Annotated in this window: 101 protein-coding genes (2 of these 101 cut by a window edge); 52 read left to right on the top strand and 49 right to left on the bottom strand. The window is 60.7% G+C overall.

Features of this window, described 5'->3' with window-relative positions; all coding sequences use genetic code 11:
• Positions 1-988 carry the 3' portion of a septum formation family protein gene (locus AC061P_RS13230; protein ID WP_480391416.1) on the top strand. The gene continues 338 nt to the left of window position 1, outside the view, so the window shows 988 of its 1326 coding nt (coding positions 339-1326); its start codon lies off the left edge, out of view; the stop codon is at positions 986-988.
• Positions 989-1039: 51 nt separating this feature from the next.
• Here AC061P_RS13230 and AC061P_RS13225 read toward each other — a convergent pair whose 3' ends face one another.
• Positions 1040-1816 carry an HAD-IIA family hydrolase gene (locus AC061P_RS13225; RefSeq protein ID WP_449647700.1) on the bottom strand — a complete coding sequence of 259 codons (777 nt, stop codon included), beginning with the start codon at positions 1814-1816 and terminating at the stop codon, positions 1040-1042.
• Positions 1813-2673, bottom strand: coding sequence for a DNA-methyltransferase (locus AC061P_RS13220; RefSeq protein WP_449647699.1), 861 nt, complete (start codon positions 2671-2673; stop codon positions 1813-1815). Before AC061P_RS13220 ends, AC061P_RS13225 begins: the two co-directional genes overlap by 4 nt.
• A 230-nt stretch (positions 2674-2903) precedes the next feature.
• On the opposite strand from AC061P_RS13220, the gene AC061P_RS13215 reads away from it, so the two are divergent.
• The 4 genes from AC061P_RS13215 to AC061P_RS13200 all read left to right on the top strand — a co-directional run bounded on the left by AC061P_RS13215 (position 2904) and on the right by AC061P_RS13200 (position 23607).
• Positions 2904-21140 (top strand): DUF7507 domain-containing protein, encoded by an 18237-nt coding sequence (locus AC061P_RS13215; protein WP_480391415.1) that lies wholly within the window; start codon positions 2904-2906, stop codon positions 21138-21140.
• Entirely contained in the window at positions 21137-21589 is a 453-nt protein-coding gene (locus AC061P_RS13210) for a hypothetical protein (RefSeq protein ID WP_449647697.1), read from the top strand. The genes AC061P_RS13215 and AC061P_RS13210 overlap by 4 nt, the downstream gene beginning before the upstream one ends.
• Positions 21590-21646: 57 nt before the next feature.
• Positions 21647-22282 carry a TrmH family RNA methyltransferase gene (locus AC061P_RS13205; RefSeq protein WP_449647696.1) on the top strand — a complete coding sequence of 212 codons (636 nt, stop codon included), beginning with the start codon at positions 21647-21649 and terminating at the stop codon, positions 22280-22282.
• A gap of 77 nt (positions 22283-22359) precedes the next feature.
• Complete coding sequence (locus AC061P_RS13200) at positions 22360-23607, top strand: NAD(P)/FAD-dependent oxidoreductase (RefSeq protein WP_449647695.1); 1248 nt, start codon at positions 22360-22362, stop codon at positions 23605-23607.
• A gap of 19 nt (positions 23608-23626) precedes the next feature.
• Here the strand turns inward: AC061P_RS13200 and AC061P_RS13195 are convergent, their stop codons facing one another.
• From AC061P_RS13195 to AC061P_RS13185, 3 genes are all read right to left on the bottom strand, one after another.
• Positions 23627-23989: a protealysin inhibitor emfourin gene (locus AC061P_RS13195; protein ID WP_449647694.1), complete on the bottom strand. Its 363-nt coding sequence runs from the start codon at positions 23987-23989 to the stop codon at positions 23627-23629.
• A 40-nt stretch (positions 23990-24029) separates the two neighbouring features.
• The gene (locus tag AC061P_RS13190) at positions 24030-25139 is read right to left on the bottom strand and encodes a M4 family metallopeptidase (protein WP_449648210.1); all 1110 of its coding nucleotides are present in this window, start codon (positions 25137-25139) and stop codon (positions 24030-24032) included.
• A 142-nt stretch (positions 25140-25281) separates the two neighbouring features.
• A complete protein-coding gene (locus AC061P_RS13185; RefSeq protein WP_449647693.1) occupies positions 25282-26103 on the bottom strand; it encodes a bacteriorhodopsin in 822 nt (273 codons plus the stop codon).
• Positions 26104-26219: 116 nt separating this feature from the next.
• Here AC061P_RS13185 and AC061P_RS13180 point away from each other — a divergent pair, with 116 nt between their 5' ends.
• A complete protein-coding gene (locus AC061P_RS13180; RefSeq protein WP_449647692.1) occupies positions 26220-26672 on the top strand; it encodes a MarR family winged helix-turn-helix transcriptional regulator in 453 nt (150 codons plus the stop codon).
• A gap of 462 nt (positions 26673-27134) precedes the next feature.
• Here the strand turns inward: AC061P_RS13180 and AC061P_RS13175 are convergent, their stop codons facing one another.
• Positions 27135-27305 (bottom strand): hypothetical protein, encoded by a 171-nt coding sequence (locus AC061P_RS13175; RefSeq protein WP_449647691.1) that lies wholly within the window; start codon positions 27303-27305, stop codon positions 27135-27137.
• Between the two features lie 179 nt (positions 27306-27484).
• Between AC061P_RS13175 and AC061P_RS13170 the strand changes: the two genes are divergently transcribed.
• The 5 genes from AC061P_RS13170 (at position 27485) to AC061P_RS13150 (ending at position 32506) form a co-directional block, all read left to right on the top strand.
• The gene (locus AC061P_RS13170) at positions 27485-28141 is read left to right on the top strand and encodes a hypothetical protein (protein WP_449647690.1); all 657 of its coding nucleotides are present in this window, start codon (positions 27485-27487) and stop codon (positions 28139-28141) included.
• A gap of 328 nt (positions 28142-28469) precedes the next feature.
• Complete coding sequence (locus AC061P_RS13165; RefSeq protein WP_449647689.1) at positions 28470-29756, top strand: adenylosuccinate synthase; 1287 nt, start codon at positions 28470-28472, stop codon at positions 29754-29756.
• A 173-nt stretch (positions 29757-29929) separates the two neighbouring features.
• Complete coding sequence (locus AC061P_RS13160; RefSeq protein WP_449647688.1) at positions 29930-30568, top strand: GNAT family N-acetyltransferase; 639 nt, start codon at positions 29930-29932, stop codon at positions 30566-30568.
• Positions 30565-31530 (top strand): DMT family transporter, encoded by a 966-nt coding sequence (locus AC061P_RS13155; RefSeq protein WP_480391414.1) that lies wholly within the window; start codon positions 30565-30567, stop codon positions 31528-31530. The genes AC061P_RS13160 and AC061P_RS13155 overlap by 4 nt, the downstream gene beginning before the upstream one ends.
• A 73-nt stretch (positions 31531-31603) precedes the next feature.
• Positions 31604-32506 (top strand): amidase domain-containing protein, encoded by a 903-nt coding sequence (locus AC061P_RS13150; protein ID WP_480391413.1) that lies wholly within the window; start codon positions 31604-31606, stop codon positions 32504-32506.
• A gap of 12 nt (positions 32507-32518) precedes the next feature.
• Here the strand turns inward: AC061P_RS13150 and pgm are convergent, their stop codons facing one another.
• Positions 32519-34153, bottom strand: coding sequence for a phosphoglucomutase (alpha-D-glucose-1,6-bisphosphate-dependent) (gene pgm, locus AC061P_RS13145; RefSeq protein ID WP_480391412.1), 1635 nt, complete (start codon positions 34151-34153; stop codon positions 32519-32521).
• Positions 34154-34235: 82 nt separating this feature from the next.
• Here pgm and AC061P_RS13140 point away from each other — a divergent pair, with 82 nt between their 5' ends.
• A complete protein-coding gene (locus tag AC061P_RS13140; RefSeq protein ID WP_480391411.1) occupies positions 34236-34613 on the top strand; it encodes a chorismate mutase in 378 nt (125 codons plus the stop codon).
• A gap of 8 nt (positions 34614-34621) precedes the next feature.
• Here AC061P_RS13140 and AC061P_RS13135 read toward each other — a convergent pair whose 3' ends face one another.
• Genes AC061P_RS13135 through AC061P_RS13125 form a run of 3 tightly spaced genes read right to left on the bottom strand, consistent with a single transcriptional unit; the run spans position 34622 to position 37415 of the window.
• Positions 34622-35407, bottom strand: a complete 786-nt coding sequence (locus tag AC061P_RS13135; RefSeq protein WP_480391410.1) for a glucosamine-6-phosphate deaminase — start codon at positions 35405-35407, stop codon at positions 34622-34624.
• A gap of 53 nt (positions 35408-35460) precedes the next feature.
• Positions 35461-36231, bottom strand: a complete 771-nt coding sequence (locus AC061P_RS13130) for an SDR family NAD(P)-dependent oxidoreductase (RefSeq protein WP_449647682.1) — start codon at positions 36229-36231, stop codon at positions 35461-35463.
• Positions 36228-37415 (bottom strand): ROK family transcriptional regulator, encoded by a 1188-nt coding sequence (locus tag AC061P_RS13125; protein WP_480391409.1) that lies wholly within the window; start codon positions 37413-37415, stop codon positions 36228-36230. Before AC061P_RS13125 ends, AC061P_RS13130 begins: the two co-directional genes overlap by 4 nt.
• Positions 37416-37592: 177 nt before the next feature.
• On the opposite strand from AC061P_RS13125, the gene AC061P_RS13120 reads away from it, so the two are divergent.
• From AC061P_RS13120 to AC061P_RS13085, 8 genes are all read left to right on the top strand, one after another.
• Positions 37593-38366, top strand: a complete 774-nt coding sequence (locus tag AC061P_RS13120) for an amino acid ABC transporter ATP-binding protein (RefSeq protein ID WP_480391408.1) — start codon at positions 37593-37595, stop codon at positions 38364-38366.
• 72 nt (positions 38367-38438) lie between these two features.
• The gene (locus AC061P_RS13115) at positions 38439-39392 is read left to right on the top strand and encodes a glutamate ABC transporter substrate-binding protein (RefSeq protein WP_449647679.1); all 954 of its coding nucleotides are present in this window, start codon (positions 38439-38441) and stop codon (positions 39390-39392) included.
• 30 nt (positions 39393-39422) lie between these two features.
• Positions 39423-40067 (top strand): amino acid ABC transporter permease, encoded by a 645-nt coding sequence (locus AC061P_RS13110; RefSeq protein WP_449647678.1) that lies wholly within the window; start codon positions 39423-39425, stop codon positions 40065-40067.
• Complete coding sequence (locus tag AC061P_RS13105; protein WP_480391407.1) at positions 40064-40960, top strand: amino acid ABC transporter permease; 897 nt, start codon at positions 40064-40066, stop codon at positions 40958-40960. The genes AC061P_RS13110 and AC061P_RS13105 overlap by 4 nt, the downstream gene beginning before the upstream one ends.
• Positions 40953-41945: an asparaginase gene (locus AC061P_RS13100; RefSeq protein WP_480391406.1), complete on the top strand. Its 993-nt coding sequence runs from the start codon at positions 40953-40955 to the stop codon at positions 41943-41945. The genes AC061P_RS13105 and AC061P_RS13100 overlap by 8 nt, the downstream gene beginning before the upstream one ends.
• Before the next feature lies 1 nt (position 41946).
• Positions 41947-42690 carry a copper homeostasis protein CutC gene (locus AC061P_RS13095; RefSeq protein ID WP_480391405.1) on the top strand — a complete coding sequence of 248 codons (744 nt, stop codon included), beginning with the start codon at positions 41947-41949 and terminating at the stop codon, positions 42688-42690.
• On the top strand, positions 42687-43658 hold the full coding sequence (locus AC061P_RS13090) for an ROK family protein (RefSeq protein ID WP_449647674.1): 972 nt from the start codon (positions 42687-42689) through the stop codon (positions 43656-43658). The genes AC061P_RS13095 and AC061P_RS13090 overlap by 4 nt, the downstream gene beginning before the upstream one ends.
• A 61-nt stretch (positions 43659-43719) precedes the next feature.
• The gene (locus tag AC061P_RS13085) at positions 43720-44727 is read left to right on the top strand and encodes a Gfo/Idh/MocA family protein (protein WP_480391404.1); all 1008 of its coding nucleotides are present in this window, start codon (positions 43720-43722) and stop codon (positions 44725-44727) included.
• Here the strand turns inward: AC061P_RS13085 and AC061P_RS13080 are convergent.
• From AC061P_RS13080 to AC061P_RS13060, 5 genes are all read right to left on the bottom strand, one after another.
• A complete protein-coding gene (locus AC061P_RS13080; RefSeq protein WP_480391403.1) occupies positions 44724-44969 on the bottom strand; it encodes a hypothetical protein in 246 nt (81 codons plus the stop codon). The genes AC061P_RS13085 and AC061P_RS13080 overlap by 4 nt on opposite strands.
• 87 nt (positions 44970-45056) lie before the next feature.
• Positions 45057-45317: a peroxiredoxin family protein gene (locus AC061P_RS13075; RefSeq protein WP_480391402.1), complete on the bottom strand. Its 261-nt coding sequence runs from the start codon at positions 45315-45317 to the stop codon at positions 45057-45059.
• Between the two features lie 31 nt (positions 45318-45348).
• Complete coding sequence (locus tag AC061P_RS13070; protein ID WP_480391401.1) at positions 45349-45816, bottom strand: DUF3237 domain-containing protein; 468 nt, start codon at positions 45814-45816, stop codon at positions 45349-45351.
• Between the two features lie 2 nt (positions 45817-45818).
• Positions 45819-47096: a flavin-dependent oxidoreductase gene (locus tag AC061P_RS13065; RefSeq protein WP_480391400.1), complete on the bottom strand. Its 1278-nt coding sequence runs from the start codon at positions 47094-47096 to the stop codon at positions 45819-45821.
• The gene (locus AC061P_RS13060) at positions 47093-47782 is read right to left on the bottom strand and encodes a TetR/AcrR family transcriptional regulator (RefSeq protein ID WP_480391399.1); all 690 of its coding nucleotides are present in this window, start codon (positions 47780-47782) and stop codon (positions 47093-47095) included. Before AC061P_RS13060 ends, AC061P_RS13065 begins: the two co-directional genes overlap by 4 nt.
• A 96-nt stretch (positions 47783-47878) precedes the next feature.
• On the opposite strand from AC061P_RS13060, the gene AC061P_RS13055 reads away from it, so the two are divergent.
• Genes AC061P_RS13055 through AC061P_RS13035 form a run of 5 tightly spaced genes read left to right on the top strand, consistent with a single transcriptional unit; the run spans position 47879 to position 54631 of the window.
• Positions 47879-49540: an amidohydrolase gene (locus tag AC061P_RS13055; RefSeq protein ID WP_480391398.1), complete on the top strand. Its 1662-nt coding sequence runs from the start codon at positions 47879-47881 to the stop codon at positions 49538-49540.
• A 28-nt stretch (positions 49541-49568) separates the two neighbouring features.
• Positions 49569-51218 (top strand): ABC transporter substrate-binding protein, encoded by a 1650-nt coding sequence (locus tag AC061P_RS13050; RefSeq protein ID WP_480391397.1) that lies wholly within the window; start codon positions 49569-49571, stop codon positions 51216-51218.
• A 1-nt stretch (position 51219) separates the two neighbouring features.
• On the top strand, positions 51220-52173 hold the full coding sequence (locus tag AC061P_RS13045; RefSeq protein WP_480391396.1) for an ABC transporter permease: 954 nt from the start codon (positions 51220-51222) through the stop codon (positions 52171-52173).
• Positions 52170-53036 carry an ABC transporter permease gene (locus AC061P_RS13040; protein WP_480391395.1) on the top strand — a complete coding sequence of 289 codons (867 nt, stop codon included), beginning with the start codon at positions 52170-52172 and terminating at the stop codon, positions 53034-53036. Before AC061P_RS13045 ends, AC061P_RS13040 begins: the two co-directional genes overlap by 4 nt.
• Positions 53033-54631, top strand: a complete 1599-nt coding sequence (locus AC061P_RS13035; protein WP_480391394.1) for a dipeptide ABC transporter ATP-binding protein — start codon at positions 53033-53035, stop codon at positions 54629-54631. The genes AC061P_RS13040 and AC061P_RS13035 overlap by 4 nt, the downstream gene beginning before the upstream one ends.
• 60 nt (positions 54632-54691) lie before the next feature.
• On the opposite strand, the gene purL is transcribed toward AC061P_RS13035, so the two are convergent.
• Positions 54692-57001, bottom strand: a complete 2310-nt coding sequence (purL, locus tag AC061P_RS13030; RefSeq protein WP_480392182.1) for a phosphoribosylformylglycinamidine synthase subunit PurL — start codon at positions 56999-57001, stop codon at positions 54692-54694.
• A gap of 89 nt (positions 57002-57090) precedes the next feature.
• Positions 57091-57486 carry a hypothetical protein gene (locus AC061P_RS13025; RefSeq protein WP_480391393.1) on the bottom strand — a complete coding sequence of 132 codons (396 nt, stop codon included), beginning with the start codon at positions 57484-57486 and terminating at the stop codon, positions 57091-57093.
• Positions 57487-57634: 148 nt separating this feature from the next.
• Between AC061P_RS13025 and AC061P_RS13020 the strand changes: the two genes are divergently transcribed.
• Complete coding sequence (locus tag AC061P_RS13020; protein ID WP_449647669.1) at positions 57635-58477, top strand: phosphotransferase family protein; 843 nt, start codon at positions 57635-57637, stop codon at positions 58475-58477.
• Positions 58478-58535: 58 nt separating this feature from the next.
• On the opposite strand, the gene AC061P_RS13015 is transcribed toward AC061P_RS13020, so the two are convergent.
• Together AC061P_RS13015 and AC061P_RS13010 are read right to left on the bottom strand one after the other, a co-directional pair.
• Positions 58536-59810, bottom strand: a complete 1275-nt coding sequence (locus tag AC061P_RS13015) for a type II toxin-antitoxin system HipA family toxin (protein WP_480391392.1) — start codon at positions 59808-59810, stop codon at positions 58536-58538.
• A complete protein-coding gene (locus AC061P_RS13010) occupies positions 59800-60081 on the bottom strand; it encodes a helix-turn-helix domain-containing protein (protein ID WP_480391391.1) in 282 nt (93 codons plus the stop codon). Before AC061P_RS13010 ends, AC061P_RS13015 begins: the two co-directional genes overlap by 11 nt.
• A 329-nt stretch (positions 60082-60410) precedes the next feature.
• Between AC061P_RS13010 and AC061P_RS13005 the strand changes: the two genes are divergently transcribed.
• Both AC061P_RS13005 and AC061P_RS13000 read left to right on the top strand, forming a co-directional pair.
• Positions 60411-60872: a Fur family transcriptional regulator gene (locus AC061P_RS13005; protein WP_449647666.1), complete on the top strand. Its 462-nt coding sequence runs from the start codon at positions 60411-60413 to the stop codon at positions 60870-60872.
• Positions 60869-62368 carry a catalase gene (locus tag AC061P_RS13000; protein ID WP_480391390.1) on the top strand — a complete coding sequence of 500 codons (1500 nt, stop codon included), beginning with the start codon at positions 60869-60871 and terminating at the stop codon, positions 62366-62368. Before AC061P_RS13005 ends, AC061P_RS13000 begins: the two co-directional genes overlap by 4 nt.
• Positions 62369-62522: 154 nt before the next feature.
• Here AC061P_RS13000 and AC061P_RS12995 read toward each other — a convergent pair whose 3' ends face one another.
• A complete protein-coding gene (locus tag AC061P_RS12995) occupies positions 62523-63263 on the bottom strand; it encodes a TSUP family transporter (RefSeq protein WP_480391389.1) in 741 nt (246 codons plus the stop codon).
• Between the two features lie 61 nt (positions 63264-63324).
• A complete protein-coding gene (locus AC061P_RS12990) occupies positions 63325-63789 on the bottom strand; it encodes a GNAT family N-acetyltransferase (protein WP_449647663.1) in 465 nt (154 codons plus the stop codon).
• 79 nt (positions 63790-63868) lie between these two features.
• On the opposite strand from AC061P_RS12990, the gene AC061P_RS12985 reads away from it, so the two are divergent.
• Positions 63869-66097 (top strand): beta-glucosidase family protein, encoded by a 2229-nt coding sequence (locus AC061P_RS12985; RefSeq protein WP_480391388.1) that lies wholly within the window; start codon positions 63869-63871, stop codon positions 66095-66097.
• 36 nt (positions 66098-66133) lie between these two features.
• On the opposite strand, the gene AC061P_RS12980 is transcribed toward AC061P_RS12985, so the two are convergent.
• Both AC061P_RS12980 and AC061P_RS12975 read right to left on the bottom strand, forming a co-directional pair.
• Positions 66134-67594 carry an MGDG synthase family glycosyltransferase gene (locus AC061P_RS12980; RefSeq protein ID WP_449647661.1) on the bottom strand — a complete coding sequence of 487 codons (1461 nt, stop codon included), beginning with the start codon at positions 67592-67594 and terminating at the stop codon, positions 66134-66136.
• A 48-nt stretch (positions 67595-67642) separates the two neighbouring features.
• Positions 67643-69025, bottom strand: coding sequence for a DUF2254 domain-containing protein (locus AC061P_RS12975; protein ID WP_480391387.1), 1383 nt, complete (start codon positions 69023-69025; stop codon positions 67643-67645).
• Between the two features lie 96 nt (positions 69026-69121).
• Here AC061P_RS12975 and AC061P_RS12970 point away from each other — a divergent pair, with 96 nt between their 5' ends.
• Both AC061P_RS12970 and AC061P_RS12965 read left to right on the top strand, forming a co-directional pair.
• The gene (locus tag AC061P_RS12970) at positions 69122-70357 is read left to right on the top strand and encodes a mechanosensitive ion channel family protein (RefSeq protein WP_480391386.1); all 1236 of its coding nucleotides are present in this window, start codon (positions 69122-69124) and stop codon (positions 70355-70357) included.
• Between the two features lie 12 nt (positions 70358-70369).
• Entirely contained in the window at positions 70370-71212 is an 843-nt protein-coding gene (locus AC061P_RS12965) for a CPBP family glutamic-type intramembrane protease (protein WP_480391385.1), read from the top strand.
• Between the two features lie 43 nt (positions 71213-71255).
• Here the strand turns inward: AC061P_RS12965 and AC061P_RS12960 are convergent, their stop codons facing one another.
• The 3 genes from AC061P_RS12960 to purS are packed head-to-tail and all read right to left on the bottom strand — an operon-like array spanning position 71256 to position 72710.
• On the bottom strand, positions 71256-71720 hold the full coding sequence (locus AC061P_RS12960; protein WP_480391384.1) for a DUF3817 domain-containing protein: 465 nt from the start codon (positions 71718-71720) through the stop codon (positions 71256-71258).
• Positions 71721-71739: 19 nt separating this feature from the next.
• Complete coding sequence (purQ, locus tag AC061P_RS12955) at positions 71740-72438, bottom strand: phosphoribosylformylglycinamidine synthase subunit PurQ (RefSeq protein ID WP_449647656.1); 699 nt, start codon at positions 72436-72438, stop codon at positions 71740-71742.
• Positions 72438-72710, bottom strand: a complete 273-nt coding sequence (gene purS, locus AC061P_RS12950; RefSeq protein ID WP_449647655.1) for a phosphoribosylformylglycinamidine synthase subunit PurS — start codon at positions 72708-72710, stop codon at positions 72438-72440. The genes purQ and purS overlap by 1 nt, the downstream gene beginning before the upstream one ends.
• 75 nt (positions 72711-72785) lie before the next feature.
• Here purS and AC061P_RS12945 point away from each other — a divergent pair, with 75 nt between their 5' ends.
• Positions 72786-74036, top strand: a complete 1251-nt coding sequence (locus AC061P_RS12945) for an MFS transporter (protein ID WP_449647654.1) — start codon at positions 72786-72788, stop codon at positions 74034-74036.
• A 58-nt stretch (positions 74037-74094) separates the two neighbouring features.
• On the opposite strand, the gene AC061P_RS12940 is transcribed toward AC061P_RS12945, so the two are convergent.
• Positions 74095-74652 carry a YceI family protein gene (locus AC061P_RS12940; protein WP_449647653.1) on the bottom strand — a complete coding sequence of 186 codons (558 nt, stop codon included), beginning with the start codon at positions 74650-74652 and terminating at the stop codon, positions 74095-74097.
• Positions 74653-74723: 71 nt separating this feature from the next.
• Between AC061P_RS12940 and AC061P_RS12935 the strand changes: the two genes are divergently transcribed.
• Positions 74724-75734 (top strand): serine hydrolase domain-containing protein, encoded by a 1011-nt coding sequence (locus tag AC061P_RS12935; protein ID WP_449647652.1) that lies wholly within the window; start codon positions 74724-74726, stop codon positions 75732-75734.
• Between the two features lie 91 nt (positions 75735-75825).
• Here AC061P_RS12935 and AC061P_RS12930 read toward each other — a convergent pair whose 3' ends face one another.
• Positions 75826-76182 (bottom strand): cupin domain-containing protein, encoded by a 357-nt coding sequence (locus AC061P_RS12930; protein ID WP_480391383.1) that lies wholly within the window; start codon positions 76180-76182, stop codon positions 75826-75828.
• A gap of 63 nt (positions 76183-76245) precedes the next feature.
• Positions 76246-77109, bottom strand: a complete 864-nt coding sequence (locus AC061P_RS12925) for a VOC family protein (protein WP_449647650.1) — start codon at positions 77107-77109, stop codon at positions 76246-76248.
• 89 nt (positions 77110-77198) lie between these two features.
• Here AC061P_RS12925 and AC061P_RS12920 point away from each other — a divergent pair, with 89 nt between their 5' ends.
• On the top strand, positions 77199-77798 hold the full coding sequence (locus AC061P_RS12920) for a hypothetical protein (protein ID WP_449647649.1): 600 nt from the start codon (positions 77199-77201) through the stop codon (positions 77796-77798).
• 39 nt (positions 77799-77837) lie between these two features.
• Here AC061P_RS12920 and AC061P_RS12915 read toward each other — a convergent pair whose 3' ends face one another.
• The 4 genes from AC061P_RS12915 to AC061P_RS12900 are packed head-to-tail and all read right to left on the bottom strand — an operon-like array spanning position 77838 to position 82107.
• The gene (locus AC061P_RS12915) at positions 77838-79040 is read right to left on the bottom strand and encodes a pyridoxal phosphate-dependent aminotransferase (RefSeq protein ID WP_449647648.1); all 1203 of its coding nucleotides are present in this window, start codon (positions 79038-79040) and stop codon (positions 77838-77840) included.
• Between the two features lie 23 nt (positions 79041-79063).
• Complete coding sequence (locus AC061P_RS12910; RefSeq protein ID WP_449647647.1) at positions 79064-79603, bottom strand: Lrp/AsnC family transcriptional regulator; 540 nt, start codon at positions 79601-79603, stop codon at positions 79064-79066.
• The gene (locus AC061P_RS12905; RefSeq protein ID WP_449647646.1) at positions 79596-80945 is read right to left on the bottom strand and encodes a M20/M25/M40 family metallo-hydrolase; all 1350 of its coding nucleotides are present in this window, start codon (positions 80943-80945) and stop codon (positions 79596-79598) included. Before AC061P_RS12905 ends, AC061P_RS12910 begins: the two co-directional genes overlap by 8 nt.
• Position 80946: 1 nt before the next feature.
• A complete protein-coding gene (locus AC061P_RS12900) occupies positions 80947-82107 on the bottom strand; it encodes a M24 family metallopeptidase (RefSeq protein ID WP_449647645.1) in 1161 nt (386 codons plus the stop codon).
• Between the two features lie 254 nt (positions 82108-82361).
• Here AC061P_RS12900 and AC061P_RS12895 point away from each other — a divergent pair, with 254 nt between their 5' ends.
• The gene (locus tag AC061P_RS12895; RefSeq protein ID WP_449647644.1) at positions 82362-83972 is read left to right on the top strand and encodes a peptide ABC transporter substrate-binding protein; all 1611 of its coding nucleotides are present in this window, start codon (positions 82362-82364) and stop codon (positions 83970-83972) included.
• Between the two features lie 162 nt (positions 83973-84134).
• Positions 84135-85118, top strand: coding sequence for an oxidoreductase (locus AC061P_RS12890; protein ID WP_449647643.1), 984 nt, complete (start codon positions 84135-84137; stop codon positions 85116-85118).
• Between the two features lie 31 nt (positions 85119-85149).
• Here the strand turns inward: AC061P_RS12890 and AC061P_RS12885 are convergent, their stop codons facing one another.
• From AC061P_RS12885 to AC061P_RS12865, 5 genes are all read right to left on the bottom strand, one after another.
• A complete protein-coding gene (locus AC061P_RS12885; RefSeq protein ID WP_449647642.1) occupies positions 85150-85611 on the bottom strand; it encodes a Clp protease N-terminal domain-containing protein in 462 nt (153 codons plus the stop codon).
• On the bottom strand, positions 85604-85822 hold the full coding sequence (locus tag AC061P_RS12880) for a helix-turn-helix domain-containing protein (RefSeq protein WP_449648209.1): 219 nt from the start codon (positions 85820-85822) through the stop codon (positions 85604-85606). The genes AC061P_RS12885 and AC061P_RS12880 overlap by 8 nt, the downstream gene beginning before the upstream one ends.
• A gap of 92 nt (positions 85823-85914) precedes the next feature.
• The gene (locus AC061P_RS12875) at positions 85915-86280 is read right to left on the bottom strand and encodes a GntR family transcriptional regulator (RefSeq protein WP_449647641.1); all 366 of its coding nucleotides are present in this window, start codon (positions 86278-86280) and stop codon (positions 85915-85917) included.
• Entirely contained in the window at positions 86277-87203 is a 927-nt protein-coding gene (locus AC061P_RS12870; protein WP_449647640.1) for a hypothetical protein, read from the bottom strand. Before AC061P_RS12870 ends, AC061P_RS12875 begins: the two co-directional genes overlap by 4 nt.
• A gap of 147 nt (positions 87204-87350) precedes the next feature.
• Positions 87351-88427: an alkene reductase gene (locus AC061P_RS12865; RefSeq protein WP_480391382.1), complete on the bottom strand. Its 1077-nt coding sequence runs from the start codon at positions 88425-88427 to the stop codon at positions 87351-87353.
• A gap of 365 nt (positions 88428-88792) precedes the next feature.
• On the opposite strand from AC061P_RS12865, the gene AC061P_RS12860 reads away from it, so the two are divergent.
• Both AC061P_RS12860 and AC061P_RS12855 read left to right on the top strand, forming a co-directional pair.
• Entirely contained in the window at positions 88793-89764 is a 972-nt protein-coding gene (locus tag AC061P_RS12860) for a GlxA family transcriptional regulator (RefSeq protein WP_449647638.1), read from the top strand.
• A gap of 84 nt (positions 89765-89848) precedes the next feature.
• On the top strand, positions 89849-90880 hold the full coding sequence (locus tag AC061P_RS12855; RefSeq protein WP_480391381.1) for a hypothetical protein: 1032 nt from the start codon (positions 89849-89851) through the stop codon (positions 90878-90880).
• A gap of 24 nt (positions 90881-90904) precedes the next feature.
• Here AC061P_RS12855 and AC061P_RS12850 read toward each other — a convergent pair whose 3' ends face one another.
• On the bottom strand, positions 90905-91348 hold the full coding sequence (locus AC061P_RS12850; protein WP_449647636.1) for a hypothetical protein: 444 nt from the start codon (positions 91346-91348) through the stop codon (positions 90905-90907).
• A 154-nt stretch (positions 91349-91502) separates the two neighbouring features.
• Between AC061P_RS12850 and AC061P_RS12845 the strand changes: the two genes are divergently transcribed.
• Positions 91503-92117 carry a DUF4166 domain-containing protein gene (locus AC061P_RS12845; protein WP_449647635.1) on the top strand — a complete coding sequence of 205 codons (615 nt, stop codon included), beginning with the start codon at positions 91503-91505 and terminating at the stop codon, positions 92115-92117.
• 89 nt (positions 92118-92206) lie between these two features.
• On the opposite strand, the gene AC061P_RS12840 is transcribed toward AC061P_RS12845, so the two are convergent.
• The 4 genes from AC061P_RS12840 to purD form a co-directional block, all read right to left on the bottom strand.
• Entirely contained in the window at positions 92207-92341 is a 135-nt protein-coding gene (locus AC061P_RS12840; protein WP_449647634.1) for a hypothetical protein, read from the bottom strand.
• A gap of 16 nt (positions 92342-92357) precedes the next feature.
• Complete coding sequence (locus AC061P_RS12835) at positions 92358-93377, bottom strand: Abi family protein (protein WP_480391380.1); 1020 nt, start codon at positions 93375-93377, stop codon at positions 92358-92360.
• Positions 93378-93538: 161 nt separating this feature from the next.
• Entirely contained in the window at positions 93539-94432 is an 894-nt protein-coding gene (locus AC061P_RS12830) for a phosphoribosylaminoimidazolesuccinocarboxamide synthase (protein WP_480391379.1), read from the bottom strand.
• Complete coding sequence (gene purD / locus AC061P_RS12825) at positions 94429-95679, bottom strand: phosphoribosylamine--glycine ligase (RefSeq protein WP_480391378.1); 1251 nt, start codon at positions 95677-95679, stop codon at positions 94429-94431. Before purD ends, AC061P_RS12830 begins: the two co-directional genes overlap by 4 nt.
• Before the next feature lie 47 nt (positions 95680-95726).
• On the opposite strand from purD, the gene AC061P_RS12820 reads away from it, so the two are divergent.
• Both AC061P_RS12820 and AC061P_RS12815 read left to right on the top strand, forming a co-directional pair.
• Positions 95727-96098, top strand: coding sequence for a sterol carrier family protein (locus AC061P_RS12820; RefSeq protein ID WP_449647630.1), 372 nt, complete (start codon positions 95727-95729; stop codon positions 96096-96098).
• A complete protein-coding gene (locus AC061P_RS12815; protein WP_480391377.1) occupies positions 96095-96508 on the top strand; it encodes a hypothetical protein in 414 nt (137 codons plus the stop codon). The genes AC061P_RS12820 and AC061P_RS12815 overlap by 4 nt, the downstream gene beginning before the upstream one ends.
• Positions 96509-96551: 43 nt before the next feature.
• Here AC061P_RS12815 and purF read toward each other — a convergent pair whose 3' ends face one another.
• A complete protein-coding gene (purF, locus tag AC061P_RS12810) occupies positions 96552-98009 on the bottom strand; it encodes an amidophosphoribosyltransferase (RefSeq protein ID WP_449647626.1) in 1458 nt (485 codons plus the stop codon).
• Positions 98010-98142: 133 nt separating this feature from the next.
• Between purF and purM the strand changes: the two genes are divergently transcribed.
• Positions 98143-99249, top strand: coding sequence for a phosphoribosylformylglycinamidine cyclo-ligase (purM, locus tag AC061P_RS12805; RefSeq protein WP_449647625.1), 1107 nt, complete (start codon positions 98143-98145; stop codon positions 99247-99249).
• A 7-nt stretch (positions 99250-99256) separates the two neighbouring features.
• On the opposite strand, the gene AC061P_RS12800 is transcribed toward purM, so the two are convergent.
• On the bottom strand, positions 99257-100165 hold the full coding sequence (locus AC061P_RS12800; protein ID WP_480391376.1) for a LysR family transcriptional regulator: 909 nt from the start codon (positions 100163-100165) through the stop codon (positions 99257-99259).
• Between the two features lie 83 nt (positions 100166-100248).
• Here AC061P_RS12800 and AC061P_RS12795 point away from each other — a divergent pair, with 83 nt between their 5' ends.
• Both AC061P_RS12795 and AC061P_RS12790 read left to right on the top strand, forming a co-directional pair.
• Positions 100249-101151: an EamA family transporter gene (locus AC061P_RS12795; protein WP_449647623.1), complete on the top strand. Its 903-nt coding sequence runs from the start codon at positions 100249-100251 to the stop codon at positions 101149-101151.
• Between the two features lie 31 nt (positions 101152-101182).
• Positions 101183-102508: an aminotransferase class V-fold PLP-dependent enzyme gene (locus AC061P_RS12790; RefSeq protein WP_480391375.1), complete on the top strand. Its 1326-nt coding sequence runs from the start codon at positions 101183-101185 to the stop codon at positions 102506-102508.
• Between the two features lie 8 nt (positions 102509-102516).
• Here AC061P_RS12790 and AC061P_RS12785 read toward each other — a convergent pair whose 3' ends face one another.
• The 3 genes from AC061P_RS12785 to AC061P_RS12775 all read right to left on the bottom strand — a co-directional run bounded on the left by AC061P_RS12785 (position 102517) and on the right by AC061P_RS12775 (position 107236).
• Positions 102517-103659, bottom strand: a complete 1143-nt coding sequence (locus tag AC061P_RS12785) for an enolase C-terminal domain-like protein (RefSeq protein ID WP_480391374.1) — start codon at positions 103657-103659, stop codon at positions 102517-102519.
• Complete coding sequence (locus AC061P_RS12780) at positions 103656-104705, bottom strand: Gfo/Idh/MocA family protein (RefSeq protein ID WP_480391373.1); 1050 nt, start codon at positions 104703-104705, stop codon at positions 103656-103658. The genes AC061P_RS12785 and AC061P_RS12780 overlap by 4 nt, the downstream gene beginning before the upstream one ends.
• 65 nt (positions 104706-104770) lie before the next feature.
• The gene (locus AC061P_RS12775) at positions 104771-107236 is read right to left on the bottom strand and encodes a glucosidase family protein (protein ID WP_480391372.1); all 2466 of its coding nucleotides are present in this window, start codon (positions 107234-107236) and stop codon (positions 104771-104773) included.
• Positions 107237-107331: 95 nt separating this feature from the next.
• Here AC061P_RS12775 and AC061P_RS12770 point away from each other — a divergent pair, with 95 nt between their 5' ends.
• The 7 genes from AC061P_RS12770 to AC061P_RS12740 all read left to right on the top strand — a co-directional run bounded on the left by AC061P_RS12770 (position 107332) and on the right by AC061P_RS12740 (position 114732).
• Entirely contained in the window at positions 107332-108225 is an 894-nt protein-coding gene (locus tag AC061P_RS12770) for a carbohydrate ABC transporter permease (protein ID WP_009773313.1), read from the top strand.
• 2 nt (positions 108226-108227) lie between these two features.
• Positions 108228-109046 carry a carbohydrate ABC transporter permease gene (locus tag AC061P_RS12765; RefSeq protein ID WP_480391371.1) on the top strand — a complete coding sequence of 273 codons (819 nt, stop codon included), beginning with the start codon at positions 108228-108230 and terminating at the stop codon, positions 109044-109046.
• 105 nt (positions 109047-109151) lie between these two features.
• Complete coding sequence (locus AC061P_RS12760) at positions 109152-110441, top strand: ABC transporter substrate-binding protein (protein ID WP_480391370.1); 1290 nt, start codon at positions 109152-109154, stop codon at positions 110439-110441.
• Between the two features lie 73 nt (positions 110442-110514).
• A complete protein-coding gene (locus AC061P_RS12755) occupies positions 110515-111681 on the top strand; it encodes a mandelate racemase/muconate lactonizing enzyme family protein (RefSeq protein ID WP_009773310.1) in 1167 nt (388 codons plus the stop codon).
• Positions 111682-111693: 12 nt separating this feature from the next.
• Entirely contained in the window at positions 111694-112755 is a 1062-nt protein-coding gene (locus AC061P_RS12750) for a LacI family DNA-binding transcriptional regulator (protein WP_449647616.1), read from the top strand.
• 13 nt (positions 112756-112768) lie between these two features.
• Positions 112769-113752, top strand: a complete 984-nt coding sequence (locus tag AC061P_RS12745; protein WP_480391369.1) for a thiamine pyrophosphate-dependent dehydrogenase E1 component subunit alpha — start codon at positions 112769-112771, stop codon at positions 113750-113752.
• Entirely contained in the window at positions 113749-114732 is a 984-nt protein-coding gene (locus AC061P_RS12740) for an alpha-ketoacid dehydrogenase subunit beta (RefSeq protein WP_480391368.1), read from the top strand. The genes AC061P_RS12745 and AC061P_RS12740 overlap by 4 nt, the downstream gene beginning before the upstream one ends.
• Before the next feature lie 112 nt (positions 114733-114844).
• Here the strand turns inward: AC061P_RS12740 and AC061P_RS12735 are convergent, their stop codons facing one another.
• Positions 114845-115075, bottom strand: coding sequence for a DUF3073 domain-containing protein (locus AC061P_RS12735; RefSeq protein ID WP_449647613.1), 231 nt, complete (start codon positions 115073-115075; stop codon positions 114845-114847).
• A gap of 155 nt (positions 115076-115230) precedes the next feature.
• On the opposite strand from AC061P_RS12735, the gene AC061P_RS12730 reads away from it, so the two are divergent.
• Positions 115231-115343: the beginning of an NAD(P)-binding domain-containing protein gene (locus tag AC061P_RS12730; protein WP_449647612.1), read on the top strand. It continues 1009 nt past the right edge of the window; 113 of the gene's 1122 nt are visible here — the first part of the coding sequence; its start codon is at positions 115231-115233; the stop codon falls past the right edge of the window.

Raw genomic sequence — 115343 nt, 5'->3', positions numbered from 1 at the left:
TCCGACGGGGCTCATGGACGTCTCCGATTTGCCAACGGGGCTCATGGACGTGGCCGATCTCCCCGCAAGCAATGCCAACGCACGTGACCTGCCAACTCAAGCGATCAGTTCGGCTGATCTGCCGACAGCGGCAATCAGTTCTGCCGATCTCCCTACGGCAGCGATGAATGCGGTGACGCGACGAGAACTGCGGATGCCTGCAGCGGTCGACCCAGCGCTGGAAGGGGCAACCGAGGTTCTTGGTGCGCATCCTGTTTCGCCCGCAGGCCCAGAGGACGAGTCAGTTGAGCACGATGCTGTTGGCGCGCTGTTTGGCGAAGAGCAGTTTGTCGAATACCAAGAGGTCTCACGCGGAGCATTGGTTCCTGCCGCGCTCAGCGCACCTCGGGTTCCTCAAGAACCGCGGCCACCGATCCCGCGAGGGCAGCTGATTGCGATCTCTATCGCCGCTGGGCTGGTGGCGGCACTTGCGCTCACTGCGCTTTTCTTAGCTGGCACCAAAATTGGTGATTCGTTGCCACCGGCCGCGGTCGCGACGCCGGTGCCCACCGACACGGCAAGCGCAGCGCCGACGGTAGGGCCATTGCCGTCAGGAACGTATGCGTGGAGTGCGCTGCTCGGCGGAGAATGCCTTGAACCGTTTGAATCGGCCTGGCAAGACGAGTACACCGTTATTGATTGCGCGCAGCCGCACGCCGCTCAACTCTTGATGGTTGGCCAGTTTGACGACGCGGTTTCGGCACCCTTTCCCGAAGTTGATGATTTAGTGGCCCGAACCACGACGTCATGCTCAACGGACGCGGTCATCAATTTTGCTGCCGCCCAGTCCTTTGCCGACCTCGAATTGGTGACGAGTTTCGCCCCCAACGCCAGCGATTGGGATGCCGGTCTCCGTGACTATTACTGTTTCGCCACCCGAAGCGGTTCCGAGGCTCTCACCGAATCTGTTGCGCAACCCCAGACTGCTGCAGCAGCAGAGGGCGAGTAGGCGGAGCTTCGCTCGCCGCTCTCACGGGTTCAGCGTTGCAGGTGCCGCGGCTTATCTGTTGAGCAGGTCAGCCACACTATTGAGCACTTCGTGGGGGCGGAACGGGTAGCGGTTGATCTCTTTCTGATCGCTGATTCCGGTCAACACGAGCACCGTGTGGAGTCCCGCTTCGATGCCGGCGACGATGTCGGTGTCCATGCGGTCACCGATCATTCCCGTTGTCTCGCTGTGGGCGCCAATCTTGTTGAGCGCTGAGCGGAACATCATCGGGTTCGGCTTGCCGACGATGTAGGGCTGGCGACCGGTGGCTTTGGTGATGAGAGCGGCAACGGCCCCCGTTGCTGGCATCGGGCCCTCTGCGCTTGGCCCCGTGGCATCCGGGTTCGTTGCAATAAAGCGGCTGCCGTTGCCAATAAGGCGGATCGCTTTGGTGATCGATTCGAATGAGTAGTTGCGGGTCTCGCCGATGACGACATAGTCGGGATCGGTTTCAGTCATGATGAACCCGGCCTCGTGCAACGCTGTGGTGATTCCGGCCTCGCCAATGACGAATGCGCTACCGCCAGGGATTTGTTCTTTCAAGAAATCCGCCGTGGCAAGAGCTGAGGTCCAGATTGCGGATTCTGGCACATCGAGACCGGATGCCTTGAGCCGGGCGCTCAGATCTCGGGGTGTGAAAATCGAGTTGTTGGTGAGCACCAAGTAGGGCTTGTCTTCGTCTCGCCACTGCTGCAAAAGTTCTGCCGCCCCGGGAACGGGGTGGTTTTCATGAACGAGGACACCGTCCATGTCGGTGAGCCAGCATTCGATTTCGGCGCGATCTCTCATGCGCTCATGTTAGCGAATGCGGTATCGGTTGAAAGACGACGCGTGATGATTTCTATGGCAGCGGGGTTTTGTTCAATGAGGACGACCCGCCGTTTCAGTGCTTGGGCCACTGCTCCGGTTGTACCGCTGCCCGCGAAGAAGTCGAGCACCCAATCTCCAGGCTGACTGGATGCCTGAACGATTCGACGCAGAATGCCTTCCGGTTTTTGGGTGGCATAGCCGGTTTTCTCTTTACCGGTAGGGGACACAATCGTGTGCCACCAGACATCTGTCGGCAACTTGCCCCGAGCAGCCTTCTCAGCGGTGACGAGGCCGGGTGCCATGTACGGTTCGCGATCTACTTCTTCGTTGTTGAAGTAATAGTTTTTGGGATTCTTCACGTAGACGAGAATCGTGTCGTGTTTCGACGGCCACTTTTTGGTAGCACGGGCGCCGTAGTCGTAGGCCCAGATGATCTCGTTGAGAAAGCTCTCCCGACCGAAGAGGGCGTCGAGAGCAACTTTGGCGTAGTGAACTTCCCGATAATCGAGGTGCAGGTAGAGAGTGCCGCGGTCATCGAGCAGTCTCCATGCTTCCTGCAGGCGAGGTTCGAGAAACTCCCAATAGTCGGCAAACGTGTCGTCATAGGAGTAGAGAACACCCTTGATGGTGTCGTAGGTGTTTCCCCCAAAACCGGTACGAGCTCCCTCGGCAGATCGTTGGGTGGTGAGTGCTTGCCGGCGTTGGGTGCGCCCAGTGTTGAAAGGCGGATCGATGTAGATCAGCCGAAAACTTTCATCGGGAAGCGCGGCGATCGCGGGGAGATTATCGCCCTGCACCACAAGGTCAGGTCCATCGGGATTCCAGTGCGGCTGCATGCTCTGAGATTAACAGGCTGCGCTCGCCGTGACGTCGCATTGGTGTTTTGCAGCGCGAACACCTTGTCTAGCCTCCGCTATGGGGGTAGAAGTCCCTAACTATTTAGCGCGATTCTGGTGAGTTCTTTCAACTTCCGGTTTATGGTTGTAAGTGACTAGCTCACCCGAAGGGCAAACCGGCGACGATGTGACGACTCACAAAATCGCCAAATTACCCGGGGGAGAAAGCTGTGCACGACAAAGGTGTTCGCGTAACGCGATCCCACGGCCGCGCGCGGTTCGCTTGGATGCGCAACCTCGCCGCTGTTGTCACTTTTGGTTTGCTGGCCTCCGTTCTTACCGTGATGCCTTCGGCGCCCGCGGAAGCTGCCGTCGTGCAGTGGGGTACCAACGCCGGCACTTCGCCTAATTATCAAACCACCGTCAACGGTGACTTCTTGATGGCGGGAAACGGCGTTCTTGCCTGCGACCGACCTCTCTATGCGGCTTCGCAGGTCGGGACGTGTGCAGACCTTCACTCTGCCTCCGGGGGCAACAGTAATACGGCGAACGACAACTTTTACATGCAGAACTCGAACACGATTTCTGGATTCACCACCAACTCGAGCTCGGCCGCGCTAACCATCCCTAGTGGCGCGTCGGTCAAAAAGGCGTTTCTGAGTTGGAGCGCAAACACTGGTGCTTACACCGACACGACCGTTACGGCCTGTGCAGCGACGAACGCCACTCGCGGAACAGCGACGATGCCAGCAGGTTCAGCAACGGGATATCGTACGCAACCGGCAAAGCTGAAGGTTGGCTCTGGCGCCGTCACGACTGTCGCACCCGCGAGCGTGCTTGAAGATCCTGTGGGCACGCCGTCGTCGCTGTACTACAGCGCCAGCGCCGACGTCACTGCTGCTTTTGCAAACGCAGCGACGGGCGCGCCCCTCACGATTTCTGCCGGTGACCTGTGGACCCCTCAGGGCGCCGGTTGCTACGCGGGCTGGTCACTCACCGTCGTTTATGACTACGGCATCTACATCCCTAACAACGCGAACTCAAATCCTCACCGCATTATTTTCTACGAGGGCCACGTTCGCTTGACTGCAGCCGAAGCGCCTCTCACCGTTGGCTTCAACGGGTTCAGCGCGATCACCACAGGAACCCGTGCAGGCTACACGCTCTTCGAAGGCGACCGCATTCTCAGCGGGGACATCGCCGAGTACTCTCGCGGCAACGCGGCCTACAGCCAAATAACGAACAGCGCAGGCAATACAAACAACATCGGTATCGGACGCGGAGAAGGTTCCGTCCGCTATACAAGCCTCACCGATGCGGGCCCATTCACCAACCAGAGCGTGGATGTCTCATCGGCCAGCCTGCCCAACGTTCAAGCGGGTGACACGTCAGTCAACCTTCGGATGAGCACGAGCGGTGACTCCTATCTGCTTCGAAACGTGATCCTGTCGGTGCCAAGCGCTGGAATCAATGTCTCAAAAACATACGACGGAACGCTCGATCAGCAGTCCAGAACTGCGACGGAAACGGCGACATTCACGATTACGGTCACCAACTCCGGTGTTGGTGTTCTACAAAACACTTCAGTAGCTGATGATCAGACGAACTGTGCGCGCACGCTAACGGGCGTCACGTTGCAGCCACTCGAGTCATACACCTACACGTGTGTTGCGAATGGGGTAACAGCAGCAAGCTACGACACAACGGCAACCGCATCCGCGAGCACTGTTGTTGGTGGCAATACGGCAACGGGCAGCGACTCCACTCGCGTGCTGCTCTCGGCAATCGCACTGACCAAGACGAGCGCGCTTGCCGGTGGCGCTACCGGTCGCGCTGGCGACACCCTCAACTACACCTTCACTATTCGCAACAGTGGCGATTCGCCGCTGACTTCCGTTGCGGTCACTGACCCGCTGCCTGGCCTTTCGGCAATCACCTACACGTGGCCTACCGGCACCGCTGGTGCGCTTGCCGCAGGAGCTTCGGCCACAGGAACGGCCACCTACACCCTGACCCAGACCGATGTGGATGCTGGTTCCATCGCGAACACCGCCACCGCCACCGGAACTGATGCGGATGGCGGCGTGAAGCCGACCTCGACAGCGAATCGCACCACCCCCATCCCCGTCAACGCACTCTTCGAAACCAAGAAGACGGCGACCTATGCCGGCGCTGGTGTTGGCAATGTTGGAGACACTGTCAATTACACATTCTCCGTGAAGAACACCGGAAACGTGACCCTCACGTCCGTAGCGCTCACCGACCCCCTCACCGGACTTTCCGCCATCGCGGTCACGTGGCCCGGAACTTCCGGAAGACTCACTCCCGGCCAGACCGCGACAGCGACCGCCACCTATACCGTGAAGCAGTCCGATGTGAACGCGGGCAAAATCGTCAATCAGGCAAGCGTCTCGGGAAGAACCCCCAAGAACGTTGCTGTTTCGGGCGTCAGCAATGAAGTGACACTCGCCACTGCACCAGCAGCCCCGGCGCTGACAACTACTAAATCGGGCACAGTGCCGAACCCCAAGGGGGTCGGCGACGTCATCACTTACAGCTTCACTGCGAAGAACACCGGAAACGTGACGCTCACCGGCGTCTCGATCTCCGATCCGCTCGCTGGGCTCTCTGCGCTCACCTACACGTGGCCAGGAACGGCAGGCACGCTTGCTCCGGGCCAGACCGTGACGGCAACAGCGACCTACACGGTGTTGCAGAAAGACGTTGACGCCGGGCTCGTGCGCAACACGGCTACAAGCACAGGAACATCGCCGGCGGGCACCGTCGTCACCGCGGCGTCCCCTCGAGTGGATACCGCACTCCAGACGCGCACCCCGGCTGTGTCGCTGTCGAAAACAGGAACCCTCGTTGGCGGTTCAACGGCGGGCAGCACCGTCAACTACTCGTTCGTTCTGACCAACTCCGGAAACGTCACGCTCACGAATGCCGGAATCACTGACCCGCTAACCGGCCTTTCAGCGATAACCTATGGCACCTGGCCGAGCGGCACCGTCGGAACGCTTACACCGGGACAGTCAGTAACCGCCACGGCAACGTACACGGTGAAGCAGTCGGATGTCGATGCCGGAGCAATCGCTAACAGTGCGACCGCGAAGGGCACGCCGCCGACCGGTGCCGATGTCACTCGCACTGCGCCGGCAACTGTGCCGATTACGGCTGACGCCAAGATGCTTGTCACCAAGTCTGGCTCCTACTCGACCGGGACTGGCGCTGTCGGCTCAGTAATTACCTACACCTTCAGTGTCAAGAACGACGGAAACGTCACGCTCAGCCAAGTTGTGCTCGCTGACCCCTTGTCTGGCCTTAGCCCGATCGTCGTAACCTGGCCAGGAGCAGCAGGGGTTCTCACTCCCGGTCAAACTGCCACCGGTACCGCAAGCTACACGGTGAAGCAGTCTGATGTGGATGCTGGTTCGGTCAAGAACACGGCAACCGCTACCGCGAAGACTCCGAGCGGCGCAACAGCGACGCAGCCGTCAGCGCAGTCGGTCGTGCCAACGATCGCTCAAATCCGCGCCATTGACACCACCAAATCTGCTGCCATCGCGGGTGCCGGAATCGGTGCCGTTGGCGATGTCATCAACTATTCGTTCCGTGCTCAGAACAATGGAAACGTGACGCTCACGGGCGTAACGATTGCTGACCCGCACGTTGGGCTTTCGGCGTTGACCTACACCTGGCCTGGCGCCGCGGGCGTTCTCGCTCCCGGTCAAGCGGTGACGGCGGTCGCGACGTACACGATCAAGCAGTCTGATGTGGATGCTGGCTCGGTCAAAAACATTGCAACCGGTAGCGGAACCCACGCCGGTATCACCGTGTCTAAGCCCTCGAGTGAAGTGACGGTCCCGACCGTTTCGGCGAACCCGGTCATCACGACCGTTAAGTCGGGCGCGCTCGCTGCCGGAGCAACCGGCCGAGCTGGCGACACCGTCAACTTCTCGGTGAAGCTAACCAACTCCGGCAATGTCACCCTCACTGCGGTGTCGGCGACCGATACCCTTCCCGGGCTCTCCGCTCTCAGCTACGGAACGTGGCCGTCTGGCGTGACCGGAACATTGAAACCGGGCGAGTCGGTTACGGCGACGGCTACGTACACGCTCAAACAAACGGACGTGGATGCTGGATCAGTGTCGAACACGGCAACGGGATCAGGTACACCTCCCACCGGCCCCGCCGTTTCGAGCACGAGTCCAGCGACTGTGCCGATTACTTCGGGACCGGCGCTGACCGTCTCCAAGTCTGGTGCCGTTACCTCAGGTAATGGCTCCGTCAATGACACCGTCACCTTCTCGTTCGTTGTGCGCAACACAGGTAACGTGACGCTTTCCAGCGTGGGAATCACTGACACTCTCGCTGGCTTGTCGCCCGTTACCTTCGGCACGTGGCCGAGTGGCACCACTGGCACACTTGCTCCGAACACTCAGGTCACCGCAACGGCGACCTACACAATCCTGCAGGGTGACGTGAACGCTGGTTCCGTAAAGAACACGGCTACGGCATCCGGAACACCTCCGATCGGCGCTGCGATTTCGGCGACGTCATCGCAAGCCGTTGTGCCTACTGTTGCCGCAGCGCCGGCAGTTACCACGACCAAATCGGCGAGCGTCTCGGGAACCGGCGCGGTCGGTGACGTCATCACTTACACGTTCGTCACCCGGAACACCGGTAACGTCTCGCTGACTGGCGTTGCGGTAACCGATCCGCTGGTCGGGCTGTCTTCCGTGACCTATGGCACATGGCCAGGCGGAGTTGCCGGAACCCTCGCTCCCGGCACGCAGGTAACTTCTACCGCGACCTACACAATCAAGCAGTCGGATGTTAACGCTGGCTCGGTCAAGAACACCGCGACCTCACAGGGCACGTATGGCGGCACGACCGTATCTGGTTCGTCACCTCAAGTCACGACACCGACAGTTGCGCCCATTCGCACAATCACTCTTACGAAGAGTGGCGCTCTTGCCATTGGCGCTATAGGAAAAGCTGGCGATACCGTCAACTACGATTTTGTCGTTCGTAATACTGGCAATGTGACGCTGACCGGTGTCGGAGTAACCGATCCGCTTTCGGGTATCTCGGCGATCACGTTCGGCAGCTGGCCGAGCGGAACCGCCGGTACGCTACAACCGAATACTCAGGTCACGGCCACCGCGACCTATGTTGTGAAGCAGTCGGATGTCGATGCTGGCTCAATCGCCAACACCGCGACAACGATTGGTACTCCTCCGACCGGTGCCGCAGTGTCAGCCACTTCTCCTGCCACTGTCGCACTCGCCTCACAGGCCGCTCTCGCGGTGGCGAAGGCTGGATCAGTTACGTCAGGAACGGGTGGCGTTGGCAGCACGATGACCTTCACGTTCAGCATCACCAACCCTGGCAACGTCACGATGACGAGTGTTGAGATTGCGGACTCCCTCGTTGGTCTTTCGGCTCCGGTTTACACGTGGCCGACGACTGTTGCCGGTCGAATCGCACCAGGTCAGACGGCGACGGCGACGGCGACGTACACGGTCAAGCAGGCCGATGTTGATGCGGGAACTGTTTCGAATACGGCGACAGTGTCGGGTAAGACTCCGACAAATGCCACGGTCACTTCACCGAGTTCTACGGCGGTTGTTCCGACTGCCGCAGCGGCACCGCAGCTCACCACAACGAAGTCGGCAAACCTGACTGCTGGCGCCAAAGTTGGCGACGTAATCACGTACTCGATCACGATCAATAACAGCGGAAACCAGACCCTCACGAGCGTTACCCTGACTGATTCTCTCGCTGGGCTCGCCACTCCGGTCATCACGTGGCCGGGAGTCACCGGGCGTTTGGCTCCAGGACAATCCGCGACGGCGACCGCGAACTACACGGTGAAGCAGGCGGATGTTGACTCCGGTTCGATCACGAACCGTGCGACAGCAGACGCAACAGCTCCTGGCGCCACTCCCGTCACTGACGACTCCGACGATGTTGTGACAACGACCGCGACCCCGGCTCCCACCCTCTCGCTTGCGAAGTCTGGCGCGCTGCCCTCGGGTTCTACGGCTCGCGCTGGTGAAGTCGTCACCTATAGCTTCGTGTTGCGCAACACGGGCAACGTGACGATCACGGGTGCTGCAATAACTGACCCACTTCCGGATCTTTCGACGATAACCTTCGGCACGTGGCCTTCTGGTGTGGCCGGAACGCTGGCGCCGGGCACCCAGGTGACGGCAACGGCAATGTACACGGTCAAGCAAGCTGATGTTAATGCGGGATCAATCGCAAACACCGCTAGTGCAACAGGCACTGGTGCTCGTGGCGGTTCGGCAGGGGCCACCAGTAATGCCACGGTTCCGCTCGTGTCGAGCGCCAAACTCACCGTCTCCAAATCGGGTGCCGTTACCGCGGGAACGGGGCGCGTTGGCGACACCGTCACCTTCTCGTTTGTTGTGCGGAACACCGGAAACGTCACGCTGACGTCCGTGGGAATCGCTGACACCCTGCCCGACCTCGGCACGGTGAATTTCGGAACGTGGCCTGACGGAACAACGGGCACTCTCGCTCCGAACGCCCAAGTCACGGCAACCGCAACGTACACAATCAAGCAATCCGATGTGAACGCGGGATCGGTGCGCAACACGGCCACGGCATCCGGTACGCCGCCATCGGGACCAGTAGCGACCGCCACCTCGACCGAAGCCCTTGTGCCGACGGTTGCTTCATCTCCCGCTCTGGAAACAACTAAGAGCGCCGTTGTTGGTGGCACCGGAACCGGTGCGATCGGCGACACGATCACTTACACCTTCACCGCGCGCAATACCGGTAACGTCACGCTCACCGGTGTCACTCTCACCGACCCCCTGCCCGGACTCTCGACACCCACCTACGTGTGGTCAGGTGGCGTCTCTGGTCAGCTGAACCCGAACGGAACCGTCACCGGAACCGCCACCTACACAATCAGTCAGGCGGATGTCGACGCCGGCTCGATCAAGAACATTGCGACCGCCTCGGGAACGCCTCCCACCGGCGCCGTCGTGACGACGCCGTCGTCGCAGCTCGTCACCCCGACCATCACCTCAACACCGAAAATCGCTGTGACAAAGTCTGGCGCACTCGCGCCCGGCGCGCAGGGCGTTGCGGGAGACATTGTGACGTGGAGCATCACGCTGACGAACTCGGGAAACGTGACGCTCACCTCCGTATCTGTCACCGACACCCTGCCCGACATTTCTGCTGTCAGCTATGGCACGTGGCCGTCGACGGCCGGTACGTTGGCTCCGGGCCAGAGCGTCTCGGCCACGGCCACGTACGTTCTCAAACAGGCTGATATAGACGCCGGCGCTGTATCGAATACGGCGAACGGTGCGGGAACCCCGCCGCGCGGATCACCCGCGACGGCGACAGCTCCGGCAACCCTTGCTCTTGCTTCTAACGCGAGCATCACGCTCGACAAGACCGCCGCCATCGTTTCCCCAGGAACTGGTGTCGTTGGCGACACGATTCGCTACACCTTCACGGCGCAAAACACCGGTAATGTCACGCTCACCAATGTCATCATTGCTGATCCGCGCCCCGGACTTAGCGCACTGACCTACGGCACCTGGACGAGCGGCACTGTTGGCCGCCTAGCACCGGGCCAAATCATCACAGCAACCGCTGACTATGTGATCCGTCAGACCGACCAGAACGCTGGGGTCGTAAATAACACGGCATCCGTCTCGGGCACGTCGCTAACTGGCGCGAACACGACAGCCTCATCGGCTGCGGTATCGACTCCGACGGCAACCAGAGCCCCGGGCATCCTGACAACAAAATCGTCGAGCGTTGCAGGAGCGGGTGCTGTCGGCGACGTCATCACCTACACGATCACCGTGCGCAACACGGGAAACACGACGCTCACCTCGGTCTCGGCGAGCGACCCGCTCTCGGGTTTGAGCGCGCTGACCTACGGTACTTGGCCGGGTGGCGTCACAGGAACGCTGCAGCCGAGCACGCAGGTTGTTGCGACGGCGAAGTACACGATCAAGCAGTCCGACGTGAACACTGGGTCGGTAACGAACACGGCAACAGGCCAGGGCACTTCACCCTCCGCCGGAGTCATCACTGACCCGTCTGATGAAGTCGTTACTCCGACAGTTGCTGCAAATCCGCTTGCGACGTTCGCGAAGACCGGTGCGCTTGCTCCCGGCTCGGTGGGCGTCGCTGGCGACACGATTCGGTACACGTTTACGGCCAAGAACACAGGAAACGTGACGCTCACGGGTGTGCTGGTTACGGATCCTTTGACTGGCCTCGGAGCGATCACTTACACGTGGCCAGGTGCCGATGGCACGCTCGCGCCCGGACAGACCGTCACCGCAACCGCAAACTACACGGTCAAGCAATCGGATGTTGATGCCGGAAGCGTTGCCAACGAAGCGACGCTCGCGGCCACACCCCCGTCGGGTACCGAGTTCACTCTCACAGATCCGGAGACCGTGGCGATAACAGCTGCCCCACGGATTGACGTTGAGAAGACAGCGACGGTTGGAGGCACCGGTCAAGCCGGCGATGAAATTACCTTCACGATGACAATTCGCAACACGGGAAATCAGACCTTGAGTGTTGTCACGCTCATCGATAGCCTTCCTGGGCTGTCAGAGCCGATCTTCACTTGGCCAGGAACGCCAAACACTCTTGCACCAGGCCAGACGGCGGACGTGGTCGCGAAGTACACAATTTTGCAGGATGACGTCAACTTTGGCAGCGTGACCAACGAAGCTTCGGTCACAGCAAGCCCGCCAAATGGGGCCCCACAAATCTCTGACAGTTCGGGTGATGTCGTAGTCGCTACCGGTGCAAGCCGACCTGAGCTCAAGGTTGTCAAGACGACTAGCGCGGTACCTAACCCCGCCATAGTTGGCTCAACGATCACCTACTCATTCGTTGTGACGAATACGGGAAACGTCACTATCGAGAACACCGTACTCAACGACCCCATGCTTGGCGCTCTTACGCCAGCGCTTCCGCTGACGACTCTCGACCCTGGAGACACAACGTCAGTAGCGGTCGATTATGCGATCACTCAAGCCGATGTGGATGCCGGCTCAGTAACGAACACTGCCAAAGCTGTCGGTCAGACCACGGCAGATCCCGCGGTCCCGGTTGAAAGCCCGATCACATCAGTAACGACTCAGACAGAAGCTGCAGCCCCAGCCATCTCCGTGACAAAGTCGGGCACTGCCGCCAGTAAAGCTGACGACCTGATCGACTGGTCGTTTGCGGTAACCAACACAGGAAACGTCACGCTCAGTGGCGTGACCCTCAACGATGCTCTCGCGGGAGTTACTCCGGTCTTTGGCGCGTTCCCCAGTGGAATCTCCGGTCAGTTGAACCCGGGTGACACTGTCTTGGCAACAGCAGACGGCTACGTCGTCACCCAAGCCGATGTGGACTCCGGTTCAGTTGTGAACTCGGTAACGGCATCCGGAACTCCGTCCCGTGGTGCAGTAGCCCGGGCCACGACCGCGGCAACAGTGCCGCTCGTGCCTGCTCCGGCCATCACGATTGTGAAGTCGGAGAACGCGACTCCCGCAGCTCGCGGTGAGGGTGACACTGTGGGATTCACATTCACCGTGACCAACACGGGAAACGTCACGCTGAGCTCGATCAGCATCATCGATCCGCTCGATGGAGTCTCGACAATCAGCTACGGCACGTGGGAGAGCGGCACTGTCGGCACGCTCGCTCCGAATCAGACCGTTACGGCCACCGCTACCTATAACCTCACGCAGGGGGACATCGACCGGGGGCTCGTCGATAACGACTCCAGTGTGCTCGCCTCCACCCCTGCTGGCGCGATTCTCGACGAAGACTCCAACACCGTCACGGTCACGACGGAAGCTTCAGCACCCCTCCTCGTCACGACGAAGGACGCTGTGCTCAACGGGGCAGGCAACGTTGGCGACACGATCAGTTACACGATCACCCTCACTAACGGCGGAAACGTCACCGTGACGGATGCCGCGATCACCGACACTCTCGCAGGGCTCAGCGACCTCGTGTACGGCGAATGGCCATCCGGCGTTGCTGGCGAACTCGCCCCGACTGATTCCGTTTCGGCGACCGCGAATTACACGATTACCCAGGCGGATGTTGACGCTGGCTCCGTGAGTAACGTCGCTACCGGCAATGCTGTATCTGCTCGCGATAGTGCCGCTGTCACAGATGACTCGCCCGCCGCGGTCACGCCACTCGTCCTGCAGTCCGCCGCCATCTCGGCAACGAAGACCGGAGCGCTGGAATCTGGTTCAGAGGGCGATGCCGGCGACACTGTTGAGTTCTCGTTCACGATCACCAACGATGGCAACGTCACGCTGACCGGTGTTACCTTGACTGACCCGCTTGTTGGTCTCTCCGCTATTGCCTATACGTGGCCGACCGCGACCGCCGGCGAGCTTGCTCCCGGTGCTACCGCCACCGCCGTAGCAACGTACATTCTGAAGCAGAGCGACGTTGACTCCGGATCGGTTGTCAACCTGGTGACGCCGTCTGCTCTCGATCCTGACGCCGGGGATGTCGATGGCGCCGAGGTCGCTGCGACGGTCATCGTTGAGCCAAACGCGAGCCTGAGCGCCACCAAGTTCGGCGAACTCCGAAGTGGCGGAATCGGTCAAGTCGGAGACATCATTGACTACACCCTCATCGCCACGAACACGGGTAACGTCACGCTCCACGACGGCCAGTTGCTTGACCCGCTTCCCGGCATTACCCCTCCCGTCATTACGTGGCCGAATCCAGCAGACCCCGGCGTTCTGAAGGTAGGCGAGTCCGTAAAGGGAACCGCATCCTATGCACTCACTCAGGAAGATGTGGACCGTGGCTACCGCGACAACACCGCGCGTGTTCAGGCCCTGACTCCGAACAACGTTGTTGTCCCCGCGACCACAAACACGGTCATAATCCAGACGGTTCGTCCCGCTCCGATCCTTACCGTCGACAAGACGGCAGTGGTCGGTGGCTCCGGAGAGCTTGGCGACGAAATCGCCTACTCGTTCACAATCACCAACAACGGCAACATCAGCGTCTCGGGAATCACCCTCACCGACCCGCTGCCAGGCCTCATCGACCTCACCGTCAATTGGGATGCCGCAAACACCACTCGCACCCTCGCACCAACGGAGAGCGTCACGGCCACCGCGACCTACATCATCACTCAAGATGACGTAAACAACGGAGACGTCAGCAACACTGCGACGGCTAGCGGAACCGGTGCGCAAGACACGCCAGTCTCTGGCAGCTCCCCTGAGGTAGTGACAGCGGTCGTCGCTCCGAATTCATCGCTCAGTGCCACGAAGAGTGCGGCACTAGCTGTTGGCGCTACCGGAGTCGCGGGCGACACCGTCAACTACAGCTTCACCGTGACGAACGATGGAAACGTTTCTCTGACATCCGTCGGCATCGTCGACCAGCTGCCTGGCCTCTCGGCGCTGACCTTCGGAACGTGGCCGAGTGGCACGACCGGTCTGCTCAACCCCGGCGACGAAGTTACGGCAACCGCAACGTACACGCTTCTTCAGAGTGACATTGATGCTGGGGCGATCGCGAACAGCGTGAACGCTTCGGGGCTTCCGCCAGCGGGTTCCGCCGTGACTGAACCTGCATCGGCGACCCTGCCCCTCACTCCGGCGCCGAACTTTACCGTGACTAAGAGCGGATCGCTCGGTGCCCAGCTAGGCAATGTTGGCGACGTCATTGACTACTCATTCTCGATTGCGAACTCTGGCAATGTCACACTGTCGGGTGTTGTTCTGATTGATTCCCTGGCTGGCGTGAGCACGCCAGTGATTACCTGGCCCGGCGCTGAAGGAGTGCTCGCTCCTGGCGAGGTTGCTACCGCCACCGCGAACTACACGATCACTCAAGACGATGTCGACGCGGGCACGGTCACCAACACCGCTCAGGCGCTTGGGGCAACACCAGACGGAGACTGGTACTTCGAATTCTCTGACGCGGCGACCAACCCGACAGTGGAACGCACGTCATCGGCAACGATCGACAAGGTTGGCTCCACCCCAGACGGCGCATCGCTTGGCGATCTGGTGAGATTCGATTTCACGATTGAGAACACGGGAAACACCACCCTGTCGGATGTCGCAATTGACGACCCGCTTGATGGCTTGACGACAATCGTTTACTCGTGGCCCGGAACCGCTGGTGAGCTGGCTCCTGCCGCAATCGCAACAGCGACAGCATGGTTTGCAATTACCCAGCCCGACCTTGACCGTGGATTCGTACGAAACACTGCAGACGTCGATGCCACCTCGCCGATCGGCGCGGTGAATGATGCCGTTGGTCCCGTCGACGTTCCGACCGATGCTTCGACTCCCACCATTGTTGTCACTAAGAATGGAGCGCTTGAAGCGGGAGCAACAGGTTTCGCGGACGACATCGTTGACTACTCGTTCACCGTGCGCAATGCCGGAAACGTGACGTTGACCGCGGTAACACTGACCGACCTGCTGCCCAATCTCAGCGCGCTCACCTACACGTGGCCGACAGCCACTGATGGCACCCTTGCTCCAGGCCAGAGCGCCACGGCCGTTGCGACGTACTCCCTCACCCAAGCCGATGTAGATGCAGGGCAGGTCGACAACACCGTTACCGCCGCCGGCACCGCGCCCGACACGAGCACGGTGGGCGATACCGCCGACGAGACTGTCACAATCACGCCCGTCCCCGTGCTGACCCCCTTCAAGGAGGGCATCATTGTGAACGGCGGCATTGGCGCTGTTGGTGACACCGTTCAATACACGCTCACCGTCAAGAACGACGGAAACGTCACGCTCTACGATGGCAAGCTGCTCGATCCTCTTCCTGGGCTGTCGGTGCCGGTAATTACCTGGCCGGATGAGAACAGGCCAGGGGTAATCCCGGTTGGCGAATCCGTTGTTGGGGTTGCGACATACGTGATCACTCAGGCGGATGTCGACCTCGGCTACATCCCCAACACCGCAGACATGTCAGCAGAGACACCCAAGGGTGCGCTCATTGTCGAAGCGTCCAACGAAGTTATTGTGCCGATGGTGTTGCCTGCCCCGAACATCACCGTGACCAAGGCGGGAGACCCGCGCGGTTCTGGCGACGAGGGCGACACGATCGACTACACGTTCGAGATTCTCAACTCGGGAAACGTCACACTCAACACCGTCACGCTGAGCGACCCGCTGCCGAACCTCTCGGCGATCACTATTACGTGGCCAACGCCGACGACGCCTGGCGTTCTTGCTCCGGGTGAAGTCGCAACAGCAACCGCTACCTACCTGATTACTCAAGACGATGTGGATGCTGGTGCCGTGGTGAATATCGCCACCGCCGATGGCATTGACCCCCACGACACCGCTGTCACGGATGATTCCGAAGCGAACACGGTTGCGACGGAATCAATTCGAGCCGTCGTTGACCTCACCAAGAGCGGCGTCCTCGCTGACCCAGCTCGCGCGGATGAGGGCGACACCGTTAACTGGTCATTCGAACTAACCAATACGGGAAACGTGTCGCTCACCGGTGTAGAAATCGTAGATACCCTTCCCGGGATATCGGCATTGACCTACACCTGGCCGGTAACCTCGGGGGAACTCGCTCCCGGTGAATCAGTTACAGCGACGGCAACCTCCGCTCTCACACAGGAGCAGATCGATGCCGGAACAGTCGCGAACACTGCGACCGGAGCTGGCACGCCCCCACGCGGGGACGCCGTAAGTGACCCGGCAACGGCATCCGTCGTTCTTGCTCCCCAAGCGGGCATGGCCGTAACCAAGGCCGGAACCGTTGATGGCGCAGGCAATGCCGGCGACACAATCGACTACAACTTCGGAATCACCAACACCGGTAACGTCACGCTTACGCTTGTCGACCTCGTTGATGCCCTTGTTGGAGTAAGCAATCCCGTATTCACGTGGCCAGGAACACCCGGAGAGCTGCAACCGGGCGAGACGGTTACGGCAACCGCTGATTACACGATCACGCAGAGTGACGTGGACCGTGGCACCGTGTCGAACGTCGCTACCGCAAGCGGAAAGCCCCCCATCGGCGACACGATCACTGTGGGCACGACAGTCACCGAGACAACTGTCGCGCCCTCAGCTCCCGTGCTCACTCTGACGAAGACGGGAAGCACTGGCGCAACGGCGGCTGTCGGCGACATCATCACCTACACCTTCGTCGTAACGAATGACGGAAACGTCACCGTTGACGGCATCGTCATCACTGACCCATTGCCCGGGCTCAGCACGCCCGTCGTGAACTGGCCAGGCGCTAACGGTGTTCTTGCTCCAACAGAGACGGCGACGGCAACGGCGACCTACGCCATTACGCTGGCTGACGTAAACCTTGGCCGCGTCGACAACTCGGCAATCGCCAATGGAACCTCCCCGACTGACGTGCCGGTACCGAGCAACACCGCGGAAGAATCAACGCCGACGGATGCTGCAGCTGCCGACATCCTCGTCACAAAGAGCGGAGCACTAGCTCCAGGTTCGACGGGATTCGAAGGCGACCTCGTCGAGTTCACCTTCTCGCTAACCAACAACGGAAACCAAACCTTGACTGCTGTTGAGCTGGTTGACGGCCTCACGGGAGTCTCGGCGCTGACCTACTCGTGGCCAACCGCGACGGAGGGCACCCTTGACCCCGGCCAGACTGTTACGGCAACGGCCACCTATGCTTTGACTCAAGCTGACATCGATTCTGGCTCGGTAATCAACACCGTGCGCGGGGATGCTACTCCGCCATCCGGCGTTGTCTTCAGCGAGACGGCCCCCGCAACCGTTCCGATCATTGCCGCTGGTGAACTTGAGGCTCTCAAGTTTGGTCAACTGCGCGTCGGCGGTATCGGTCTTGTAGGTGACTGGGTTGACTTCCGCCTTGAGGTCATCAACATCGGCAACGTCACATTGCATGATGGCGAGCTGCGTGACCCATTGCCGGGACTCAGTGTTCCCGTAATCACGTGGCCGAACCCTGCAGAGCCAGGCGTTGTGCGACCCGGTGAAAGGGTGATCGGTGAAGCATCCGTTCAGCTCACTCAGGCTGACGTTGACCTCGGTTACATTGCCAACATCGCGGATGTCGGAGCAACCGACCCGAATGATAGCGACGTTGCTGCGACCTCCAATGAGGTCATCGTTTACACCGTTCAGCCGCAACCCAGCGTCACGATCGTGAAGACGGGGGCCGTCGCCACCGTCGGCGAAGAAGGCCTTGGCGACACCGTCAACTTCGAGTTCGAGATTCGCAATACCGGAAATGTGACGATTGGGTCGATCATCGTCACCGATCCGTTGCCGGGGATGACAACTCCAGTCGTGCAGTGGCCGGTCGACAATACGACAGAAACCCTTGCTCCCAACGAGACCGTTGTGGCGACCGCCAGCTACGACATCCGTCAGTCGGATGTCGACCGTGGATTTGTGCAGAACACAGCGAACGTCGATGCGACTCCGGTTCGCGGCGACCCCGTTTCTGCCGTGTCCAACACGGCGCAGGTTCCCACTGAGGAGCCCAACGTTGTCGTTGCCGTCACGAACTCTGGTGCCTTGACCAATGTCGGGCCAGCGGCCGCCGGCGACACCGTTACGTGGAACTATAGCTTTACCAACAACAGCAATGTCACGCTTTCTGGTGTTGAGTTGAGCGACTTCATTGATTCACTCCCGACTGGCGACTACACGTGGCCAGGCGAAGTTGGCGTACTGACCCCCGGCAAGACGGTGACCGCTGTGCGCGTTCAACCGCTGACGCAGGTCGACATTGATGCAGGAGCTGTCTCCAGTGTTGTCAGCGGAGAAGGAACCCCTGCAGTGGGAGCCGCCGCGATTGCGAGCGCACCAGCCACTGTCACCTTGGCGGCGAATGGGTTGCTCACAGTGAGCAAATCCAGCGAGCTCGCAGTCGGAGGTGAAAACGGTCCTGGCGACACGGTCAACTACACAATCGTGGTGACGAACACGGGAAACGTGACTCTGCGGTCGGTCACGATCAGCGACAGTATCGACAACGTTTCGATCAATTCGATCGTCTGGCCCGCAAACAGCGGCGTGCTCGCTCCAGGGCAGACCGCCACAGCGAGCGCAACCTACATTCTCGAGCAGGATGATGTAGACCGCGGCTACGTAGATAACACGGCCTCCGTCCGTGGCGAGACTCCGCAGCTTGAGGCTGTCACCGCCAACTCGAGCGTTGATCGCGAACTGACGGAGTCAGCCAACCCCAGCATTACGGCTCAGAAGTCGGGCGTGATGACGTCGGGTTCTGGCGGAGTGGGTTCAGAAATCACCTACAGCTTCATTGTGAAGAACACGGGCAACGTGACGCTGCGACTGGTCGGCGTGATTGATCCGCTCATCGACGTTGTGCCCTCCGACCTCACGTTCCCCTCGGCCACCGGTATTCTCGGCCCGGGAGAAGAGGCGGTTGGATCTGTTATCTACACGGTTACCCAGCAGAACGTTGATGACGGAACTGTTTTCAACACCGCTAAAGCCATCGGTACTTCGCCAGATGGCACCGAGGTGACTGGCGTTTCGAACACCGTCGAGAACCCAACTGAGTTGGCTGAGCCGTCAATCGTGACCACCCACACCGCCGCCCTCGCTCTCGGATCAGCCGGGGTGCTTGGCGACGGTATGAATTACAGCTTCCGTATCGCTAACAACGGAAACGTGACGCTCGACGGCGTTACGCTCTCGAACACGATTCCGGGTCTGACGAACTTTGTTTATACGTGGCCAACCCCGGCAACGCCCGGCGTTCTTGCACCAGGTGAAAGCGTCACCGTCACGGCTACTCGACTCGTTGATCAAGCGGATGTCGACGCTGGTGAAGTGCGCAATATCGCGACCGGCGAGGGCAATTCTCCCGCCGCGACAGCGGTAGACGCCGATTCGGCAGTGACTGTTGTTCCTCTCGTCGCGGCAATCTCAAGTTTGGATATTGGCAAGGTTGGTTCGGTTCGCGATCCCGGTAACCCCGTGGTTGTTGGCTCGTGGATCGACTACACGTTTACGGTGCTCAACGATGGCGAAACCACTATTAGTGGTGTGACTGTTTCGGATCCCAAGGTCGGCACTACCGCTGTTGTGTATGGCACGTGGCCTGCCGCTGTTGGTGTTTTGGCTCCGGGCCAGTCGGTCACGGCGACGGCAAGCTATCCAGTGACGCAGGCTGAGTTTGATGCCGGTTCGGCGTCCAACACGGCAACTGTCGCAGGCACGAACCCGGGCGGCGGGGCAGTGAGCAGCGCGTCAAATACTGTCGTGACGCCGACTGCTTCGGGTGCTCCCAGCATCCAGATCACGAAAACTCAGGCGCTCGCTGCTGCGGCAACCGGTCGCGCTGGGGACACTGTGACGTTCAACTTCGAAGTGACAAACACTGGCGATGTCACCCTGAATGGTGTGACGATCGTCGATGACCAGATCGATCTGAGTTCGGTGACGATCACGTGGCCGGGAACACCGGGCGTTCTCGCTCCTGGCCAGATCGCGACTGCGACAGCCACCTATGTGCTCACTCAAGATGATGTGGATGCCGGCTCGATTAGTTCTGACGCCTCAACTTCTGGCACGCCCGTTGTTGGGTCTGTCGTGATCGACTCGACTCCCGGCTCGACCCCGATTGCGGAGAACCCGTCGATGACGATTGCGAAGACGAGTTCCTTCGCGACCTTCGCTCAGCAGGGCGCAACAGTGAACTACCGCATCGAAGTCGTGAACACCGGAAACGTGACCATCACTTCTGTGGCGATTGCCGACATCAAGGTGGGCCTCTCGGCTCTCAACTACACCTGGCCGGGCACCGCTGGCGAACTTGCCCCAGGGCAGAAGCTCGTCGCGACAGCAACCTACGTCATCACTCAGAGCGATGTGGATGCCGAGCAGACCGCGAACGAAGCAATCGTGAACGCGAACGCACCGTCGGGCCCCATCGCTCCGGAATCGGCAACGAACACTTTGGCAATCCCCAACCTCCCGAGCATCGCACTGCGGCTGTCTGGTGCGCTCGGAGCAGGGCAGAAGGGCTTCCCGGGAGACATTGTGACGTTTACGTATGTCGCGACGAATACCGGAACGCTGCCGCTGAGCAACGTCACGATTGCTGACCCGCGCTTGGGGCTCTCAGCGATGCGCTACGGCGTCTGGCCTGGCGGCATCGGTCAGCTCGCGCCTGGCGAATCGATCACGGCAACGGCAACGTATGTCATCCGCGAAAGTGATGCCGGAACGATGCTCTATGAGACAGCCACTGTCACAAGCACCGAGATCAACTCGGGTGATCCGGTATTCGCTACAGCGCAAACAAGTTTGCAGCTACCTACCAAGGCGCTCTCTTACACTGGGTCAGATCCGCGAGGAACGCTCGCCACCGGGCTCGGCGCACTGCTCGCCGGCCTCGCACTGATCCTGCTCGCACGCAGAAGACAACGACAGGAAACATCATGAACCTCCGCACACGACTGACAGCCACCGCCATACCTGTGGCGATTCTCGCACTCGCGCTCGCTGGCTGCACCAACAACGGAACGGATGCTCAACCCGAGCCCACCGAGAGTTCAGCCGCGGCAGAACAGACCCCAGGTATCACCGACATCACGGATGCTCCGGGAACCGGCGAGAACCTGCAGGGAGCGCTCGCAGACTCCACGGTTGACGAATGCAAGCGGGCTGGCGACGAATGGACCGTGTCCGGCAACGTAACCAACTCAACGGCGGCCAGCGTCACGTACCGCATCTACGTTTCGCTGCTCAATGGGGCAAACGACACCCGCGCGCTCACTCAGGTGGATGTTGAAGCCACCGAGCCTGGGGCCACCACCGAGTGGAGCACCACAATTCCTGTCGCCGAAGATGAGCTCAGCTGTGTACTGCGGGTCGAGCGCTACGAAGGCTAGCCTGCGTCAGCGCGAACGCGGTACCGGGGCTGGGCTCACGGCGAGTATCGTGGAACGGTGACTGAACCGAACCCCAGCGTCGAGCTGTCGACCAACGGGGTGGGGCCGTGGCGGGGCGAATTTCCCACCGATCCCCACTTTGATCCTGAACTTCTGGCGCGTGGCGATAGCCGCAATGTTATTGACCGGTATCGCTACTGGAATATGGAAGCGATCGTTGCCGATCTTGATGTGACGCGTCATCCATTCCACGTCGCTATCGAAAACTGGCAGCACGACATGAACATCGGCTCCATCGTGCGCAGTGCGAATGCGTTCGGTGCCGACACCGTGCACATCATTGGGCGGCGGCGCTGGAACAAACGCGGCGCCATGGTCACTGACCGCTACCAGCACGTGTTGCATCATCCGGATGTCGCAGCCTTCGTGGAGTGGACTGAAGCCAACGATCTGCCGATCATCGCGATCGACAACGTGCCCGGCAGCGTCATCATCGAAACCTTCGATATGCCCAAACGCTGCGTGCTGCTCTTCGGCCAAGAGGGCCCGGGCTTGTCGCCCGAAGCCATCGAAGCAGCGACGGATGTCGTGGAGATCAGCCAGTTCGGTTCCACCCGATCGATCAACGCTTCAGCCGCGGCTGCCGTTGCGATGCACAACTGGATCACCCAGCACGTCAGCTTCTCGAAGTAGGACTCTGGCGGCGGCGGAAACGCGCCGGTAACGCGGCGAGGGTTAGTCTGAAGGTTCGACCCGATGAGGAGTGAGCCATGTCGCAACCCACCCGTGTCACGATTATTGGTGCCGGAATGGTCGGGCTCTGCACCGCCTGGTTCCTTCAAGAACGCGGTGTTGACGTTACAGTTCTTGATCGCACGGGCATTGCTGCCGGATCATCGTGGGGCAACGCCGGGTGGATCGCTCCCGCGCTCACCTTGCCGTTGCCAGAGCCGTCGATATTCCGTTTCGGAGTGAAGGCGATTGTTAGCCCCTCCTCGCCGGTGTACGTTCCGCTTGCCGCCAATGCCACCCTGCTGCGTTTTCTCGCGGGCTTCGCCCGTCACTCACTCCCTGGCGCGTGGCGCAAGAACATGGCGACGTTTGCTGAGATCAACAAGTGGGGGCTTGATTCCTTCGACCGTATGGAAGACGGAGGCGTCGCGGCCTCGCTTACCCAAGCTGACCCGTTTCTCGCAGCATTTGTCAACGAACGCGACCAGCAAACAATCGTGCACGAGTTCGACGAAGTCGCCGCACGTGGAGGCCACGTCAGCTTCCAGAAAATTACCGGCGACGAGTTGCGCGAAATCGAGCCGAGCATCTCGGGCCTCGTGACTCATGGGCTGCGCATTGAAGGCCAACGTTTCATCAACCCGCCCCAGTTCATGCAGGTGCTCGCGGCATCCGTTCGGGCCAGAGGCGCTCGAATCATTGAGGGCGCCAACGTTACCGGCGTGCGCGATCTTGGTACCGAGGGTGTCGTCGTTGATGTTGAGGGCCAAGACTCTGTGAAGGGCGACCAGCTGGTCATCGCGACCGGAACGTGGCTTTCGTCGCTCGCCCGCCAATTTGGGGTGCGGCAAGTCATTCAGGCCGGTCGGGGTTACAGCTTCAGCGTGAAACCGCCGGTGATCCCGACGCACCCCATCTACTTGGCCGCGCAGCGTGTTGCTTGCACCCCGCTTGGCGACCGACTGCGAGTGGGAGGCATGATGGAGTTCCGTCGCCCCGACGCTCCAGCAGACCCTCGCCGTATCCAAACCATCGTGAACGCAGCAAGCCCCATGTTTGACGGCGTGGACTGGGAAGCGCGCGAAGAAGAATGGGTCGGCTCACGACCCTGCACCGCCGACGGGCTTCCGCTGGTTGGTCGCACACGTTCGCCGCGCGTTCATGTTGCTGGCGGGCACGGCATGTGGGGCATTGCCCTTGGTCCCCTAACCGGGCGGATGCTCGCAGATTCCATCACCGGCAATGGCGAGCATCCCCTGCTCACTTCCTTCGACCCGCTGCGCTAGCAATCGCTGACGTGCGAGGTTAGCGCTCGCCGTCGAGTGCGTCGTGTTGGTTATGATTCGGCTCGCGGACGTGGTCGACAGGGCTGGGTTGCTGTGCGGCGTCGGGGCGCACTTCGGACTGCGCGTTGGCCTCGCGCACGCGGTCAACTAGTTCGCGCCACGGGCCAACTAGGTCTTGCTCGGGGATGACGACTTCGTGCGGATCGCAGTGGATCTCGTACGTGTACCGATCCGGCATCGGGTTTGTCGTTACTCGCTTCTCCCAGGGCAGCTCGGCAATGAGGAGGTACCACTGTTCGGGATCGGGTTGTTCGTCGACAATGACATCCCATTCGATGCGTCGACCGAGTAGGCCTCCGCTGCGCCACACCTGAACCTTCACACGTGCATGCTATCCCGCGCCCGCGCTTATTTGACAGTGCTTATTCGTCGGTGGTGATGCCGACCAGAGCCCAGCCGCCGACGACAGCTTCGTGCTCAGGGGAGCTGAACCCGTATCGTGCCACAGTTGTCTCGACTGTTGCTGCCGCGAATTCGGCGAAGTTACTGCGGGGCGTAAGGGAGTTGCCGGTGAGGGTGTCGTACCAGATCTGCCCCGCGCGTTCCCACGCATTGCCGCCCAGGGTATTGGCGACGCTCCAGAACGCCCGATTGGGAATGCCTGAGTTCAGGTGCACGCCACCGTTGTCGTCGAGAGTTTCGATGTAGCCATCTAGATGGTCGGGCTGCGGGTCTTTTCCGAGCACATCGTCGTCATAGGCCGTTCCGGGTGCTTTCAGCGAGCGCAGCGCGTTTCCTTCGACTTGTTCGGTGAAGATGCCTTCTCCGACAAGCCAAGATGCAGTTGCTGCGTTCTGGCCGCGAGCATGCTGCTCGACTAATGATCCGAACACATCGGACAGGTGTTCATTGAGTGCGCCGCTCTGGCCTTGGTAGATCAGGCCGGCCGTGTATTCGGTCACGCCGTGGGCGAGTTCGTGGCCGATCACGCTGAGCGAGCGTGTAAATCCATCGAAGATCTCGCCGTCGCCGTCGCCGAACACCATGCGTGTGCCATCCCAGAACGCGTTGTCGTAGCGATTTCCGTAGTGCACGGTAGCTTCAAGTGGGGCAGAGCGATCGTTGATCGAGTCACGCGCGAACACTTCCCAAAAGAGGGCAAATGTGCTGCCCAGACCGTCATAGGCCTCGGAGACGGATGCATCGTCGGTCTCCGGTTCACCCTCGGTGCGCACTAACGTTCCGGGCAATGCTTCAGCACCGTGCGCGTCGTAGAGAGAACGACTGATCTGCCCACGCACGCTCGGCTCACCTGGGCGCAGCGACCTGCGGGGCAACACGTTGTGACTGCGGCCATGGTCGAGGTGATCGTGGACGACATCGGTCAGCGACCGCCGTGCGGCGTGTGCGGCCCGTTCGAAGCGGGGATCCTCCAGCGTCGCGATCCGCGCCAGAAGGAACGGGGGCACGATCGAGCAGATGGGTTGCGGAAGCGCAACAGGCGAAACGTGGTGCTGAGTAATCCGGAACATGCTCCATGCTGACACGGGCCGACGACACCGACAACACCGACAACACTGACTAAGCCATTTACGAGATCGGCCTGCACAAGGGTGAACGGACCCCGGCCCAGATGCCGGAGTCCGCTCACTAGTTTGTTGCTTGTTGGCCTAGCTACTTGCGGACGAACATTGCGGCGTCCTCAGGAGAGTTCTCTCGTGTGGCGAAATCTGGGTCATCATCGAACGACTTCATGCGGGCGACGTAGAAGATGATCAACGCGTAGACGGCCTTCGCCAGTATGTCGGCTATCGAGTATCCGATCTGTTTGCCCACCCAAGCATCCGCCCCACTTATGTCGAGCATCGGGAGGATGTAGGCAATGGGGTAAACGCCCCAGCTGAGCAGCAGGAGGAAGCGCAACTGACTGAGGGTGCGGCGCACCGAGACTGGCTGCTTGTTAAGTGACTTACCCAACTGCACGAAGAGCACGTACAGGATGTACGCGAAGGGGATTGTGGACAGCAGGCCGAAGATTCCGCGTACGGTGTTGTCGCCGCTGATCTCGCCGGGGTATCCGAGGATGATCATGAGCGCGGCAGCGGGCAGCAGACGAATGATCAGCCCGGTCTGCACCTTGCGGGCGAGAGCTAGTACAGCAATGAGCTCAAGCAGCAGAAGAGGCACGGTCAGAAGCCAGTCAACGTACCGGTATCCCTCATTGAAGGATGCCCCAACAGCTTGCGTATATACGCCCGCGCCACCGACAGAGTCCGACACGAAGGCCTCTTTGAATGAGTCGAAGATTCGGAAGTAGTGGTAGGCCGCAATTGCGCAGACAACAATCGCCACCGTGATTGCCTGCCGGTAGCGAGGCAAGACTCGCGGCAGAGCGATTGTCAGGAACACAGCGGTGAAGAGCTGCGAAGCGATGACGAGCGAAAGGAAGTTATAGACGGTGTCGTACTGCCCTTGGGTAAGGGTGTCAGGAATCATTAGAGCCTCCGGTAGAGAGTGGATTACGAACTCCCAGAATAGTACCTCAATTAGTAAGTAACTTACCTATTAAGTTATTTACTAATTTTCCTGATTCTGCAATAAAGTTGGGTGCTATGACTAGCGCGAACGAGAAGCATGCCCTCGAGGGTTTTCCGGCGGCGGCGGTGCGTTTCGTGCGCGCTCTCGAAAGGAATCGAGAGCAGATTGCCATCGACAACGGACTGTCCGCCAGCGATCTTCGCGCACTTTTTTGGATCGCCGAACACAGCAACGTGACGCCCAAAGCAGTCGCTGAACATATGGAGATGACGACGGGTGCGATAACCGCGATAACCAATCGGCTCTCGGACCGCGGGTTGTTGCAGCGGGTCGCGCATCCCTCAGATCGACGAAGCAACTTTCTGGAACTCACCGAAACTGGCCACGTTCTAATGCGAGAAATTCACACTGATTTCAATCACATGGTTTCGGAATCGACGTCATGTCTCGCACCGGAAGAACTCATCGTGTTCGAGTCAGCGCTCACCCGAGTTGCCGCCGAAGTGGCCGCGCGAACCGGGCGCTAGCTCGTCAGAGTGCCAGGCTCTCAGCCTCGTAATTGACTCACGGGGAACTCGTTGCCATCAGGATCAGGGAGTACCGCTTCGCGGAACTGTCTAAGTCCCGCACTGGGCAGGTTGTCCAGTGGGGTACACCTCACTCTGTCGCGCTGCTGGTATTGACCGAGAGACATGAACCGATTGAGGCGAGAACTGCCCGACCCTCATTTGGGACCGATTAACCGCCGCCTAGCGGCAACCGCGTACCTAGGCCATCTATACAGCGGAGCTGTACTACACACAGCTGATTATGCACCCGAGTTAGAGAGGTCAAGTTCGCACTTGAGATCGACAGGGGGGGATTGCGACATCGAACGCAGATCGGAAGCTGGATATCGAAGTTCTGATCCCTGATATTGCGCGAGCGAAATATTCGGCCTGTTGTAGCGCGTTGCTGCCGCTAAAAGTCCGCCATAGATAGGGTGCTGGTCAGTCTCGGTGAGCTGTGCTTGTGCCTGTCGTTCCCGCGTGCCCTAAGTACTTTCTCAATGCCTTTATCGAGAGCAGGAGTGCCCATATGGAGAGAATGATGAGGACAGCGATTGCGGCGAAGGAAAGCACGTTGATGACAATTCCAAGGATCCCAATTTGACTAAGCATCTGTCCACCCTACGTATGCAGGAAGACAATCTCCAATAGACCTGAGAATTACTCTCAACATTTACTCATGTCTGAGACCATTGCCGGGCAACAACACCTTATGAGTCAAAAATTCGAAAGGTTGGATATTCAAATTGTTGAAAAGTAAAGCGATCCTTGCGTTCGCAGGAGTAGGCCTCATGCTCTTAGGCGCTGCACCCGCGAGTGCCGCTGAGGCCAACGGTCTCAGCTCAGATGAACTAGCCCAGGTAGAACAAAACATCGAGAATGCCGACGTTGTCATTAGTGACGATGATCGAGAAAGCATTCTCGCGAAATTGGCCGCCGGAGGAACACTCGATTCGACTAGCCCCAACGCAGTCCCGGTCAGTGTCGACGAGTCGGAAGCGGACGGCTGGAAGGTCACCAAATACTCATTTAGCGATGGCAGCTATTCGCTCTCATCCGAAGAAGTTCCAACCGAAATTTCGGGCTCGGACCCCAATGCGCGTTCGATCACTGGATGCACTAACAGCCAGTCTGGCTCGAAGTACATCCGCACAAACTGCACAGTGAAATTCTCTGATGCGATTTCGATGGTCAAGTTCCGCCTGAGCTACTACTTCGTCGGCGGTGGTGGTGGCGGATATGGGCACATCACTTCGATCTCAGGAAAGAGCTATGACGCAATCGGCTACAACGCCGGTTCAGGATACGTGAACATCCTTACGCAAACAGGGAGCCCAGCGACGCTTGAGGCGGGACTCAGCTACACCACAGCGGTAGGTGGAGGCACCGCAGTAGGTTTCGGCTACGTCGGATCGGGTGGCTTTTCACAAACCGCTTGGCCCTACTAACAAATAGAGTTCAGGGGCAATTTAGGGTAGGTGGCCGCGACATGTCGGATTGTCGCGGCCACCTCATGTTCCATTCTCCGCATCTCCGACCTGCTTCGGCACTCCACTCTTTGCATGCTCGCCTCGAGCTCCTGCAAATCGCCAGTGAACACCGCGGGGCACCGCTTCGTGTGGACGAGAAGTTTTGTTGCAGGATGACCAGCTGGGGTACACCGTGGGGATATCCGTCTCGCTCGCTCAAGCAAGGACTCTTGCCTTCCCGCCCGCGAGGATGCCGCTCTCGGGTAGACTGAGGTGTAATCCCCCCACATTTTCGAAGGGATCCACTATGCCAGCAATCGTGATCATCGGCGCCCAATGGGGCGACGAGGGCAAGGGAAAAGCAACCGACCTCCTCGGTAGCCGCATCGACTACGTCGTGAAGTTCAATGGCGGAAACAACGCCGGACACACCGTAGTCATCGGCAGCGAAAAGTATGCGCTGCACCTACTGCCGTCTGGCATCCTCACAGAGGGTGTCACTCCGATCATTTCCAACGGAGTCGTTATCGACCCCGAGGTGCTCTTTGAGGAGCTCGACGCCCTCATCGCTCGCGGAGTCGACGTCTCCAAGCTGCTGGTGAGCGCCAACGCGCACATCATCACCAACTACCACCGCACCCTCGACAAGGTGACGGAACGCTTCCTCGGCAAGCGTCAGATCGGCACAACCGGTCGCGGAATTGGCCCGGCGTATGCCGACAAGATCAACCGGGTCGGCATCCGAGTTCAAGACCTCTTTGACGAAAACATTCTTCGCCAAAAGGTTGAGGGCGCTCTCGACCAGAAGAACCACCTGCTCGTGAAGGTCTACAACCGTCGCGCAATCGAGGTTGAAGAGATCGTCACCGAGCTGCTCAGCTATGCCGACCGTCTGCGCCCCATGGTCGCCGACACCGGTCTGCTGCTGAACCAGGCGCTCGATAAGGGCGAGATCGTACTCTTCGAGGGCGGCCAGGCCACGATGCTGGATGTTGACCACGGCACGTACCCGTTCGTCACGTCATCCAACTCCACTTCGGGTGGCGCGGCTACCGGTTCGGGTGTTGCTCCCAACCGTCTTGAACGCATCATCGGGATCGTCAAGGCCTACACAACACGTGTCGGAGCTGGCCCGTTCCCGACCGAACTGCACGACGAGTCCGGCGAGTTCTTGCGCTCCAACGGTTTCGAGTTCGGCACCACCACCGGCCGTCCGCGCCGCTGTGGTTGGTACGACGCCCCCATCGCCCGCTACACGGCGCGCGTCAACGGTGTCACCGACTTCGTGCTCACCAAGCTCGATGTGCTCACCGGTCTCAAGACGATTCCTGTCTGTGTGGCCTATGACGTTGATGGCACCCGCCACGATGAAATGCCCGTGTCGCAGTCCGACTTTCACCACGCTGTGCCGATCTACGAAGAGTTCCCCGGCTGGGAAGAAGACATCACGGGTGCTCGCGCCTTCGAAGACCTCCCCAAGAACGCGCAAGACTACGTGCTCGCCATCGAAAAGATGAGCGGCGCCCGCATGTCAGCGATCGGTGTTGGCCCCGGCCGCGACGAGATCATCGTTCGTCACGACCTCGTCGACTAAGCACTTCAGCAACTCGTTCGCACTCAAGCGGCACGCACCGGAGAGATTCGGGGCGTGCCGCTTGTGCGTGCGCGGGTAGCCAATCGGGAATTGCTGGACTCAACGTCAGTAATCGGTGGGTGAAAGTCCGAAATCCGCGCGTGGAGAGGGTGTGCCGGTGGGAGTATTTGTAGGTGACCCTAACGCGCCCGCAGCCCCGCATCCTTCTGGGAACTTTCGTTTCCGTTGAGCCCCTGACGGAAGCGCACCTCGCTGCGCTCTGGCCAGCCCTCAGTGTGCCAGAAGTCTTCGCGGGAGGCTATGGCGGAGGCCCAGCCGGGTTGCCGGCAGACGAGGCATCCTTTATGAAGTGGATGCGCGCCGGCTACCTCGGTTATGCCGACCGGATGCCGTTCGCCGTGCGCCTCCGTTCTGGTTCTGGGGCTGAGCCCGGCCCTGACGCTGGTCGGCTCATTGGCGTGAGCACCCTCGGCGACCTCGACGAAACCAACGCCAACGCCCACCTCGGCTGGACCGCCTACGACCCCACCGTGTGGGGAACCGCAGTGAACCCCGAGACGAAACTCCTGCTCCTCGGCTTCGCCTTCGAGAACGGCTACAACCGAGTGCGTCTCCAAGCGGACTCCATCAACGATCGTTCGCGCGCCGCGATCCTCAAGCTCGGAGCCACTTTCGAGGGGATTCATCGCAAACACCTCCTGCGGGCTGACGGCTCGTGGCGAGACACCGCCGTGTATTCCATCATCGACACCGAGTGGCCGGCCGTGAAAACGGGGCTGCTCGCGCGTCTCGGGCAGGAGCCGCGCTCGTGAGCGCCCCCGTCATCAAGCCGGGGCGTGAAGAAAAACACGACAACGCATCCCCGCTGGGAACCTGGCTACGGTTTGCGGGCGCCGGGCTTGTGTGGGGTTCAAGCTTTCTCTTCATGAAGGTGGCTTTGGATGGCGTGAGCTTTGGGCAGGTCGCCTGGAGTCGGGCCGTGCTGGGCGCAATCGCGCTGGTCGTCGTCTTCGCGGTCAGTCGCCGCCGGCTCCCACGCAAGCCCATCGTCTGGGCGCACTTCACCGTGCTCGCGTTTCTCTTCGCCGTGTTCCCCTACCTGCTGTTTGCGTGGGCAGAACAGTATGTGAGCTCGGGCCTCGCCAGCATCTACAACGCAACAACCCCCATCATGACGGCCATCTTTGCGACCCTCATATTCCGGGTTGAGAAGCTGACGCGCTCGCAAATTGCCGGTGTCACCCTCGGCATCTTCGGGGTGTTCGTGATCATCGCACCGTGGCAAGCTGGCGACATCAGCGGCAGCCTCCTCGGGCAACTTGCCTGCCTTGGCGCCGCAATTTGCTACGGCGCTGCGATGAGTTATCAGCGCAAGTTTGTGGCGCCATACAAGGTTCCCGGCGTGACCTCCGCAACCATGAATATCGGCATTGCCGCTGTCATCTACATTCTGCTCACCCCACTTGTTGCAGTTGGCCCCGTGAACCTCACGCTTCCCGTTCTCGCAAGCCTGCTTGCGCTCGGCGTGCTCGGCACCGGCATGGCCTACGTCTGGAACTACCGGGTGCTCGCCGAGTGGGGACCAACCCGCACGTCAACCGTCACCTACATCACGCCAGTGATCGGCGTCATCCTCGGCTTCGTCATCCTCAAAGAGACCATGTCGTGGCACGAACCCGTTGGAGCCGTTCTCGTCATCATTGGGGTACTCCTCGCGCAGGGGCGGCTGAAGTGGCCAGTCGGGGCGAAACAGTCGCGCGCGCCGCTCACGTAACTAATTCCTATGGATCAGTCGGGATAGACACTGTGAAGCAGCACAACCCACCATCTTCTGGGAAACTGTCTTAGTGCCTTCCACCTTTCTGATCCGCCGCCTGGGCGTTGCCGCTGCCGCTCTCGGTGTCGTGGCAGCCATCACCGCCTTTGTGATTCTGGCGGCTCCGGTTCCAGAAACCGCCGCACCGATAGGCGAAGATGTTGCAGAAGTAGCACCGCCAACACCCGAAGTTCTGGGGGCCAGTGCGCTGACAGGAACACTCGTCGGTGGCGAGTCGATCGAGATCACCGGCGTGGCCCTCGACGACGTTACCGCCGTCACTTTCGGCGGCATCCCCGCCACCAACATTGTTGTTGCTGACAGCGAAACACTGACGGCCATCGTGCCCTCCGCCCTAGACTTTCAGCCAGCAACCGTAGCCATTGAAGTGATGGTGGATGCGGAAGTTCTCCCCTCTGAGACACCTCTCGAATACAGCTACGCCGCATCCACCCCGGTCGACAAACAGATGCAGTATCTGCTGGCTCACTGGCAGGACTACAACATCGCTGAATACGGTGACCTCAACCCTGTCGGCGGCGACTGCGCCAACTTCGCTAGCCAGTCACTGCTCATGCGCGGCTGGAAAATGACCTCTGAATGGTTCAACCACAACGCCGCCGCAGACTGGAGCGGAGCGTGGGGCTACGTGCCAACCATGGAGAACTGGCTGCTCTCGAACCCCGAGCTCGGCGCAACCCAATTGACCTTCGACCAGCGCGATCAAGCGAAAGTCGGCGATCTCGTCGTGTTCGACTGGAACGACAACAACTACCTCGACCACATTCAAGTGGTGTCGGCAGTATCAACCGTTGACGGCGTGACCACCATCAAAATGGTTGGCCACAATCTTGACACCAACTATCGCGATCTCGACACAACCATCACGGTCGATCACCCGGGCGCTACTGGGCACTTCTGGAGCATTCCGTAACGAGCGGCGAACCTACGAGTTCAGGGCCGCATCCACGATCGACTTCGCCTCGGCCTGCACTCGACGCAAGTGTTCAGCACCCTTGAACGATTCGCCATAGATCTTGTAGACATCCTCGGTGCCGCTCGGGCGAGCAGCGAACCACGCAAACTCGGTCGTCACCTTCACCCCGCCGATTGATGCTCCATTGCCCGGTGCCTCCGAAAGCTTTGCGATGATCGGATCTCCGGCGAGCTCGGTGGCCGCGATTGCCGCACCGCTCAACTTGCCCAGCTTCGCTTTCTGCGCCTTCGTGGCTGCGGCATCCACTCGTTCATAGGCTGGGTCGCCGAACTCTTCGACGAGTTCTGCGTAGAGCACTGACGGAGTCTTCCCGGTGACCGCAAGAATTTCGCTCGCAAGGAGTGCGAGCAGGATGCCGTCTTTGTCTGTCGTCCACGTCGATCCATCTTTTCGCAGAAAACTTGCACCCGCGCTCTCCTCGCCGCCGAACGCGACTGACCCGTCGACCAGGCCGGGAACAAACCACTTGAAGCCGACCGGCACCTCCCAGAGGTCGCGGCCCAGTGCGGCCGCAACCCGGTCGATCATCGAGCTGGAGACCAGGGTTTTGCCGATCGCGGCATCCAGATTCCACCCCTCGCGGTGCGTGTAGAGGTAGTGGATCGCAACGGCTAAATAGTGGTTGGGGTTCATGAGGCCGCCGTCGGGAGTGACGATTCCGTGACGGTCGGCGTCGGCATCGTTGCCGGTGAGGATGTCGTACTCCTCACGGCGGGCAACGACGGAGGCCATTGCAGACTGTGACGACGGATCCATGCGGATCTTGCCATCCCAGTCGAGCGTCATGAACGACCACGTCGGGTCGACTGTGGGATTAACCACCGTCAGATCGAGGTTGTACTTCTCGGCGATGAGCTTCCAATAGTTGACGCTGGCACCACCGAGCGGATCAGCGCCGATGCGGATGCCGGCCGTGCGAATTGCGTCGATATCGATAATGTTTTCGAGATCGTCAACATAGCGTCCGCGAAAGTCGTAGCTGCCCGCTGGCGTGTATTCGGCCCCCGCGGCGACCGCGCGCTTCACATCGTGGTTGCCCGCGGCGATGATCGTGTTTGCCCGATCGGCGATCCATCCCGTGGCATCGCTGTCGGCTGGCCCACCGTGGGGCGGATTGTATTTGAAGCCGCCGTCGCGAGGAGGATTGTGGCTGGGGGTGATGATGATGCCATCTGCCTGGTCAGTGTGACCCGCTGCGTTGTAGGCGATAATCGCGTGGCTGAGGGCCGGGGTAGGAACGTAGTCGTCGAACGTGTCTTTGAGCGCGTGCACATCGTTTGCGGCAAGAACTTCGAGGGCTGTGGTTTCGGCTGGTCGGGACAGCGCATGGGTGTCGCGGCCAATAAACAGTGGCCCTGAGATGCCTTGGGAGGCGCGATATTCCACGATCGCCTGCGTGATGGCGGCGATGTGCACTTCATTGAAAGCAGTATCTAGCGAGGAACCACGGTGGCCGCTCGTGCCGAACACAACGCGCTGCTCCGGGATCGACACATCCGGAACCAGCGCGTAATACGCCCCCACAAGTTCGTTCACATCAATGAGGTCGGATGCCTGGGCTGTTGTGCCTGCGCGATCATTCATGCGAACCAGTCTTCCACCTTCAACTGGCCGCAGGCAGGTCATGTGGCAAACACGCAGCCCCCACACGCTCTAAAGTCGTTGTATGGCAGCAGGAGAGCAGGGCGCAGAAGACACCGGCATCGACAGCACCCCCACCGAGGTTGACCCCGAGGTTCGGGAGCAGCTGTTGGGTGCGCGACGCAGCATCGACAACATTGATGCAGCCCTCATCCATTTGCTTTCTGAGCGTTTCAAGTACACGCAGCAGGTTGGTCGGCTCAAAGCTACTAAGGGCTTGCCGGCATCTGACCCCGCTCGTGAACGCACCCAGATTGCACGGCTACGGTCGCTCGCTGAGGAATCGCACCTCGACCCGGCGTTCGCCGAGAAGTGGTTCAACTTTGTGGTCGCCGAAGTTATTCATCACCACGAACAGTTCGCCTCGGGCGGCGAGCCAACGTCTGACGAACCCAGCAACTAGACCACGAACTAGATACTCTGCCAGGCGGGTCGATTTGCCCAGGTGTAGCGGTAGTAGTCAGCATTCTGAAGCTGGGATGCCGCGGCTTCGTCGACAAGCACAGTGACGTGGGGATGCAGCTGAATTGCACTCCCGGGTTGGCTCGCGGTCAGCGGCCCCTCAACAGCCGCAGCGATCGCATGTGCCTTGCCTTCTCCGAAAGCGAGCAGCACGAGGTGTCGCGCGCGCAGAATGGTGCCGAGACCTTGAGTGAGGCAGTGCCGCGGAACATCGTCGATGCTGTCAAAAAACCGCGCGTTGTCCTGACGTGTTCGCTCGGTCAGTGTCTTGATTCGTGTGAGCGAGGCGAATGATGAACCGGGTTCGTTGAAGCCGATGTGGCCTGTGCCGCCAATTCCGAGAATCTGAAGGTCGATTCCGCCAGCATCAACGATGTCACGTTCGTAGTCGCTTCCTGCGGATTCGATGGATGCGCTGGTGTCTCCTGGCAGTCGCACCAGAGCGGGGTTGAGGCCGAGGGGTTCTACGACTTCGCGGGTGATGACCGCGCGGTAGCTCTCGGGGTGTCCTTCAGGAAGACCAACGTACTCGTCGAGGGCGAACCCTCTGACAGCGGAAACATCGAGTGGATGCTCGCGGAGGGAATGGGCCAGTGCGTGGTAAATGGGCAATGGCGTTGATCCTGTTGCGAGGCCGAGCACAGCATTCGGGCGCTGCGTGATGAGCGAACGGATGGCAGCTGAAGCGAGTGCACCTGCGTGCTCGCGGTTGTCGACAATGACGACTTCGGCCATAGGGGTACTCCTTAGAGGTGACGGTGACGAGGGGGAAACTTCGAGGCGAAGGGCTAAAACAGTGTGTAGCCGCCGTCGACCGTAACGATTGATCCGGTCATGAAACTCGACGCGTCACTGGCGAGGAGCACTGTTATTGGGCCCAGTTCTGAGGGCAGTCCGTAGCGTTTGAGCGCGGCCGGTTCAACGCACGTTGCCTGATATTCGGGCTGATCGACGGGGGATGCTTCGGTGAGGATGTAGCCCGGCGCGATCGCGTTCACGCGGATTCCGTGGGGTGCCCATTCGGCGGCGAGCGCTTTAGTGAGCTGGTGCACTCCGGCTTTTGACGCAAGGTAGGAGGCTTGCCAGCGCGGTTGGTTGACGATCTCCGCCGACATTGAACCGACGTTGACGATGGTGCCACCGCCGTGAGCGGCCATGTGGCGACCGGCAGCTCGACTGCAGTTCCACACGCCGTCAAGATTCGTAGACATCACTTCGCGCCACACCTCGTCAGCGACGTCAAACGCGGCTCCGCCAATACTGATGCCGGCATTGTTGACAAGGATGTCGAGGCTTCCGAGTTCCTGGATAACCCGCGAGATTGCCGTGTCGACAGAGCTCACATCAGTGACATCGAGGGCGATCCCGATAGCACGGATACCCAGCTGAGTTAGCTCTGCGGCAGCTGCATCCGCATCACTTTGGGCTCGCGCCGTGACGGCTACCGTAGCGCCTGCCTCACCGAGAGCCTGAGCTAGGGCGCGGCCGATGCCGCGGTTCGCTCCGGTCACGAGCGCAACCCGCCCGTCGAGGGCGAAGGAGTCGAGTACCCCGCTCATTCAGATACTCGCCGATTGACGGTTTCAGCATCGAGGAGCTTGTCGAGCACTACACGGGCGGCGCCGATGATTCCGCCGTTTTCTTTGGCCTGACTGACTTCGACTTCTAGTCCCTCGGTGGCAAGCGGGAGGCACTCTGTGTAGATTGCCGATTTCACGCCGCCGAGGAAGGCTCCAGCCTCACTCAAGGTTCCGCCAAGAACAATGCGCTGCGGGTTGGAGAAGTTGACGACTGTCGCCAGTACGGTGCCGGTGCGGATGCCCGCTTCTCGCAGCATTTGGGTGGCGAGTGGGTGTCCGTTTCGGGCGAGTTCGAGCACGTCGAGGGTGTCGCTGACGGTGACCGAAGCTGCCTGAAGGCTGGTGACGATTGCTGCCCCACCTGCGACGGCATCCAAGCATCCGTTCCTGCCGCATGAGCAGGGTGTTGCAGGTGCGCCGTGAACGGTGACGTGGCTGATATCGCCAGCCATTCCGTGGTGACCGTGGTGCAGCTCGCCGCCAACGATCACGCCCCCGCCGATGCTGGAACCTGCCTTGATGAAAACGAAGTCGTCGACATCTTCGCCGCGGCTGATGTGTTCGCCCAGCGCCATGAGGTTGGCGTCGTTATCGACAACGGCAGGTACGCCAGAAAGTCGAGTGATTTCGGCGGCGACGTCGAGCCCGTCCCATCCAGGCATTCGCGATGGTGAGGTCAGAATGCCCTCTGGCTGGCTAACGGGCCCCGGGAGACCCAACCCGATACCGATAAGTCGTTGGCCGAACGGCGCGTTTTCGGTTACCAATCGTAGCGCGAGTGCCACAACCCACGGAAGGATCACATCCGGACCTTCCGCAATGTCAATGTCGACATGATGGTCAGCAATGCGCTGTGCTCGCATATCGAAGAGCCCGAATGATGCATGGCGAGCGCCGAGGTCGACGCCAATGATGAGGCCTCCTCTGGGATCGACTTCAAGTTGCCGTGGCCGTCGGCCTCCATGAGAATCGCCATTCCCCGCCTCCCGGAGGTACCCAGCCTCGATGAGGAGTTCGACTCTCACAGCGACCGTTGTCGGGGAGAGTCCGGTTGCTCGAGCGACCTCGGCCCGAGAAGTAGCGCGGCCGTTTCTTACAAGGGTGAGGATGCCGCCCGGGGATCCAGCCGTCGTAGACGGTAGTGGTGTCGCAGGTTTCGGCATCGTGAACCAATCAGATCGGGTTGCGTACGAGTGTGGTGAGTCATGTTAGTGCATTATTGGACTAAGTATCACCAAAATTGCACACAACACAAAAAGTTAGTACGCTCAACACCACCCGAAGGCGGGTCCAGCAATACCCCCGAAATAGATGCACCGGCGCATGCAAGGAGTGAACTGATGAGCGAGAGCGAAAAGCCCCAGACACAGGCGGCGACGCCCGCAATGGTGAGCCTCCGTGCCGTCGACAAGCACTACGGCCAACTGCACGTTCTGCAGAACATCAACCTTGAGGTCGCCGAACGCGAAGTCGTTGTGGTCGTTGGCCCATCCGGTTCTGGCAAGTCCACCCTCTGCCGCACCATCAACCGACTCGAAACGATCGACTCCGGTCAGATCGCCCTCGACGGCAAGCCACTGCCCGTTGAAGGTGCCCAACTGGCCCAATTGCGCTCCGAAGTCGGAATGGTCTTCCAGTCCTTCAACCTCTTCGCGCACCTCAGCATCCTCGAGAACATCACTCTCGCCCCGATCAACGTGCTCAAAATGACCAAGGCCGACGCCAAGCGCGAAGCTCTCGAACTGCTCGCCCGGGTCGGCATCGCAGACAAGGCCGACCAGTTTCCCGCCCAACTTTCCGGCGGTCAGCAGCAGCGTGCGGCCATCGCCCGCGCCCTGGCGATGCACCCCAAAGTGATGCTCTTCGATGAGCCCACCTCGGCGCTCGACCCCGAAATGGTCGGTGAGGTTCTTGAAGTGATGACGTCACTTGCCGCAGAAGGAATGACGATGGTTGTCGTCACCCACGAGATGGGTTTTGCCCGCAGAGCTGCCCATCGCGTCGTCTTCATGGATGCCGGTCAGATCGTCGAAGAGAACACGCCGGCCGAGTTCTTTGACCACCCCGAGTCTGAGCGAGCGCGCACGTTTCTGGCGTCGATCCTCGCCCACTAACTTCTATCCCGCACAAACGCACCACTGCATCACTGAACCACGCACAATCAACCACGAGAGAAAAGGAATCACATGTTCACATCAGGATCCTCACGCCGACGGGTTGCCGTCCTCGGCGCTGCTGTCGCCGTGACGGCGCTGGCCCTCAGCGCTTGCTCCACCGACTCGTCAAGCAACGTTCCCGGTGGCAACGACGCCGCAGACATGACCGACGTTCAGGCGATGCTCGCCGGTGCGCCCGTTGCCGATGACGCCCTCTTCACCCCCGGCTCGACCATGGAGAAGATCCGCGACCGCGGAACCCTCATCGTGGGCGAAGCTCTCGACGCACCCCTGCTTTCTCAGCAGGACCCCACCAACCCGGATGATGTTGCTGGCTTCGACGCGTACCTCGCGCAGCTGCTCTCGGTCTACATCTTCGGTGAGCCCAGCGTTGAGATCGTGCCACCGGCATCCGAGACTCGTGAAGCTCTGCTCCAGAACGGCACCGTCGACGTTGTCTTCAACACCTACACGATCACTGAAGAGCGTGCCGCGCAGATCAGCTTCGCTGGACCCTACTTCAGCTCGGGACTTGCCGTTGCAGTGAAGGCCGACAACGACGACATCACGGGAATCGACGACCTCGGCGGCAAGACCGTCATCGTTGGCGCCAACACTCCGGCCGTTCTTGCCGTACCAGAAGAGCAGCCAACGGCAGAGCTCGTTGACTTCGCAACTGACCCGCAGGCAGTTCAGGCGCTCCTCCAGGGCCGTGGCGATGCTTACGTTCAGGACTACACCCTGCTCGCTAGCAACGCAGCAGCGAACTCCGACCTCAAGGTTGTTGGACAGCCGTTCACGGCTGAGCCCTACGGCATTGGTCTCGGCTTCGGCGATGCTGAGTTCAAAGAGTTCATCAATAACTGGCTCCTCGAAATCCAAGAGGGTGGACAGTGGGGCCAAGCATGGACGTACAGCCTAGGAACCGTCGTCGAATCTGAAATCCCGACGCCGCCAACCATCGGATCGGTTCCCGGCTCCTAACGAGCACGGAGCAACGCCAGGAGATAACAGATGGAAATATTCACGGAGAACGCAGGGCTTCTCCTCGACGCAATCGGCACGACGCTCCTTATGGTGCTCGTCGCCGGCGTCGGGTCCCTGATTCTCGGAGTGCTTGTGACGGTGGCTCGAGTGAGCCCCATCCCAATCCTCCGGCGGGCAGCATTCCTGTACGTGCAATTCTTCATCAACGTTCCGCTCTTGGCGTTGCTCCTCCTCGCCGTCTTTGCTCTTCCGGATGCCGGCCTCATCCTTCCGCTTCTGCCGACGGCGATCATCGTGCTCACTGTCTATGAAGCGGCCTATGTTGCCGAGGCAGTGCGCAGTGGAATCAATACGGTCTCGGTCGGACAGATCGAAGCAAGCCGTGCGCTCGGTCTTACGCTGTGGCAAAGCCTGCGGTTGATTGTTATTCCCCAGTCGCTCCGCGCCGTTGTGCAACCCCTCGGAAACGTCATGATTGCGCTCGCCATGAACACCGCTCTGGCAGCAGTCGTCGGCGTTGTTGAGCTGACGTCTCGCGTCAACAAGATCAACCTTGTCTATGCGCAGCCCATTGAAATCTTCACCGGCGCTGGTCTCGCGTACATGCTGATTGCTCTCGCCATCGGCCTCACAGCCGGCCGAATCGAACGCAAGGTGGCGATCCTCCGATGAGTACTACCAACACCAACGTTGCCTCCTACCTCTATGAGGTTCCCGGCCCCCGCGGTCGTCGCCGAATCATCATCGGCTCGATCATTAGCGCGCTCATCATCGCTGGCATCATCTTCGCCGGGCTCTGGCAGTTCGGCAGTCGAGGGCAACTCGATGCCGACAAGTGGCTCCCGTTCCTCGACCTCGCGATCTGGCAGTACCTCGGCGTAGGGCTGCTCGGAACCCTGCAAGCCGCCGCAATCGTTGCCGTTCTTGGTGCTGCCTTTGGAACGCTTCTCGCGCTCGGCCGGGTCAGCAAAATTCGGTGGCTGAGCTGGATCTGTGCCGGCTACATTGAGATCGCCCGCACCGTGCCGGTGCTGCTACTGATCTACCTGATGCTTTTTGGGCTGCCCCAGTTGGGCATCAACTTTCCGGTGCTCTGGAAACTTGCCATTCCTCTCACTCTTGCCAATGCCGCTGTCTTCGCCGAAATCGTTCGTGCGGGCATCCTGAGCTTGCCGCGTGGTCAAGCCGAAGCTGCCTTTAGCTTGGGCCTGCGCAGCAGCCAAGTCATGAGATTGGTCGTGTTGCCGCAGGCCGTGCGTAACGTCACCCCATCGCTGATCACGCAACTGGTCAGCCTGATGAAAGACACATCGCTCGGGTTTATCGTCGCGTTCACCGAGCTCCTCTACCGCGGTCAAGTGCTGTCAAGCTTCAACCACTTGCTCATTCAGACTTACCTCGTAGTGACGATCATCTATTTGCTGGTCAACGGAAGCCTTTCGGGGCTAGCCTCTCGACTGCAGAAGAAGCCCGGTCGCACCCGCACCACCGTCGCCAGCGCCACGATGGCACTGCCCCTCCCCACTCCTGGTGGGTCATCACCACAGAAAGCACCCCATGTCTGATCTCACCGCTGGCACTCTCTCCGAACTCGCCGTCATCCGGCGCTCAGGCATGATCGAGAGCCGCCATTTCGGGTCGCTCCTCGCTTTTGCTGCTGACGGGAGTGTTGCCTGGGAACTTGGCGCGCCCGATGTCGAAGTGTTGCCGCGGTCGACTGTGAAGCCCTTGCAGGCGATGGCCTGTCTCGTTGCCGGTGCCGAACTTTCGGGGCCAGAGTTGGCGATCGCCGCCGGTAGCCACACCGGAGAAGATGCCCACGTCGCCATTGTCTCCGCCATTCTTAAGCGGGCTGGGCTCGATGAACATGCACTCGGATGCCCCATCGACCGCCCGGAAGATGAAGAAACTTTTGAGCGCATGATTCGTGAGGGCGAAGGCCGCAACCGTCTCCGGATGAACTGCTCGGGCAAGCACGCCGCGATGTTGCTCGCTTGCGCTGTGAACGGATGGTCAACCGACGACTACTTGGAGCCGTCGCACCCACTGCAGCAGCAAGTTCAGAAGACGATGGCCGAAATGACCGGTGTTGTCGCTACGCATACCGCGGTTGACGGATGCGGGGCTCCCCTCTTCGGAACGACCGTGCGCGGAGTCGCAGCATCGTTCCGCGCGCTCGTGCTCGCCGACCCTGAGTCCCCCGCGGGTCGGGTCGCCGCAGCGATGCGTGAGAACCCGTTTTATGTGGGAGGCAGCGGTCACGCTAACAGCGAGCTCATGGTGAACATGCCCGGTGCGCTTTCTAAGGGTGGCGCTGAGGGTGTTATCGGAGTGGCTACGAGCGATGGTGCTGCTGTGTCAATGAAGATCATCGACGGTAGCCCGCGGGCCACCACCGTGATCGCTCTGGCAGTTCTTGACTCGCTCGGCTACGACACCGAAGCGGCCGCTCGGTTCGCTCAAGTGCCTGTGCTCGGCGGCGGAAAGCCAGTCGGTCAGATCGAAATCGGGGCCGACCTTCGTAGCGCCATCACAGCAGGGCGAGCATAACGTGACGATTTTCGAAGTATGCCTTGACGATATTGGCGGAGCACTTGATGCAGAGAAGGCCGGAGCTCAACGTATTGAGTTGTGTGCGGCTCTCGATACTGGCGGCATAACGCCCAGTCTCGGTACGGTGTCGTCGATACTTGCCTCGCTGACATCGATGACCGTGATGGTGCTGATTCGTCAACGCGGGGGAGACTTCGTGTACTCCCCGGCCGAAGTTGATGCGATGGTTGCCGATATCCACTCGATGCGGGACCTGCCTCGCGGGGAGGGCGTCACTCTGGGCTTCGTCATCGGCGCCCTCACGCCTGAGGGAACGGTGGACGTGACGGTGACGTCAGCACTTGTTGAGGCATGCCACGTGCATCCGGTCACCTTCCATAAAGCATTTGACCTTGTTGTTGACCAGCCTGCGGCCCTAGAAACGCTCATTTCTTTGGGCATTGCCCGAGTGCTGACTTCCGGCGGAGCGTCAAGTGTTCTCGAGGGTGCCGATGTTATGGCCACCCTCGTGGAGCAGGCAGGCGAACGCATTACGATTCTCGCGGGCGGTGGCGTTCGTGCGCACAATGCTCAAGAGATCCTGAACCGCACGGGTGTCTCCGAACTCCACTTTCGGGCACCCGCCGAGATCGCGAGCAATGGTTATCAGGGGGGAGCATCCGCCCTGTATGACAGCGGAAGCCGCACCGTGACGTCACCAGAACTGGTTCGCGCCATGCACGCTGCGGTGGCACCACTGTGAGTGCTGCGAGCGAGAGCGAGTTGTCCGATGTCGTTGTCGCCGTCGATCTTGGTGGCACCGCGCTAAAAGGTTCGCTGGTTTCGGCGAAGGGAGAGACGGTAGCGACGAGAACGCAACCCACCCCCGCCGAAGGAATCATCGAAGCACTGCTGTTGCTTATCGCAGAACTGCTGGATGACGCAGTGAGTCACTCGTGCCGGGTCGTTGCCGCCGGCGTTGTCACTCCTGGCATGGTCGACGAGCTTGCCGGGGTCGTTACATACGCCTCGAATCTGAACTGGCGAAACGTGCCGTTGCTCGCTGAGCTGCAAAGCAAACTCAGCATCCCCGTTGCTGTGGGGCACGACGTGCGCGCCGCGGGACTGGCCGAAAGCCGACTAGGGGCAGCTAGAGGCATTGAGGATTTCACCCTCATCCCCATCGGTACTGGAATGGCGGCGGCGCTGGTCTCCGCCACCGGCCCCATCCGTGGAGCTCTCGGAGCTGCCGGCGAGATCGGGCACATCCCGATCGTTCAGGGTGGAGAGCTGTGTGCCTGTGGCCAGCGCGGCTGCCTCGAAGTGTACGTCTCAGGTGCCGGCGTCGCTCGTCGCTATGCTGCCCGCTCAGGGCACAAACTATCATCGCGCGAGATCGTCGCTCGGCTCGGAACTGACCCAGACGCCGATGCGGTGTGGGATGACGCTACCCGAGCTTTGGCTCAGGGGCTCGCGACGGTCACGTTGCTGCTCGATCCCGGCGTCATCGTTCTCGGGGGAGGCTTCTCGCAGGCAGGCTCTGCGTTGCTCGACCCCGTTACCCACCACCTTCGTGAAAACCTCGTCTGGCGCGATGCGCCAGAGGTCGTGCTCTCTAGCCTTGGCGGGGATGCGGGCCGAATCGGCGCTGCCCTCCTAGCGTTCGCAAAAGTGGGACGCCTCGAGGTGGCGGATAGCTGGGTGCGCGACGCGGAACGAGTACCGCTCTAACCTGGTAGCCGCGCTGCTCTCGGGCGCGCGAACAGCCAGGCAACGTGTTCGAGAGGAAACAATGACAGGGATCGCGATCGTTGGTCGCGGCGCGATGGGGTCAACCCATGCCCGCGCTCTGGCATCCCTCGGCCGGGCTGAGCAGATCAAGTATGTTGTTGCCCGTACGACAGGGGGTGTGGCGGAAGCGGCACCAGCGGCATCCGTCATCAGTGACTTCGGGGTTGTGCTCAACGATCCAGAGATTGATGTGGTGTCAATTTGCACCCCAACCGGAACGCATCGCGAGCTGGCAGTGAGCGCATTGCGGGCAGGTAAAAACGTTCTGCTTGAGAAGCCGATTGCATTAACGATGGATGACGCCCTGGCTATCCGCGATGAGGCTCAACGCAGCGGAAAAGTGTTCATGGTCGCGCAGGTGGTGCGGTTCTTTGAGGGGTACCGGCAGCTTGCCGACGATGTCGCCGCCGGAAAACTTGATCGCCTCGTGTCAGCACGTGCTACCCGACTCAGCAGCAAACCCGACTGGGCGGACTGGCTGCGAGACTTTGCCGAAGCTGGCGGAATGCTCGTCGACTTTGGCATCCACGACTTCGACCAAATGAATCTGCTTCTCGGCGACCCCGTCGAGGTGTCCGCAATCGGCGAGGCAGTGACGGGCCCGGTGGAGACAACAATCACGTACCGTGACGGTGGAATTGGGCAAGTGTTGAGCTACGCCGACCTGCCAAGCGGTGCGCCGTTTCGCAGCTCTCTCGAGGTAGTGGGCACGGGAGGTTTCGCGCAGTACGAGTATGCGGCTGAAACCCTGGCTTCACGAGCGATGTCGCGCTACTCGCTCTCGGCAGTGGCGCATGACTCTCGGGTTTCCTTGGCAGCCGAGGATCCTTACGCGCGTCAGCTCGAGTACTTTCTCGACTGCGTTGCCCGAGAGGCTGAGCCGCGATTCTGCCCGACGCCGGCTGCGCTTGTGGCCCTAGAAGTTGCTCTTGCGGCAACCAGATCATTAGAGCTCGGGCGGCCGGTGCGACTGGATTCGGATTCGAATCCGGCTGCCGCTGACGCCTAGCATGCGCGGATGCCGTGCTGATCGAGCACGTCCAGGAACGTTGTCGGTTCTGGCCGTACCCGGTGGTTGTCGGTTTGCTCGGCCCAGAGCACTGTTCCGGTGCCATCGGTGATGATGACGGTCGGTACGACGGTGTCGCCGTCGGCTTGTCCTCCGGCGCTGAACATGATCGGAGTGCCGCCCGATTGCACGAGGTCGAGCGCTGCCGCAGCCGCGCCATCCGCATCAATGTAGAAGTCCACGGCAATGTCGAAGCGTTGCGAAAGCTCAACAGTGTCTTCGGGCTTTTGCGGGCTGATGATCGCGACGGCAACACCGCGTCGATCGAGTTAGCGATACTGGTCGGCGATCTGGGCCATCTGGGCCATGCAGAACGGGCACCAGTTGCCGCGAATGAACATAATCACGTGTGGTTGGTGAGTGAGCACACTGCTGTCGACAACGTCGCCATCCACTGTCGTGAGGGGAAACCGGGGTAGGGGCTCATCGACGCGCACCGGTCGCTTCGCCGTAGACCCGTTTGATGAGTTGCATGGGGTGCCGAGTTCCTTCGTGACGTTGCCGCAGAGTTCGGGTAGCGACGTAAGCACGCGGTGTGAAGCCTCACCTCGCGCTGGCACTTTACGTGACGCGATAGGCGCGGTAACGCACGGTGTCTGCTTCTCGCACACACGAGGCGACAAAGAGTGAGTGCTCGAGGTGTGCCAGCCCGGGGGCCGATGTTTCGATCCTGAGCGTGGTGCGGAAATAGTACTGGGTGGGATCGACCTCCTCGCCGAGGAGGAGGGCTTCGAGAACGTCAGGCGTACCACTGCGCACGCCCGAAACTTCGATGTAGATCAGTTCGCCCTCTGACGTCTTGGCCGAGTAGCGTCCGTCAATGTCGATGGCCCCATCCGGCCTCACGAGTTGCCAGTCGGCACCGCCGGGCAGAATCGTCGCGTTAAGCGACCCCGTGATCTGCCCGCCGACAATGTCAATCACTCGCCGGTGCCCGGCGCGCGTTAATCCATAGTCCGAAACGGTGCTGACTCGAACGGTGACATCGAAGACGGCATCAAGGCCAGGAATCGCCGGAGTGAGGGTCATCGTTAGCTCGCTGCTCGCACGACGGAGAGTGTTGGACGCTCGTTCAGTAGCTGGGGGTTGAACCCTGCCGCGCGCTTGTACTGGTCGGCGATTGCTGTCAACTCTTCGGCGGAAGCAACGTCGTTGATGTCGGCGAAGCCTTCGGGGGCGCGCTCGTAGGCGAGTTGCATGACGCGTTCTGGTCCAAGCGACCGATTGTTGAGGGTGAGTTGGGCGGTGATGGGAAGGCGAATGCGTTCGTACTCGCCGAGCGCCGCACCGATGGAATCGGCCGTGGCGAGTTGGTTGGCGATTGTCCGAGCATCAATGATTGCTTGAGACGCACCGTTTGAGCCGATCGGATACATCGCGTGGGCGGCATCGCCAAGGAGCGTTTGCTGGTCAAAGGTCCAGCGTTCGACCGGGTTGCGATCGACCATGGGATATTCGAGCACTTCGTCGGCAGCGGCAATGACGGAGGGAATGTCAATCCACTCAAATTGCCAATCCTGAAAGAGGTCGACGATGCGTTGTTTGTCGACGGCGAGATTCCAGTTATTGCGGCGTGGTCCATCATCCTCGACTCGCTTTTCGGCGATGAAGTTGATGCGCGCTAGTCCGTCGTCATCAGCTTCTGTGAGCGGATAAGCGACAAATTTTTGTCGCCCGTCCCCTGCCATAAACATTGAACGACCGTCGAGAAATGGCTTCACGCGTGCCGTGCCCCGCCAGAGCATGAGCCCGTTCCACACCGGGTCGCCTTCGTCGGGATAGTGCTGCTTGCGAATAGCACTGTGGATGCCGTCGGCGGCGATGACCACGTCGGCTTCCTCTTCACGATCAGCGCCGGTTTCGGAGCCGGCGCCAGTGCGAGTGCGGATGCGAACGAGCTGGCGGGCGCCTTTCGGCTCTGTGCTGATGACGGGCGAGCCGAGCACAATTGCACCGGGAAGCCGTGCTTCGACGGCATCTCGAAGAAGCATCTGCAGCTCTCCACGGTGCACGGAGTATTGCGGCCACGCGTAGCCAGCGGCCAGCCCACGAGGCTCGGACCAAATGAGATCGCCGAAACAGTTGAAGTAGCTCAGGGTGCTTGTCGGAACGCCAAGCGCTGCGAGCTCATCGCTGAGGCCCAGTTCGGTCAGCTCGCGCACCGCGTGGGGCAAGAGATTGATGCCGACGCCGAGCGGGCGAAGTTCGCTCACGGACTCGTAGATGGTGATGTCGGTGATCCCGACGGCGTGTAGCGAGAGTGCCGTGGCGAGGCCGCCAATTCCTGCACCGGCAATGATCGCTTTCATTGGGGAGCATCTTCCGCCGCGGGTTGGGCGGTGCGGGCGGCCGAGTCGAGAATGAGATCGACGCCAAACCGAAAGATATCCGTGTCGCGCAAACTGCGAAGCTCAGCGGCTACGGAAGCGATGTGCACGTATTTCAGCGGGTCAACGAGAAGCGGGCCGTCGAACCAAGTGTCCAGCTCTGTTTCGGTGTCGGATGTTGTGCGTCCCCGAGCGATGCCGGCGACCTCCGAGAGAATGTACGAGGAGTAGAGCGCGTAGTGGTGCACGAGCTTAGTGCCACTGAGTCCGGCCTCGGAAAGTGCGGCAAGGATGAACTCGATGGTCGCGACTTCTGCCGGCCCATTTGTTGTGAGCACTGTTGCTTCTACTGCGATCGCTGGATGCTCGACGTAGGTCTCTAGCGTGGCCGCCGCGAGATGGCGCAGTCGCTCGCGCCATCCGGAGCCTGTCGTGATCTGGCCCAACGCGGTCGCTTGAAGCTCATCGAGGAGGGCCCGCATGAGGTCATCTTTGCTTTTAAAGTGTCGATAAACCGCGGTCGGGTCGACACCGAGTTCTGTTCCTAGGGCACGCACCGAGACAGCGGTGTTGTGGGGGCGCGACGCAATTTCGAGACCTGCTCGCACGATACTGGCTCGATCTAGTCGCTTTGATGTCTGCTCTTTTGCTGAAGTTTTTGCGTCCACGTCTTCATCATAGCGAGCACCAACAACAATGTCATCACTGTTGACAACGGCGTTGCGTTCGCCCTAACATCGCCACAACCGTTCGACGACGAAGGGATGTACACGGTGGCGCAAGCAGACGTGATCTTTATTGGCGGCCAGGTCTTCACGGGCACTGGACAACCACTGATTGACCACGCGGTGGTGATCGCCGATGGGTTCATCATCGACATCGTGCCGGCGGAGTCGATCGACCTCCATCGCAGCGACGCGACACAGATCATTGATCTGCACGGCGGTCTCCTAGCTCCCGGATTCCAGGATGCGCACATCCATCCGGTCGGCGGTGGGGTGGAGCTGCTGCTGTGTTCGCTGACAGAGGCAGTAGATGCAGTAGACGCCCTCGCAATGATCGCGACGTATGCCGCTGAGAATCCCGAAGGCTGGATCAGCGGCGGAGGCTGGTCAATGGACCACTTCCCCGGTGGTGCTCCCGGGCGCCAGCTACTGGATGACATCATTGGTGACCGTCCGGTGCTGCTGAGCAGCCGTGATCACCACAGCGTTTGGGCAAGCTCTGCCGCCATTCGTGCCGCTGGTATCGATGCATCCACCCCCGATCCCATTGACGGTCGAATGGAACGCGAGGCCGACGGATCTCCCGCTGGAACCTTCCATGAAGGCGCCGGTGATCTCTTCGCCAACGCGCAGCCCGGCGTCGGAGCAGACCTCGCGTATGCAGGGTTGTTGCGGGCCCAAGAAGAGCTTCTGAAACTGGGTATTACCGGCTGGCAGGATGCCATGATCGGCGACAGCGTCGCGACCCTCCCCAGCAACTTGCCCGCCTATCGCCGGGCCATCGCTGAGGGAACGCTGCTTGCCCATGTTGTGGGCGCGCAGTGGTGGGAGCGAACCGGTGGTGCCGAGCAGATCCCGGGCATGGTGCAGCGTCGTGCTGAAGTCGAGGCGCTGGGCAGCGATCGATTGCAGCTCGGCACCGTAAAAATCATGGTCGATGGTGTCGCGGAGAATTTCACCGCAGCAATGAAGAATCCGTACCTCGATAGTCATGGGCATGCCACTGACAATTCCGGGCTCTCTTTCATCAACCCGCAACGATTGATTGAGTATGTGACCGAGCTCGATAGCGAGGGCTTCCAGCTGCACTTCCATGCGCTCGGAGATCGCGCGGTGAAAGAAGCTCTTGATGCGCTCGCGGCGGCACGCGTCACCAACGGGGTCTCCGATGGCCGTCACCACCTCGCGCATCTGCAGGTTGTCTCCGAGGACGATGCAGCACGTTTTGCCCCGCTGGATGCGATTGCCAACCTACAACCGCTGTGGGCCTGCCATGAGGCACAACTCGACGAGTTGACCCTGCCGTTCTTGCAGGAAGACTTGGCGGCACGGCAGTACCCATTCGGTGATCTGCACCGTCTCGATGCAAAGCTAGCCGCCGGAAGCGACTGGCCCGTATCAAGCCCAGACCCGATTGCGGCCATCCATATCGCGGTAAATCGCATCGCGCCAGAAATGAATGAACTTCCCCTCGGCGGAGAGCAGCAGTGCCTCGACCTCGAGACGGCCTTCGCGGCGTACACCTCCGGTTCGGCGTACGTGAACCATCGTGACCACGACACCGGCTTTATCGCGCCAGGCTATCGCGCCGACCTCGTCGTCATTGAACCCGATCCTTTCACTGTGCCAAGCAACGAAATCCATTCGAGCACCGTCGTCTCGACCTGGATCGACGGCAAGCCCGTTTACGTCCGCAACTGACCCACAGCATCCAATTGAGGAGCACGCAATGTCACGAACACAAACCCGAACCCGAACACAGCATTCCCTTGTTCCCGCGATCGCACTTGTCTCCGCCTTGGCGTTGACTTCGTGCACGGCCCCCGGAACGGGCCCAAGGTCAGAGGGGCCGGTCACCTATGAGCTGACCGCTCAAACTCCCGCGCCCTCCGGAGACATCGATTCCTTCACGTGGGTTACCTACGCCGAACCGTACTCGCTCGATAATGCCTACGCGTTCGACTACCCCGACAATCAAGTGCTCTCCAACGTGTGCGAATCCTTGCTGCGACTCAACCCCGATTTTAGTATCTCGCCATCGTTGGCTGAATCTTTTTCTAACCCAGACCCCGTGACATGGGTGTACGAGCTTCGTTCGGGCATCACCTTCCACGATGGTTCACCCGTCACTGCAGCGGATGCCGTTGCTTCGATGCAGCGCCACATTAACCCTGAGATCGGGTCGTCGTGGTACTCCGTCTACCAGAACGTCGCATCGATTGACGAGACCGGCCCCATGCAGGTCACTGTCACGCTGACGAAGCCTGACTCTCTGTTCAACCAGGGGATGAGCGGTGCTGCCGGAGTTGTCGAGTCAGCCCAGACGCTCGCGGATGCCGGCCGGGAGTACGGCAATTCGACGGCACTGGTTAACTGCACCGGCCCGTTCGAGGTGAGCTCGTGGAAGTCGGGCGAATCGATCACACTCACCCGCTACGACCAGTACTGGAATCCCGAGCTGATGGCGAAGGCTAAGGAGGTCACGATGCTGTTCATGGCCGACCCCAACGCTCGAGTTAACGCCCTTACCTCTGGTCAGGTTGACGGCGGCTGGTTCGTGCCGTCCGAGGCGATCGAGAAGTTGCAGGCATCTTCAGGTGATCTCTACTTCGGGCTGAACAGTTCGGTAGCCAGCCTGATCGTCAGCAACATGGAGGGCGTGCTCGGCGACGTGAACGTGCGCAAAGCACTCCTCATGGCGATCGATCGTCAAGGTGTGGTGGATGCCGGGTTGCAGGGTTACGCGCAATTGACGAACGCGTTGACGACCGAATCTGTCTGGGGAGAGGCTAGCGCGGAAACACGTGATTCGACATTCGCGGGTCTTGAGGAGTACCCCTACGACGTCGATGCTGCGAAGAAACTCATCGAGGATGCCGGTGTCGCTGGAGAGACCATCGTGATCCGCACCGCGCCGATGGGAGCCGAGTTCAACATTGTTGCCCAAGCGACCGCGGCCGCCGCAAAGTCAATCGGGCTCAAAGCGACAATTGAAACGATGACCCCGGATGCGTATACGACGCTGTTCGCCGACCCGAGTGCCCGGGAGGGCGTCGATCTGTTCCTGACCTCCTGGTATCTCTCGACCCCCAATCCGCTCGAAATGTATGGGGTCCTGCAGACCGGGCAATTCAGCAACTACGGCAACTGGACTGACCCTCAGTACGATGCGCTCGTGGATGAGGGCGTAGCCGCCCAGGATGCCCAAGAAAGCGCCGAAATCTCAGCTCGGTTGCAGCAAATAGCCAGTGAGCAACTGCCCTGGCTCCCGCTCTATGAAGTTCCCATGACGGTCTATCTGGGGGAGCGCATCACCGGTGTCGCGCCGTCGGTCGCAATGCTCTACTACCCCTGGGCGGCGACGATTGGCAAGCGATAACATGACCATCCGCCGGGTCGGAGGCAAGTTGGGGTCGCTCGTACTGACCCTCGTGCTTGCCTCTGCCCTGGTGTTCTTCTCGCGGTTTCTGGTGCCGGGGGATCCTGTGAATTTTCTCTTGCGAGGTCGCAAGCCATCACCGGAGGCGAAGGCGGCGGTCATCGAACAGTTCGGTTTAGACCTCCCGCCGTGGGAACAATATTTTCGGTGGATCGGAGGCCTGTTCCACGGTGACTTCGGGCGCTCGCTGCAGTTCAGGGATGCCGTGACTACGGTGATCGGTGATCGACTGCCGGTCACCGCGGGCCTCGTCATTATGTCCGCCGTCATCATCGTTGTTGTGGGGGTGATCGCCGGCACGGTCGCTGCCTTGAACCGTGGTCGATTCGCAGACAGATTGATCCTCACCGTCCTCACCGCGTTCGGTGCCGTCCCACCCTTCGTTGGCTCGATTGTGCTGATCGCTGTTTTTGCAGTTCAGTTGCGCTGGTTTCCCGCCTTTGGTTCGGGTGAGGGGTTTCTCGACACCATCTACCACCTCACGTTGCCGTCCATCGCGATGGCGATTGCGTTCACGGTGTTGATTGGCAAGGTCACTCGAATGTCGATGGTGGAGCAACTCAATCGCGAGCACGTGCACGTCGCCACCAGCCGTGGCCTAGGTCGACTTACGGTCATCCGGCGTCATGTGTTTCGTAATGCGCTCGGCCCAATCTTCACCGTGGGTGGAATGCTGATTGCCGGACTGCTCGTGGCGACTTCCATCGTCGAGTCGGCATTCGGCATCGCGGGCGTTGGCTCCCTGCTGGTGCAATCAGTGAACCGCCTAGATTTTCCCGTCGTTCAAGCAATCGTGCTTTTGGTCGTCACCTCGTTCGTCGTCACTAACGCGATCGTCGATTTGCTTGAACCCATCATCGACCCGCGAGCAGCAGCAGGGGAGGCAGGACGATGAGCCGACCAACACCGACACTCGCGATCAGGGTTTTGCAGTCAAGCCGACGCCGACGCGTGAACGCGAGTTGGATGATCAGCATCATCGTTCTCGCAGCGATCTCACTTGCCGCAATCTGCGCGCCGCTCGTCGCACCCTACGATCCCGACCACATCGACTTCACCGCGATCTACGCGAACCCTAGTTGGGCGCACTGGCTCGGAGCAGATGCGCTCGGCCGCGACACCCTGAGCCGAATGGTCTACGGTGCGCGAACAGCACTGCTCGCCCCTCTTGTCGTGGTGATCGCGTCAACATTGCTCGGGGTTGTACTCGGGCTTGTTGCTGGCTGGCGCGGAGGTTGGCTTGACGCGGTGATCGGGCGCTTGCTCGATGTTCTTTTGGCCTTCCCCGCCTTGCTGATCGCAATCATGGCGGTTGCGCTGTTTGGTAAAGGTTTGGTCGCGCCGGTGATTGCTATGAGCATTGCCTACGCCCCGTTCGTTGCCCGCCTTACCCGTTCTCTCGTTGCCTCGGAACGGGCGCGACCCTATGTCGCGGCCTACCGGGTGCAGGGATTCGCGGGCGGCTGGATCGCGCTACGTCGGGTACTGCCCAACGTCGCACCGACTGTCGGCGCTCAATCAACCTTGAACTTTGGCTATGTTCTCGCCGAGCTGGCGGGGCTCTCCTTCTTAGGGCTCGGGGTGCAAGCGCCCACTGCAGACTGGGGAGCCATGATCAACGAATCGCAAGCCGGAATCGTCGGAGGTTACTTCTTGCCTGCCGTCATTCCGGCAGTGGCCGTCGTCATCGTGGTTGTGGCGGTTAATGTGATCGGCGAAGAAGTCTCCGACCGAATTGGTGGAGGGACACCCAAGTGACGTTGCTTGATATTTCTGGCCTAACTCTCGATCTCCCGGGAGGCGAGCGGCTGCTGCACGACATCGATCTCTCCGTGAACGAGGGGGAATCTGTCGCGCTGGTTGGTGAATCCGGCTCCGGAAAGTCTCTGACCGCACAGTCGATACTCGGTCTGCTTCCCGCCCGTTCCGTCGTTACTGGCACGGTTCTCGTCGACGGGCACAACGTACCAACGATGAGCTCGAAGGAACTCTTGGGTTTGCGGCGCTCGACTGCGGCAATGGTTTTTCAGGATCCGCGCGCCAGCATCAATCCGATGCGCACCATCGGCGATCACCTCACCGAAGCGCTTCGGCTTGGCGAGGGATGGTCGGCCGGGCGTGCGTGGGAACGCGCCATTGAGATGCTCGCTGCCGTGCAGATGCCGCGACCGGAAGATCATCTGCGGCAGTATCCTCACGAACTCTCTGGGGGCATGCTGCAGCGGGTAATGATTGCCGGTGCGCTCGCGGGCTCGCCGCGACTGTTGGTGTGTGACGAACCAACGACGGCATTGGATGTGACAACGCAGTCTCAGATTTTGCAGGTTCTCATCGAGCAACGACAAGCACGTTCGATGGGGATGCTCTTCATCACTCACGACCTGAATTTGGCGGCGTCGCTGTGCGAACGTGTTTACGTCATGCGTGACGGCCGGGTGGAGGAGGAGGGGTCTGCGCGCCAGATCTTTCGGCATCCCGCCACTTCCTACACCCGACGCCTTGTGGCGGCGACCCCGACGATCGAAATCACCGGGGACGAACCACGCGTCTCAGTTGAGCTTGTGCAGCAGCCTGTGTTGCAGGTGCGTGACCTCGTCAAAACGTATCCGGGGCGCGGTCGCGAGGTCGTGCGCGCGCTCGCCAACGTGACTCTGGAGATTGCGGCGGGTGAGGCGCTGGGCATCGTGGGCGAATCGGGGTCGGGAAAGTCGACCCTGGCCCGCATGATCGTTGGGCTAGAACTGCCCGACTCTGGCAGGGTCATCATCGATGACCAAGAACGGCATGGCCGACCACGGCGGCGCGCAGACAGACTCGACCGGGCGCGCAAAGTGCAGATGGTGTTTCAAGATCCGTACCTCTCGCTTGACCCGAGGATGACGGCAGGCGAGGCAGTCGAGGATGCGTTGCGGCTGCATCATCCTGAGCTTCGTCGGCCGGAAATTTGCTCTCGAGCGTTGACGCTGCTCGACAATGTTGGACTCGCCAGCACGCAAGCTGAGGCGCTGCCGCGCACGCTCTCGGGCGGTCAACGGCAACGCGTGGCGATTGCGCGCGCTCTGGCCATTGAGCCGAGCCTGTTGGTGATGGATGAGGCTACAAGTGCCCTTGACGTGTCGGTTCAAGCGCAAGTGTTGGACGTTATCTCCGAGATTCGACGCGAGCGTGGGCTGACGCTTTTATTCATCAGCCATGACCTTGCTGTCGTTCGCGCGGTGTGCGAGCGAAGCGTGGTGATGCGTGAAGGGGAGGTCGTCGAAACGGCTGCGACTGCCGATCTGCTCACTAACCCGCAGCATGAGTACACTCGGCTGCTCATCGACTCTGTGCCGAGAGCAGCCGCCATCGCGTAGTGCTGCTTGATCTATCTTGCTGGTGCGACGAGTCGCCGAGGCTTGTGGCGGCGACGCCGATTAGGCGCCGAATGCCTCCACGAGGGTTCCGCGGTGGGCGGTGAGCAGCTCTTCGAGGGTGAGCGTGAATTTGTCTTGCACTTCGAGGGCGGGTGCCGCGGCATCCGTTACTCCGATGCGCACGGCGGGGTAGTTGCGGCCTTCGCAGAGTCCGCGGAATTTCACGTCGTCTTCGCGGGGGATGGAGACGATCATGCGACCGGTTGATTCACTGAAGAGTGCGGTGGCGGCGTCGATTCCGTCGCGTTCGAGCAGTTCGCCCAACCAGACGCGGGCGCCGACGCCGAAGCGCATGACGGATTCGGCGAGTGTTTGGGCAAGCCCACCATCGGCAAGGTCGTGGGCGCTGGCGATGATGTTTTGTTCGTTGCCAGCCTTGATGAGGTCGGCGAGGCGACGCTCGGCGGCGAGGTCGACCTTGGGCGGCAGGCCACCGAGGTGGTTGTGGATGGTGCCGGCCCACGCTGATCCGTCGAGTTCGAGCTTGGTGGTGCCGAGGAGGTAGATGTTGTTGCCTTCGTCTTGCCAGCCGCTCGGGATGCGCTCGGCAACGTCACGGATCAGGCCGAGCACCGCAACCACGGGGGTGGGGTGGATGGGCACATCGCCGGTCTGGTTGTAGAAGGAGACGTTTCCGCCGGTGACGGGGATTTCCATCTCGAGGCAACCATCGGCGAGACCTTCAACAGCGCGGCTGAACTGCCACATCACTTCGGGGTTCTCGGGGCTACCGAAGTTGAGGCAGTCGCTGACGGCAACGGGGTTGGCGCCGGTGGCGGCAACGTTGCGGAACGCTTCGGCGAGAGCAATTTGGGCTCCGGCGTAGGGGTCGAGCTGGCAGAAGCGACCATTGGCGTCGGTCGCGACAGAGAAGCCGAGGCCGCTCTCTTCGTCGATGCGCACCATGCCGGCGTCGTCTGGGAAGCTCAGGGCAGTGTTGCCGAGGACGTAGCGGTCGTACTGGTTGGTGATCCAACTCTTGTCGGCCAGGTTGGGGCTCGCGAGCAACTGCAGCATCTGGTCGCGCAACTCGATGCCATCCTTGGGGCGGGCGAGGCCGGATGCGCTGTCGGCCTGAAGCTTGTCGATCCACTTCGGGTAGGCGACGGGACGGTCGTAGACGGGGCCATCGATGGCGACGGTGCGAGGCTCGACGTTCACGATTTCTTCGTCGTGCCAGTTGATGATGAGGCGGCCGGTGTCGGTGACTTCTCCGAGCACGCTGGTTTCGACATCCCACTTCTCAACGACCTTGAGGAAGCCTTCGAGCTTCTCCGGCTTCACGATTGCCATCATGCGCTCTTGGCTTTCGGACATCAGAATTTCTTCTGCCGTGAGGGTGGGGTCGCGCAGCAGTACCTTCTCGAGTTCGATGAACATTCCACCGTCACCGTTCGAGGCGAGCTCGCTCGTTGCACAGCTGATGCCGGCAGCGCCGAGGTCTTGGATGCCTTCAACAAGGTCACCTTGGAAGAGCTCGAGGCAGCACTCGATGAGTACCTTCTCGGCGAAGGGGTCGCCGACCTGAACGGCTGGGCGCTTGGTGGGGCCGCCTTCTGAGAAGGAATCGGAAGCGAGGATGGATGCTCCGCCGATGCCATCGCCACCGGTGCGGGCACCGAACAGCACAACCTTGTTGCCAACGCCGCGAGCGTTTGCGAGGTGCAGGTCTTCGTGGCGCAGCACTCCAACGGCTAGTGCGTTGACGAGCGGGTTGGCCTGGTAGACGGAGTCGAAGTAGGTTTCGCCGCCGATGTTGGGCAGGCCGAGGCAGTTGCCGTAGAAGCTGATGCCCGAGACGACACCTTTGGCAACGCGAGCGGTGTCTGGGTTGTCGATGGCGCCGAAGCGGAGCGCATCCATAACGGCAACGGGGCGAGCACCCATGGAGATGATGTCGCGAACGATTCCGCCAACACCGGTTGCTGCACCTTGAAAGGGTTCGATGTAGCTGGGGTGGTTGTGGCTTTCGATCTTGAAGGTGACAGCCCAGCCCTCACCGACGTCGATAACGCCCGCGTTTTCGCCCATGCCGACCATGAGATTCTTGGTCATGTTTTCGCTGACCTTCTTGCCGAACTGGCGAAGGTAGTTCTTGGAAGACTTGTAGGAGCAGTGCTCGCTCCACATCACGGAGTACATGGCAAGCTCACCGCTGGTGGGGCGGCGGCCCAGAATTTCGCGAATCTTCGCGTACTCGTCGTCTTTCAAACCGAGAGCGCCATAGGGCTGCTCTTTCTCGGGAGTTGCGGCGGCATTCGATACCGTGTCGGCAACATGCTGGCGGGAATTGGTTGAGACGTCAGTCACGAGGGGCTTCTCCCAGAAGATTATGGATGCCGGGGCGCTCACGCCGGCCGCCTCAAGTCTACCTAGGTGCGCGGGCGCACTTCAGCGCGTCAGAACGCCATCAGAATGAACCCCGCAACGATGCTCAGGACGCCGATTCCTGTGAGGATCGAGCCGATGAGCAGGGCACTGTTCGTGCGACGCGGCGGCGCAAGACGCCAGCGAGCGGGATGGCACTGGTCGTAGTACAGAGCGACTTCGGCGCCGACATCCATGATCGGAACTTCTGACGGCTCGTGAAGGATCGAGTACTGCCTGCCATCGCCATCGCACCAGCGAAAGCCCTGAAAGCCACCGGCTTCGAAAACCTCGGCATTTATCTTGACCCATTTGCATGCCCGCATCGCCATGATCCAGCCAAAAACGAGCAGCGGGATCCCGGGAACGAGCCCGACCCACGACATCGTTTCGAGTACCGCTCCCCACGCGCCCTCAGGTCCGGTCATCCTCCGATATTATCGGCTGCCGGGGTTCTGGATGGTGCACCCGGTGGCGTTGAGGATGACGTTGCAGCGGGCCGCGCGGTCCAGCCATCGGAGGGATCGCGAAGGATGGGCTTGGCCGCATTTCTAGCGACCCTCCACGCATGCGAGTATGAGTAATGTGACGGCTCTGGAGACGGATGGCATTATCGCGGCGGCGTCGGAAACGTTGCGGCGCACGGTCACGCTCGTGCGCCCGCTGGCTGGCGGACAGCACGCGAAGACGCTTGTGGTCGCGGACTCGACCACTGAGTACGTCGTCAGAGTGTTTCCGCCATTGGACGATGCGGTCGGGCACGAGCCACGGATCCTCGACCGGGTCGCCGCTCTGTGCGATCGCGTGCCGCGGCTCGTCGCTACGGGGCAGTTCGGCGAATGTTCGTTCATTGTCACTTCGGTGGTCGCTGGCGGACCGCCCTCACCCGACTTGCCGCTGCGCAGGGTTGCCGAGCAAATGGCGGCCGTGTTGGCGCAGATTCACCAACTCGACAGTGTCGGCCTTCGAACCCTGTCCTGGGAAACCCCGCGCGGTGACAGCACGATAGAGGCGCTCGGACGCAGAGCGTGGAAGCAACTTGATCTGGCCGACCACGTTCTCACTCACTACGATTTCTGGTGCGGAAACGCCATGTGGGAGGGTGACACGCTCACCGGTGTCGTCGATTGGTCGGGCGCTCGCAGCGCCCCACGCGGCTTGGATGTGTCATGGTGCCGCCTCGACCTCGTGCTCCTCGGGTCCAGCGATGCAGCAGATCATTTTCTCGCGGAATACGAGCGCGAATCGGGGCACCCTCTTCCCGATAGCCATGCTTGGGATCTGGTGGCTGCCGCGCGATCGGCCTCTCGTGTTGAAACCTGGGCCCCGAACTATCTCGGTGTCGGATACAGCGACCTCACTGAGAGCACCCTCCGCGAGCGGATGGACGACTGGACCTCACTCCTTTGCCTCAGCTGATCGTGCCCAGTCGGCATCCGCTTTGACGTCACCACAAATGCGGCGATGAGGGCGACCCTCAGCGCCGTGGTTCGCTGATCTCATCCCCAGCGATCAGGCGGCTGAGGTTCCATTCCATGCCGTCGAGAAGGCCGGGCGAAATGCCTGCGGGTGGCCGAGTGCTGTTGAGTGCTGAGCTGAACGCCGCGAAGGTTTCTGTCACCGTTTTTTCGATTGATCTCGGCGTCATGACTCCCCAACCTGTGGCTTCGTTGATGAGCCTTTCGGCGCTGATGCGGCGGTGGTCAAATTGCCCGTCGATCGCTAAGGCCATGGTCCAGTCGATACGGCCGTCCTGGTAGAGGTTGGGCACCGAGTCGTAGAGCTGGGTGAGGGTATCTTCGCCGGGGAGGTGAAGGATTCCGGTGTTCTTTGCGTGGCCATCGTTGTCGCCAACGAGCACCCGGTAGGTGAGCTGGCGCAACCACTCCGAGAGCGGGTTCTCTCCGTTTAAGCTTGCCGCAGCTTCAGCGATCCTCGCCGCACTGGGGCGTTGCGGGTTCGAGGGCCAGTTCTTGTCTTGAAACTTTGAGCTCGCGTTTACCCAGTCGAGCCCGAGGGCCTGCGCGCAGTCTTCTTGGTGAACGAGGGTGACAGTTTCGCCATGAACGGAGCGGTCAAAGCGTTCGATCGCCAGATAGGGGGTGCGGCCGACGGTGTGGAGTTCACTTTCGAAACGCGATAGCCCCATGGCGCGGGTGAGCTGGTGGCTGAAGTATTCGTCCGCGATCACATGAGGGCGCGACGACACTTGGGGTTTGATGATGTGGGTGGAATGAGCGCTGCCGTGCGGCTGAAGCCAGCCGGTTCCGAAGTTCGCCAACAGAAGTTTGGGCTGGAAGCCGGGGATCATCGAGCGACTGTCCTCCCGCTGGCCAAGGTCGTGATCCTCAACTGCCCTCTTCAGCATCCGGTTCAGTTCGGCGTCGCTCAGTGGTTCGTAGTATGGCGAGCTCGCGGGCTTGTCTCCGGCCGGGAGAAAGGTCAGGGCACCGGCGATCGATCCACCGAATTCGCGAAGGATGCCGAAAAGATCGTTCGGAAGTATCCCGCGCTCCGAAGTCATCGCTTCGCGCTGGTTGCCCTCGGGCCCGTAACCTCCGAGGAACCTTGACACAAGGTTCACGTCGGTTCGAGCGCCGGGGACGGTGGTGAAGCTTTCGGTTAAACGCACTGCGCCTGGCTGGTAGTCCGCAGCCCACGTGAGTTGGACCTGCTCGGCAGACCCTCGTGCGGCCCGCGTTAGCGTTCCGATGCGCTGTTCATGAAGAAATACTGCGAGTTCACTCGCCATCGCGTGCTCCGGACTCGCTCTGGTCCTCGTCGAATTCTGAGCCCTGATGCGTCAGTTCGTACGTGACGGTGACTCGGATGCCGAGCTTATTGAGGGTGCGGAACAGCCTCGACGCGAAGAGGTTCGGTTTGCCGGATTCGATTTCGCGCAAGTAGTTGCGCGAGAACCCCAACGTTTCTGCGATGTCCTCTTGGCGGATGCCCTGTGCTTGGCGCGCGACCTTCACGACCGCGCCGAGGTCTTTGAAGTTAGTGATCCCAATGGTGGGCATCTGATGCTCCTGTCCCTCTTGTCTCTGCCTGGCTCGAAACTACGATGTACGGATAACAGTGCATAGCGCAATGCACGCTTATTCTAGCATCAATAAATGCACGGATAAGCAATCATTTGTTTGGGGTGAAGGAGGGGATGCGTTGCTGCGCGCGGGCGTCCGCTCAGGGATCGTTTTGCGGGCACGGGAGTGCGTGCAGTTCGGTGCCGCAGAACGGCGACGCGCATCGGTGAGGCAACGGCATCCGTTGGGGCGTGTTGAGGCGACTGGGGTAAAAATTCACTGCAAGTTGTCTTGAATTATTCAAAACAACTGATACCGTCTTAACCATGGAAACAGTGACGGATGCGGCGCTCGCCGACACTCTGCGAGAGGCCGGTCTGAAAGTGACTGAGCCCCGCATCGCTGTGCTGAGCGCCCTCACCGATATCCCGCATTCCAATGCCGACACGGTGTTCAGCGCTGTGCTTCCGAGTGTGCCCGGCACCTCCCTCCAAGCGATGTACGGAGTGCTGGCGGCGCTGACGACGGCGGGCTTGCTGCGAAAGATCGAACCGGCAGGGTCATCCGCCCTTTATGAGCGTCGTATCGGCGACAACCATCACCACATCGTGTGCACCGAATGCAGCGCTGTGCGCGACGTGGACTGTGTTGTTGGCCACGCGCCGTGCCTCGCTCCCTCCGACGCGGGCGGCTTCGCCGTGCACACCGCCGAAGTGAACTTCTGGGGCGTCTGCCCCGATTGCCAGAACGTGCTGAATAATCCCACCCACACAAAGGAGACATCGTGACTGAACCCACGACAACCCAGGCCGGCGCACCCATTGCGAGCGACGAACATTCGCTCACCACGGGTCCCGATGGCGTAACCGCACTTCACGACCGCTTTCTGGTCGAGAAGCTTGCCTCGTTCAACCGTGAGCGTGTGCCGGAGCGCAACCCCCACGCCAAGGGTGGTGGAGCATTTGGAGAATTCGTCGTCACCGAAGACGTATCGAAGTACACCAAAGCTGCCGTCTTCCAGAAGGGCGCAACAAGCGAAACCATTCTGCGGTTCTCGTCCGTAGCCGGTGAGCAGGGTTCCCCAGATACCTGGCGCGACGTTCGTGGATTCGCACTGCGTTTCTACAGCACCGAGGGCAACTACGACATCGTCGGAAACAACACCCCCATCTTCTTCCTCCGCGACGCCATGAAGTTCCCCGACTTCATCCACTCGCAGAAGCGCATGGGCGACTCCGGCCTGCGCAACGGCGACATGCAGTGGGACTTCTGGACCCTCTCGCCCGAAAGCGCCCACCAGGTCACCTACCTCATGGGTGACCGTGGCCTCAGCAAGTCATGGCGCCACATCAATGGTTACGGATCGCACACCTACCAGTGGATCAACGCCGAAGGCGAACGCTTCTGGGTGCAGTACCACTTCCACTCGCGCCAGGGCGTCGAACTGATGGAAGCCGCGGATGCCGAGCGCATCGCTGGTGAGGACGCCGACTACTACCGTCGCGACCTCTTCGACTCCATCGCCAACGGCGACTACCCCACCTGGGACGTTTCCGTTCAGATCATGCCCTACGAAGAAGCAAAGACCTACCGCTTCAACCCGTTCGACATGACCAAGACCTGGTCGCACAAGGACTACCCGCTGATTCCGGTCGGCCACTTCACGCTCAACCGCAACCCGGAAAGCTTCTTCGCGCAGATCGAACAGTCAGCGTTCTCGCCGTCGAATATGGTTCCCGGCACCGACATCAGCCCAGACAAGATGCTGATGGCGCGTGTGTTCTCCTACCCGGATGCCCAGCGCAACCGCATCGGAGCCAACTACAACCAGCTCCCCGTCAACCAGCCGCACGCCTCCGAATCGCGCAACTACCAGCACGAAGGCGCCATGAACTACAAGATCGGTGATGCCGCCGATCGCACCTACACGCCCAACTCCTTCGGTGGTCCAGCAGCTCAGCCCGAGCTTGCCGGCGAAGGCGGCTGGGCAAGCGACGGCGAACTCATGCGCAGTGCGCAAACCCTGCACTCTGAAGATGACGACTTCGGCCAGGCAGGCACGCTCTACCGCGATGTCTTCTCCGCAGAGTCGAAGGCTCGCTTCATTGAAACCCTCACCGGCCAGGGCCGCGGCATCACCGTTCCCGAAATCCTCGAGCGTTTCTACTGGTACTGGGGCAGCGTGGATGCCGAACTCGGCGCCACGCTCCGCAAGACCGTTCCCGGCAATGGCGACACACCCAACGAAGAAGCCGACCCCGTCGGAGTTGGTCCAGCCAACTAGCACCGCTTAGCAAGAAGTAGAGCTGCTCGCGCTAGCGAACTGCCGAACTCCGGATGCCCGGTCCCCGAAAGTTGGGGGCCGGGCATCCGTTCGTTAGGGCTGCACCCACGGCGTGATGCCGAGCGCGAATCGCCGTTCGAGTGGTGTGCTCTGGCTAGGATGCGAGGCCGAGGGCCCCATCGATTACAGCAACCGTGCCGCCAACGTAGGCGACGATGATGACTGCGGTCCGCGCGACTCCGTGGCTCACATGGCGGTTGAGTACTTCGCCCAGGGCGAGCCCTACCAGCAATGCACCCACGATGATGATCCAGCTCACAGCGTCCAAGTCAGGAAGTTGTCCGCCAGAGAAAACGGCTTTAGTCGCAAGCGACGCCGTGCCAACAATCACAAAATAGGGCTGTAGTGTCGCGGCAAAGTTCACTTGCGGCCACCGCATAATCACCGCATAGATACTGAGCGCTGGACCGCCAACGCCCGCAGCAGTGTTCATGAATCCGGATGCCGCTCCCGCCACAATTGCTGCTGGCCGCGCCGGAACAACATGTTCCGCGCGCCTGATGAGCAAAGTCGCCGTGAGGGCAACAATCACCAGCACCCCAACACCAAGCTGCATGACAGCGCCGGGAAGACGCGTCACCAAGAGCGAACCAGGAACGATCGCGACCAATGCGGGGATCGCAAGCCACGCCAGCGTGCGCCACTCAATGTGTCGCCACACTCGCGGGATAATCAGTAGCGAAGAAACGACGCCACACAGGTTGACGACGAGCACGCCATCAAAAGGACCAAGCAGGATCACCACAAGGGGCGATGCGACAAGGGCAAAGCCCATTCCTGTTATTCGTTGTGAGAGTGCTCCGACCGCAACGGAGAGAGCAACGAGAGCGAGCACTGAATAAGCTTAGAGCGCGACGCGCGCGTAGCCCGGCGATCGACGTTCCGTATTCGGCGAGCTAGAGCGCCTTTGAGTAACAGACGCTGAGCGGCTCGCCCACGTAGGCATCGAAGTTCTCGACGCGGGTGTAGCCCTCGCGCTCATAAAAACGCATGGCGTCAGGCTGCGCGGTTCCCGTCTCGAGAACGAGTTCAGCGGCCGACTGAGCGCGAGCCCACTCCTCGAGCCCCTTGAGCACAGCGATCGCGATACCGGTGCCACGCTGAGCGGGAGTGACGTACATCCGCTTCACTTCGAAATTGCCGTTATCGAGCTCGCGGAGCCCGCCACAGCCGGCCGGAACACCATCAACGTAGGCGATCAAGAAGACGACAACCGAGTCCGAGTTGGGCTTGATGCCTGGCTCGCTGTCTTCTGTTCCGTAGCGAGCCGTGAGCTCAGCTCGTTGCGCAGAACGCAGCATCACCGAGTCAGCGTGCTCGAAAGGAACGCTACGGAGTTCGAGTTCGTAAGTGTCTTCCACGTCAGAAGCCTAGTCTGCGCGGCTGACTATGCCACTCAGATTTTGCGAGAGCACAGCTAGAGGGTGCAGACTTCGAATCATGGAGAATGCGAACGGCATCGTGCCGAGCGTCGGTGGTGGGGCGATCAGTGACCACGCCGTGCCGGTCGCGATGAAAGCCTCAGTTCACGCATTCGACGACGCGGTGCACGCTGTTCGCGTAGGTGAGATCGATGCGGATGCCGCCTCAGACCAACTCATTGGCCTGCTAACCGACAAAGAACTCCTCGGTTTGCTCGACGGAGACTCTCCGCGACGCCTCCTGCCCTTCATCCCCGCACTTCTCGGGCGACGACCCTTCGTGGCCGGTGCGGTGTCGCGGCTCGGCATCCCGGGCATCCGCTTCAGCGACGGTGCTCGTGGTGTCGTGATCGGTGCCGCTACAGCGTTCCCGGTGACGATGGCGCGAGCAGCAACCTGGGATCCGGCTCTGGAGGAGCGAGTCGGGGTGGTGATCGGTGCCGAGACCCGCGCGCGGGGCGCCAACTACTCTGCTTCGGTGTGTGTGAACTTGTTGCGGCATCCCGCTTGGGGTCGCGCGCAGGAGTGTTACGGCGAAGATCCGGTGCTGGTCGGGCAGATGGGCTCGGCCCTCACTCGCGGTGTTCGGGTCCATACGATGGCGTGTGTGAAACATTTCGCGCTCAACTCGATGGAGAACGAGCGTTTCGAGGTCGACGTCGCCGTCGACGACCACGCGCTGCATGAGGTGTATTTGCCCCATTTCAAAGCGGTGGTGGATGCCGGAGCCGACTCCGTGATGAGTGCCTATAACCAAGTGCGCGGCGAATATATGGATGTCAATCGTGCCCTGCTCACAGATGTGCTGCGAGACGAATGGGGTTTTACCGGGTTCGTGACAAGCGACTGGGTGTTCGGAACTCACGATGCGGTTGTGAGTCTGCAGGCCGGAATGGACGTCGAGATGCCGCTACGGATGTTGCGAGCGCGCGCGCTGCCTGCCGCACTGCGCCGTGGCGAGCTTGACCGTGCGACCGTGCTGCAGTCGGCGCACCGCATTCTGCGGACCAGCATCCTTCACGCGGCAACGCGCGAGCAGCAGGAGCCGAATGTGGCCGTCATCGCCTCTGCCGCACATCGAGCCCTTGCCCTCCAAGCCGCTGCAGAGTCGATCGTGCTGCTCAAGAACGATGCCGTCGGCGAGGCGCCGCTGCTTCCCTTGTCTTCCGGCACGCGGCGGCTTGCCGTCATCGGCCGCCTCGCTGACGAACCGAATCTCGGCGATCATGGCTCCTCTCGCGTTCGGCCACCATCCACCGTTTCGCCGCTGCAAGGATTGCGCGAAGCGTTCCCGGAGGCGCAGATCACGACTGACACAGGCAAGAACGAGAGCGCTGCTGCCGAGCTCGCGGCGCAGGCAGAATCTGTTGTCGTTGTCGTGGGCCTCGACCAGCACGACGAGGGTGAGTCGGTCGTTACAGGGGGAGTCGACGTCGGGATATTGGGCCGCGCGTTCAACTCCGGATTGTCTCGCCACCTCTTGATTGGGCTTGCGCACGTGGCGGCACGCTTCGTGCGTGGCGGCGATCGGAGCTCGCTCGAACTTCGTCCTTCCGATGTGAGTCTCATCCGTGCCGTTACCGCAGCGAATCCGCGCACCGTTGTGGTGCTGATCGGTGGCAGCGCGATCCTGACCGACGAGTGGCGGGATCGCGTTCCTGCGCTTGTCCTCGCCTGGTACGGCGGCATGGAGGGCGGGCATGCTCTCGCGAGCGTGCTCACGGGAGACACCGAACCCGGAGGGCGCTTGCCGTTTGTTATACCGAGCGATGCGGCACATTTGCCGCCGTTCGACAGCACAGCAAAGGCGGTTGTCTACGACGATAAGTGGGGCCAGCGACACCTTGATGGCCAGGGCTTTGCTCCCGCGTTCCCATTCGGTTTCGGGTTGGGCTACACGACGATGACCCACGAGCTACTGGACCACACGTTTGCTGACGTGGGCGGCACCGCTCGCGTTCTCGTGACCAATACGGGCGATCGCGACGGTTCTTCTGTCGTGCAGCTCTACGCCGCCGATCTGTCGGCCGGGCATCCCGTAGCCCAGCTAGTGGGTTTTCAGAAAGTGACTGTGCAGCGCGGGGCGAGCACGACCGTGCAGATTGCGTTGGATGCGAGGCCGACGTTTCAGCGTGATCCGAGCACCCGGCAGTGGCACCCGCGAGCGGGCGATTGGGCGCTGATCGCTGCTCAACACAGCCCCTCGCAGTGGACCGGAGCAGTGCCGTTGCGGCCCGCTGCAGCCTAGTGGATTACAGATTGCGGCTTGCGACTGCGGCTGCGATTACGCCCGCGACTGTGCCTGCCCCTGCGGAAGGGCGTCGATGCGAACACGCAGCGCATCGTCGTTGCGGAGCACTGCCCGAATGAGTCGGCGGCCCTCCCAGCGCACTGAGGCGAGCGTCTTGTCGGGTCTCAGCACTAGGTCTCCACCAGAAGACGCGTACCGCTTCTGCAGGTCTTCCAGCTCATCTGCTTTCAGGAGTGCCACCGTGCTGTTGTCTGTGAGATCAGTCAGTCGAACTAGGGCGGACGCTCCCCTGAGATCGCTCGCCACCATTTGTCGTTCGCTGGCGGCAAGAATAGATTTTTGAGCAGCGCGAGTCACGACGATCGGCCGGGCCGGGCCATCAAGCAGGCCAGTGAGAACGTCTGCCGCGGCATCCGGTCGGCCGGTGCTCTTCGCTGCAGCTTGCATCCGCTGGAGGCGATCAGGTTCGCGCAAGATCTGGTCGATCTTCCAGCCGAGGGTGGTGACGTCGTTGCAACGAACAGCAGCACCCTGTTCCATCAGGTAGTCACCGTTGCGAACTTCTTGGCCCGGGATGGGGTTCACCAGCACCATGGGCAAACCTGCCGCCATGCATTCGGACGCTGTTAATCCGCCCGGTTTTCCGACGAAGAGGTCAGCGCTCTGCAGCAATGATGGCATCTCTGTCGTAAACCCCAGCACACGGTAGCGATCGTCAGCCCCTACTAGTTGCTCGATGCTCGTGCGAGTCTCGTCGTTGTGCCCGCACACGACCGTGGCCGTGAACGGAGAGCGCAGATGAAGTGTCTGCCGCACTGCGGCGATGGCATAATCTCCGCCCGCTGCGCCAGCGGAAATCAAGATATTGGGGGTGTCGTGGGCGATACGGTCGGGCGCGACATCCGGGTGCGTTGCAATCGGGATGCCGGTGGCTGCGATGCGGTCTGGCGGTAAGCCGAGCGCTGTCAGTTCTACCCTTCCTTCCTCTCGAGCCACATTGAAAGAGTGAAACGCGCTGGTCATCCACAGGCCTTGGGGATCATAATCAGTCGTGACAACCGCTGTCTTGGCATCGATCACGCCACGCATCAGCAGTGTTGCCATCAGTTGGGCCGGAAGAAAGTGGGTGCTCACGATCGCGGTTGGCTGGAAGCGTTTGATCGCGCGGATCACGGGAAGAGAGTTTGCCTGCGTCCACGGGTCGATCGGTCCGCGGCGCCAAAACGGTGCGTCGCTGACGTCGTAAGCCCACTCGAGGAGCCAGGGCAAACCCTTCGCGAGTACAAAGTAGCCTTTCGCCAGCACGTCGCGGTAGAGAGCGCTGCTTATCTGTAACACGTCGAGCACCTCCACTTCAACGATATCGGTGCGTGTGGCACAGGCTTGGCGCACTGCCGCCGCCGCGCTGTTATGACCCGATCCCACCCCGGCTGACAAAATCAGTACCCGCTCTGCTCCGTAAGCATCGGGGCGTGAAGAGGAGGTCGGCGGCATGGGGAAATAATAGTCGAGGCGACTTCGGCACACCCGACCGTGAGCCTTTTACACCCAGCGGTGTTCCGTGGCCGCAGCGCGAGCGGCCTCGGCAAATCTGACGAATCGTTCGCGCTCCACCGCGTCATACGTTTCCGCAGCAACGGAGGCTTCGAGTCGCTCAATCTGTTGAAGCACGGCCGCCGTCTGGTCGGTTCGTTGCGCCCGGTAGCCCACCTCTTGCAGCAGCTGGAACAGGCGCTCCACTACTCCGGGGTCGCTCGCGCCATACCGGCGCGGTTGGGTCAGGGCGATGTCGAGCAGGCTCACGAAATCGTGGGGCTTGATGATGACCCGCACGAGATCGTCTTCATCGGTGAGTCCCATCGATTGGATGGGCAACTCAGCCAGCGAGCAGAGCGTCGCCGAAATGTGGCCAAGCGTGTGCACCGCGGTCGTCGGGTCATTGACCCCTGGCGACAGCGCGCGTGCAGTAATGTCGACGAGTTGCCGGATGCCAAAACCGATATCCTGGCTGGCCGTGCGCTCATAGGCGAGGTCAACAGCGCCCGCGATCGCACGGCTGATGGTATCGCGCTCTTCGTCATCCAGATGCTGCATCGGGTCACGCGGCCACCACCGAGCTACGGGAGTTTTGCTGACGACATGGTGCCCGACGGTGTGCTCTTCGCGCACCACAATGTCGTACTTGATCGCTGTCGTGAGCAGCCGCGAACGATCGGTGGAACGGATGAACCCCGACCGTGTAGCCAAGCTGAACTCGATGCGTTCATCTGGTGGCCACTGGGGAAGCTCTGTGCGACCGACCGCCATAGTGGACGCCACTAGGTTGATCGTGCTGCTGGTCTCCAAATAGACCTGACGCATCGTGGTTTCAATGCGCAGTTGCCGGGCGAGATGCGCCAAGAACAGCACGAGCATGACAACGCTAGCGAGAGTCAATAAGGATGCAAGGGTGACGGCCAGTCGAGGCACAACGGGGTCGAACGTGTCGGAGCCATCCTGAATAGTGCGCAGCACTGTCAGGGAGTAAGCGAAAGTCCCGACAAACACGGCGAGCGTCCAATGCACTGTCGGGTCTTTGAGGAAGGTGCGCAGCACGCGTGGGGAGGCCTGGCTGCTGGCCAACTGCAATGCAACAACGGTCAGGGAGAAGGTCAGCGAGGTTGCAGTGATCAGCGAGCTAGCAACGGCAGAGAGTACCGCTCGCGCTGCCTCAGGCCCGCCAGCAAAGAGCACACGCTCAAACGCGGGAGAAAGAGACGAGTCAACGGCGCGATCCAGAAGAGGCAGCGCTATGCCCAGTGCAACCGCGATGATGATGAACAGAGTTGGCAACGGCCACAACTCCGTGGCGATCGATTCGCGAATGGTCGCGGTCCACCGGCGCAGAGAGCTGCGTCGTGCACTGTGAGTTGCTGCCTCGCTCATTGCACCCCTCTCGATTCGTCCCAGTTAATCACGGCAGAGGTCATCAAGGTAAGTGCCCGTAGGCTGGGGCGACGCCAATGAAAGGAAATCACTCGAGTGTTTGAATGGGTATCGTGGCTGGGTCTCGCCGTAGCTGTACTGATTGCGCTTGTCGCGGTCGTCATTGCCGTCGGGGTGATCTCTCTCATTGTGCGAGGTATCGCACGGCTTCGGCCGGGGGTATATCAAACGCTCGCGCCGGTTCGGCAGCGTTTGCGCGTGCTCATGGCACTCCTCGCCGTGTGGGCGGCGATCTCGATCACTCTTCCCCTTGAGGGCCTGCGCGGCGTCATCGATGGGGTGATTCTCGTCGTGGTGATCGCCACGAGCGGTTGGTTGCTCATCGCCGTAATCAACCTGCTGCTCAATCGCACGCTCACCCGCTACCCCACCGACGTTCCGGATAACCGGGCCGCCCGCCGCATCCGCACTCAGGTTCAACTGATTCGTCGAGTGCTTGCCGCCGTCATCATCATCGTCACAATCGGGGCCATTCTGTTGACCCTGCCAGGTGCTGAAGCTCTCGGCGCGAGCGTTCTGGCCTCCGCTGGCCTCGTCAGCGTCGTTGCCGGCATCGCCGCTCAATCGGCTCTCGCCAACGTTTTTGCCGGAATGCAGCTCGCCTTCAGCGACGCCATCCGAGTGGATGATGTTGTCATTGCCGACGGCGAATGGGGTCGCATCGAAGAGATCACCCTCACCTACATTGTTGTGAGCATTTGGGACCAGCGCCGCCTCGTGCTGCCATCCACCTACTTCACGACAACGCCGTTCCAGAACTGGACCCGCAATGCAACCGAACTTCTTGGTGAGATCAACTTCGATCTCGACTGGCACGTCAATATCGACCAAATGCGCGCGCAGCTCAAAAAGATCGTTGCTGACTCCGACCTGTGGGATGGCCGCACCGCCAACATCCAAGTCGTGGATGCCACGGGTGGCTTCGTGCGCGTACGCGTACTGATCAGTGCCGCAGACTCTGGCGCGCAGTGGGATCTCCGCACTCTCGTTCGCGAAGAGATGGTCGGCTGGTTGCAGCAGAAGAACCCCGCAGCCCTGCCTCGCACGCGCGTGCTCATGGTGGAGAACGAAGCCCGACCGCGCGGTCGTGCCTCCATTGATCCTCAGGAGCGCGGGCTGTTCAGCGGAAGCGCTGAAGCAGAGGCCCGTCGCCAAGAGTTCACGGGAGCCATTCCCGTTCAGGAGAACATTCCCGAGAACTTGGTCGGGCCAGAAGAGACCGATGCCGAAGAGGCTCAGGCTTCCACCGACAAGCGCGTCATCAACGATTAGGAACCTTTCACGATGCCTGCCCTCGACAGCGCTGTCAGTTCGCCGCCCCTCAGCTCACGCAGTTGGGGTCTGATTCCCGCAGCGCTGCTGAGTGGATCAGCGGTGCTCATGTTCTCGTTGCGTTTGCCGCTGCTCGGCTACGTCGTTGTGGCGGTGGCGCTCGCTGCCGCCTGGTTCACTGACAGTCGCAAGCTCAGCGAGGGTCTCGCAAAAGACCTGTTCCTTATCGCCACAGGCATGGTCATCGTCTCCACCATTTCGGTGGCCGCCGACATTAGCTGGGGCAACTTCTTTCTCATGGGGTTCGTGCTGTCGGCGGCCGTAGCCGTGCCCTACGCACTGTCACGCTTTGTGTTCAAGGATCGCGTCATCCGCTTTCCGTGGCGGGGCGGATGGCCGTGGAACCGTGTTCAGTGGGGCTACCTGTTCCTCGTGCTCTTCTTGGGCTGGCTCATCCTGCCGTTCTACTTCATCACGAGCGGCGTGTACCTCAACTGGCCTGCGGTCACCGCGGCAGATGAGATCGGTCGACTCTTCGTGGGCGTGAATGCTGTCGGCACGTGGGACGAGCTGTTCTTCATCCTCACCGTTTTCGTGCTCTTCCGGAGGCACTTCCCGGTCTGGCAGGCGAACCTGCTGCAGATGGTGATCTTCGTGTCGTTCCTGTGGGAACTCGGCTACCAGTCGTGGGGCCCTCTGCTGACAATCCCGTTCGCCCTGCTGCAGGGCTGGATCTTCTCGACCACGAAGTCGCTCGTGTATGTGCTGAGCGTGCACCTACTGTTTGATGCGGTTGTATTTCTGGTGATCGTGCACGCCCGCAACCCGGGAGTGATCGGGTTCTTCTTGCTGTAGTCGGGTGCTCCGAACCGGGGTGCCGCGCGCCGAGCGCGACTCGTTACTCGCCGCCGCCGGGAGGGCCGAGGGTGATGAGCACGACATAAAGCACAACGACCGCCGCAACGATCACGCTGGCAAGCAGAACCGGGTGGTTGAGGGCCCAGCGCATCGTGCGGTCGACCCAGCCAGCATCACGCGGGTGGTCGGAGGCTTCGGTGCGCCACTCGCCAGCAAGGCGACCCGTGCGGGCAAGCCACAACTCAACGGGGATCGTGGCATACGGAATAACAGCACTACCGATAGTGAGAACGGCGGCGCCGACGCTCCAGCGCTGGTTCACCGTCAACAACACGGCCGTGGCACCGTAGGCCAGGAAGACGAAACCGTGAATGGCTCCACCGATCGACACCGCGACATCCAGCCCCATTGTGGCGCGCAAAACGAGGCCGGTAATGAGCAACGTCCAGGTAACCGCTTCAGCAAAAGCGAGCACGCGGAAAAGTGACTTGGGGGTCGCAAACATTGTGAAGAAGCCGCCAGCCTTAGGCGTTGGCCATCAACGAGCTGATGGCGCTCGTGAAGAACGTGAGGCCGTCAGTGCCCGACCGCATCGCAGCACGAGTGTCTGGCCCAAAGCCAGGCTCGGTAGCGTGCTCGGGATGCGGCATCAAACCAACAACGTTGCCTCGCGCATTTGAGATGCCGGCAATGTCATTCGCCGAACCGTTGGGGTTGACCTCGAGGTAGCGGAACACCACCTGGCCTTCACCCTCAAGACGATCAAGAGTGTCTTGGTCGGCGATGTAGCCACCCTCGCCGTTCTTCAACGGGATGATGATCTCTTCGTCCTCTCTGAAGCCGTTGCTCCAGGCCGTGTTGACGTTTTCGACGCGCAGCTTCTGGTCGCGGCACACAAAGTCGCCGTGGTCGTTGCGCACAAGGCCACCGGGAAGAAGGTGGGACTCCACCAAGATCTGGAACCCGTTGCAGATGCCCAGAACGGGCATTCCGGCATTAGCGGCCGTGATGACTTCGCTCATGATGGGCGAGTGGGCTGCGATTGCGCCGGCACGGAGGTAGTCGCCGTAGCTGAACCCGCCGGGCAGAACGATGGCATCCACGTTTTTGAGGTCGTGGTCGCCGTGCCACAGGGCTACCGGCTCACCGCCACCCAGCTTGACCGCACGCTGCGCGTCACGGTCGTCGAGCGAGCCCGGAAAGGTGATGACTCCGACGCGCACTATGCGCCCTGAGCGTCGTTGGCGGGACGAGCCTCGCCGACATAAATAACATCTTCGATCACCGTGTTGGCCAGAAGATCGTTAGCGATCTCGCGGGCCTCAGCTAGCAACTCGTCAGTGATCGGTCCCTCAACGGTGAGCTCAAAACGCTTACCGATGCGCACCGCACTGAACTCGTTCTTGTCGAGACGGACGAGGGCGCCGGCTACAGCCTTGCCCTGAGGATCGAGGATTTCAGCCTTAGGCATTACCTCGACAACGATTATTGGCACCGAATCACTCCATGATTTCGCGCGGGCGGATTACTCCCAGTCTAGCGGAGGCCAGTGGTGCGCCAGACTGTACCCATGGACATTGACCGCGCAGTGCAATCTCGCATCGTCAGAACCCTGGTTGCCGGCCAAGTGCTTGCCGGGTTGGGGCTGGGCGCTACCGTCGCCGTTGGCGCAATTCTGGCCGCCGATTTGGGCGGCGAGACGCTCTCGGGGGCGGCTGCGACATCCAGCACGCTCGGTGCAGCGCTTGTTTCGATTCCGCTCGCTCGGCTCGCCGCCCGCTGGGGTCGCCGACCGGCACTGGCACTCGGTGCCGGTGTTGCGGCAGGCGGCTCGCTCATCACCGTGATCGCAATTGGTGTCGCATTCTTCCCGCTACTCATTCTTGGCTTTGCAATGCTCGGCGTCGGTACGGCGGTCGGCTTGCAGGCGCGCTTTGCGGCGACGGATGTTGCGGCTCCCGAACACCGCGGTCGTGACCTCTCACTCGTGGTCTGGTCAACGACTATCGGTGCTGTTGCCGGCCCGAACCTCATTGGACCAGGCGAGGCCGTTGCGCAGTGGTTGTCGCTGCCAACCAATACGGGATCGTTTGTGTTCGCGATTGCGGCGCAACTGGCCGCGATGGTGCTCTATCTTGTGGTGTTGCGGCCCGATCCGTTGACGCTCGCCGGCCAACGCCCGGTTGAACCTGCTGCTGCGGCGGATGCCGGAATAGTTCGCGGACGCGGCCCGATCGTCTTCGCTGTCGCTGCCATCGCGATCAGCCATGCGGTGATGGTCTCGATCATGGCCATGACGCCTGTTCACCTCAGCCACCAGGGAGCGAGCCTCACGATCATCGGCTTCACCATCAGTCTTCACATTGCGGGAATGTATGCGCTGTCGCCGGTCTTCGGATGGGCGAGCGACCATTTCGGTCGCATCCCGACGATCCTCATCGGTCAAGCGTTCTTTGCTGCCGCCGTTCTTGTGGTCGCACTGGGTCAACTGAGCAACGCGGCTGTCACTGTCGGACTCGTCTTACTGGGCCTCGGCTGGAGCGCGTCGACCGTTGGCGGGTCTGCACTCGTTGCTGACCTTGCGACGGGAAAAACTAAATTGCGCGTTCAGGGCCGCAGCGACACCATCATGAGTCTCGCCGGGGCACTCGGTGGAGGCTTTGCCGGGCCGATTCTGGCAATGGTCGGCTACGCGGGACTCGCGTGGGGTGCCGGAATTCTCGTTCTTATCGTTACAGCGGCCGCACTTGTGGTGTGGCGGAGCGCCGCCGTTGCCGCAGCCGAGAAAGTGTTGCTCGATACTGCGGCTGGCACGTCATGACAAAGGCCTCTCCGCGCGGTGCGCAGAGAGGCCTCATCAGTTGTTCGGGTGGTTTTGCTTACTGCTGAAGTGCAGCCTGAAGGTCGAAGTTGAGGGTGATGTTCTCGCCGAGAAGAACGCCGCCAGTTTCGAGTGCAGCGTTGTAATTGACGCCGAAGTCGGTGCGGTTGATGACGGTGCTGGCGCTTGCCGCGGCAATCGTCTGGCCGTAGGGGTTTGTAGCGATTCCGCCGAACTCGCCCTTCAGGGTTACGGGCTTGGTGACACCGCGCAACGTGAGGTCGCCCTCGATGGTGATGTCGTCGCCGACGATGGCCACCGAAGTTGAGGTGAACGTTGCAGTGGGGAACTGCTCCACGTTAAAGAAGTCGTTGGTGCGCAGGTGGCCATCGCGGTCAGCCTGGTTGGTGTTGATCGTCGACATGTCGATCTCTGCCGTCACCGAGTTGGCGGCGGGCGTTTCGGAAGTGACGATGGTGCCAGAGAAGCCATCGAAAGTTCCACGGACCTTGCTGATCATGAGGTGCTTGACGGTGAAGGAAACCGTCGAGTGAGCAGCATCGATCTGCCAAGTGCCGGTGGTGAAGCTGGGGTGTTCAAGAAGTGAAGTAGTCATGTCACTCAGCAACTAACCCCAGTCGATGTTTATTCCACGAATGACACAGAAGTTCTCGGTAGGCTCACCGTATGGACACCACCGAGCTCAATGAATTTCTTGAGCAAAACGACTTCTCTGGCACGGTCTTGATCAAGCGAGGCAATGCCACAATTTTTGAAGCCGTGATGGGCAAGGCAAGCCACCGGTGGGATGTGCCGAACACGGCAGACACCCGTTTCGATTCGAGCTCCATCACGAAGCTCTTCACCAGCATTGCCGTCCTACAGCAGGCGTCGAAGGGTGAGCTCGACCTCGAAACTTCCATCCATCACTATGTTGACCTGGCCGAATCGCAAATCGACCCAGCCGTCACGCTGCTGCATGTTCTCACCCACACGAGTGGTATCGCGGATGACGTGGATGAAGAAGAGGGTGAAACCTACGCCGAACTGTGGTCGGAGTTCCCCAGTTACACGATCATGGAACCGGCTGATCAGTTGCCGTTGTTCATCAACAAAGAATCGCTGGCCGCACCTGGAGTTGAGTGCGTGTACAGCAACGCCGGCTACGTGCTCGCCGGCCTCGCCCTCGAGAAGGTCACCGAAGAGAACTACCGTCAGCTGATTTTTGACGACGTCTTCACGCCGGCAGGCATGATCGATTCTGGTTTCTATGACCGTCGGGATGCCGCACCGCGAGTTGCTGAGGGCTGGGATTTCATCGACGGGCGCTGGGTTTCGAACGTGTACAGCATGCCCCCGATCGGTCTTCCCGATGGTGGGGCTCACGTGACGGCGGCCGATCTCATCCGCTTCATTCAGGCCGTTCGCGCTGGTGAGCTCCTCAACGCAGAATTCACGGAGGAGTTCCTCACCCCGCAAGTGCAGTACGACGAAGAGACCTGGTACGGCTTTGGTCTTGAGTTCGATATGAATGAAGACGGCACTGTGCGCAGCTACTTTGCTGATGGTGTGGGGCCGGGAGCATCCGGAATCGTTCGTCACTATCTTGAAGCGGATCTCGACGTTGTTGTGCTCTCCAACTCAGAAGAGTGCGCGTGGCCGATCATCCGCGAGATCGACGAACTTCTCGGAGGGTAGGGCGCGCACCTAGCGGAACGGCTGAACGGCTGAACGGCTGAGCGCCTGAGGCGAGGCCGAGCGGCTGAAAGGCCGAGCTGTTCCGGTGGTGTTAGGCCGGGCCGATCCATTCGCCTGGTTTTGCCTCGCTGGTTTCCTCGCTGCGAGGGCCGGCATCCTTCAGTTCCACAAACATTACGTGGGTGGGGGTGTCACCAATGTTTTCGCCGGCATGACGTTGCGCGGGGAGCCAGACGGCTGCTCCCGATGCCAACTCAACATCACGATGACCTTCGCCAGCGTGGAGGCGGCGGCGAAAGTTACTGAGGGTGATCATCAGGCTGTCAGGATGCTCGTGCGGTGTCGTCTTGTCGCCGGCCGCATCGGTGTACTCAAGCACTCGTACGCGGTCATTCTCGAACACCACTGAATAGTGTTCCGGATTCGTTGTTACAGGATCGGCGTCCATGGGAGATAGTGTGCGCCTCGATTCGGGCATTGGCAAGCACTATTTTTGGCGTGAGCCGTTGCCCTATTTCGCCGCGGTGCTCACGCGAATGGTGTTGGCCCAGGGGTCATCGAAACTGACGGTCTCGCCATCGTTTCGTAGCGGGATGCCGTGGTGCGTCATCCGTTCGCTCAGCGCGCCGAGGTCGTCGGCGCTCGGCACCGCAATGTCGACTTTGGCGAGTCCGAGTGCTGGCAACCGCGGACCAGCGCCGCTGGAGTTCCACGTGTTCATGGCCATGTGGTGGTGGTAGCCACCGGCGCTGACGAAGACGGCGCTTCCGGGGATTTCTGTGGTCGCTTCGAAACCGAGCTGGTTGACGTAGAACTCGCGGGCGGTGGTGATATCGCCAACTTGGAGGTGCACGTGGCCGACGCGGGCGCCGCCAATAACGGGCTGCTCGACGGCTGCCTCCGTGAGGTTCTCTTGGAGGAACCCGTTGGGGTCAAGAAAGAGGGTCCCCATTTCGACGGTGCCGTGAGTCCAGCTCCACTGGGTGCGGTCGCGATCCCAATACAGTTCGACACCGTTGCCTTCGGGATCGGTGAAGTAGAAGGCTTTGCTGACCAGGTGGTCGGCGCTGCCCGTGAACGTCTTCGGGTAGCGAGTCGCCACCGAGTACACGGATGCCGCCAGCGCCTCTTCAGTATCGAACAGGATGGCCGTGTGGAAGAGTCCGGCATCGCGCGGGCTCGCATGCTTGAGCGCAGGCGAATGCTTGAGGATCACGACGGGCGTGGTGCCGCGACCGAGAACGACTGTGTCGGAGGACTCGCTGAGCACCGTCAGAGCCACGGCATCCCGGTAATACGCTGTGAGGGCGTCGAGGTTCGCGACGCTGAGCGTCACAGCGCCCATGGCAGTGTCGGGAGCAAGCAGGTCGGTCATGTCCCGTACAACCTTGCAGGGTTTGCTGATATTCCTCCACGAAGCAAGCGCTTCGCGGGAGAATGGGCAGGTGAGGCTACACTAATGACATGAACTCACTATCCGTGATTCCCCGTCTCATTGTTGCGTCGTTGCTGGCTCTCACTCTCGCTGGATGTGGCCCCTCCGAAGCTCCGGCTAACAGTGAGGCTCCATCATCGGTTGCTGCGACTCCGACCGCAGATCCAGAGCCCTCCGAAGCTCCGGTTGAGCTCGCGACTGAGTGCAGTCAGCTTGTGGATGCGGACACTCTCGCTCAAATGGAGAGTGCTCTTCCATTGCAGGATGCGGAAAGCACTACGAGATACGTCGACAAAACTCGTAGCGAAGCGGAGATGTACGGGTCGTCCGTCGGAAACGCTATGTTTGTCGACAATGGCGGGCTCTTGTGCCTCACTTCGAATGGCTACGCCGTGGGGGAGCTCTTCGGCTACTCGCCCATCACGCCGGATCAGGCCGCTGCGCAGCAAGATCAGCTGCTTGAGCAGGGATACACCATTACTGCGTATCGTGGTGGCGACCTCTATAGTCAGTTGACGCAAAGCGACGGGGTTGTTTTCGAGTACCTCTTTGCTGGCGGTTATTGGTTCTGCGCCAAGACAATGGATCGCCTCGATGAAACCATCGCGAACTCAGGGGTGCCCCTCTAAGTAAAGGGCAACCCCCGCGTTGCAACGGGGGATGCGAGCCTAAACGGCTGCGCTCACACCTGTGAGTTCGGCGAACTCGCGGAGCCCAGCGGCCAAGCGCGCGACGCCTTCCCGGAAGACTTCATCACGACCGTTCGAGCCGTACATGACGCGGATGTAGCCTTCGCCGACGTTGCCGAACCAGTTTCCGGGCGAGACGCCGAGCTGCTGGGTATCCACGAGGTGCTTGACGACTTCGAGCGACGTGCCGAGCTCGGAGATGTTGACCCAGTGATAGAAACCACCGGCCGGCATCGTTACGCCTACGCCCGGGATGCCCTGGAGCGCATCGAAGATGGCGTGCCGGCGCTGGTCATAAATCGTGAACCACTCGTCGGTGTAGGCGGGGTTCTCGTAGGCTGCCGCAACGCCGTATTGAGCGAACGTATTGGTCGGGCCGACGTAGTTGAAGGTCGCGATCTTGAGTATCGGCATAATCTCGGCTGGAGCAACAAGGTAGCCCACGCGGAACCCGGTGAGCCCGAGGTCTTTCGAGGTGCCAAACACGGTGAGGGTGCGTTCGCGCATTCCGGGCAGAGTCGCGAAGTTCACGTACTCGGCTCCGTCGTACACCTGGCGCTCGAAGTCCTGGTCAACGATCACTCCGAGATCGAACTCTTCAGCCAGCGCTGCAAGCTCCATGAGGTTCTCGCGCGTGTAGACGGTTCCGGTGGGGTTGTTGGGGTTAGTGATCACGATGGCGCGAGTGCGGTCCGTGATGCGCGAGCGGAATTCATCCATCCGCAGGGCGAAGCCATCTTCTTCGTAGGTCGGAACCTGCACGCACACCGCACCCATCTGGTGGATGTCGTTAATGTTCTCGGCGAAGCCGGGGCTCGTCACGAGCACTTCGTCGCCCTGACCGGGTCGGATGCAGATGCGAATTGAGAGGAAGAGGGTGAAGGCTGAGCTTGGCCCAACCATCAACTCCGTTTCGGGGTCGATCTGCATCCCGTTGAAGTCGCGAAGTTTGTTGACGAGAGCGGTTTTGAGTCGGGGTTCGGCGTAGCCATTGTCGAGCGAGTAGTGAGTCTTGCCGTCATCGAGCGCTTGCTTGGTGGCGTCAATGACGTGGTCGGGCAGACACTTGTCTGGCGCAAAAGGGTCGGCACCCATCATCATGATTCGACGCTCGGGATCGAGCCCCGCGTAGAGGGAAAAATCGGGAGCGGCGAGTTCTCGCCACGAATCATCAATGCGCACGGAGTTACTTTCTGTAGAAGCGGTTATTCGTCAATGCCAAGAATGTGAGTGAGCGGCGAGGTGTCGTTGACCCGGCCGAGACTGATCATCGCTTCCACACGTTGGAGCCCAGGGACTGCGCCCAACTTCTCAAGCAGAAGGGTCTGCAGCTCGGCGTGATCCCTAAGGCGGAAGCGCGCCATCATGTCGTAGGTGCCACTGAGGATGAGGATTTCGGTGAGAGAGGGAATTGACTGCAGAGCCTCAATGACGGTGAGCATCTTGGCATCGGAGGTGATCTTAATCGGGATCACGACGAGCATCGGTCGGCCCATAGCCGACCAGTCCATCTCAATGCTGCGTCGGCGGATGACACCCGTGCGTTCGAGGCGGGCGACGCGCTCACCGACGCTGGGCGCCGACATCCCGACCATCGCCCCCAAGCTGCGAAGCGAAATGCTTGAGTCCTCGTGCAAGTGACGGATTAGCTGCAAGTCCACTCTGTCGAGTTCGACCTGTGGCGTGCTCTGCACGAGCAGATCGATGATTGTGGTTGCTTCGCTGTCTGGGGTCGACTCAGCCATGCTCTGCGAACCCATTCGCTTCGAGGTTCTGCAACAGTTCGAGCGTGAACTGGATGTGGGTGAGGTAGTCCTCGAGGTAGCCGTGTTCGTTGTAGCCGTGCATGTTTCCCTCCGGTCGCAAAGTTCCGGTGGGCGAGATCAGCGGAGCCCCAAGATGCTCAAGGAAAAATGCTCCGGGACCGGAACCAGTCATCACATCGTAGATGACGGGTTCTGCCTCGAAAGCTTTCGTTGCAGCCTCAAGAACAGACACGGCAAACGGAGTATCTACCGGTGAGAACGCTGGCTGCATCGTGCGGATGAGTTCGACCTGAATATCGGGCGCGGTGTCGCCGAGGAACGACTTCACTGTCTCGAAGCACGCGTGCGGATCCATGCCAGGAATGAGCCCGAAGCGTACCCGCGCTGCGGCATTCGCCGGAACGGTCTGCCGTACGCTCGGGTCAAGGTCAAAACCCGAGAGGCTCATCGAGGGAGCGAAGATGAAGCGCTCCTTGAGCTCTGCCTCCGGCAGGTCCTTGAGGGGGCTAATGCCGGGGAGGCTGATAGCGTCGCCGGGCAGCGAAAGCTCCTGCGTGCGCGCCTTCGCTGCGGCATCCGGACGCAACGCAGAATCCGTGAAACCGGGAACAGCGATGAGCCCGTCCTCGGTGACGAGAGACGTGATCGCCCGCATCAACTCGAGCGGTGCGGACCGCAGTATCTGCGAATACGAGGGGTGCTGATCGGAGGCCAAGATGTTCAGGCTCAGGCTGATCTCCATGCCGCCACGGCATCCGAAACCAACCGCAGGGCGCCCATCATCTTCGCGAAGGTAGCTTTCCCACAGCACGGCGTCGGAACTCAGTCGTTCGGCGTTCTCGGCCAACACTGTTTCGAGGCCGGGGCTACCGATCTCCTCACACGGGTCGGCGAGGTAGATCATGCTGTAGGGCAGACCGCCGGGGTGATCCTCGATGAAGAGTTCGAGCGCGCGGAGGCGACTCGTGACATCCGCTTTGTCATCGCAGGCACCACGGCCCCACATGGCACCGTCGCGAATTTCGGAGTCGAACGGGCCTGAAGTCCACTGCTCGAGGTCGCCGGCGGGTTGCACGTCATAGTGGTTGTAGAGCATGAGCGTTTTGGCGCTCGCTCCGGGGAAGTAGGCGACAACGACCGGCCCGTATTCGGGAATCTCGATGCGTTCGACGCGCTCGCTGAGGCGGCGGAGTTTCTGCTCCAACCAGTCGGCGGCAGCTTCGATTGCAACACGATCGCCAGCCACCGAGGGAAAGCGACAGAATTCCTGCCATTCGCGGATGCTCTGCTCGCGAGCGGCATCAATACGGGGGTCGCGCACTTTAGACTCCTCGCGAAATCGCGACGGGGGCGAGTTCGTAAGGGTAGTCGGTGATCAACTCGGCACCATCTTCGGTCACGAGAACGATGTCTTCGAGACGCACGCCGCCGAAACCCTGGCGGTAGCAGCCGGGCTCGATCGCGATGACGTCACCGGCAACGAGCACGGCGTCGTTCTGGCCGAGGCCGGGAGCTTCGTGAACTTCGAGGCCGATTCCGTGGCCGAGGCTGTGGAAGTAGCCCTCGGTGAGAACCTCACCGGGCTTCTTGGTGAGCTGCGTGGGGAAGCCAGCGTTGCTGATGGGCTCACACGAGATGCGGTGCAGTTCGGCGACCGGAAGGCCGGGGCGGATGGCTGCGAGCGTATTATCGAATGCTTCCTTGACGATGCGCCAGTAGGTAGCGAGCTCGTCGTTGACTTCGCCTTTGACGAAGGTGCGCGTCATGTCTGAGTTTCCACCGGACTCGGTGTCGCGGGGGCAGATGTCGACCGTGACGGGCTCGCCCTCGAAGATCTGGCCCGAGCCAGCGTGATGGCCGATGCAGGTCTGCTCGCCGTGAGCCACGATGAGGCCGGCGTCTTCGCAGCCGTTGCGCAAGAAGGCGGCGCGGATGCCCGTCTTCAGGTCTTCGCAGGTGAGCGGCTTGCCGTCGATGAGCAATCCGCCATCGGCGCCGATCGTCGCGGCTTCCATCTGGGTAGCGACGTGGGCAACGCCTGCCTCGGCAGCGATCTGAGCGCGGCGCATGCCGGCCAGCTCGGCGGGTGACTTCACGCGGCGGCGCATTTCGAAGAGGTGGTTGTCGACGTTCAGTTCGATGCCAGCGGCACGGAGGTGATCGGCGACGCCGAGCGGGAAGGTGGACGGAACGCTGGCGCTCGTCGCGCCGGTGCGAACGCATGCCTCAACCAAACAGTTGAGCTCGGCGAGGTCGGGGCCCTGTCCAGCGGCGCGGAAGTCATCGAAACCGAGTTCTTCAAGCGGGAACACGGTCATGCTGTCGACGTCGCGCATCCGGGCCGCTTCGAGAGACTTGATGGCGGTGTACCGCTTTCCATCAACCTCAATGTAGAGGAATGGGTCGTGCACCTCGTGGGTGATTACGTGTCGCATGTCGGCGGACATCGTGCTCGAAAACATGAGGATTGGCGCGCTCGTCATCGTCTCTACTTCTTTCTGTGCTCAGTGTGGCTGAGTGCCTTTGTCGCGAATCTTTGCGGAATTTGTCTAAAAGTAATGGTAGGCCATGTGTCGGTTTTGTAAATTGTTTGTAAGGCAACTAGGTAATCTAACCTAACAACGAGATAACATTATTACACTTTACGTTAGGTCACAGTTTCAGGGCCCTAAAGTAATTCCAACGCCCGGAGCCGCTCACTGCCGGCACCGTAGGCGCTCACTGCACAGGAGGAAGCATGAAGACATCACGTTTCGGGCTGGGCGCTGTCGCGCTCGCCTCGGCGGTCTCGCTCACTCTCGCCGGCTGCGCTAGCAGCGATGGTGGAGACTCGGGCGACGTCAACCAGATCATCACCACCAACGGAAGCGAGCCGCTTGGTCCGCTGATCACCGTCGGCACCACCGAGACCGGTGGTGGAAAGATCCTGACGTCCATCTACGCGGGTCTGGTTTCGTATGAGGCAGACGGAAGCATCCGCAATGATGTTGCGAAGTCGATCGAATCGGAAGACGGCCAACACTGGACGGTCACGCTCAATGACGGGTGGACATTCACCAATGGTGAAGCAGTAACCGCGAACTCGTTCGTGGATGCGTGGACGTATGGCGCGACGTTCAGCAACGCGCAGGCATCGTCGTACTTCTTCGATGACATCGAGGGCTTCAGCTACGAAGCAGACTCGGAACTGACCGGACTCAGCGTCGTTGACGACCTGACGTTTGATGTCACTCTTGTTGCTCCTGAAGCTGACTGGCCGTTGCGTCTCGGCTATACGGCATTCATGCCGCTTCCGTCAGTCGCCTTTGATGACTTGGAAGCCTTCGGGGAGAACCCCATCGGCAACGGTCCGTACATGATGGACGGTGATGACGCGTGGCAGCACGACGAGCAGATCGCGCTCGTCACTAACCCCGACTACGAGGGTGTTCGTAAGCCGGCCAACGGTGGAGTCACGTTCAAGTTCTACACCTCACAGGATGCTGCCTATGCGGATGTGCTTGGTGGAAACCTTGATGTTCTCGATGCTGTCCCCGATAGTGCTTTCGGCATTTTCGAGGATGAGTTCGGTGACCGCGCTATCAACCAGCCGGCTGCCATCTTCCAGGCATTCAACATTCCTTACTACCTCGACCACTTCAGTGGCGAGGAAGGAAAGCTGCGTCGTGCGGCAATCTCGATGTCGATCAACCGTGACGAGATCACTGACGTGATCTTCCAGGGAACCCGCACACCGGCGACCGACTTCACTTCCCCGGTCATCGACGGCTACTCAAGCTCGCTTGAGGGTGCCGATGTACTGAGCTACAACCCTGACGAAGCGCAGAAGCTGTGGGCGGAAGCCGACGCAATCTCGCCGTTCGGCGACAGCACGTTCGACATCGCCTACAACGCAGACGGTGGCCACCAAGGATGGGTTGACGCTGTAGCTAACAGCATCAAGAACACCCTGGGTATTGAGGCGATTGGCAAGTCCTACCCCGACTTCAAGTCGTCGCTTGAAGATCGCGTCGCTGGCACCTTGACCGGTGCAACTCGCGCCGGATGGCAGGCGGACTACCCGTCGCTGTACAACTTCCTCGCACCGCTTTACCAGACCGGTGCTGGCTCCAACTATGAGGGCTACAGCAGCTCTGAGTTCGACGGCCTCCTCAAGGAGGGCGCTGCAGCTCAGACAGTTGATGACGCAACGGCGCTCTATCAGGACGCTCAGGAAGTTCTGTTGAAGGACCTGCCCAGCATCCCGCTGTGGTACTCCAACGCGACCGGTGTGTACGCAGAAACCGTTAGCAATGTGAAGTTCGGTTGGGACTCAGTCCCGCTGTATTACGAGGTCACCAAGGGCTAATAGCCTTCGCGTGAACTAGCACCAGGGATCGAGCCCGGGTCGACTTCGGTCGGCCCGGGCTTTCTCGCTTCCCGGACTCGTTTGGTGGTCGAGCGCATCGTTTTCTGGGAGTCCACCGCACGGCTTGACCTAGAGTGCACTCCAACTCTTAGAGTCCTAAGCATGATCTCCCTCGAAGAAATGACAGCCCGCCAACAGCCCCTCGAATCGAACTTCGGCTACCGCAGCACGGCATCCGAAGTGATCGCCGGATTCGACCTCGCCGGCAAGACCGCCGTTGTCACCGGTGGCTATTCAGGGCTTGGCTACGAGACCGTGAAGGCGCTCGCCGAAGCCGGTGTCTCCGTGATCGTTCCGGCCCGTCGCCCCGAGAAAGCCGCCGACGCGCTTGCCGGTATCGCCGGTGTTCAGATTGAGCCGATGGACCTTGGCGATCTTGATTCTGTTGCCGCCTTCACTGAACGGATGCGCGACGCTGGCACTGCCGTTGACCTGATGATCAACGCTGCCGGAGTCATGGCCACGCCAGAACAGCAGACCCCTCAGGGGTGGGAGATGCAGTTCGGAACCAACCTGCTCGGGCATTTTGCTCTCGTCGCTGGCCTCGAGCCGCTGCTTCAGGATGGTGCCCGTATCGTCTCGTACTCGTCGGTGGGTCACTGGCGTTCGCCCGTGCTCTTCGACGATGTGAACTTCGAGACCACCCCCTACGACCCTTGGGTTGCTTACGGTCAGTCAAAGTCAGCGGATGCCCTGCTCGCCGTTGCGCTGGACGCTCGTCTTGCCGGCCGCGGCATCCACGCGTTCTCGGTGCACCCCGGTGGCATCATGACTGAGCTGCAGCGGAATATGCCCCGCGAGGAGTTGCTAGCCCGCCAGTGGATCGATGAAGAGGGTAACCCCAACCCGATGTTCAAGACCCCGGCCCAAGGTGCATCAACCGGGCTCTGGGCGGCCACCGCTCTCGAGCTCGCCGACCGTGGTGGCGCGTACTGCGAAGACTGCTCCATCAAGGGCGTCGTTGCAGATGACCACGCCGACATGAGCGTCGGTGGGGCGAAAGGGTGGGCGATTGACCCTGCCGCGGCGGAACAACTGTGGGCGCTGTCGGTGAAGGCGACCGGCTTGGATCCGTTCAGCCGCTAGCACGCAACGTGAAGGCGTAGGCCTAGTCGAATTACCGAGCTTCGCTCAGGTTATCGCGCACTGCTTGTCGGTCAACGGAGAGTGCAGAAAAGAGTGCCGCGGCCGAATCGGGTTCTTCGCGGTCGAGGAGCGCGAGAAGCATGTGCCGCGAGGTGATCGTTCGCGCTTTTTCGGCGGCGGCGAATGCAAGAGTGTGCCGGAGCACGGTCTTAGCGCCGGCGGTCATCGGGATTCGTTGTGAGGATGCCGCTTCGGCAGCCGGCTGGAATGTGCCGAGCTCGACGCCGATCGAAAGTAAGGCGCTCCGGTCGAGGCGATCGGCTGCATCAGCGGCGGTTTCTGCGTCAACGCCAACTGCCTGAGCGAGATCCTTTTCGCGGAGAAGCGCGAGGAGGAGATGATCAGTGCCGATGCGTCGGTCGCCGCGGAGGGCGGCTTCACTCCGGGCATCCTCAACGCTGGTTCTCGCGGATTGCGCAAATTTCTCAAACATTGTTTCCCTGCTTTCCGTATTTCGTGTGGACGGATTGACGGGTTACGCCGAGAGCATCGCCGATCTGCTCCCAGGACCAGCCTTCACGCCTCGCCTGCGCAACATGCGTCGCCTCCACGCGTTCAGCGAGGCGGTGAAGCGCGCCGACTGCGCGTAGTCCGGTCGCGGCATCCGCGCTGCGGAGGTGATCGCCTAAGTTCCCTGATTCCATGTTGTCAGTTTCATTTGACATGGAACATTTGTCAAGTGAAACTGACAAATTCACGGCCTTGCGCCCGGCGCCCGCACGGTGACGAATGGGGCTTAGTCGCCTTTGCGCTGCGAGGCCCAGATAGCACGCAGTACTCGTGTGGTCTCTTCGAGGTCAACGCCGCCGCGAATGCTGGTGTCGGCAAGGATGCGGGCAGCTTCGACTACGGCGAGAGGGGTGGCCGCCGCCGTTGCGCTAACGCGGGTTCCACCTCCGGTGTGGGTGCGTAAGTGCCCCTCGGTTTCGAGAGCTTTGTAGGCTTTTGCGACGGTCCCTGGAGCAACGCCGAGATCTTTTGCGAGCTGACGAACTGAGGGGATCCGCTCGCCCGCTGCCAGAGTTCCGGCGGCTATGAGGCCTCGAATTTGGTCCCGAATTTGGTCGACGGCGGGGGATGACCCCGCCAGGCTAATCATCATGATCGAACCGTGGCGATGCTGGCGCGACGGCTGAAAAGCGCGGAAAGCAGCACGCCGAACCAGAATGCATAGCCGAGCGCGGAGATACCCAGGCCGAGCAGCAAGAGAGCTGGCTGTATAGCGGCAAAGGGGGTCGTCCAAGAGCCCCAGCCGCTATCGCCAATGGCTGCTCCTCCTCGCAGCGATGCTGTCGACGACAGCGACGTGAATATCGAACCGAGGTGGATCAGGAGTGCCCCGCTTGCGACCGCCAAGGTGTTTCGTGTTCTGAGCTGACGTATTCGCACATCATTGTCGTGGTCGATGGTGAGCGAAGGCCGGGCGATGAGCCAAAGAACGACGATCGTGACCGCAATGAGGGTGGTGAGCAGTATCAAGGCGGGAATCGAGTAATACCACCCGTAAATGGAAGTTCCGAATGAAATAGAGCTTCCGGCATCCACGGTGTAGTTCCGCCAATGGCCTTCTTCGTCTGGTTCGGATGCAATGCCCGCCAGCACAGAAATCGTGACGATCGCACCGACAATTGCGGTGAGGCCAGCGAACCACCTCCGCCGGCCGAAGCTGAACGGTGTTCGCCGCGTGAGGCTTGCGTGACCACGCGGGGCGTGAGCGCCGATAGGGATGGCGAGGAGTGCGACGGCGAGGGTTCCCACCGCGAGAGCCCACAGGATGCGCATCTCGAACACCCATGGCGGAAGTTGCTCCGACAGCGGAGGTCGGAGTACGGAAAATCCGATAGCCGCATTCAGGTAAAGGATGCAGGCCAGGGCCAGTGAAGCCGCTGTCGCCGTGACCGCAGCGGTGAGCCCGGTGGGTAGCTGGCTTTTGCGCCCCTGTGCCAGCCACCACACAACTGCCAGCGCCAGCCCGATGATTAAGGAGCGGAAACTGAACCAGATGAGAACGACGAAATCGGGCATTGAGGGGGCTCCATGAACAATAAATGTACTAGTGGTGAAGTACATTCAATGTAACACGCGGCTGGTACATTTGCGCGACTAGGTGTCATCCAGACTCCATTAACGTGATTCGCGGCCGGCCGCGCTGCCGGTCGCGCGGCCGCCGCGTTAGCTTGGCTCGAAGGTCGGGTAGTCGGTGTAGCCTTCGGGCCCTCCGCCGTAGAAAGTTGAAGCATCGGGGCTGTTCAGCGGTAGGTTTTCCTGCCAGCGATAGGCCAAGTCAGGGTTTGCGATAGCCGGACGGCCCACGACAACGCCCTCGGCGTGACCGTCGCGAACCAGGCTGAGGGCCTCATCACGAGTCGTCATCTGCGCGAAGCCACTGTTGAGCAGCACCGGTCCGCCGAAGCGGGCACGCAGCTCTTGAGCGAAAGAACCGGTGGGTTCGGCGTGCAACACGCTGAGGTAGGCAATGCCGAGCGGGGAGAGGGCGTCGACCAGGGCGCCGTAGGTTGCGAGCGCATCGGCGCTATCCGTTTCCAGTGCGTCTTGGATGTTGTGCTCAGGGGAAATGCGCAGGCCAACACGGCCGGCACCGATTGCATCCGCCACCGCCGTCACGACCTCGATCACGAAGCGAGCGCGATTCTCGGGGGAACCGCCGTACTGGTCGTCGCGCTGGTTGGAGGCGGGGGAGAGAAATTCGTGCAGAAGGTATCCGTTTGCGGAGTGAAGCTCCACGCCATCGAAGCCCGCCTCGATAGCGTTGCGTGAGGCTGTCACAAATTCGTCGACCACGCCTGCGAGTTCACTCTCGGTGAGTGCGTGCGGCACCGGGTAGGGCTGCTTGCCGTCGTAGGGGCGGGTTTGGCCGTTGATCGCGATCGCGCTGGGGCCGACCACGGTGTATCCGCCGTTGGTGCTCTCGTGGCTCACCCGCCCGGCGTGCATTACTTGCGCGACGATCTGGCCGCCTTCCGCGTGAACTCCGGCGGTAACGTGCTTCCACACCTCGAGCTGTTCGGGCGTGACCAGACCGGGCTGGCCGGGGAAACCCTGCCCGGCGTGGCTTGGGTAGGTGCCCTCGGACACAATCAGACCGAGCGAGGCTCGCTGGGCGTAGTGCTCGGCGACCATCGGGCCCGGAACGCCGGCTTTTCCTGATCGGGTGCGAGTGAGTGGCGCCATTACTAAGCGGTTGCTGAGGCGTAGCTCACCGAGGGTCGTGGGGGAAAACAAGTTCACAGCAGATCTCTTTCTGTTGGTCGTATCAAGTCCAACATCGGGAGGTGGGCACTATTCCTCCCTGAGAAAATGCGCGGTTCGGCGGGGGCAATCAGTGCGAGGGCGTGAAGGTGACCGAGTTGGATCAGTTCGCGCGCTAGGGCAGGCGTGTCCAGTCGGTAGGGATTCTGCGGTGACCTCCTTGAGGAAGTTCGCGGAGGGTTCCCACGATGGCGATAACGGAGACGGTGGCGATAATGATTGCACTGAACATGGCATAAACACTATGATCGAGTAAAACCTGCCAAAAGTGGCAGGTGTGCCACCTATCGAATGAATACTGCCAACTTTGAGAATGGTGGATTCAACGAAAAGTAGAGGACCTCATGGAACGCGTCGCGGTCATCGTGCAAGACGGATTCACCCCGTTTGAGTTCGGACTGGCCTGCGAAGCGTTCGGCCTTGACCGCACCGATGACGGCATCCAATCATTCGACTTTCGAGTGCTCACGCCCGAACCCGGTGCTATCCGCAGCAGCATCGGCTACACGATGAACGTCGAAGACGACCTCTCCTTCGCTGATGACGCCGACGTGATCGTGCTCACTCCCGTTCCGCGTGCCACGTGGGGCACGGTGGATGCCCGAATCTCCGCAGCGCTCGAACGGGCGGTCGCTCGCGGGGCCTGGGTGCTGGCCATCTGTAGCGGCTCGTTCACCCTGGCGGCATCCGGATTGCTCGATGGGCGCCGTGCAACGACGCACTGGATGTACGCGCAGACCTTTGCTGACATGTACCCCAAGATCGACGTCGACCCCGACGTGCTTTATGTGCAGGATGACCGCATCATCACGAGCGCGGGAACGGCAGCGGGGATCGACGCCTGCTTGCACCTCTTTCGGCAAGAGCTCGGGGCGGAAATCACGAATCGCATCGCACGCCGCATGGTGATCGCTCCGCAGCGCGACGGTGGCCAAGCGCAGTTCATCGACAAGCCGTTGCCGGTTGTTCAATCCGAATCATTCGCCGCTGTGACCGAATGGATGCTGCAGAACCTGCGCGATGAGCTTCCCGTCGAGGAGCTCGCGCGTCGGGCCCAGATGTCTCCTCGCACCTTCGCGCGGCGTTTCAAAACGGATCTCGGCACCACGCCCGCGGCCTGGCTTGGGCGGCAGCGACTGCTCCACGCGCAACGGCTTCTCGAAGAGACGTCACTCGGGCTTGAGCAAGTGGCGTGGGAGAGCGGGTTCGGTTCTGCGGCTGTTTTGCGTCAGAACTTCGCGCGCAAACTGGGGATGACTCCCAGCGCCTATCGCAGTCGCTTCAGCTGCGCAATGGACGCGAAAGCTTCGGCCTGAGGGCGATTAGGAGCCTAAAGCTGTGTCGAATATTTCTCACTGATACTCTTCCCTCTTGCGGCCCACGTTCATAGACTGGCCGCTGTGGACGACAACACGAGCGAGATTCCTGCCGAGCAGACCGACACAGTGACGAATGCTGCGGAGGTAGAGCATCCCGCGGAGCTGGCAGGCGAGGCATCCGCTCATCGTTCTGTGACCGTGTGGATGAGCGCCCTCCTCGGTGTGGGCGCGGCTGTGGTTGGGCTGCTGCCGTGGCTACTTCAGGGACTGCGATTGCCGTTGCAAAACCTGTGGGTGGTCGAGGTTGCGCCTGATGAAATGCCGCTCGTGCTGCTGCCATTTAGCCAATATGCGTTGACCACAGAGATCGGGCTGATGGTGGTTGGAGCTGCGGTCGCGGGGCTTCTCGCACGCCTGTTGCGATCCCGGATGCCGCGGCGCGGAGTTCTGGTGATGTTCCTTTCGCTCATCGTGGTGCAACTGGGCGCGATCGTTCAGGCCTACGTTGTCGTACAGGGCGGGCTTCAAGAGCGGCGCGAGGCGACGTTCTATCTTGCGGCTGTCACTGGCGTTGCCGTGCTTGCGATGCTGGTGGGAATTGCGGTGTTTTGGTTGATCGCCCGCGCTCCTCGCGCGGGCGCACTGATCGGCTACGCGATGGCCGCAGTTGCGTTGGCGCCGTGGTTGGGGGAGATCCTGCATCCGCTCACCAACCAGCAGTATGGGGCGATTGACGATTTCCGGCGCTGGGCGGCCAGCGTGCTGCGTTGGGTACCAGCGATACTGGTCGGGCTTGCGGTGGGATGGTGTGGCATCCGCTCGGTGGGGCGTGTAATTGCGGTGCTGGTGAGCTTCGGGTTGCTCTGGATCGTGCCGGCCGTGGCGACAGCGATCAGCTATGCCGCCGGGAGCCGGGTGTACGCGCATGATCTTCGGGAGATGGCCAGCGCCGGATTTGAAGTGTTTCGCCAAGCGGCGACGCTGCCAGAAATTGTGGTGCCGCCGCTAGCGGTCGCGGTCGTCGTTGCTGTGCTGGTTGGCGTGGTGCTGCACGTGTTTCACCGCCGCAGTAGTCGCCCGGCGGCAACTCTTTCCTCAGGCCAATTTTCCTAGGGTCGACGCCGTGGATGCTTGGCGCTAACGATCAGGGAACTCGCCCTCATAATCGTTCCAGGTCCCGGCCACGGCCTGCATCGCCCACAGCTGGTGCTCGACCGAGGCATCCTTGCCCTCAAAATCCATCACGATGAAGTTGATGACAAAGCCATCCTCGAGAGTGGCTCCGTATTCTTCAGCACCCTGTCGAGTGTCAAACCGAAAGTAGTCAGCCTCCGCGGTGCTGTACGCCTCCACGCAGTCGAGCCCGGAGCCGCAGGCCGTGTCCGTAATCTCGGCAACGTCAGTCGTGACATCAGGAGCATCGTATTGGGAGTCCATTACGTCGCCAAGGGTGAGGACGCTCTGGGGATCGAAGATCGCGCATCCGGAGAGCGATAGTGCGGCGACTGCGATGGTGATCGCACGCCAAGGAATCGGCGGTCGATTATTGCCCCGACTAGTCACATCCGTCGAATTGACCATAGGGCGAGAGTAGAGCATTAATCACTCAAGCGGCGTTGCCTTGTCGATCGTTGGCGAGGTGCCCGTTGACCGGGGTTTTCCCCAGAGCCTGAAAACTTGGTGCTCGGCCCCCAGTCTGAGGCTCGAGGGTGTGTGTCCATGTAATGATGAGCGGGTGGTCGAACCCCAGCCGTCAACAGGCGCAATCGTGAACGAGTCGGTCTACCGGCGCGTGCTCGGCGCTGAACTCGACCTGCTGGCCCCCGAGCTTCGCCCCTACTTCGACGGCGGGCAACGAGTCGGCGTTGGCAGCGGAGTCTTCGACGTGGCGGGGTCGCCGCTGCGCATCCTGAAACCGGTGCTGGCGTTTATGGCGTGGCAGCGCATCCTCTTCCCGGAGTACGCGCGCAACGTACCCTTCGATGTCGTCAACACCCCGACCGCGGATGGTGGTCTCGGCGCGGTGCGCACCTTCCACTTTCCGGGCCGCGATCGTCCGCTGCAGGACATGATGCGCGTTGTCGACGGTCACCTGCACGACTTCTTGGGGCGACGCGGTGGCTACGAAGTGCGCATGACACTCACCGTCACCGATGGCCGCATGCAGTTGCGCTCCGATCGCCAGTGGCTGCATCTGGCTGGCCTCCGCCTCCGCATTCCCGCGCTTGCCACCGTTACGGTCGACGAATCGTGGGCAGACGGACAGCAGCATGTGGATGTTCGGCTCCACACCCCGCTGTTGGGCGACTGGTTCCGCTACGCCGGGCTCTTCACCTACGGCTACAACTAGAGTCCCCGAGGTTGGGGGAATGGTCCGTTCACAACTCGTAATTCCGGGGGCACTATGGAGTGCACTAGTACGTTGACCCATCTCACAGGCTACGGCTGTCCTGTGCCTCGCGACCGTTCAGCAGTACGACGACTAAGGATCGCGCCGCCAATCAGCACAAAGCCTTCGATCCACGTTGCCCGGTTCATGATCCCCCGATCAGCGAGTCGGAGCAGCCGACCCATAGCTGAAGATTACTTCCTAATTGAGCGGCATGAGTGGCTCACCTTCAGGCTCCCAAAGTGACAGCGCAAACCAAGCTTCTGGGAATCCCATCGACTCAACCCCGAGCTGGTTCTCTGTTGGAAACGAATCGATCAAATTTACAAGGCGTTCGGCCCATCCGCTATTGGCATCCACGGTGCGCAGGAGATACGTCATGACTGCCAAGGCGTTGTAGATGCCGAAAGTCTGCTTGGCTGAATCTTGGTCTTTCATGTGCCCGAGCAACGGCACTTGAACGCGACTCGGGCGAGCGGGTGCCGCGACGAGTTTGCGATTGAAGAGCCGAGCATGGTGCGCCGACAGGTTGCGCACGTAGTTGAGGCTCGAAATCCAGCTGTGCATCATTTTCTTAGTTGGGACTTTGTAGTAGTCGGCTATCTCGGTGGCGATCGAATTGTTGAGGCCGTTGTATAGACGATTGACTTGCCCCAACTCGAGAATCTCCGTGAGCGCCCAGATGGGCATTGTGTCGTTGTAGTTTTCACGGAAATGCGCCACGAACGCTTCGCGGGAGTCCGCGCGACGCTCGTCGACTTTTTCTAACCATTCTTGGTGCGGACTGAGCAAGGGCGCTCCCGCTGCCTGGTCAACCTTTGGTTCAGTGAATGAGCTTACGAAACAGGTGGGATCTAGATGGGCGAATGCGGAGTTGCGCCCGAGCGTATAAGCGAGACGGGTTCTCAGGGAGATTTCGATCCGTTCGATGCCGTCAAGCACCAGCATGCGAAGCTCGCGATCAAAGTTAATCAACTCAGCGGCGTACTCGAGTGTCGTGCCGGTCCGGTATTCGTTGAGAACGCGCACTCGTGGACGGCCGTGTTCATCCACGTAACTCTCGGATTCGCGAAGCGGATACAGATAGCCCGTGACGCGGTAATAGCCCACCGCGCTGAGCAACTGATACCCCGCCTGCCGATCCAGAATAGTGACACCATGAGACTCGAGTTTGTCGAGCTGACCGTCGATCGAGAGCCACTTCTTTGTGTATTTAGCCACGAGCTTCCCTAGTTAAAGAAAATCAGCCCGAGCCGAAAGGCGAGCGGGCTGATCGTGATAGACAAAACTTACCACGGACGGTAAACAGCTGGTAGGCGTTGTGGAAAACCTGTGAGGAGAGTCATTAAGGGCAGTGTCTTACATCTGCCGCGCTGAGTCGACTACGCCGTAAGCCGCTCAATCAGCTCGCGATACCGCGCAGCGGTCTGCTCCACGATGTCGGTGGGCAGCTCGGGCGGAACGCCCTGCTTGTCCCAGTGGGCGGAAAGCCAGTTGCGCACGATCTGCTTGTCAAAGCTCGCCAGACGACCAGGTCCTCCGGCGGCGTAGAGTTCGGCATCCCAGTAGCGACTTGAGTCGCTCGTCAGAACTTCGTCGGCCAGCACGAGAGCACCGGTCTCCGGGTCGGCCCCGAATTCGAACTTGGTGTCAGCGAGAATCACCCCACGCGTCTCAGCGATAGCTGAAGCCCGCGCAAAAATGTCGAGCGAAGCATCCCGAAGCGCAGTCGCAACCTCCGAACCCACGAGTTCAATGGTGCGCTCAAAGCTGATGTTCTCGTCGTGCTCACCCATCGGCGCTTTCCACGCCGGAGTGTAAATCGGTTCGGGCAAGCGGTCGCCATCGCTCAAACCAGCAGGCAGCGCAATGCCGCACACGCTTTGTGATTCCTGATACTCCAACCAGCCACTGCCCGACAGGTAGCCGCGAACGACACACTCCACCGGATACATCTCGAGCCGCTTCACAATCATCGACCGGTCAGCCAGTTCAGCGGGAGCCTCCACAGCAGCAGCATCCGCCAAATGGTTCGGCATATCAGCCAACTGCTCGAACCACCACTTGCTCAGTTGCGTCAGCAAAGCGCCCTTGCTCGGGATGCCCGGCTCCAGCACATGGTCAAACGCACTCACCCGATCACTGGCAACCATGAGCACAAGCTGTGGCTCGTCGGCGCGCACATACAGGTCACGAACTTTGCCGGAATACGTTAGCGTCCAGGCGCTCACCGCAGCAGCATCCGCCCCAGCCGCATCGTTCACAGCGTCACTCACTTCGCGACGCGCAAAGCGATATCGCTGCGGAAGTGTGAGCCCTCGAGGTGAATGTGTCCGAGAGCTTCGTAGGCACGTTCGCGGGCGACGGCGAAGGTCTCGCCGGTCGCGACAACGCTGAGCACGCGTCCGCCGGTGGCGACAAACTCGTCACCCTTTTTGGCGGTCGCAGCGTGGGCGATGGTGATTCCGGGAACGGCGAGTGCGGCATCCAACCCGATAATCGGGCGACCGATCTTGGGGTTCTCGGGGTAGCCCTCGCTCGCGAGCACAACCGTCACAGTAACGTCGTCGCTGAAGACGGGCGCTGCGTGGTCGGCAAGGCCGCCAGTTGCTGCGGCGTAAAGCAGCGAGCTGAGCGGGGTGACCAAACGGGGCAGAACAACCTGCGTCTCGGGGTCACCGAAGCGAGCGTTGAACTCAATAACGCGGATGCCGTCCTTGGTGACAATGAGGCCGCAGTAGAGCAGCCCGATGAAGGGTGTTTGCTCCTCAGCGAGCTGACGGATCGTGGGCAGTGCAATGGTGTCAATCACTTCATCAACGAAGCCCTCGGGGAGCCAGTTGAGCGGAGAATACGCGCCCATGCCGCCCGTATTTGGTCCGTCGTCGCCGTCATAAGCACGCTTGTAATCCTGCGCGGGAGACAGCGGAACAACGCTGTGGCCATCGCTCAATAAGAAGAGGGAAACCTCTTCGCCAGCGAGATACTCCTCAACGAGCACGCTGCCATAGGTGAGCCAATGCTTGGCATGATCGACGGCCGCATTGCGCTCGCCGGTAACGAGAACGCCCTTGCCGGCAGCGAGGCCGTCAGCCTTCACGACATAAGGAGCACCGAATTCGTCGAGAGCCTCAATGGCTTCATCGATCGAGCCGGCGCGGTGGGCGCGGCCGGTAGGGACATTGGCGGCATCCATGATGCGCTTCGCAAAAGTCTTGCTGCCTTCAAGGGCTGCGGCAGCCTTGCCCGGGCCGAACACGGCAATGCCTCGGCGGCGAAGATCATCAGCGACGCCCTCAACGAGAGGAGCCTCTGGCCCGATGATGACGAGTTCGATGTCATTGTCGAGGGCGTATTCGGTAACAACGCTTCCCCGAGTCGGGTCGAGCGCGACAGTTTCAACAACAGCCGCAATGCCGGCGTTGCCGGGCGCAGCCGTGATTTCGTGCGCCTCCTCCTCACTGAGAAGAGACGTAACTATGGCGTGCTCGCGGGCACCGGATCCAAGAACAAGAATTCGCACAAGCACAGCCTAACCAAGCGTTCAGTGTTCCTTGCTAGCGTTTAGGTATGGCACAGCTGAAGATTGCCGCAATTGCTGGCGAAGCAAGCATCCGAATGGTCAAAGACGGTAGAGCAGATCGCGATGCGACCGCCACCGCAGTGAGATATCTCCTGCAAGTTCTCGGGCGCGATGCCGAAGGCAACTCCGTCGAGGTGCGGGTTCCCCCATACGGCGCGGTTCAAGCGATCGAAGGCCCCAACCACACGCGTGGCACCCCGCCCAACGTGGTCGAAATGAATGCCGAAACCTGGATTGCCCTAGCCACGGGAACACGAGAGTGGGCCGAAGCCCTCGACTCCGGCGATATCAGTGCCTCGGGGTCGCGTGCCGACCTCAGCGAATACCTCCCAGTTGTGTGGGAGAGAATAGTGCCGTGAGTATTACGCCAGAACACGAGCCCGCGGCATCCGAACCGCAGCAGCCTGAGCATGCCGTTGAGCAGCTGCCTGGGGTGACCGAAGTGCGCGAGCCTGCGCTCGTTAGTGCTGTCGAATCGGGTGACGTTCTGATTCGACGCGCCCCCAAGTACGGCCCCTTCCTCATCATCGGCGGTGGCGTCGGTGCGATCGTGACGTTCATCCTCACCATGTCATTCCCCGTCGACCCCAATGTCGGGTTTGGCGCACTCTTTGGCTACTTCAGCCTGTTCGGAATTCCGGCCGGCGTAGCGGTGGGCGCCCTTGTTGCCCTCGCGCTCGACCGCGCCTCGATTCGTCGCTCGCGCGCAGCGACCGTCGAACACGAAACAGTCGAGCCAGAATCCTACGAAGGCACTCTCGAGAACTAGCTCAGCGGGTGTCTACCTCAGGGCAGTTTGTGCCGCAGCCTAGCTAGCTCAGTTGGCTTTTCTCGAGCCAGTCGAGGTACTCGGGCGTGATGTTGCCGGAGATGTACTCACCGGTGAAGCAGCTCATTTCGAGCGCCGTTACGTCTGAGCCTTCGATGATCGCAGCCTGCATGTCGGCTACCTCTTGGTAGATGAGGGCATCGGCGCCGAGTTCCATCGCGATTTCGGGAATCTTGCGACCGTGACCGATGAGCTCGGCGCGGCTCGGCATGTTGATGCCATAGACGTGTGGGAAGCGCACGGGCGGTGCTGCTGACGTGAAGGTGACCTTGTTGGCGCCGGCTTCGCGAGCCATCTGCACGATCTCCTTAGAGGTGGTCCCGCGCACGATCGAGTCATCCACGATCAAAATGTTCTTGCCCTTAAATTCGCTGCTCATCGCGTTCAGCTTCTGCTTGACGCTCTTCTTGCGTTCGGCCTGGCCGGGCATGATGAAGGTGCGGCCAACGTAGCGGTTCTTGTAAAAACCTTCGCGGTATTCAACACCGAGCTTCTGCGCCACCTGCATGGCAGCCGGCCGTGAGGAGTCAGGAATCGGCATGACAACGTCGATGTCGCCCATGGGGGTGTACTTGGCAATGGTGTCTGCCAGCTTGTTGCCCAAACGCAGTCGAGCTTCATAAACGGAGATGCCGTTCATGATCGAGTCGGGGCGCGCGAGGTAAACGTATTCGAACGAACACGGAATCAGCACCGGTGCTTTGGCGCACTGCTTGGAGAACATTTCGCCATCGGGCGTGATGAAGATTGCTTCACCGGGGGCAACATCCCGAACCAGTTCGTAGCCAGCACTCTCGAGTACGAGAGATTCGGATGCCACGATCCATTCGTTTCCGACAAGTCCGGTCTGGCGGCGACCCAAAACGAGCGGGCGGATGCCGTACGGGTCGCGGAAGGCGAGCAAGCCGTGACCAGCGATCAGGGCGATCGCGGCATAGGAGCCCTCGACGCGGTCGTGCACGCGGGAGATAGCGGTGAAGACCTGCTCGGGATCGAGGTCGTTGCCCGAAACCTGCTCTTGAAGTTCATTAGCCAACACGTTGACGAGCAGTTCAGTGTCACTCGTGGTGTTGAGGTGGCGGCGGTCAATGCGGAATAGTTCGTCAGTGAGCTGCTGCGTATTGGTGAGGTTGCCGTTGTGAACAAGGATGATGCCGTAGGGCGCGTTCACGTAGAACGGCTGGGCTTCATTCTCGTTAAAGGCATTGCCTTTGGTGGCGTAGCGCACGTGACCGAGGCCGGAGGTTCCGACAAGGTTGCGCATGTCGCGAGTGCGGTAGGCCTCACGAACTTGGCCGTTGGCTTTCTGCAAGTGCAGGGTGCTGCCGTCGGCAGTGGCTATCCCTGTGGAGTCTTGGCCGCGGTGTTGCAATAGCAACAGTGCGTCATAGACCTGCTGGTTGACGGGCTGAGAAGAGACGATACCGACAATGCCGCACATGCTTTCGCGTGGCTCCCTGAGGTCGAAGAGACCGTACCCGGTGTGAGTACGGTCTAGTTTCTCACACCCTAGAGAGACTGCTTTCAGCTGGGCGGGCGGGCGGGCGGGTGCGAGCTGCCGGTACGCTTGAGCCGTGACCGAGAACTCTTCCTCCAGTTATGCCGCAGCCGGTGTTGATACCGCCGCTGGTGACCGTGCCGTCGAACTCATGAAGGCGGCCGTCAGTGCCACTCATGGGCCCAATGTGGTCGGAGGATTCGGCGGATTCGCTGGTCTCTATGACGTTGCGTTCCTCAAGGATTACAAGCACCCCCTGATGGCGACATCAACGGATGGCGTTGGCACGAAGGTCGCAATCGCTCAGGCGATCGATAAGCACGACACCATCGGTCAGGACCTCGTGGGCATGGTCGTTGACGACATCATTGTTGTTGGTGCGAAGCCTCTTTTCATGACCGACTACATTGCGTGCGGCAAAGTTGTACCGTCTCGTATCGCCGACATCGTTGCCGGTATTGCGCGTGGATGCTCGGCTACCGGCACTGCGCTGGTGGGCGGCGAAACAGCAGAACACCCCGGCCTTCTTGGTCCAGACGACTACGACGTTGCCGGTGCTGCCACTGGCGTTGTTGAAGCGGATGCCCAGCTGGGCCCGCACCTTGTTGCGGATGGCGATGTCGTGATCGCGATGGAATCATCCGGCATCCACTCCAACGGTTTCTCTCTCGTGCGCCACATTTTGGCCAACAACAAGATCAGCTACACCGACCGTCTTGACGAGCTCGGTGGAGTCGTGGGTGAAGTGCTCCTCGAGCCCACCCGCCTCTACACAATGCCGCTGCTTAACCTGCTCGATGCGCAGCCGGGTGCCGTGCACTCGCTCAGTCATGTCACCGGTGGCGGAATCGCCGCCAACCTTGCTCGCGTGCTTCCTGTCGGTTCGTGGGTCGAAGTTGAACGTTCGACCTGGTCGCCGCCCGCCGTTTTCCGGGTGCTCTCTGACCTGGCTGGATCCAGCCTCGAGAGTGCTGAAGGAACCTGGAACCTCGGCATCGGCATGATCGCGATTGTGGCTGCAGACGCCGCCGACGCAACGATCGCCGCCCTGACCGCCGACGGCATCCCCTCGTGGGAAGTTGGTCGTGTTTCGATGGCCGCCCATGATCTTTCGGGCTTCGAACAGGGCGCCAAGGGTGTCAACGGTGGCGCTGTGCGACTGAGCGGAAGCTTCGCCCGCTAGCCGTTTGTTAGACGTTTTCCGCGATTGCGGGCGCCCTCAGTAGTGTGTGGATCGCGCGCACGGCAGGTGCCTCTGTCATCGTCGCTCGCCAGATGAGCGAGATCGGTCGAGTGGGCACAGGTTCGCGCAGCGGGATCGCCACAACACCATCAGGAAGGCGTCCGCGCCCGAGTCGAGGCACGAGAGCAACAGCGACGCCTGCCGCAACGAGTTCCACTTGAGAAGCGAACTCTAAGCAGCGATAGTCGATGCGTGGCGGGTGGGGATCACCGCGATACATGTGGCAAAACCACTCGTAACAAATGGTGCCATCCGGCGTACACGCCCAGGTGTGATCCCGCACATCCCCCGGTGTCACGAACGCGTTGAGAGTGAGCGGATCATCTTTGTGAACTAGAACGTCAGCGACGTCGCGAAACAATTCTTCGCTGCAGAGGCTCGGGGGAAGCGTCATCCCTACGCCTTCCCAATGGTGCACAAGCGCAAGGTCGAGGGTGCCAGCGGCAACGGCAGCGATCGCATCCCACGGTTCGAGTTCGGTTACAGTAACGCGAAGCTCCGGGTAGTCGGCGTTGACCTGCGCGAGGAGCGCCGGCAACATCCCACGTACCGCGGTAGAGAAGGCCCCAAGCTTGAGGGTTCCCGCAGGGCGCGCACCTGCGTCATGCAACCGCGAACGGAGCTCTTCGACACGTTCGCGGAGTGTCCCGCCTTCATCCACAACGCGGCGCCCCGCAGCGGTGAGTACGACCCCGCGACCCTCACGATCGAGCAATCGTGCGCCAAGGTCGCGCTCAAGGCGCTTGATTTGTTGTGACACCGCAGAGGGAGTAATGCCAAGACCGGCGGCAGCCGCGTGCACCGTCCCCGTGCGGGAGACGGCAATCAGAGCGTCGACGGCAGCGAGATCGATCATTACGCCATTATGTAACAAACCCACTGGGTAACATGCAAAATCGTGCGCTGGTGTTACATGGTTGAGAGAAGCAGACTCGAACCATGCCCCTTCGTTCCGCGCTTGCTGCTGTTCTTGTCGCCATTATCTGGGGGCTGAACTTTGTGGTCATTGACCTCGGGCTTGAAGACATGCCGCCTGCACTCTTCGTCGCTATCCGTTTCGCCGCCGTCATTGTGCCCGCCATCTTCTTCGTGCCGCGACCAACAGCACGCTTTCGCGACGTTGTGCTCGTCGGACTCTTCATGAGCCTTGGCCAGTTTGGCCTTCTCTACACGGCGCTCGCGATCGGTATGCCTGCGGGCTTAGCCTCGCTCGTTCTACAAGCACAGGTCGTTCTCACCGTGGTATTTGCGGCGCTCGCACTGCACGAAATCCCCACTCGCAGCCAACTCGTCGGGGTGAGCCTCGGAGCATTCGGCCTCGTCGTCGTCGGTAGCGGGCGCGGGGTAGACACGCCAGCGCTGGCCTTTATGGTGACGATTGCCGCAGCCGCCTCTTGGGCAATCGGCAATGTCATTGCCCGTCGAATCGGGCGAGATGGCGCAACGCCGTCACGGCTGGCAGGACTGTCACTCACTGTCTGGTCGGCGCTTGTGGTTCCCGTGCCCATGGTGCTGCTCGCCCTTGCACTCAACGGTGCGAATGCTGTGGGCTTCGCCCTCACTCACCTCACAGTTCCGCAACTGCTGTCGACGGCGTATACGGCTTGGCTTGCGAGCCTCGTGGGTTACGGAATCTGGAATACCTTGCTCGCGCGTCATTCCGCATCTGCCGTAGTGCCGTTCACAATGCTCGTGCCAATCGTCGGGATGGTCACCGCGTGGATAGTTTTGGGCGAGGTCCCCACTCTTGCCGAGGCAGGCGGCGGCGTGATGCTGCTTCTCGGCGTCGCAATCACCACAGGATTGCTCCGTCGTCGCCGCGCCCGAACGCAAAGAGTGTGAATCGCTGGTGCCGTGGGGTTGAATGGGCACTATGGCACCTAAGAAGCCCGAAACTTCGGTTGACGTCGAAACCATCGCTGACGTCGAAACCACCGCTGACGTCGAAACCCCTATTGACGCTGAGCCCGTTGGATCCGCTGAGCCCGCGCAGCCGGAAGAGCTGAGCCGCCCCGAGCCACTAGAGGCGCGAGACGGGTCGCCGGCTGCCGCGCTCTGGAGCCTCAACACGCGCTGGCGCCACATCAACCACGGCTCTTTCGGTGCGGTGCCCGTTTTTGCTCAGCTGCGCCGCATGGCCTACCTGCAAGAGGCCGAAGGCGCCCCCCAACGCTGGTTCATGGCCGCCCCTGCGCGCGTTGCGCAGGCCCGAGCGGACCTAGCCGACTTCATTGGTGTGGATGCCGAGCACTTCGGTTTCGTGCCCAACGCCAGTGCCGGAATGACAGCATCCATTCGCGCTCTCGGGTTGAGTGCTGGCGACGAGATTCTCGTCACCGACCACACCTACGGTGCCGTCGCATTTTCGGCGAAGCGCGAAGCGCGCGAGCGCGGCGCAAAAGTGCGCACCGTGCCCATCGAACTGGATGCGTCAGCGGATGAGGTGCTCGCCAAGCTCGGCAAAGCCCTCGCCAAGAAACCAGCTGGTCTCGTCATTGACGCCTCAAGTTCCTCAACGGCACGCGAGTTTCCGGTGGCGCCCCTCGCAGAACTCGCCGCCAAGCACGGAGTTCCGCTGCTCGTGGATGCAGCCCACGCCCCCGGCGTGAAGAACCGCCCAGCAGAGGGTGTCGCGGCATCCGCTTGGGTGGGAAATTTGCACAAGTTTGCGTGCGGTTTTCGAGGAACCGCAGTGCTCGTTGCTGAGAAGGGGTTCGCTAAGAACCTGTATCCCGTTATCGACTCGTGGGGAATGGACGAGCCGTTTCCTTCACGCTTCGACCATCAAGGAACCCTCGACTACACGCCCTACCTCGCTACGGTAGATGCGATTACAGGTCTCGAGGATCGAATCGGTTGGGATGCCATCCGGGCCTACATCGAGTCGTTGCTCGACTACTCCACCGAGGTAGTTGCTGATGCGCTCGATGCGGCATCGGGTGAAGAATCACGCGTAGCCGTCGGAATGCCCGCCCCCGGAATGCGCCTGCTGCGCCTGCCAGGGTCACTGGGGTCAACCGGCCCCCAAGCAAACGACGTACGTCAACGCATCACCGACGAACTCGGATTCGAAACCCAGATCACCAACTGGCGCGGCACCGGCTACCTGCGCCTCGCAGCCCACGCCTACAACTCAGCAGACGACTACGAACGATTCGCCGAAGATGTTGTGCCGACACTCGTGAGCTGGAGCCGCTAGGCCTAAGGTCACAACCCGGATGCCGCGCTCGCGGCGCGAACACGATCCCCATCGACAGCAATACCCAAACCGGGTTCGGTGAGGGCGGAGAGCCGCCCAGCGCTCGAATGAAGTTCTGGCGCACCAACAAAGTCGTACAGTTCGTTACGGGTCGGAGCAAGCTCGAACTCGGAGCACGCCTCACTCGCTAATGACAATGCGAGCGATGAGGCGTAGACCAAAGGTCCAGCAAAAGCATGAGCATTCGCCTTGACCCCGGCAGCGCCACACAGCGCGGCCGCAGCTCGAAAACCACTCACGCCATCGATGCGCCCCGGATCCATGCCGACGACATCCACCGTTCCTGTGCTCACTATCTCCTGCACCCCGGTGACATTCCACTCGCGCTCGCCGTAGGCAATGAGCACGCCGCGGGCATTGTCGTGAAGCTGACGGTACCCCTCAGGGTTTCGAGCCCCGAGCGGTTCCTCAAGCCACGCGAGACCAAGCGGGGCGAGGGTATCGATGCGTGCCTGAGCTTGCTCGACATTCCAGCCAACGCGGGGACCCACATCGATCATGACGGGGGTGTCATCGCCCAGCGCACCGCGAAGCGCAGTCATGAAGGCAATATCGCGTTCCAGTTCCACGCCCAAACGTGAGGCTCCCGTTTTGCCAAACGCAATTTTGATTCCGGATGCTCCGCGATGCGCCACCCACTCAGCCATCTCAGCAGTCATCTCGCCCAGATCTTCCACAGAGGCATGGCAGGTGATGATCGTGTCGAGGCTCGCATCGGAGACCGCCCCGAGAAGCACCGCCAGATTGGTTCCCTCACGACGGCCGACCAGATCCCACAGCGCCATATCAATCGCCGACACCGCAAAGCTCGCAATCCCCGCACCGCCGTGCCACCACGCATGAGCCGTCATTGTTGCGCTCGCCGACTCCGGGTTCGCCGGGGTGCCCGCGAGTGCGGCAGCAAAACCCCGAACCAGAACGGCAGTCGCGCTTGCAGCCTCGCGCACGATCGTGGCGGCCTCGCCCCAGCCGACAGTGCCAGCGGCATCCTCGACTCGCACAAGGCAGCTGTAGCGGGTGCTGTCGTGGTCGTTGGTTTCGCGGTACGGCAGGGGGTAGGCGTCGATGCGCGCAATTGTGGGGATGCTCATCGGGCGATGCTCCCGCCCTGGGCGGCACTTCGGTAAACAAGTTCGAGCGCCTCTGCAGTGAGGGCGCCAAGCGTTCCGGGGGCGGGGTTGTCTCCGCGCCCGAGGGCTATCTCGATGAGCGCGTTGGCTGGACCTTCTGCCTGATACGCACCATCGCCCGGCGAAAGATCGAGGCGATGTTCTCCGCTGTCTGGCCGATAAATCCAGGCCTCTTCGCGCAGAACATCAACCATGGCCTGCCCCTCGCTGCCGACCGCGCGCACCTGCAAATCGTGCTTATCTTTCCACGCCCCCGCGTGAGCCGAAGCCCCCGAGAGCACTCCAATCGCCCCACTCTCAAAGTTCAGCACTGCCGCATCGTGCAGCTCGACCGGGGTCGTCGCGGCACCAAACATCTGGGCGGATGCCGCAACAATGCGGTCGGGAAACAAGGCGAGGGTCAGCCCGAGGGCATGACTCAATTGTGCTTGACCGTAGCCCCCACCCGAAACAAGCGGGTCAGTCCACGTCGCGGTCTGGGGCACAGAATCCGGGGCCGAATCGGGATAAGAGCCTGTGCCGCTCAGTAGTTCGCGAGTGCTCGACGACATGTGCACGGTGACATGCTCCAAAGCTCCGATGCCCACCCGGGCGATCATCTCCTTTGCGTTGCGGATCATCGCCATGAAGTTCCAACCAAACGCGATCAACAGCTCGCGGTCGTGCTCACGGGCAATCTCCACCAGATCCCACGCCTCCGCCGACGCAATCGTCATCGGCTTCTCGCACAAAACATGCGCGCCAGACCGCAGCGCGGCGGCAGCATGCTCATGGTGCAGCGATGACGGTGACGCGACAATAACGGCATCCACCCCAGGGGCGAGAACGTCGCGATAGTCGGCCGAGGCAAACTCAAAGCCAAAGGTGTCTCGGATGCGTTCGGCGGCATCCAGATTCGACCGGCACACGCCAACCAGTTCAACATCGTCACGAGACTTCAGGGAGGGCAGGTGGGCAGCAACCGCCCACGAGCCTGCACCAATTACTGAGACGCGGATCTTCTTCATTGAACTCCTCCGGATGCCTGACCGGTTGACGGGTTAGTAGGTGAGCAGGTTAGCGGGTGGGCCCGCTAGTTGGTGACGCGATAGCGACTGAGTGCCGAAGCGAGAACGCTGAAGCCTTCAACAAGCTGGCCTTCATAACCGCTGGGGGTGCCGTCTTTCATTCGCCAGTCGTTGCCGGAGCCAAGCCCGCCGAACGAGGTGTCATCAGCAATTGTTGTCGCGAGGTCTTCCAACACCTGGGCCGACTTCTCGGCGAGCCCGACACGTTCGAGCGCATCGACGATGACGCGCGCGCCGTGGTGGGAATACCCACCCTGCTGGTAGCTGCCCATCGGCAGGCCGAACACCACGCCACCGATGTCGTATTCCGGAATGCGCCAGATGTTGAGAGGGATGCCGTTGCGAAAGTCATCGAGCCCGATTGATTCCCAGGCGGCGACGAGGGCTTCCATCACGCCACGAGCCTTATCGACGGGCAGCAGCTCTGTCATGCAGGCCATGCCGTTGAGTTGTGAGAAGCCGTAGTCGTGCAGGGTGCCATCTTTCGAACGCCAGCCGGCAATAATTCCGGTTTCGGGGTTGTAGAAGGTGTCGAAGTACACACTCTGAAGTTTGCTGCGGCTTTCTGCGATTCGTGCCGCAAGCTCGTTCTCTCCCTGTGCTTCGAGCACCGGGATCCAGAGGGTCCACGTTTCGAAGACCACAGCGTTGGCCCACGCATCTTTCCAACCAAACGACAGCACGTCTGCCCAGCAAGTGCTCCACTGGTGGTCGCCACTATTGCCGATGCGCAGGGTTGACTCGACTAGGCCGTCACCGTCAACATCGCGTGCGAGCATCCCTTCAAGTTCACGAATGAGCACGGTGCGGTTGCGAGCAAACCAATCACCGGACTTTTCCCACGCCGCAAAGCGGGCGGCAGCACCGAGGGTGTTGCCGCTCATGTGCACGTACTCGTCGTCGAGGCGGTGGTCGCCGTGCGAGGTGGTGCCACTTCCGTAACTGGGTGCGCCGTCGAGCCAGCGCTGCAGGGAACGACCAACCCATTCCATTGCGGGCAGGGAGGTGGTCTCGACGAGCTGCTCGGCGATGACGGAGACATCGGCCAGGGATGTCGTGCAGTGCATCGAGGCACCATTGTTTGAGTAGGTGGCGGTGTCGCCGCGGAACGGTAACGCCGTGAGGGTGTGACGTTCGAGCATCCGGCGAATCGCATCAGGAGTGTCTTCGGCCAGCGTTGCGAGCGCAGGCGTCTCTACGATCAACTCAATGTCTGCCGTGTGCTTGCCGGCCGGGAGAATGTAGTCGCCAAAGTCGGTGGCGATCTCGCCCACCTTGAGTTCAAGCGTGTTGGTGTCGAGGGGGCGCACCGAGTCGCTTCTCCACTGGGCACCGTCGCTCGCCGAAATATTGAGGGTGCCGTGGCGCGGAAAATGCCACGCGACAGCGCCGGTGAGGAGCCCGGTTTCGCCACGGTAGGCGAGCGGGCCGAGCGCGCACGATGGAGTCACGCGATTGTTCGTAGCGACGTGCCAAGCAGAGCTGGTCCAGGCGCGGCGTTCGGTGTCGCTGGTGCGTTCGACGTGCATCCGGATGCGGTCTGCTTCGACGGTGAACTCAAGAACGTAACGCTGAGATGCGGCGTCACTCACGAACTCATAGCGCACTGTTGACCCGTTCACCGTGGTGGTGCCGACGTAGTCAGTGTGCAGAAAACCGAGCGGCATGAGGCCGCCGATTGCCGTGAATCGCGGCCCCTGAGCAAGGTATTCGGCGTTTTGGTCGCGCAGCACTGGATAGACGCCGGAGGGGTAAACGCCGCTGCGCACGATGTCCATCGAGCGGGGCATCTGCAGCAGGTTGACGTGGGTCTTTCCGTCGCCATCAGCATCGAGAGCGAGGTACGACCAGGCGGGGGAGGTGAGGCGAAAGCCGACCTGCAGGTGGTCTGTCGTGAATCGCAATTCGGTCTGAGTTGTTCGCGCGCTGACGCCGGCCGATTGGCCGGTGAGGTCGATTGCAGCAACGGTGAGGCTGCCTTCGTTGTCAGGTTCCCACTGGTTGTTGGTTTCACCCTCGAGAATCATGCCGGTGGACGCAAGGTTCCAGCCCGGCCACCATTCATCGGTCGCTGCGCGCCGCACTTGAGCTACGAGGGAGCTGGCTTCGAGCCCGCCGAGGTCAAGGCTGGCTCCATTCGCGAGAACCTCTTCGGCGGTGGACCGCAAGTGGCCTACTTCACGCCACTCGTTTTCGCCGTCGGCAGTGAAGACCACTACGTCGAGGGCAGCATCGATTTCTTGACCGCTCGCACACTTGTGATAGCCGGGAGCTTGGGCCACCGAGAGGCGGTTAAAGGTCGCTGGTTTGTTCGTAAAAATCGCCCGCTGGTGAATGATTCGCTCAGCCGGGGCGCCTACTTCGTGCTCTGTCGGGACGCTCCACAGTGAGCGCGTATGGAGCCGCATCGGGGCAGCTTGTTCCATCTCCCACGACGGTGTGGCGAGAGGATGCGAGAAGAGGTTCATCAAAACCGGTAACCTTTCCAGAAACGTTGACAGGACGAATGTAACCAACTTACGCTCTCAACGAAAGCCCAATTGCGAACTCCCGAGGAAATCCACGAATGGCAGCAAAGACGCGCACCCGATCGAAAGTGACCAGCCCCGGTCAAGCTTTCGTCCTGCCCCAACTGCTGCTCATCTTGGCGTTCATCTTCTGGCCCCTTTGCGCTGTCCTCTATTACTCCACGACTCAATACGACGGCCTCTCCGAGCCCATCAACGTCGGGCTCGACAACTTCATCTTCTTGGCAACCTGGCCAGATTTCTACCGCATCCTCCTCAACAACCTCCTCCTCGTTGGCGGCGTCGTGGTTTGGGTGCTTGTGCCCTTCGTGATGGCCATCGCGGTCTTTCCTATGAAGGCTGCTTCAACCATTCGCGCGATCCTTTACATTCCCGCGATGCTCCCACCCATCATCGTCGGTGGTGTCTTTCGCATCGTTCTCGCCGACGAAGGCCCGGTCAACTCCGGCCTTCGCGCGGCGGGACTGGGATTTCTTGCTCCCGGCTGGTTCACCGACCCCAACTTTGTGCTCATTACCGTTGTGGTCGTGATCGGCTGGGCAACACTCGGAAGTGGAGTTCTGTTTTACTCCACCGGGCTCGCCGCAATCTCCCCAAGCTTCATTGAAGCCGCTCAACTCGACGGCGTGAACCGCTGGCAGATGATCTGGCACATCTACCGCCCGGCGCTTCGGCCCATCACGCGTTTCTGGATCCTGCTGCTCACGATCTCCACGGTCACCGGATTCTTCCCCTGGATCTATGGGCTCACCCAGGGCGGCCCCGGTGTGGCATCAACCACTCTCGACTATGCGATCTATGCCACGCTCAATCAGGGATCAACGCTGGGGCGCGGAGCCGCGATCGCCGTTGTCAGCCTCGTGTTTATCGCGCTAATTGTGCTCATCCAGGCGGGAATGCGACGCATCCGCAAGACGGAGGAGTGGAACTAGTCATGAAGAAAAACAACTGGTTCGAGACCGTTATTGTCGCCGTCGCTCTCGTCGTCGTACTTGGCCCGATCCTGTGGGTGGTGCGGGTAGCACTCAAGCCCACCGCGGAATACGTGGGTGAACCGGCCAACTTCGGCGGCACCTGGACCTTCGAGAACCTGACTACCGTGTGGGTCACCGGCGGGATGGCTCAAGCAATCCTGCACTCCACGATCACCGTCGGGGTCGGGGCAACACTCGCGGTCGCCCTCGCTGCCTGCACCGGATTCGCCCTAGCGCGCTATCAATTCATGGGCCGCCGGCTCACCATTGCATTGACGACCGGGGCAATGTTCCTGCCTGCTGCAGCCCTCGTCATCCCCATGTTCGAACTCCTCCAAGTGTGGGGAATGCTCGACTCGCTCGTCTGGCTTGGAGTCGTTTACGGGGTCATGTTCTCGGCATGGGCAACCGTCTTCATGCGCTCGTTCTTCTCACAATTGCCGTCTGAAGTTTTCGAAGCGGGAGATGTGGATGGCGCTGGCCCGATCCGGCAATTCGTCTCCATTGCACTGCCCATGGCTCGTCCCGCTCTAGCAACCGCATTCATCCTCACGTGCTTCTTGCAGTGGAGTGAGCTGCTACTTGCTCTGCTGTTGCTTCCCTCAGGGGACACGCCAACTGTCGCTGTTGCGATCGCGCAGTTTTCGTCACAGTTCCGCACCGGGGGACCGCTCACGGCGGCCGCCATGCTCGTGGGCACTGCCCCGGTGTTATTGCTCTTTGTCGTAGGACAGAGATGGCTGCAAGCAGGGGCCATATCGGGGGCGGTCAAGGACTGAATCTCAGACCGCCCCCTACCCCATGGGTTGATCGCAAGACCATCCCCGCACGACCCCAAGGTGGGCAAGGAAGCACATCACAATCACACTATGGAGGTAAGACCAGTGTCACAGATATTTACGAAACGACGTGGGCTCTCGATTGCTGCGGCAATCGGTGTCGGCGCACTGCTCGCAGGCTGCGCCGGTGGCGACAGCACAGGGTCGGCCGACGGCCCCATCACCCTTCTCACCAGCGGAGACGCTGACACAACTCAGGGCCAAGGCAAGGCAATGAACGACATCATTGCGCTGTTCACAGAACAAAACGGAATCGAGGCAGAACAGGATCGAGTTCCCTTCGATCAGTTCTTGGCATCCGCAACAACAAAGGCTCGAGCAGGAAAACTGGGCGACGTTGTCGAAATGCTGCCCGGTGCCAACTTTGAGTCACTGTTCAGCTCGGTAGCCGACCTCAGCAAAGACCAATTCGCCGACGCTGATCTTCTCAGTGGATGGTCCGCCACCGTCAAGGATGTCGCCGACGACTCCGTATTCGCGGGCGTTCCGGTTGGCGCCCAGGGCGTCGTTTGGTACTACAACAAGGCGCTCTTTGAGCAGGTTGGGCTCGACCCCGAAACGCCACCGGCAACGTGGGACGACATGCTCGCAACGTGTGACGCCTTCAAGGCCGAAGGTATCTCCCCGATCGGAATGTCGGGAAGCGACTCGTTCATCCTCTGGTGGGCCTGGTCGTCACTCTCCCCGCAGTTCTTCTCCACCGACGACGTGAACGCTGTTCGCTCGGGAGACATCGCCCTCAACGACGACCGCTTCCTGGAATCGTTGCAGCCACTGCTCGACTCCTACAACGCTGACTGCTGGAACGACGACTACGCCGGCAAGAAGTTCACGGATGTCGAAGCAGACTTTGCTGCAGGCAAGGTCGCGATGGTCCCAGGGCTTGTTTCTAACGCAATCAACTGGAAGGTGTGGGACGACAAACTCGGTACCGACGCCTATGGAGTCTTCAACGCACCCAAGGTTGCCGGAACAACCCTTCAGGGTCAGTTCTTCAACCCGGTCTTGATGTACGGAGTTAGCGCAAAGTCGGCGAATCCCGAGGCTGCTCTGAAGCTCATCGAGACCATGGCATCCGCTGAGGGTCAAACCATTCTGCTGAAGGAAGCAAGCCAGTTTCCGAACCGCACCGACGTTGATGTTGTTGGCGTGACCGGGAGCACTGGCGCAGGCCAGATTCTCGACATCGTTGATGCCGTCGGCGGCGTCGATGTTGCTCAGAACCAGTTCAACGGTGCTGCGCAGTCTGCTTCTTGGACGAACCTCACCCAGACGATGATCTCGGGTGACCTGGCTGGCTTCCTCGACAACCTCGAAAAGCAGCAACGCGGCTAACTGCGATTGACGACGAGACCGAGCCATCACCCTCACCACACGCGTGGTGGGCGAATAACGGAGTTCACAGAATATGCATGATCAACGAGTTCACGCTGAACGCGATCCGCTGGATCCACAAGCGCACGGCCTGACGATAACCCGCATCGAGACGATCCCCATGGTCGCACCGCTTGCCCGAGAGTTTCGCGGTAGCCACTACCACATGACTCATCGCGCAACCATTGTGACCAGGGTTCATACCGATGCGGGGATCATTGGAGAGGCCTATACCGGGGATGAACACGAGACGATGTTTGACATCGATCGCATCATTCACGAAGAACTCGCGCCAACGCTGATCGGCCAAGATGCAATGGCCATCGAGCGCCTGTGGGATTCCGGGTACAAAGTGACCTTCGATATTCTCCGTGACCGCCGGCTCGGTCTCGTCGCCCTCGCCGCAGTAAACACCGCCATCTGGGATGCCGTAGGTAAAGCCCTAAAAATGCCCCTCTGGAAACTGTGGGGTGGGTATCGCAATGAGCTACCGATGATCGCCATCGGTGGTTACTACGGCGAACCCCTCGGAAGCATTGCCGACGAAATGCACAACTATCAGGAGCTCGGCCTCGCCGGCGTGAAATTCAAAGTTGGTGGGCTCAGCGCGGCAGAAGACGCGGCACGCATCACCGCAGCCCGCGAGGCCGCTGGCGATGACTTCATCATCTGCATCGACGCCAATCAGGGATACAAACCTGCCGTCGCTGTCGACCTGAGTCGTCGGATTGCTGACCTCAACATCCGCTGGTTCGAAGAGCCCGTGGAGTGGCACAACGATAAACGGTCGATGCGCGACGTGCGCTATCAGGGCTCAGTCCCAGTCTGTGCTGGCCAAACCGAATTCAGTGCAAGCGGATGCCGCGACCTCATGGAGACCGGAGCAATCGACGTGTGCAACTTTGACTCGTCGTGGTCAGGCGGACCGACCGCATGGTTGCGAACCGCCGCGATCGCCACCTCCTACGACGTGCAAATGGGGCACCATGAAGAACCGCAGGTGTCTACGCACTTGCTGGCGAGCCAGCCTCACGGCACAATCGCCGAGTGTTTCCACCCCGATCGCGACCCGTTCTGGTGGAACATGATCACTAACAGGCCAAAACTCAACAACGGCACCCTGACCCTGAGCGATCGCCCGGGGCTGGGCTGGGATCTGAACTGGGACTACATCGACCAGTATCGGGTCTCGAAAGACTAGGTGGACAAGAACATGAACGATCACTCTGGAAACCGGCGAGGCGCTAACGAGCGTCGGTCAACGCCGCCACTTCGCCGAGCAGGTATGCGTGAAGTGGCTGAGCGTGCTGGCGTCGCTATCTCGTCGGTTTCTCGAGTGATCTCCGATCATCCTGATGTCAGCGACAAGATGCGCGAACGCGTTCTCGCTGCGATCGAGGAGCTGGGTTTTCAGCCGGACGCGTTGGCGCAAAGCCTGCGCACTGGCGAGAGCTTCACGATCGGGTTCGTTGCCGCCGACATTGGCAACCCACTGTTGGCACAGATCGCGATGGGCGCTGAGCGGGTGCTTCGTCAGCGCGGATATTCGATGCTGGTCGCCAACTCATTCAACGAACCTGGTCTCGCGCTCGAACAATTGAGGTCGATGGAGCAACGGCGCATTGATGGGCTGCTGATTTCGGTCAGCGATGAGACTGATGAAGCGCTCAATAAGGCACTGGAATCGGCGCACTATCCCATCACGCTCATTGACCGTGAGATCGCAGCAACCTCAGCCGCTGCCGTGCTCAGCGACCATGCCACCGGCATCCGTGCTGCTGTCGAGCACCTGATTTCTCTGGGGCACCAATCCATTGCCCTCGTGAATGGCAGCTCGCAAGTGCGCCCGTCGCGGGAACGAGCCGAGACTCTCGCAAGAGTTGCTGGCGAGCATCCGAATATCACCTCAACGATTCGCATGGGTGACTTCAGCGCTGAGCACGGCTACAACGCCACTAAAGAACTCATGACAGCGTCGGATGCTCCTACCGCTCTCATCGCGGGAAGCAACCAGATTCTCGTGGGGGTACTCCGCGCGCTGCGCGAACTCTCGCTCAGCATCCCCGCGGATGTCAGCCTCGTGACGTGCGATGACGTTGCGCTGTCAGAGTTTCTTACCCCTGCAATCAGCACCATTTCGCGTGACCCGGCCTTGATTGGGCGCACAGCAGCTGAGCTTGTGCTTGCTCAACTTTCTGGCGATGCCGGTGCAGAAACCCATCTGCCCACAGGATTCCGAACCACAGACAGTTGCGGTCCGCCGCGACAGAAGTAGAAAGTTTAAACCCATGACCTATCATTCCGTGAGCCCCACGCTTGCCGATCCGATGCCCGCAGACGCCCTTGAGCTGTTGCGTTCCATGTATGAGATTCGTTTCTTCGAAGACGAAATCATGGGGCTATTCAGTCAGAATTTGGTGCGCGGAAGCACCCACCTGTGCCAGGGGCAGGAAGCGGTGACGGTGGGTGTGTGCAGTGCGCTGAGCCCAGGCGACACCATGACGTGCACCTATCGCGGCCACGGAGCCGTGCTCGCTATGGGCGCCCCTCTAGACCGCGCCTTTGGAGAAATTTTGGGGCGTGCGGGTGGGTTGTGTGGAGGCAAAGGCGGCTCCATGCATCTTGCCGACGTTTCCGTTGGTGCGCTGGGATCGAACGCGATCGTCGGCGGCCATCTCCCGACAACGGTGGGCGCAGCGCTGGCAGCGAGCTATCGCGGGACCTCCGAGGTGAGCGTCGCCTTCTTCGGTGACGGATCAACAAACATTGGCGCATTCCACGAGTCGCTCAACCTGGCATCCATTTGGAAGCTGCCCGCCATCTTCGTGATCGAGAACAATCAGTACGGCGAATACTCGACCGTGGCATCAACGACCCCCATTGATCGCTTGAGCGATCGTGCAGCGTCCTACGGAATGCCCGGCGTCTTCGTCGATGGCAACGACGTGATTGCCATGCGCTCGGCAACCAAGACCGCCGTCGAGCGTGCGCGTGCCGGCGAAGGCCCGACACTAATCGAGGCCGATACCTATCGCCACAACGGACACTCGCGAAGCGACCCCGCGAAGTATCGCCCAGAAGACGAAGTGAAGTCGTGGTTCGCGCGCGACCCGATTGTGCAATTGCGAAATGCCATTGAAGCGACTGGTGGAGCGGATGCTGCTGCCGCAGTGGAGCGCACGGCTCACGCCGATGTCGAAGCTGCCCGCGATCTCGCCCTTACCTGGCCAGAACCCGAACTTTCTGCCGGAATGGAGCACATCTACTCATGAGCGACACCCTCAACTATCGCCAAGTCATCGCGCGCGCCATTGCTGACGAGATGCGCGAAGATCCCGACGTGTTCATGATCGGTGAAGACATCGGTGCGGCCGGTGGCGCGTTCAAAACCGCTGCTGGGCTGTTCGAAGAGTTTGGTCCGCGCCGCGTGCGCGATACCCCGATTTCAGAGCAGGCAATTGTCGGAGCCGCTCTTGGTGCCGCGATCATGGGACTTCGCCCGGTGGCCGAAATCATGTTCGCCGACTTTGCGGGGGTTTGCTACGACCAGATCGTTAATCAGGTCGCTAAGCACCGCTATATGACGGGTGGCCAAGTCACCGTGCCGCTGACCATCAGAATGGCAAACGGTGCCGGTACTGGTTTCGCGGCTCAACATTCTCAGGCTGGCGAGAACTGGTTCCTCAACGTTCCGGGCCTCAAGATCGTGGTTCCGTCGACAGTAGAAGACCTTTACGGACTGTTGCGTGGCTCTATTCGCGACAACGACCCGGTGCTCTTCTTCGAGCACAAGGGGCTCTTCTCGCTGAAAGGCTCGGTGCCAACGGGAGACGCAGCGGTTCTTCCGCTGGGGGTGGCATCCGTCGTCCGTGCCGGTAAGGACATCACTATTGTTGCGACCCAGCAGATGCGGCACCGTTCTGTCGAGGCGGCCGAGGCGCTCGCCGCGGTTGGCATCGCGGCTGAAGTTATTGATCCTCGAACGCTGATTCCGTTCGATGATGACGCGGTTGCTCGTTCACTGGCGAAAACTTCGCGGCTATTGGTGGTTCAGGAATCCCCGCAAGACGGCAGTTGGGGCGCATCATTGGTCTCCCGCATGACTACACAACACTTCACGCTTCTGGATGCTCCGCCGTCGCTGCTCTCCAGCCCCGACTCACCTGTGCCCTATGCCGGTGTGCTGGAAGAGGCATGGTTGCCCTCCGTTGAGGCGATTGTGGCGAAGGCAAAAGAATTGGTGGCGTTTTAGCCGAAAGCCCACGCACAAAAAGTCGAACGCCCGGCCCTCGAGGGGTTAGGCGTTCGACTTTTGTGGTGAAACTGCGTTTATCGTGAAGTTTCGTGTGTGGCAAAGGATGTTGTTAGGCGCTTCGAGTTTCCTCGTCGTCTTCGTCATCTTCGACATCGTATTCATCGCTGGAGGAAGCTCCAGCTGAATACTCAGGCCACTTTTCACTATCTTCGGAGACAGGAGCTGAACTCTCTGACCCACTTAATTCTCGGGCAAGCGCGCCATAGTTTGTGTCTGGGCTGAAGTACTTCAAATCCCGAGCAACCTTGGTGTGCTTTGCCTTCTGACGGCCGCGTCCCATGCGAGACCCCCTCATACTTCTGTCCCGGTGCACTGACGGTGGCCAGCGAACGAGCGAACAGGGATGGATGAAAACTAACCCACAGTTTAGCACGACGGTTACCTATCTCTTCGTGGTCTATGCACAGGTGGCCCGGTGGCGGGTAACGTTAGCGCGTGACATCCACTCTCGAAACCGACACTTCAGTCGTCGTCATCGGTGCAGGTCAGGCAGGCCTCTCTGTTGCCTACTACTTGCGTCGGCTCGGGCTAGACCCGGGTAACGACTT

It is taken from the genome of Rhodoglobus sp. G.S.4, from assembly GCF_056619605.1.
Note: the sequence above shows the minus strand (reverse complement) of the source record. Positions and strands in the feature narration are given on the sequence as shown.

Coding starts and splice junctions, on each gene's coding strand:
- AC061P_RS13225 (WP_449647700.1), bottom strand. CDS start 1,816: ATGAGAGATCGCGCCGAAATCGAATGCTGGCTCACCGACATGGACGGT.
- AC061P_RS13220 (WP_449647699.1), bottom strand. CDS start 2,673: ATGCAGCCGCACTGGAATCCCGATGGACCTGACCTTGTGGTGCAGGGC.
- AC061P_RS13210 (WP_449647697.1), top strand. CDS start 21,137: ATGAACCTCCGCACACGACTGACAGCCACCGCCATACCTGTGGCGATT.
- AC061P_RS13200 (WP_449647695.1), top strand. CDS start 22,360: ATGTCGCAACCCACCCGTGTCACGATTATTGGTGCCGGAATGGTCGGG.
- AC061P_RS13190 (WP_449648210.1), bottom strand. CDS start 25,139: ATGTTCCGGATTACTCAGCACCACGTTTCGCCTGTTGCGCTTCCGCAA.
- AC061P_RS13185 (WP_449647693.1), bottom strand. CDS start 26,103: ATGATTCCTGACACCCTTACCCAAGGGCAGTACGACACCGTCTATAAC.
- AC061P_RS13180 (WP_449647692.1), top strand. CDS start 26,220: ATGACTAGCGCGAACGAGAAGCATGCCCTCGAGGGTTTTCCGGCGGCG.
- AC061P_RS13175 (WP_449647691.1), bottom strand. CDS start 27,305: ATGCTTAGTCAAATTGGGATCCTTGGAATTGTCATCAACGTGCTTTCC.
- AC061P_RS13170 (WP_449647690.1), top strand. CDS start 27,485: ATGCTCTTAGGCGCTGCACCCGCGAGTGCCGCTGAGGCCAACGGTCTC.
- AC061P_RS13165 (WP_449647689.1), top strand. CDS start 28,470: ATGCCAGCAATCGTGATCATCGGCGCCCAATGGGGCGACGAGGGCAAG.
- pgm (WP_480391412.1), bottom strand. CDS start 34,153: ATGAATGATCGCGCAGGCACAACAGCCCAGGCATCCGACCTCATTGAT.
- AC061P_RS13140 (WP_480391411.1), top strand. CDS start 34,236: ATGGCAGCAGGAGAGCAGGGCGCAGAAGACACCGGCATCGACAGCACC.
- AC061P_RS13135 (WP_480391410.1), bottom strand. CDS start 35,407: ATGGCCGAAGTCGTCATTGTCGACAACCGCGAGCACGCAGGTGCACTC.
- AC061P_RS13130 (WP_449647682.1), bottom strand. CDS start 36,231: ATGAGCGGGGTACTCGACTCCTTCGCCCTCGACGGGCGGGTTGCGCTC.
- AC061P_RS13125 (WP_480391409.1), bottom strand. CDS start 37,415: ATGCCGAAACCTGCGACACCACTACCGTCTACGACGGCTGGATCCCCG.
- AC061P_RS13120 (WP_480391408.1), top strand. CDS start 37,593: ATGAGCGAGAGCGAAAAGCCCCAGACACAGGCGGCGACGCCCGCAATG.
- AC061P_RS13115 (WP_449647679.1), top strand. CDS start 38,439: ATGTTCACATCAGGATCCTCACGCCGACGGGTTGCCGTCCTCGGCGCT.
- AC061P_RS13110 (WP_449647678.1), top strand. CDS start 39,423: ATGGAAATATTCACGGAGAACGCAGGGCTTCTCCTCGACGCAATCGGC.
- AC061P_RS13105 (WP_480391407.1), top strand. CDS start 40,064: ATGAGTACTACCAACACCAACGTTGCCTCCTACCTCTATGAGGTTCCC.
- AC061P_RS13100 (WP_480391406.1), top strand. CDS start 40,953: ATGTCTGATCTCACCGCTGGCACTCTCTCCGAACTCGCCGTCATCCGG.
- AC061P_RS13085 (WP_480391404.1), top strand. CDS start 43,720: ATGACAGGGATCGCGATCGTTGGTCGCGGCGCGATGGGGTCAACCCAT.
- AC061P_RS13070 (WP_480391401.1), bottom strand. CDS start 45,816: ATGACCCTCACTCCGGCGATTCCTGGCCTTGATGCCGTCTTCGATGTC.
- AC061P_RS13065 (WP_480391400.1), bottom strand. CDS start 47,096: ATGAAAGCGATCATTGCCGGTGCAGGAATTGGCGGCCTCGCCACGGCA.
- AC061P_RS13055 (WP_480391398.1), top strand. CDS start 47,879: ATGTACACGGTGGCGCAAGCAGACGTGATCTTTATTGGCGGCCAGGTC.
- AC061P_RS13050 (WP_480391397.1), top strand. CDS start 49,569: ATGTCACGAACACAAACCCGAACCCGAACACAGCATTCCCTTGTTCCC.
- AC061P_RS13045 (WP_480391396.1), top strand. CDS start 51,220: ATGACCATCCGCCGGGTCGGAGGCAAGTTGGGGTCGCTCGTACTGACC.
- AC061P_RS13040 (WP_480391395.1), top strand. CDS start 52,170: ATGAGCCGACCAACACCGACACTCGCGATCAGGGTTTTGCAGTCAAGC.
- AC061P_RS13025 (WP_480391393.1), bottom strand. CDS start 57,486: ATGACCGGACCTGAGGGCGCGTGGGGAGCGGTACTCGAAACGATGTCG.
- AC061P_RS13020 (WP_449647669.1), top strand. CDS start 57,635: ATGAGTAATGTGACGGCTCTGGAGACGGATGGCATTATCGCGGCGGCG.
- AC061P_RS13015 (WP_480391392.1), bottom strand. CDS start 59,810: ATGGCGAGTGAACTCGCAGTATTTCTTCATGAACAGCGCATCGGAACG.
- AC061P_RS13010 (WP_480391391.1), bottom strand. CDS start 60,081: ATGCCCACCATTGGGATCACTAACTTCAAAGACCTCGGCGCGGTCGTG.
- AC061P_RS13005 (WP_449647666.1), top strand. CDS start 60,411: ATGGAAACAGTGACGGATGCGGCGCTCGCCGACACTCTGCGAGAGGCC.
- AC061P_RS12985 (WP_480391388.1), top strand. CDS start 63,869: ATGGAGAATGCGAACGGCATCGTGCCGAGCGTCGGTGGTGGGGCGATC.
- AC061P_RS12980 (WP_449647661.1), bottom strand. CDS start 67,594: ATGCCGCCGACCTCCTCTTCACGCCCCGATGCTTACGGAGCAGAGCGG.
- AC061P_RS12975 (WP_480391387.1), bottom strand. CDS start 69,025: ATGAGCGAGGCAGCAACTCACAGTGCACGACGCAGCTCTCTGCGCCGG.
- AC061P_RS12965 (WP_480391385.1), top strand. CDS start 70,370: ATGCCTGCCCTCGACAGCGCTGTCAGTTCGCCGCCCCTCAGCTCACGC.
- AC061P_RS12960 (WP_480391384.1), bottom strand. CDS start 71,720: ATGTTTGCGACCCCCAAGTCACTTTTCCGCGTGCTCGCTTTTGCTGAA.
- AC061P_RS12945 (WP_449647654.1), top strand. CDS start 72,786: ATGGACATTGACCGCGCAGTGCAATCTCGCATCGTCAGAACCCTGGTT.
- AC061P_RS12940 (WP_449647653.1), bottom strand. CDS start 74,652: ATGACTACTTCACTTCTTGAACACCCCAGCTTCACCACCGGCACTTGG.
- AC061P_RS12935 (WP_449647652.1), top strand. CDS start 74,724: ATGGACACCACCGAGCTCAATGAATTTCTTGAGCAAAACGACTTCTCT.
- AC061P_RS12930 (WP_480391383.1), bottom strand. CDS start 76,182: ATGGACGCCGATCCTGTAACAACGAATCCGGAACACTATTCAGTGGTG.
- AC061P_RS12925 (WP_449647650.1), bottom strand. CDS start 77,109: ATGACCGACCTGCTTGCTCCCGACACTGCCATGGGCGCTGTGACGCTC.
- AC061P_RS12920 (WP_449647649.1), top strand. CDS start 77,199: ATGAACTCACTATCCGTGATTCCCCGTCTCATTGTTGCGTCGTTGCTG.
- AC061P_RS12910 (WP_449647647.1), bottom strand. CDS start 79,603: ATGGCTGAGTCGACCCCAGACAGCGAAGCAACCACAATCATCGATCTG.
- AC061P_RS12900 (WP_449647645.1), bottom strand. CDS start 82,107: ATGACGAGCGCGCCAATCCTCATGTTTTCGAGCACGATGTCCGCCGAC.
- AC061P_RS12895 (WP_449647644.1), top strand. CDS start 82,362: ATGAAGACATCACGTTTCGGGCTGGGCGCTGTCGCGCTCGCCTCGGCG.
- AC061P_RS12890 (WP_449647643.1), top strand. CDS start 84,135: ATGATCTCCCTCGAAGAAATGACAGCCCGCCAACAGCCCCTCGAATCG.
- AC061P_RS12885 (WP_449647642.1), bottom strand. CDS start 85,611: ATGTTTGAGAAATTTGCGCAATCCGCGAGAACCAGCGTTGAGGATGCC.
- AC061P_RS12880 (WP_449648209.1), bottom strand. CDS start 85,822: ATGGAATCAGGGAACTTAGGCGATCACCTCCGCAGCGCGGATGCCGCG.
- AC061P_RS12875 (WP_449647641.1), bottom strand. CDS start 86,280: ATGATGATTAGCCTGGCGGGGTCATCCCCCGCCGTCGACCAAATTCGG.
- AC061P_RS12870 (WP_449647640.1), bottom strand. CDS start 87,203: ATGCCCGATTTCGTCGTTCTCATCTGGTTCAGTTTCCGCTCCTTAATC.
- AC061P_RS12860 (WP_449647638.1), top strand. CDS start 88,793: ATGGAACGCGTCGCGGTCATCGTGCAAGACGGATTCACCCCGTTTGAG.
- AC061P_RS12850 (WP_449647636.1), bottom strand. CDS start 91,348: ATGGTCAATTCGACGGATGTGACTAGTCGGGGCAATAATCGACCGCCG.
- AC061P_RS12840 (WP_449647634.1), bottom strand. CDS start 92,341: ATGGGTCGGCTGCTCCGACTCGCTGATCGGGGGATCATGAACCGGGCA.
- AC061P_RS12820 (WP_449647630.1), top strand. CDS start 95,727: ATGGCACAGCTGAAGATTGCCGCAATTGCTGGCGAAGCAAGCATCCGA.
- purF (WP_449647626.1), bottom strand. CDS start 98,009: ATGTGCGGCATTGTCGGTATCGTCTCTTCTCAGCCCGTCAACCAGCAG.
- AC061P_RS12800 (WP_480391376.1), bottom strand. CDS start 100,165: ATGATCGATCTCGCTGCCGTCGACGCTCTGATTGCCGTCTCCCGCACG.
- AC061P_RS12795 (WP_449647623.1), top strand. CDS start 100,249: ATGCCCCTTCGTTCCGCGCTTGCTGCTGTTCTTGTCGCCATTATCTGG.
- AC061P_RS12790 (WP_480391375.1), top strand. CDS start 101,183: ATGGCACCTAAGAAGCCCGAAACTTCGGTTGACGTCGAAACCATCGCT.
- AC061P_RS12785 (WP_480391374.1), bottom strand. CDS start 103,659: ATGAGCATCCCCACAATTGCGCGCATCGACGCCTACCCCCTGCCGTAC.
- AC061P_RS12780 (WP_480391373.1), bottom strand. CDS start 104,705: ATGAAGAAGATCCGCGTCTCAGTAATTGGTGCAGGCTCGTGGGCGGTT.
- AC061P_RS12770 (WP_009773313.1), top strand. CDS start 107,332: ATGGCAGCAAAGACGCGCACCCGATCGAAAGTGACCAGCCCCGGTCAA.
- AC061P_RS12765 (WP_480391371.1), top strand. CDS start 108,228: ATGAAGAAAAACAACTGGTTCGAGACCGTTATTGTCGCCGTCGCTCTC.
- AC061P_RS12755 (WP_009773310.1), top strand. CDS start 110,515: ATGCATGATCAACGAGTTCACGCTGAACGCGATCCGCTGGATCCACAA.
- AC061P_RS12750 (WP_449647616.1), top strand. CDS start 111,694: ATGAACGATCACTCTGGAAACCGGCGAGGCGCTAACGAGCGTCGGTCA.
- AC061P_RS12745 (WP_480391369.1), top strand. CDS start 112,769: ATGACCTATCATTCCGTGAGCCCCACGCTTGCCGATCCGATGCCCGCA.
- AC061P_RS12740 (WP_480391368.1), top strand. CDS start 113,749: ATGAGCGACACCCTCAACTATCGCCAAGTCATCGCGCGCGCCATTGCT.
- AC061P_RS12735 (WP_449647613.1), bottom strand. CDS start 115,075: ATGGGACGCGGCCGTCAGAAGGCAAAGCACACCAAGGTTGCTCGGGAT.